Source organism: Neobacillus rhizosphaerae, from assembly GCF_937468385.1.
Lineage (GTDB): Bacteria > Bacillota > Bacilli > Bacillales > Cytobacillaceae > Neobacillus > Neobacillus rhizosphaerae.
In genome coordinates this window covers 1-115,343 of record NZ_CALBWS010000002.1, presented here as the reverse complement: position 1 = coordinate 115,343, position 115,343 = coordinate 1, and the positions used below count along the sequence as shown (strand labels likewise).

The 115,343-nt window shown below is 37.8% G+C and carries 125 protein-coding genes, 1 tRNA gene and 1 other annotated feature (1 of these 127 running past the window's edge); of the genes, 90 read left to right on the top strand and 36 right to left on the bottom strand.

All coding sequences use genetic code 11. The annotated features are described in order from the left end of the window. Nucleotides 1-434, top strand: the end of a protein-coding gene (locus M5A78_RS03305) for a fumarylacetoacetate hydrolase family protein (RefSeq protein ID WP_248733864.1). The gene continues 487 nt to the left of window position 1, outside the view; the window shows 434 of its 921 coding nt (coding positions 488-921); its start codon lies off the left edge, out of view; the stop codon is at nt 432-434. Between the two features lie 124 nt (nt 435-558). Next, the gene (locus tag M5A78_RS03300; RefSeq protein WP_248733863.1) at nt 559-918 is read left to right on the top strand and encodes a YisL family protein; all 360 of its coding nucleotides are present in this window, start codon (nt 559-561) and stop codon (nt 916-918) included. A 54-nt stretch (nt 919-972) separates the two neighbouring features. Here the strand turns inward: M5A78_RS03300 and M5A78_RS03295 are convergent, their stop codons facing one another. Next, complete coding sequence (locus tag M5A78_RS03295) at nt 973-1,536, bottom strand: DUF2777 domain-containing protein (RefSeq protein ID WP_248733862.1); 564 nt, start codon at nt 1,534-1,536, stop codon at nt 973-975. A 227-nt stretch (nt 1,537-1,763) separates the two neighbouring features. On the opposite strand from M5A78_RS03295, the gene asnB reads away from it, so the two are divergent. Together asnB and M5A78_RS03285 are read left to right on the top strand one after the other, a co-directional pair. After that, nucleotides 1,764-3,611: an asparagine synthase (glutamine-hydrolyzing) gene (asnB, locus tag M5A78_RS03290; protein ID WP_248733861.1), complete on the top strand. Its 1,848-nt coding sequence runs from the start codon at nt 1,764-1,766 to the stop codon at nt 3,609-3,611. Between the two features lie 135 nt (nt 3,612-3,746). Next, complete coding sequence (locus M5A78_RS03285; RefSeq protein WP_248733860.1) at nt 3,747-5,270, top strand: alpha-amylase family glycosyl hydrolase; 1,524 nt, start codon at nt 3,747-3,749, stop codon at nt 5,268-5,270. Between the two features lie 37 nt (nt 5,271-5,307). Here the strand turns inward: M5A78_RS03285 and M5A78_RS03280 are convergent, their stop codons facing one another. After that, entirely contained in the window at nt 5,308-6,180 is an 873-nt protein-coding gene (locus M5A78_RS03280) for an SDR family oxidoreductase (protein ID WP_248733859.1), read from the bottom strand. Nucleotides 6,181-6,299: 119 nt separating this feature from the next. After that, entirely contained in the window at nt 6,300-6,791 is a 492-nt protein-coding gene (locus M5A78_RS03275) for a YajQ family cyclic di-GMP-binding protein (RefSeq protein WP_248733858.1), read from the bottom strand. A gap of 137 nt (nt 6,792-6,928) precedes the next feature. On the opposite strand from M5A78_RS03275, the gene M5A78_RS03270 reads away from it, so the two are divergent. Together M5A78_RS03270 and M5A78_RS03265 are read left to right on the top strand one after the other, a co-directional pair. Beyond that, on the top strand, nt 6,929-7,792 hold the full coding sequence (locus M5A78_RS03270; protein ID WP_248733857.1) for a CvfB family protein: 864 nt from the start codon (nt 6,929-6,931) through the stop codon (nt 7,790-7,792). Nucleotides 7,793-7,864: 72 nt separating this feature from the next. Beyond that, nucleotides 7,865-7,996, top strand: coding sequence for a DUF3941 domain-containing protein (locus M5A78_RS03265; RefSeq protein ID WP_248733856.1), 132 nt, complete (start codon nt 7,865-7,867; stop codon nt 7,994-7,996). Nucleotides 7,997-8,047: 51 nt separating this feature from the next. On the opposite strand, the gene M5A78_RS03260 is transcribed toward M5A78_RS03265, so the two are convergent. Then, nucleotides 8,048-8,905, bottom strand: coding sequence for a DegV family protein (locus tag M5A78_RS03260; protein WP_248733855.1), 858 nt, complete (start codon nt 8,903-8,905; stop codon nt 8,048-8,050). A gap of 105 nt (nt 8,906-9,010) precedes the next feature. On the opposite strand from M5A78_RS03260, the gene M5A78_RS03255 reads away from it, so the two are divergent. Then, nucleotides 9,011-9,853: a YitT family protein gene (locus tag M5A78_RS03255; RefSeq protein WP_248733854.1), complete on the top strand. Its 843-nt coding sequence runs from the start codon at nt 9,011-9,013 to the stop codon at nt 9,851-9,853. 96 nt (nt 9,854-9,949) lie between these two features. On the opposite strand, the gene M5A78_RS03250 is transcribed toward M5A78_RS03255, so the two are convergent. The 3 genes from M5A78_RS03250 to M5A78_RS03240 all read right to left on the bottom strand — a co-directional run bounded on the left by M5A78_RS03250 (nt 9,950) and on the right by M5A78_RS03240 (nt 11,215). Then, nucleotides 9,950-10,135, bottom strand: a complete 186-nt coding sequence (locus M5A78_RS03250) for a DUF3813 domain-containing protein (RefSeq protein ID WP_248733853.1) — start codon at nt 10,133-10,135, stop codon at nt 9,950-9,952. A gap of 1 nt (nt 10,136) precedes the next feature. Beyond that, a complete protein-coding gene (locus M5A78_RS03245) occupies nt 10,137-10,289 on the bottom strand; it encodes a hypothetical protein (RefSeq protein WP_248733852.1) in 153 nt (50 codons plus the stop codon). Between the two features lie 110 nt (nt 10,290-10,399). Continuing rightward, nucleotides 10,400-11,215, bottom strand: coding sequence for a Cof-type HAD-IIB family hydrolase (locus M5A78_RS03240; RefSeq protein ID WP_248733851.1), 816 nt, complete (start codon nt 11,213-11,215; stop codon nt 10,400-10,402). A gap of 409 nt (nt 11,216-11,624) precedes the next feature. On the opposite strand from M5A78_RS03240, the gene M5A78_RS03235 reads away from it, so the two are divergent. The 3 genes from M5A78_RS03235 (at nt 11,625) to M5A78_RS03225 (ending at nt 13,773) form a co-directional block, all read left to right on the top strand. Next, on the top strand, nt 11,625-11,933 hold the full coding sequence (locus M5A78_RS03235) for a metal-sulfur cluster assembly factor (protein WP_248733850.1): 309 nt from the start codon (nt 11,625-11,627) through the stop codon (nt 11,931-11,933). Between the two features lie 15 nt (nt 11,934-11,948). Next, entirely contained in the window at nt 11,949-12,287 is a 339-nt protein-coding gene (locus M5A78_RS03230) for a DsrE family protein (protein ID WP_248733849.1), read from the top strand. A 361-nt stretch (nt 12,288-12,648) separates the two neighbouring features. After that, nucleotides 12,649-13,773, top strand: coding sequence for a TIGR04053 family radical SAM/SPASM domain-containing protein (locus M5A78_RS03225; RefSeq protein WP_248733848.1), 1,125 nt, complete (start codon nt 12,649-12,651; stop codon nt 13,771-13,773). A 97-nt stretch (nt 13,774-13,870) separates the two neighbouring features. On the opposite strand, the gene M5A78_RS03220 is transcribed toward M5A78_RS03225, so the two are convergent. Then, nucleotides 13,871-14,569, bottom strand: a complete 699-nt coding sequence (locus tag M5A78_RS03220; protein WP_248733847.1) for a Crp/Fnr family transcriptional regulator — start codon at nt 14,567-14,569, stop codon at nt 13,871-13,873. Nucleotides 14,570-14,931: 362 nt separating this feature from the next. Here M5A78_RS03220 and moaA point away from each other — a divergent pair, with 362 nt between their 5' ends. Further along, on the top strand, nt 14,932-15,948 hold the full coding sequence (gene moaA / locus M5A78_RS03215) for a GTP 3',8-cyclase MoaA (RefSeq protein ID WP_248733846.1): 1,017 nt from the start codon (nt 14,932-14,934) through the stop codon (nt 15,946-15,948). Between the two features lie 81 nt (nt 15,949-16,029). Here the strand turns inward: moaA and ric are convergent, their stop codons facing one another. Next, a complete protein-coding gene (ric, locus tag M5A78_RS03210; protein WP_248733845.1) occupies nt 16,030-16,731 on the bottom strand; it encodes an iron-sulfur cluster repair di-iron protein in 702 nt (233 codons plus the stop codon). 237 nt (nt 16,732-16,968) lie between these two features. Here ric and M5A78_RS03205 point away from each other — a divergent pair, with 237 nt between their 5' ends. From M5A78_RS03205 to M5A78_RS03195, 3 genes are all read left to right on the top strand, one after another. Next, the gene (locus M5A78_RS03205; protein WP_248734016.1) at nt 16,969-18,234 is read left to right on the top strand and encodes a molybdopterin molybdotransferase MoeA; all 1,266 of its coding nucleotides are present in this window, start codon (nt 16,969-16,971) and stop codon (nt 18,232-18,234) included. Next, nucleotides 18,222-18,770, top strand: coding sequence for a molybdopterin-guanine dinucleotide biosynthesis protein B (mobB, locus tag M5A78_RS03200; protein WP_248733844.1), 549 nt, complete (start codon nt 18,222-18,224; stop codon nt 18,768-18,770). Before M5A78_RS03205 ends, mobB begins: the two co-directional genes overlap by 13 nt. Before the next feature lie 210 nt (nt 18,771-18,980). Beyond that, a complete protein-coding gene (locus tag M5A78_RS03195; RefSeq protein ID WP_248733843.1) occupies nt 18,981-19,709 on the top strand; it encodes a YwiC-like family protein in 729 nt (242 codons plus the stop codon). 266 nt (nt 19,710-19,975) lie between these two features. Here the strand turns inward: M5A78_RS03195 and M5A78_RS03190 are convergent, their stop codons facing one another. Then, entirely contained in the window at nt 19,976-20,668 is a 693-nt protein-coding gene (locus tag M5A78_RS03190; RefSeq protein WP_406603660.1) for a Crp/Fnr family transcriptional regulator, read from the bottom strand. Between the two features lie 272 nt (nt 20,669-20,940). On the opposite strand from M5A78_RS03190, the gene M5A78_RS03185 reads away from it, so the two are divergent. Together M5A78_RS03185 and clpB are read left to right on the top strand one after the other, a co-directional pair. Continuing rightward, entirely contained in the window at nt 20,941-21,120 is a 180-nt protein-coding gene (locus tag M5A78_RS03185) for a YjzC family protein (protein ID WP_248733842.1), read from the top strand. Between the two features lie 127 nt (nt 21,121-21,247). Beyond that, a complete protein-coding gene (gene clpB, locus M5A78_RS03180; RefSeq protein WP_248733841.1) occupies nt 21,248-23,842 on the top strand; it encodes an ATP-dependent chaperone ClpB in 2,595 nt (864 codons plus the stop codon). A gap of 63 nt (nt 23,843-23,905) precedes the next feature. Here the strand turns inward: clpB and M5A78_RS03175 are convergent, their stop codons facing one another. After that, nucleotides 23,906-24,091 (bottom strand): YjzD family protein, encoded by a 186-nt coding sequence (locus M5A78_RS03175; RefSeq protein ID WP_248733840.1) that lies wholly within the window; start codon nt 24,089-24,091, stop codon nt 23,906-23,908. Nucleotides 24,092-24,284: 193 nt separating this feature from the next. On the opposite strand from M5A78_RS03175, the gene M5A78_RS03170 reads away from it, so the two are divergent. The 3 genes from M5A78_RS03170 (at nt 24,285) to M5A78_RS03160 (ending at nt 27,046) form a co-directional block, all read left to right on the top strand. Continuing rightward, nucleotides 24,285-25,007 carry an alpha/beta fold hydrolase gene (locus M5A78_RS03170; protein WP_248733839.1) on the top strand — a complete coding sequence of 241 codons (723 nt, stop codon included), beginning with the start codon at nt 24,285-24,287 and terminating at the stop codon, nt 25,005-25,007. Between the two features lie 81 nt (nt 25,008-25,088). Continuing rightward, complete coding sequence (locus M5A78_RS03165) at nt 25,089-25,925, top strand: hypothetical protein (protein WP_248733838.1); 837 nt, start codon at nt 25,089-25,091, stop codon at nt 25,923-25,925. 173 nt (nt 25,926-26,098) lie between these two features. Then, nucleotides 26,099-27,046, top strand: coding sequence for a BMP family ABC transporter substrate-binding protein (locus M5A78_RS03160; RefSeq protein ID WP_248733837.1), 948 nt, complete (start codon nt 26,099-26,101; stop codon nt 27,044-27,046). Between the two features lie 43 nt (nt 27,047-27,089). Here M5A78_RS03160 and M5A78_RS03155 read toward each other — a convergent pair whose 3' ends face one another. Continuing rightward, entirely contained in the window at nt 27,090-27,371 is a 282-nt protein-coding gene (locus tag M5A78_RS03155; protein ID WP_248733836.1) for a hypothetical protein, read from the bottom strand. 203 nt (nt 27,372-27,574) lie between these two features. Here M5A78_RS03155 and M5A78_RS03150 point away from each other — a divergent pair, with 203 nt between their 5' ends. From M5A78_RS03150 to M5A78_RS03110, 9 genes are all read left to right on the top strand, one after another. Continuing rightward, nucleotides 27,575-28,507, top strand: a complete 933-nt coding sequence (locus M5A78_RS03150) for a beta-ketoacyl-ACP synthase III (protein ID WP_248733835.1) — start codon at nt 27,575-27,577, stop codon at nt 28,505-28,507. Nucleotides 28,508-28,564: 57 nt separating this feature from the next. Further along, on the top strand, nt 28,565-29,803 hold the full coding sequence (gene fabF, locus M5A78_RS03145) for a beta-ketoacyl-ACP synthase II (protein ID WP_248733834.1): 1,239 nt from the start codon (nt 28,565-28,567) through the stop codon (nt 29,801-29,803). A gap of 215 nt (nt 29,804-30,018) precedes the next feature. Continuing rightward, on the top strand, nt 30,019-30,795 hold the full coding sequence (locus M5A78_RS03140) for a DUF2268 domain-containing protein (protein ID WP_248733833.1): 777 nt from the start codon (nt 30,019-30,021) through the stop codon (nt 30,793-30,795). Nucleotides 30,796-30,958: 163 nt separating this feature from the next. Next, nucleotides 30,959-31,981 carry an ABC transporter ATP-binding protein gene (locus M5A78_RS03135; protein WP_248733832.1) on the top strand — a complete coding sequence of 341 codons (1,023 nt, stop codon included), beginning with the start codon at nt 30,959-30,961 and terminating at the stop codon, nt 31,979-31,981. Next, nucleotides 31,981-32,991, top strand: coding sequence for an ABC transporter ATP-binding protein (locus M5A78_RS03130; RefSeq protein WP_248733831.1), 1,011 nt, complete (start codon nt 31,981-31,983; stop codon nt 32,989-32,991). The genes M5A78_RS03135 and M5A78_RS03130 overlap by 1 nt, the downstream gene beginning before the upstream one ends. 37 nt (nt 32,992-33,028) lie before the next feature. Further along, nucleotides 33,029-34,741, top strand: a complete 1,713-nt coding sequence (opp4A, locus tag M5A78_RS03125; protein ID WP_248733830.1) for an oligopeptide ABC transporter substrate-binding protein — start codon at nt 33,029-33,031, stop codon at nt 34,739-34,741. A gap of 182 nt (nt 34,742-34,923) precedes the next feature. Continuing rightward, the gene (gene opp4B, locus M5A78_RS03120; protein ID WP_248733829.1) at nt 34,924-35,889 is read left to right on the top strand and encodes an oligopeptide ABC transporter permease; all 966 of its coding nucleotides are present in this window, start codon (nt 34,924-34,926) and stop codon (nt 35,887-35,889) included. A gap of 11 nt (nt 35,890-35,900) precedes the next feature. Next, nucleotides 35,901-36,812: an oligopeptide ABC transporter permease gene (opp4C, locus tag M5A78_RS03115; protein ID WP_248733828.1), complete on the top strand. Its 912-nt coding sequence runs from the start codon at nt 35,901-35,903 to the stop codon at nt 36,810-36,812. 161 nt (nt 36,813-36,973) lie between these two features. Beyond that, the gene (locus M5A78_RS03110; protein ID WP_248733827.1) at nt 36,974-37,720 is read left to right on the top strand and encodes a YjbA family protein; all 747 of its coding nucleotides are present in this window, start codon (nt 36,974-36,976) and stop codon (nt 37,718-37,720) included. A 57-nt stretch (nt 37,721-37,777) separates the two neighbouring features. Here the strand turns inward: M5A78_RS03110 and trpS are convergent, their stop codons facing one another. Both trpS and M5A78_RS03100 read right to left on the bottom strand, forming a co-directional pair. Further along, complete coding sequence (gene trpS, locus M5A78_RS03105; RefSeq protein WP_248733826.1) at nt 37,778-38,767, bottom strand: tryptophan--tRNA ligase; 990 nt, start codon at nt 38,765-38,767, stop codon at nt 37,778-37,780. Nucleotides 38,768-38,823: 56 nt separating this feature from the next. Then, nucleotides 38,824-39,067 (bottom strand) — a binding site (T-box leader). Between the two features lie 55 nt (nt 39,068-39,122). Next, nucleotides 39,123-39,479 (bottom strand): DUF3899 domain-containing protein, encoded by a 357-nt coding sequence (locus M5A78_RS03100; protein ID WP_248733825.1) that lies wholly within the window; start codon nt 39,477-39,479, stop codon nt 39,123-39,125. A gap of 221 nt (nt 39,480-39,700) precedes the next feature. On the opposite strand from M5A78_RS03100, the gene M5A78_RS03095 reads away from it, so the two are divergent. From M5A78_RS03095 to M5A78_RS03075, 5 genes are all read left to right on the top strand, one after another. Continuing rightward, a complete protein-coding gene (locus M5A78_RS03095) occupies nt 39,701-41,392 on the top strand; it encodes a peptide ABC transporter substrate-binding protein (RefSeq protein WP_248733824.1) in 1,692 nt (563 codons plus the stop codon). A 112-nt stretch (nt 41,393-41,504) separates the two neighbouring features. Continuing rightward, the gene (gene opp3b, locus M5A78_RS03090) at nt 41,505-42,437 is read left to right on the top strand and encodes an oligopeptide ABC transporter permease (protein WP_248733823.1); all 933 of its coding nucleotides are present in this window, start codon (nt 41,505-41,507) and stop codon (nt 42,435-42,437) included. After that, nucleotides 42,434-43,462 (top strand): oligopeptide ABC transporter permease, encoded by a 1,029-nt coding sequence (opp3C, locus tag M5A78_RS03085; RefSeq protein WP_248733822.1) that lies wholly within the window; start codon nt 42,434-42,436, stop codon nt 43,460-43,462. The genes opp3b and opp3C overlap by 4 nt, the downstream gene beginning before the upstream one ends. Nucleotides 43,463-43,479: 17 nt before the next feature. Continuing rightward, nucleotides 43,480-44,586 (top strand): ABC transporter ATP-binding protein, encoded by a 1,107-nt coding sequence (locus M5A78_RS03080; RefSeq protein ID WP_248734014.1) that lies wholly within the window; start codon nt 43,480-43,482, stop codon nt 44,584-44,586. Then, nucleotides 44,587-45,528, top strand: coding sequence for an ABC transporter ATP-binding protein (locus M5A78_RS03075; protein WP_248733821.1), 942 nt, complete (start codon nt 44,587-44,589; stop codon nt 45,526-45,528). Between the two features lie 107 nt (nt 45,529-45,635). Here M5A78_RS03075 and M5A78_RS03070 read toward each other — a convergent pair whose 3' ends face one another. After that, on the bottom strand, nt 45,636-45,821 hold the full coding sequence (locus M5A78_RS03070; RefSeq protein ID WP_248733820.1) for a hypothetical protein: 186 nt from the start codon (nt 45,819-45,821) through the stop codon (nt 45,636-45,638). A 582-nt stretch (nt 45,822-46,403) separates the two neighbouring features. On the opposite strand from M5A78_RS03070, the gene spxA reads away from it, so the two are divergent. From spxA to pepF, 5 genes are all read left to right on the top strand, one after another. Further along, nucleotides 46,404-46,799, top strand: coding sequence for a transcriptional regulator SpxA (spxA, locus tag M5A78_RS03065; RefSeq protein ID WP_248733819.1), 396 nt, complete (start codon nt 46,404-46,406; stop codon nt 46,797-46,799). A 293-nt stretch (nt 46,800-47,092) separates the two neighbouring features. After that, entirely contained in the window at nt 47,093-47,764 is a 672-nt protein-coding gene (gene mecA / locus M5A78_RS03060; RefSeq protein WP_248734013.1) for an adaptor protein MecA, read from the top strand. 77 nt (nt 47,765-47,841) lie between these two features. After that, complete coding sequence (gene cls, locus M5A78_RS03055) at nt 47,842-49,353, top strand: cardiolipin synthase (RefSeq protein WP_248733818.1); 1,512 nt, start codon at nt 47,842-47,844, stop codon at nt 49,351-49,353. Nucleotides 49,354-49,447: 94 nt separating this feature from the next. Then, entirely contained in the window at nt 49,448-50,644 is a 1,197-nt protein-coding gene (locus M5A78_RS03050; RefSeq protein ID WP_248733817.1) for a competence protein CoiA, read from the top strand. A gap of 123 nt (nt 50,645-50,767) precedes the next feature. After that, a complete protein-coding gene (gene pepF / locus M5A78_RS03045; RefSeq protein ID WP_248734012.1) occupies nt 50,768-52,585 on the top strand; it encodes an oligoendopeptidase F in 1,818 nt (605 codons plus the stop codon). 87 nt (nt 52,586-52,672) lie between these two features. On the opposite strand, the gene M5A78_RS03040 is transcribed toward pepF, so the two are convergent. From M5A78_RS03040 to M5A78_RS03020, 5 genes are all read right to left on the bottom strand, one after another. Continuing rightward, nucleotides 52,673-52,846 carry a hypothetical protein gene (locus tag M5A78_RS03040; RefSeq protein WP_248733816.1) on the bottom strand — a complete coding sequence of 58 codons (174 nt, stop codon included), beginning with the start codon at nt 52,844-52,846 and terminating at the stop codon, nt 52,673-52,675. 123 nt (nt 52,847-52,969) lie between these two features. Next, entirely contained in the window at nt 52,970-53,170 is a 201-nt protein-coding gene (locus tag M5A78_RS03035) for a hypothetical protein (protein WP_248733815.1), read from the bottom strand. Then, nucleotides 53,163-54,053, bottom strand: coding sequence for a ClpXP adapter SpxH family protein (locus M5A78_RS03030; RefSeq protein ID WP_248734011.1), 891 nt, complete (start codon nt 54,051-54,053; stop codon nt 53,163-53,165). Before M5A78_RS03030 ends, M5A78_RS03035 begins: the two co-directional genes overlap by 8 nt. Further along, a complete protein-coding gene (locus M5A78_RS03025; protein WP_248733814.1) occupies nt 54,025-54,435 on the bottom strand; it encodes a globin domain-containing protein in 411 nt (136 codons plus the stop codon). Before M5A78_RS03025 ends, M5A78_RS03030 begins: the two co-directional genes overlap by 29 nt. Before the next feature lie 262 nt (nt 54,436-54,697). Further along, nucleotides 54,698-55,291 (bottom strand): CYTH domain-containing protein, encoded by a 594-nt coding sequence (locus M5A78_RS03020; RefSeq protein WP_248733813.1) that lies wholly within the window; start codon nt 55,289-55,291, stop codon nt 54,698-54,700. A 127-nt stretch (nt 55,292-55,418) separates the two neighbouring features. Between M5A78_RS03020 and M5A78_RS03015 the strand changes: the two genes are divergently transcribed. From M5A78_RS03015 to M5A78_RS03000, 4 genes are all read left to right on the top strand, one after another. Beyond that, entirely contained in the window at nt 55,419-55,778 is a 360-nt protein-coding gene (locus M5A78_RS03015; protein ID WP_248733812.1) for a UPF0738 family protein, read from the top strand. Nucleotides 55,779-55,805: 27 nt separating this feature from the next. Next, entirely contained in the window at nt 55,806-56,444 is a 639-nt protein-coding gene (locus tag M5A78_RS03010; protein ID WP_248733811.1) for a GTP pyrophosphokinase, read from the top strand. A gap of 231 nt (nt 56,445-56,675) precedes the next feature. Continuing rightward, nucleotides 56,676-57,470 (top strand): NAD kinase, encoded by a 795-nt coding sequence (locus M5A78_RS03005; RefSeq protein WP_248733810.1) that lies wholly within the window; start codon nt 56,676-56,678, stop codon nt 57,468-57,470. A gap of 23 nt (nt 57,471-57,493) precedes the next feature. Then, the gene (locus M5A78_RS03000; protein ID WP_248733809.1) at nt 57,494-58,396 is read left to right on the top strand and encodes an RluA family pseudouridine synthase; all 903 of its coding nucleotides are present in this window, start codon (nt 57,494-57,496) and stop codon (nt 58,394-58,396) included. Nucleotides 58,397-58,530: 134 nt separating this feature from the next. Here M5A78_RS03000 and prpE read toward each other — a convergent pair whose 3' ends face one another. Further along, entirely contained in the window at nt 58,531-59,271 is a 741-nt protein-coding gene (prpE, locus tag M5A78_RS02995; protein ID WP_248734010.1) for a bis(5'-nucleosyl)-tetraphosphatase PrpE, read from the bottom strand. 300 nt (nt 59,272-59,571) lie between these two features. On the opposite strand from prpE, the gene fabI reads away from it, so the two are divergent. Both fabI and M5A78_RS02985 read left to right on the top strand, forming a co-directional pair. After that, a complete protein-coding gene (fabI, locus tag M5A78_RS02990) occupies nt 59,572-60,342 on the top strand; it encodes an enoyl-ACP reductase FabI (RefSeq protein ID WP_248733808.1) in 771 nt (256 codons plus the stop codon). A 125-nt stretch (nt 60,343-60,467) separates the two neighbouring features. Beyond that, nucleotides 60,468-60,971: a CotO family spore coat protein gene (locus M5A78_RS02985; RefSeq protein WP_248733807.1), complete on the top strand. Its 504-nt coding sequence runs from the start codon at nt 60,468-60,470 to the stop codon at nt 60,969-60,971. Between the two features lie 42 nt (nt 60,972-61,013). Here M5A78_RS02985 and M5A78_RS02980 read toward each other — a convergent pair whose 3' ends face one another. Continuing rightward, nucleotides 61,014-61,523 carry a CotY/CotZ family spore coat protein gene (locus tag M5A78_RS02980; RefSeq protein ID WP_248733806.1) on the bottom strand — a complete coding sequence of 170 codons (510 nt, stop codon included), beginning with the start codon at nt 61,521-61,523 and terminating at the stop codon, nt 61,014-61,016. A 142-nt stretch (nt 61,524-61,665) separates the two neighbouring features. On the opposite strand from M5A78_RS02980, the gene M5A78_RS02975 reads away from it, so the two are divergent. The 7 genes from M5A78_RS02975 (at nt 61,666) to M5A78_RS02945 (ending at nt 65,400) form a co-directional block, all read left to right on the top strand. Next, nucleotides 61,666-62,022 (top strand): DUF1360 domain-containing protein, encoded by a 357-nt coding sequence (locus tag M5A78_RS02975; protein ID WP_248733805.1) that lies wholly within the window; start codon nt 61,666-61,668, stop codon nt 62,020-62,022. A gap of 388 nt (nt 62,023-62,410) precedes the next feature. Beyond that, on the top strand, nt 62,411-62,881 hold the full coding sequence (locus tag M5A78_RS02970) for a YhcN/YlaJ family sporulation lipoprotein (protein WP_248733804.1): 471 nt from the start codon (nt 62,411-62,413) through the stop codon (nt 62,879-62,881). A 16-nt stretch (nt 62,882-62,897) separates the two neighbouring features. After that, nucleotides 62,898-63,380 (top strand): stage V sporulation protein AC, encoded by a 483-nt coding sequence (gene spoVAC, locus M5A78_RS02965; protein ID WP_248733803.1) that lies wholly within the window; start codon nt 62,898-62,900, stop codon nt 63,378-63,380. Then, nucleotides 63,381-64,406 (top strand): stage V sporulation protein AD, encoded by a 1,026-nt coding sequence (gene spoVAD / locus M5A78_RS02960; protein WP_248733802.1) that lies wholly within the window; start codon nt 63,381-63,383, stop codon nt 64,404-64,406. Between the two features lie 4 nt (nt 64,407-64,410). Next, a complete protein-coding gene (gene spoVAE, locus M5A78_RS02955; RefSeq protein ID WP_248733801.1) occupies nt 64,411-64,767 on the top strand; it encodes a stage V sporulation protein AE in 357 nt (118 codons plus the stop codon). Between the two features lie 109 nt (nt 64,768-64,876). Beyond that, on the top strand, nt 64,877-65,014 hold the full coding sequence (locus tag M5A78_RS02950) for a YjcZ family sporulation protein (RefSeq protein WP_248733800.1): 138 nt from the start codon (nt 64,877-64,879) through the stop codon (nt 65,012-65,014). A gap of 131 nt (nt 65,015-65,145) precedes the next feature. Then, nucleotides 65,146-65,400, top strand: a complete 255-nt coding sequence (locus tag M5A78_RS02945; RefSeq protein WP_248734009.1) for a stage VI sporulation protein F — start codon at nt 65,146-65,148, stop codon at nt 65,398-65,400. A 26-nt stretch (nt 65,401-65,426) separates the two neighbouring features. On the opposite strand, the gene M5A78_RS02940 is transcribed toward M5A78_RS02945, so the two are convergent. The 5 genes from M5A78_RS02940 to M5A78_RS02920 all read right to left on the bottom strand — a co-directional run bounded on the left by M5A78_RS02940 (nt 65,427) and on the right by M5A78_RS02920 (nt 70,031). After that, on the bottom strand, nt 65,427-67,733 hold the full coding sequence (locus M5A78_RS02940; protein ID WP_248733799.1) for an ATP-dependent helicase: 2,307 nt from the start codon (nt 67,731-67,733) through the stop codon (nt 65,427-65,429). A gap of 135 nt (nt 67,734-67,868) precedes the next feature. Next, on the bottom strand, nt 67,869-68,291 hold the full coding sequence (locus M5A78_RS02935) for a GNAT family N-acetyltransferase (RefSeq protein ID WP_248734008.1): 423 nt from the start codon (nt 68,289-68,291) through the stop codon (nt 67,869-67,871). 6 nt (nt 68,292-68,297) lie between these two features. Continuing rightward, the gene (locus M5A78_RS02930) at nt 68,298-68,810 is read right to left on the bottom strand and encodes a YjcG family protein (RefSeq protein ID WP_248733798.1); all 513 of its coding nucleotides are present in this window, start codon (nt 68,808-68,810) and stop codon (nt 68,298-68,300) included. 163 nt (nt 68,811-68,973) lie between these two features. Beyond that, nucleotides 68,974-69,696: an alpha/beta hydrolase gene (locus M5A78_RS02925; RefSeq protein WP_248733797.1), complete on the bottom strand. Its 723-nt coding sequence runs from the start codon at nt 69,694-69,696 to the stop codon at nt 68,974-68,976. A gap of 110 nt (nt 69,697-69,806) precedes the next feature. Then, on the bottom strand, nt 69,807-70,031 hold the full coding sequence (locus tag M5A78_RS02920) for a hypothetical protein (protein ID WP_248733796.1): 225 nt from the start codon (nt 70,029-70,031) through the stop codon (nt 69,807-69,809). A gap of 238 nt (nt 70,032-70,269) precedes the next feature. Here M5A78_RS02920 and M5A78_RS02915 point away from each other — a divergent pair. Next, nucleotides 70,270-70,342 (top strand) — tRNA-Val (locus tag M5A78_RS02915). Between the two features lie 146 nt (nt 70,343-70,488). On the opposite strand, the gene M5A78_RS02910 is transcribed toward M5A78_RS02915, so the two are convergent. The 4 genes from M5A78_RS02910 to M5A78_RS02895 all read right to left on the bottom strand — a co-directional run bounded on the left by M5A78_RS02910 (nt 70,489) and on the right by M5A78_RS02895 (nt 73,336). After that, on the bottom strand, nt 70,489-71,127 hold the full coding sequence (locus M5A78_RS02910; RefSeq protein ID WP_248733795.1) for an NAD(P)-dependent oxidoreductase: 639 nt from the start codon (nt 71,125-71,127) through the stop codon (nt 70,489-70,491). Nucleotides 71,128-71,192: 65 nt separating this feature from the next. Further along, nucleotides 71,193-71,600, bottom strand: a complete 408-nt coding sequence (locus tag M5A78_RS02905; protein ID WP_248733794.1) for an Rrf2 family transcriptional regulator — start codon at nt 71,598-71,600, stop codon at nt 71,193-71,195. A gap of 143 nt (nt 71,601-71,743) precedes the next feature. After that, nucleotides 71,744-72,385, bottom strand: a complete 642-nt coding sequence (locus M5A78_RS02900) for an endonuclease III domain-containing protein (protein WP_248733793.1) — start codon at nt 72,383-72,385, stop codon at nt 71,744-71,746. 69 nt (nt 72,386-72,454) lie between these two features. Then, entirely contained in the window at nt 72,455-73,336 is an 882-nt protein-coding gene (locus M5A78_RS02895) for a DNA-3-methyladenine glycosylase family protein (RefSeq protein ID WP_248734007.1), read from the bottom strand. 193 nt (nt 73,337-73,529) lie between these two features. Here M5A78_RS02895 and M5A78_RS02890 point away from each other — a divergent pair, with 193 nt between their 5' ends. The 12 genes from M5A78_RS02890 (at nt 73,530) to M5A78_RS02835 (ending at nt 86,779) form a co-directional block, all read left to right on the top strand. Next, on the top strand, nt 73,530-74,243 hold the full coding sequence (locus M5A78_RS02890) for a 2OG-Fe(II) oxygenase (protein ID WP_248733792.1): 714 nt from the start codon (nt 73,530-73,532) through the stop codon (nt 74,241-74,243). An 88-nt stretch (nt 74,244-74,331) separates the two neighbouring features. After that, nucleotides 74,332-74,931, top strand: coding sequence for a bifunctional transcriptional activator/DNA repair enzyme AdaA (locus tag M5A78_RS02885; protein WP_248733791.1), 600 nt, complete (start codon nt 74,332-74,334; stop codon nt 74,929-74,931). 3 nt (nt 74,932-74,934) lie between these two features. Next, complete coding sequence (locus tag M5A78_RS02880; RefSeq protein WP_248733790.1) at nt 74,935-75,480, top strand: methylated-DNA--[protein]-cysteine S-methyltransferase; 546 nt, start codon at nt 74,935-74,937, stop codon at nt 75,478-75,480. A 104-nt stretch (nt 75,481-75,584) separates the two neighbouring features. Next, a complete protein-coding gene (locus M5A78_RS02875) occupies nt 75,585-76,511 on the top strand; it encodes an aldo/keto reductase (protein ID WP_248733789.1) in 927 nt (308 codons plus the stop codon). Nucleotides 76,512-77,094: 583 nt separating this feature from the next. Beyond that, entirely contained in the window at nt 77,095-77,763 is a 669-nt protein-coding gene (locus M5A78_RS02870; protein ID WP_248733788.1) for a Yip1 family protein, read from the top strand. Continuing rightward, entirely contained in the window at nt 77,763-78,890 is a 1,128-nt protein-coding gene (locus M5A78_RS02865; protein ID WP_248733787.1) for an efflux RND transporter periplasmic adaptor subunit, read from the top strand. Before M5A78_RS02870 ends, M5A78_RS02865 begins: the two co-directional genes overlap by 1 nt. After that, a complete protein-coding gene (locus tag M5A78_RS02860; protein WP_248733786.1) occupies nt 78,887-79,579 on the top strand; it encodes an ABC transporter ATP-binding protein in 693 nt (230 codons plus the stop codon). Before M5A78_RS02865 ends, M5A78_RS02860 begins: the two co-directional genes overlap by 4 nt. Next, nucleotides 79,576-80,769, top strand: coding sequence for an ABC transporter permease (locus M5A78_RS02855; protein WP_248733785.1), 1,194 nt, complete (start codon nt 79,576-79,578; stop codon nt 80,767-80,769). Before M5A78_RS02860 ends, M5A78_RS02855 begins: the two co-directional genes overlap by 4 nt. A 193-nt stretch (nt 80,770-80,962) precedes the next feature. Then, entirely contained in the window at nt 80,963-82,129 is a 1,167-nt protein-coding gene (trpB, locus tag M5A78_RS02850; protein ID WP_248733784.1) for a tryptophan synthase subunit beta, read from the top strand. A gap of 221 nt (nt 82,130-82,350) precedes the next feature. Continuing rightward, the gene (locus M5A78_RS02845; protein WP_248733783.1) at nt 82,351-84,033 is read left to right on the top strand and encodes an ABC1 kinase family protein; all 1,683 of its coding nucleotides are present in this window, start codon (nt 82,351-82,353) and stop codon (nt 84,031-84,033) included. Nucleotides 84,034-84,198: 165 nt separating this feature from the next. Continuing rightward, complete coding sequence (locus tag M5A78_RS02840; protein WP_248733782.1) at nt 84,199-84,825, top strand: YitT family protein; 627 nt, start codon at nt 84,199-84,201, stop codon at nt 84,823-84,825. A 319-nt stretch (nt 84,826-85,144) separates the two neighbouring features. Further along, nucleotides 85,145-86,779, top strand: a complete 1,635-nt coding sequence (locus M5A78_RS02835) for a long-chain-fatty-acid--CoA ligase (RefSeq protein ID WP_248733781.1) — start codon at nt 85,145-85,147, stop codon at nt 86,777-86,779. A gap of 264 nt (nt 86,780-87,043) precedes the next feature. On the opposite strand, the gene M5A78_RS02830 is transcribed toward M5A78_RS02835, so the two are convergent. Further along, nucleotides 87,044-87,847, bottom strand: a complete 804-nt coding sequence (locus M5A78_RS02830; RefSeq protein ID WP_248733780.1) for an alpha/beta fold hydrolase — start codon at nt 87,845-87,847, stop codon at nt 87,044-87,046. A 95-nt stretch (nt 87,848-87,942) separates the two neighbouring features. Beyond that, on the bottom strand, nt 87,943-88,722 hold the full coding sequence (locus M5A78_RS02825) for an alpha/beta fold hydrolase (RefSeq protein WP_248733779.1): 780 nt from the start codon (nt 88,720-88,722) through the stop codon (nt 87,943-87,945). A gap of 684 nt (nt 88,723-89,406) precedes the next feature. Between M5A78_RS02825 and M5A78_RS24660 the strand changes: the two genes are divergently transcribed. The 5 genes from M5A78_RS24660 to M5A78_RS02805 all read left to right on the top strand — a co-directional run bounded on the left by M5A78_RS24660 (nt 89,407) and on the right by M5A78_RS02805 (nt 92,770). After that, entirely contained in the window at nt 89,407-89,541 is a 135-nt protein-coding gene (locus M5A78_RS24660; RefSeq protein WP_264760431.1) for a hypothetical protein, read from the top strand. A gap of 20 nt (nt 89,542-89,561) precedes the next feature. Continuing rightward, entirely contained in the window at nt 89,562-90,341 is a 780-nt protein-coding gene (locus M5A78_RS02820; RefSeq protein WP_248733778.1) for an SDR family oxidoreductase, read from the top strand. Between the two features lie 123 nt (nt 90,342-90,464). Beyond that, the gene (locus tag M5A78_RS02815) at nt 90,465-90,935 is read left to right on the top strand and encodes a hypothetical protein (protein ID WP_248733777.1); all 471 of its coding nucleotides are present in this window, start codon (nt 90,465-90,467) and stop codon (nt 90,933-90,935) included. A 179-nt stretch (nt 90,936-91,114) separates the two neighbouring features. Next, nucleotides 91,115-91,681 carry a polyhydroxyalkanoate biosynthesis repressor PhaR gene (locus tag M5A78_RS02810; protein ID WP_248733776.1) on the top strand — a complete coding sequence of 189 codons (567 nt, stop codon included), beginning with the start codon at nt 91,115-91,117 and terminating at the stop codon, nt 91,679-91,681. Nucleotides 91,682-91,702: 21 nt separating this feature from the next. Further along, nucleotides 91,703-92,770, top strand: a complete 1,068-nt coding sequence (locus M5A78_RS02805; RefSeq protein ID WP_248733775.1) for an alpha/beta fold hydrolase — start codon at nt 91,703-91,705, stop codon at nt 92,768-92,770. Between the two features lie 58 nt (nt 92,771-92,828). Here the strand turns inward: M5A78_RS02805 and M5A78_RS02800 are convergent, their stop codons facing one another. Further along, the gene (locus tag M5A78_RS02800) at nt 92,829-93,608 is read right to left on the bottom strand and encodes an alpha/beta fold hydrolase (protein ID WP_248733774.1); all 780 of its coding nucleotides are present in this window, start codon (nt 93,606-93,608) and stop codon (nt 92,829-92,831) included. 221 nt (nt 93,609-93,829) lie between these two features. On the opposite strand from M5A78_RS02800, the gene M5A78_RS02795 reads away from it, so the two are divergent. The 4 genes from M5A78_RS02795 (at nt 93,830) to M5A78_RS02780 (ending at nt 98,001) form a co-directional block, all read left to right on the top strand. After that, a complete protein-coding gene (locus M5A78_RS02795; RefSeq protein WP_248733773.1) occupies nt 93,830-94,393 on the top strand; it encodes a hypothetical protein in 564 nt (187 codons plus the stop codon). Between the two features lie 443 nt (nt 94,394-94,836). Further along, nucleotides 94,837-95,970 (top strand): sensor histidine kinase, encoded by a 1,134-nt coding sequence (locus M5A78_RS02790; protein ID WP_248733772.1) that lies wholly within the window; start codon nt 94,837-94,839, stop codon nt 95,968-95,970. A 2-nt stretch (nt 95,971-95,972) separates the two neighbouring features. Continuing rightward, nucleotides 95,973-96,572 (top strand): response regulator transcription factor, encoded by a 600-nt coding sequence (locus M5A78_RS02785; protein WP_248733771.1) that lies wholly within the window; start codon nt 95,973-95,975, stop codon nt 96,570-96,572. Between the two features lie 169 nt (nt 96,573-96,741). Continuing rightward, nucleotides 96,742-98,001 carry a multidrug effflux MFS transporter gene (locus tag M5A78_RS02780; RefSeq protein ID WP_248733770.1) on the top strand — a complete coding sequence of 420 codons (1,260 nt, stop codon included), beginning with the start codon at nt 96,742-96,744 and terminating at the stop codon, nt 97,999-98,001. 37 nt (nt 98,002-98,038) lie between these two features. On the opposite strand, the gene M5A78_RS02775 is transcribed toward M5A78_RS02780, so the two are convergent. Then, nucleotides 98,039-98,887 (bottom strand): alpha/beta fold hydrolase, encoded by an 849-nt coding sequence (locus M5A78_RS02775; protein WP_248733769.1) that lies wholly within the window; start codon nt 98,885-98,887, stop codon nt 98,039-98,041. Between the two features lie 276 nt (nt 98,888-99,163). On the opposite strand from M5A78_RS02775, the gene M5A78_RS02770 reads away from it, so the two are divergent. From M5A78_RS02770 to M5A78_RS02700, 15 genes are all read left to right on the top strand, one after another. Next, nucleotides 99,164-99,358: an IDEAL domain-containing protein gene (locus tag M5A78_RS02770; RefSeq protein ID WP_248733768.1), complete on the top strand. Its 195-nt coding sequence runs from the start codon at nt 99,164-99,166 to the stop codon at nt 99,356-99,358. Nucleotides 99,359-99,717: 359 nt separating this feature from the next. Continuing rightward, entirely contained in the window at nt 99,718-100,896 is a 1,179-nt protein-coding gene (locus M5A78_RS02765) for a TVP38/TMEM64 family protein (protein ID WP_248733767.1), read from the top strand. Continuing rightward, the gene (locus M5A78_RS02760; protein WP_248733766.1) at nt 100,896-101,903 is read left to right on the top strand and encodes a lysylphosphatidylglycerol synthase transmembrane domain-containing protein; all 1,008 of its coding nucleotides are present in this window, start codon (nt 100,896-100,898) and stop codon (nt 101,901-101,903) included. Before M5A78_RS02765 ends, M5A78_RS02760 begins: the two co-directional genes overlap by 1 nt. Then, on the top strand, nt 101,875-102,636 hold the full coding sequence (locus M5A78_RS02755) for a glycine/sarcosine/betaine reductase selenoprotein B family protein (protein ID WP_248733765.1): 762 nt from the start codon (nt 101,875-101,877) through the stop codon (nt 102,634-102,636). The genes M5A78_RS02760 and M5A78_RS02755 overlap by 29 nt, the downstream gene beginning before the upstream one ends. Further along, nucleotides 102,626-102,838, top strand: coding sequence for a hypothetical protein (locus M5A78_RS02750; protein WP_248733764.1), 213 nt, complete (start codon nt 102,626-102,628; stop codon nt 102,836-102,838). The genes M5A78_RS02755 and M5A78_RS02750 overlap by 11 nt, the downstream gene beginning before the upstream one ends. Before the next feature lie 12 nt (nt 102,839-102,850). After that, nucleotides 102,851-104,089, top strand: a complete 1,239-nt coding sequence (locus M5A78_RS02745; RefSeq protein WP_248733763.1) for an ABC transporter substrate-binding protein — start codon at nt 102,851-102,853, stop codon at nt 104,087-104,089. Then, nucleotides 104,073-104,966, top strand: a complete 894-nt coding sequence (locus M5A78_RS02740; RefSeq protein ID WP_248733762.1) for an ABC transporter permease — start codon at nt 104,073-104,075, stop codon at nt 104,964-104,966. Before M5A78_RS02745 ends, M5A78_RS02740 begins: the two co-directional genes overlap by 17 nt. Then, the gene (locus tag M5A78_RS02735; RefSeq protein WP_248733761.1) at nt 104,960-105,778 is read left to right on the top strand and encodes an ABC transporter permease; all 819 of its coding nucleotides are present in this window, start codon (nt 104,960-104,962) and stop codon (nt 105,776-105,778) included. The genes M5A78_RS02740 and M5A78_RS02735 overlap by 7 nt, the downstream gene beginning before the upstream one ends. A gap of 6 nt (nt 105,779-105,784) precedes the next feature. After that, nucleotides 105,785-106,792, top strand: a complete 1,008-nt coding sequence (locus M5A78_RS02730; RefSeq protein ID WP_248733760.1) for an ABC transporter ATP-binding protein — start codon at nt 105,785-105,787, stop codon at nt 106,790-106,792. A 20-nt stretch (nt 106,793-106,812) separates the two neighbouring features. Then, a complete protein-coding gene (locus M5A78_RS02725) occupies nt 106,813-107,403 on the top strand; it encodes a CDP-alcohol phosphatidyltransferase family protein (protein WP_248733759.1) in 591 nt (196 codons plus the stop codon). Nucleotides 107,404-107,596: 193 nt separating this feature from the next. Then, complete coding sequence (locus M5A78_RS02720; RefSeq protein ID WP_248733758.1) at nt 107,597-108,367, top strand: nucleotidyltransferase domain-containing protein; 771 nt, start codon at nt 107,597-107,599, stop codon at nt 108,365-108,367. A 410-nt stretch (nt 108,368-108,777) separates the two neighbouring features. Then, nucleotides 108,778-109,353 carry a DeoR family transcriptional regulator gene (locus M5A78_RS02715; RefSeq protein WP_248733757.1) on the top strand — a complete coding sequence of 192 codons (576 nt, stop codon included), beginning with the start codon at nt 108,778-108,780 and terminating at the stop codon, nt 109,351-109,353. Nucleotides 109,354-109,392: 39 nt separating this feature from the next. After that, nucleotides 109,393-111,042 carry a copper resistance CopC/CopD family protein gene (locus M5A78_RS02710; protein ID WP_248733756.1) on the top strand — a complete coding sequence of 550 codons (1,650 nt, stop codon included), beginning with the start codon at nt 109,393-109,395 and terminating at the stop codon, nt 111,040-111,042. 21 nt (nt 111,043-111,063) lie between these two features. After that, nucleotides 111,064-111,705 (top strand): YcnI family copper-binding membrane protein, encoded by a 642-nt coding sequence (locus M5A78_RS02705; protein WP_248733755.1) that lies wholly within the window; start codon nt 111,064-111,066, stop codon nt 111,703-111,705. Nucleotides 111,706-112,021: 316 nt separating this feature from the next. Then, on the top strand, nt 112,022-112,588 hold the full coding sequence (locus M5A78_RS02700) for a hypothetical protein (protein WP_248733754.1): 567 nt from the start codon (nt 112,022-112,024) through the stop codon (nt 112,586-112,588). Nucleotides 112,589-112,615: 27 nt separating this feature from the next. On the opposite strand, the gene M5A78_RS02695 is transcribed toward M5A78_RS02700, so the two are convergent. Continuing rightward, nucleotides 112,616-113,224 (bottom strand): YczE/YyaS/YitT family protein, encoded by a 609-nt coding sequence (locus M5A78_RS02695; RefSeq protein WP_248734006.1) that lies wholly within the window; start codon nt 113,222-113,224, stop codon nt 112,616-112,618. Nucleotides 113,225-113,491: 267 nt separating this feature from the next. Here M5A78_RS02695 and M5A78_RS02690 point away from each other — a divergent pair, with 267 nt between their 5' ends. Both M5A78_RS02690 and M5A78_RS02685 read left to right on the top strand, forming a co-directional pair. After that, nucleotides 113,492-113,941: a CoxG family protein gene (locus M5A78_RS02690; RefSeq protein WP_248733753.1), complete on the top strand. Its 450-nt coding sequence runs from the start codon at nt 113,492-113,494 to the stop codon at nt 113,939-113,941. Between the two features lie 148 nt (nt 113,942-114,089). Beyond that, nucleotides 114,090-115,172, top strand: coding sequence for a cadherin-like beta sandwich domain-containing protein (locus tag M5A78_RS02685; RefSeq protein WP_248733752.1), 1,083 nt, complete (start codon nt 114,090-114,092; stop codon nt 115,170-115,172). The last annotated feature ends 171 nt before the right edge of the window (nt 115,173-115,343 follow it).

Sequence of the window (115,343 nt, the reverse complement as noted above, 5' to 3'; positions counted from 1 at the left end):
AAAAAGAGGAAGCCCTCAATTATGTCTTCGGATATACCATTATAAATGATGTAACAGCACGGGATCTACAATCACGGCATAGGCAATTTTTTATTGGAAAAAGTTTAGATACCACTTGCCCGATGGGACCGTGGATTATACATAAAAGCGCTGTGGAAAATCCTAATAATTTAAATATCGAAACGAAGGTTAATGGAGAAGTAAGGCAAAGCTCTAATACAAAGAACTTTATATTTTCTGTCGAAGAGATTATTTCCGTTTTATCTGCAGGAATGACTCTAGAACCGGGAGATATAATTTCAACTGGTACTCCAGCAGGTGTTGGAAAAGGTTTTAAACCACCTAGATTTTTACAGCAAGGTGACCAAATAGAGATTTCTATAGAAAGCATTGGAACCTTGGTTAATAAAATTGAGGATAGCGCAGCAAATTAAAGAACCTAAAGTATTTAAAAAGTAACATTATCACGGTTATTACCATATCTGGTTCATTTCTTCGTGTTTTTTAATTGCCTATGGTATGATAAAATCGAAAAAATATCCATTAGGAGGAAAATAAATGATTCATGGACACGTTACAGCATGGGCTCTAGCACTAATTCTATTTATTGTTGCGCTTTTCTTACATAAAAGCGAGAAAGAAAAAGGCTTTAAAATTGTTCAAATGATTTTAAGAGTACTTTATCTAGTTATTATCGCAACAGGTGTGGGACTTCTCTCGATGGTTACCAAGATAGATGTTTGGTATATATTAAAAGCGGTTGCAGGACTTTGGGTAGTCGGATTATTTGAAATGATACTTGGCCGCGTTGCTAAAAATAGAAAAACCACTGTTTTTTGGATCCAATTTGCTGTGGCCTGGCTTCTAGTATTATATTTAGGTTTTGATAAATTGCCGATGTCTATTTTTAATGTATAGCCATTCTATTTAAAGTAAAGCAGAAAAAGGTGTGGTTGCCCACACCTTTATTTGTTATAAAATCATTTTTTCAATAATTAATCGTTTACCGGTATTTAGAGTGAATTCGAACCGGTCATTGACCTTTTCGAAATAGAAAAAATGATGCTGTACATTGCAAATTTGCTCTTGATTGTCGAACACCATAAAGTTAACTCCATCTTTTCGTTGTTGATCTGCTAAGAATGATAAATGGTTATAACAATAAATGCAATCGAAAATGGAGAAGTTTAACGAGTTCAAGGTGGTTATAAATTGGAAAAAGGCATCGTCATTTATCCCATCTAACAATCTTTCGAGAGAGTAAATTAAATGCTTCCTAATCCTCACTATATCATGGTCGCGCAGCATAATCGCATCGGTCCCGATACGGATTTTCCCAGATTCACACAATACCCCTTTTTTCCAACGATTCATTCGAAAGATTTCAATTTCCTGCTGCAAATAATCCTCTAGCATAGCAGCCTCTTCCGTCTCCTCATCGAAAAATATCCATTGATTATTAATTTGTTCAACAATTCCTTCGGTATAGGCTCTCTTTTGAATATCATATAGACTCATTCGTTGTTGTCGATTCATCGTTAACCTCCGTGGCCTGATGCTTACATTTTCCTTTTTAGACATCTTCCTATGATTTTATAACCTGATTTTTGTAAAAGTATCCGAATAAAACTCCATAACCTAAAAACTCTTGGTTCAAAGTATTTCAACATTTCAATTTATGGACAATTAACCAATTAATATGGGCTGAATACTATAGACCATGTAATAAATGTCTAGAAGTGGTTACGAAAGGAGAACAATACATGTGTGGTATATCTGGATGGATTGATTATAAGAAAATAATGCGAAAAGAAACGGATACAATTGAGAAAATGGTCCAGACGTTAGAAAAGAGAGGCCCTGATGAAACAAACATCTGGACAGATACACATGTAGGTTTTGGACATAAGCGATTAATTGTTGTCGACCCAACCGGAGGAAGGCAGCCAATGTCCAAACAAAAAAAGGGTTATCAATACACCGTTTGCTACAATGGAGAATTATATAACACGGAAGATATCCGCAAAATTCTCCTTACTAAAGGATATTCCTTTAACAGTCATTCTGATACAGAAGTACTGTTAACAGCCTATATAGAATGGGCGGAAGAATGTGTAAATTATTTAAATGGGATCTTTGCGTTTGCGATTTGGGATAGTAAACGAGATCAACTCTTTATTGGACGAGATCGTCTTGGGGTAAAGCCATTATTTTTTACAGAACATAATCAAGGAATTGTATTTGCCTCAGAAATGAAGGCAATCCTTGCCCACCCAGAAATAAGAACCGAGATCAATCAAGAGGGGCTTGCAGAGATATTTGGAGCAGGACCATCGCGGTCACCAGGTTCAGGAGTCTTTAAAGGAATGAAAGAACTGAGACCAGCTCATGCCCTAACCTTTTCAAAAAATGGTCTGAAGATTTGGCGTTATTGGAATGTAAAAAGTGAAGAACATAAAGAAAGTATCGAGGAAACGGCTGAAAAAGTCCGTTTTTTGGTCACCGATGCCGTTAAAAGACAGCTCGTTTCAGATGTACCTTTATGCACATTCTTATCAGGCGGGCTTGATTCAAGTATCATCACTGCCATTGCTGCTAACGGTTTTGCTGAGCAAAATAAAGGGCAGCTTCATACGTATTCGATTGATTATGAAGGTAATGATCACTATTTTACTGCTAATGAATTTCAACCGGACTCCGACGGAAAATTTATTCAAATGATAACAGATAGGTTTGATACCAAGCACGATAACAAGACCATATCCCAACAACAATTAGTCAATGATTTATTGGAAGCTACTCATGTCAGAGACCTTCCAGGTATGGCGGATGTCGATTCCTCGCTGCTATGGTTTTGTAAGGAGATAAAAAAGGATTTTGTTGTCAGCCTGTCTGGAGAATGTGCTGATGAAATTTTCGGCGGCTATCCGTGGTTCCATCGACAGCAAGACTTGGAGGGGCAGGGGTTTCCATGGATGCGTTCTGTTTCCCAACGGCAAAAATTGCTGAAGCCCCATTGGCAGAATAAATTAATGTTGGGTGAATATTGTCTGGAACAGTATCGCCAGGCTGTCGCTGAAACTCCTAGATTAGAAGGAGAAGGTTTAGAAGAATCAAGACGCAGAGAATTATTCTACATTAATATGATTTGGTTTATGACCACCCTGCTTGATCGAAAAGATCGAATGAGTATGGGAGCAAGTCTTGAGGTAAGAGTACCATTTGCAGATCACCGCCTTGTTGAATACGTATGGAATATCCCCTGGGAGATGAAAATGTATCGAGGCAGGGAAAAAGGAATTCTCCGTAAAGCATTTGAGGGAGTCCTCCCGGAGGAGGTTCTTTACAGGAAGAAAAGTCCATATCCTAAAACACATAACCCGGAGTACACGGTGACGATCCAAAAATGGTTGAGTACCATTTTACAAGATAAAACCTCAGCCTTACACGAATTCTTTGATAAGCAGCAGCTAGAAAAGCTTGTCGAGACTGGAGGAGATTCCTTCAAAGAGCCATGGTTTGGCCAATTAATGACAGGACCGCAATTATTGGCCTATCTTGTGCAGCTTCACACATGGTTTAAAGATTACCAAATTAATATTGTGAATTAAGATTTTGATATTAAGAAAAATATGGATGTGTTTCCAGTCAAGGTGATTAGGTTGGAATTAAAACCTGATTCGATTAAAATAGGTGTAGGGAAGAGGGAATCCTCTTCCCTTTTATGAGGAGGATTGGATATCTATATGAAAAAAATGATACTCATTTTAATAACGGTTTTTATATTTTCTTCGGTGCCTGTACAGGCAAAGGTACAAAAAGAAAATAGGTTGTGGCAGGATGAATCCGTTTATTCTATCATGATTGACCGCTTCAACAATGGAAATACAAAAAATGATGCGGATGTTAATGCAAAAGATCCGAATGTATTTAACGGTGGGGACTTACAAGGAATTATTGATAAATTGGATTACATACAGGATATGGGATTCACTGCGATTCGCCTAACCCCTATCTTTGATAATGCCAAGAATGGCTATCATGGCTATTGGGTGAAAGATTTTTATAAAATTGATGAGCATTTTGGCACAATGAAGACGTTCCAAGAGTTGGTAGAAGAAGCACATAAGCGGAAGATGAAGGTAATGATCGATTTTGTCACTAATAACGTGGCAGCGAGTCATCCTTGGGTAAGTGATACCAGCAAGCAGGACTGGTTTCATGAAAAACAGGAAATCAACGATTGGAATAACCAAGCGGTGGTAGAAAATGGCTGGGTCGACGGTTTGCCTGATCTTAATCAGGACAACCCTGAAGTGAAAAAATACTTAATTGATGCTGCCAAATGGTGGATTAAGAAAACGGATATTGATGGGTATAGTTTGCCAGAGATTAATAATGTCCCAGTAGGCTTTTGGAAGGATTTTTCAAAAGAGGTTAAGAAAGAGAAGAAAGACTTTTTCTTAATCGGTATTATGTCAAAAAATACTTCCACCTCCTTGAAGGAATATCAACTATCAGGAATAGACAGCCTGTTTGATTCCTCTTACAATGACCAATTAAGAAGAACGCTGGCAACAACGGATCAATCTTTCAGCACACTTTATTCTAATACCGGAGACAGTCAGTCGTCTTTTTTAAGGCCTAATTTCATGGATGATGAATATACAGTAAGATTTACGAATGACATTGTGAAAGAGAGACAATTTCCAGGCTCACGCTGGAAAACGGCGTTAACTTATCTTTATACCACCCCTGGAATTCCTATTTTTTATTATGGGACTGAAATCGCCTTAAATGGGGGAGAAATTCCCGACAACCGTCGACAAATGAATTTCAGAACAGAGAAAGAGCTAATTGATTATATTACTAAGATAGGTGAGTTAAGAAATCAACTTCCATCATTAACAAGAGGAACGATGGAAATTCTCTATGACAAACAAGGGATGGTTGTTTATAAACGAGTCTATAAAGGTGAAACATCGGTTATTGCGATAAATAATACGAGTAAATCTCAGAAGGTAATCTTAACAGCTGAGCAATTAGCTGCAGACAAAGAGCTTCGGGGCTTACTTGGCGGGGATATTGTCCGCAGCAGGGATAATCAGTACATCCTCATTCTCGACCGGGATATTTCAGAAATTTATGTTCTAACGGAGAAAAGTGGAATTAACTACACCCTTATCGGCTCGTTAATCTTAGTGAACATCTTGGTGTTTATCTTTCTTTTCTTACTTCTCAAAAGAAGAAAAAATAAAAAAATAGAATAATACAAATCGGCGGAGGGACCCGCCGATTTCGTTATTTTTATCCATTAACAATTGTTCCACCATTGACGTGAATCATTTGGCCGCTGATGTAGGAGGAGTCCTCGGACGCAAGGAAAACATAGCTGGGTGCTAGTTCATAAGGCTGTCCAGCTCTGCCCATCGTCGTATTTGACCCGAAAGTTGCAACTTTATCGGCTGTAAACGTGGATGGGATAAGTGGCGTCCAGATCGGTCCTGGTGCTACCCCATTAACGCGGATTCCCTGTGGTGCCAGGGATTTTGCTAATGAACGGGTAAAGGATACTATTGCCCCTTTTGATGCAGAGTAATCCAATAATTGTTCATTACCTTCGTAGGCAGTTATCGAAGCAGTATTAATAATCGATGCACCCTGCTTCAAATAGGGAAGTGCCATTTTCGTCATATAAAAAAAGGAAAAAATATTGGTCCTGAATGTGTTTTCGAGCTGGGCAGATGTTATATTCAGCAGGCTTTGCTGGGGATGCTGCTCCGCCGCATTGTTCACTAGAATATCAAGCTTACCAAATTCATCAATTGTTTTAATCACAATCTGTTTACAAAAATCTTCATCGCCAATGTTGCCGGAATAAACGAGGCATCTTCTCCCCTCCGCTTCAATTAGCTGCTTTGTTTCTTCGGCATCTTGATGTTCTTCTAAGTACACAATCGCAACATCTGCGCCTTCTTTGGCGAAATATATAGCCACAGATTTACCAATTCCACTATCGCCTCCGGTAATAATCGCGGTTTTGCCTGATAGTTTTCCTCCAGGTTTATAATTTGGCTCAACAGAAATTGGGCGGGGATTCATTTTACCTTCAATCCCAGGTTGCTTGTCCTGGTGTTGAGGTGGAAAGGTTATTTTTTTTTGATTTGTAGTATTGCTCATTCACTAATACCTCCACGAATAGATTCAATTGTTAGTGTTTGATATATGAGCCAAATTATGAAGACAATAATAAAAGGCGATAAGGAGTTATTTACTCCCTATCGCCTTAATTTTCATTTTCAACGGTAATTGAGAAATTGAACATCTACAGTTAAGTCGGCTTCTCGGACCAAGGAAATAATTTTTTGCAAATCATCGCGGTTTTTACCGCTAACGCGTACTTGATCGTCCTGTACCTGACTTTTAACCTTTACACCGCTGTTTTTAATGATGGTATTAATCTTTTTGGCATTTTCTTTATCAATACCTTGGACTAGTTTGGCTTTTTGGCGAACAGTACCGCCGGAAGCTTTTTCGATTTTCCCGTAATCAAGATTTCTAACCGGAATGCCTCGTTTTATCATTTTACTAAATAATACATCCTTAAGCTGGTCCATTTTATATTCATCATCTGAAATAAGGACAAGCTCTTCTTTATCAAGCGAGACTTCACTTTTACTACCTTTAAAATCGTAGCGCGTTCCAATTTCTTTCATTGTTTGTGTAATAGCATTTGTAACCTCAGAAAAATCCACTTTGGATACAATATCAAATGAGCTATCTTTAGACATAACCAATCCTCCATTAATTTTAGATATGTAGAAACATTACTTGCTAAAGTTTCCCTTTATGGCTACATTATAGTAAAATATAGCAGTTCAAACAAGATTCAGAAAAAATCTCCGAGAATAGGAAAGAGGAGTTTTATATGTCATTAAACGAATTAGTTGGTCAATCAACCACATTAACTGTTGCCCGAAAAGCTGCTTTTGGCTATTTTTTAACAGACGGAAATGAGGATGTTTTGCTGCATATAAATCAAGCAGGTCAAGAATTAGCAGAAGGTGATGAAGTCGAAGTTTTTTTATACGTTGATTCGCAAGGGCGAACTTCAGCTTCAACGACTATTCCAGAAATTTCTGTTGACCGCTATGCTTGGGTCAAGGTCACAGATACAAATCCGGAAATTGGTGTCTTTTTAAATATTGGACTCCCAAAAGATATTTTACTGGGTGCGGACGATCTCCCTGTACATAAATCAGTCTGGCCTAAGGTAGGGGATTTAGTCTATGTTACGCTTAGGCTGAATCGTAATTATCTTCTTTATGCAAGGCTGGGCAGTGACCAGATTATCCAATCTATTTCCGTAAAAGCAACTAGAGAAGATTTTAACAAAAATGTTCAAGGGCATATTTACCGGACAGCAAAAGTAGGTAGCTGGGTCTATACGATTGAAGGATTTAAAGGGTTCATTCATGAGTCACAAAGGCCAAAGGAGCCTCGTTTAGGTGAAATGATTGAAGGTCGGATTATTGATGTAAAGGAAGATGGAACGGTAAACATTTCTTTACTTGCAAGGAAAGAGGAATCACAAGACCAAGATGCAGAACGGATTTTTGAATATTTACTTAGCAGAAATGGAGCAATGCCATTCAGCGATAAAAGTATGCCTGAAGATATTCAAGAACGGTTTGGCTTAAGCAAAGGTGCGTTTAAGCGGGCCCTTGGAAAACTGATGAAGGAAGGCAGAGCATATCAAGAAGGCAGCTGGACTTATGTGAAAAAAGATTGATGCATTTGTTACATACTCTTTTTCGAATAGACAGACACTAATAATCGAAAGCAATTTGAAAGGGGTAAGGTAATGCCGCACACTTCTGATAATGATAAAAAAGCAAAAGATAATAATGCCATTCGACATGAAAAGAATATGATGCGTGAAAAAAATCGTCAGGCAGGGAAAAATCTATATTCTAAAAAAACAGACCATAAATAACAAAAAAAGTGAGGGGATTTCAAACCTCACTTTTTTTAAAATGAAATTTTGTTAGGGCAGTTGGTTTAAAAAGAAAATCGAGATGGTCCCGGCACCTGTATGGGACCCCACAGCTGAACCAATCGAAGAAATATAGACCTCATGCGGATGAAATCCATCTTCAATCATTGCTTTCATTTCTAATGCTAATTCTTCATTATCGGCATGGCTAATCCCAATTACTTGATTTTGCATATCTTTGCCGCGTTCGTTCATGAGTTCGATAATACGGCGCAGTAATTTCTTCTTACCTCGTATTTTTTCGATTGGAACAAGCTTCCCATCTTCCACATTTAATATTGGTTTGATATTCAATAATCCGCCCAGAAAGGCAGATGCTTTTGAGACCCGGCCACCTTTAGCTAAATAATCTAAATCCTCTACTGTAAAAAGATGCTCCATATGCTGGCTTCTAAAACGGACATCCTTAAGAATTTCTTCTTTTGAGCCATTTTCAGCAGCAAGCCTTGCTGCCGCCATGACAACTAGCCCATGTCCAAGTGAGGCACATTTCGTATCGACAATCGTTAAATTAAAATTTGGATATTTTTCCTTTACTTGGTCAAGAATCATAACAGCGGTTGAATATGTTCCTGATAATTCTGAAGAAAATGCAATGTAAATCCCATCTTCCTCTTTTTCTGCCATTTCGTTAAAGGCTTCCTCAAACGCAAGTGGAGAAGCCTGGGAAGTTTTTGGAATAATTCCATTACGGATGGCATCATATACGGTTTTTGGGTCAATTGTCTTTACGTCTTCATATTCTTCGCCGTTAATATGGACCTTTAAGGGAATTAAAGTTACATTATTTTCTTCGTAGAAACTTTTTGGTAAATCGCATGCGCTGTCAGCGAGTATTTTTACCTGCATGAAGCTCACCTGCTTTCAGTTCTTATAATAGTTTCAGTTTATCGGTTTCACCCTAAAAATACAATTATCTAATCGGATATTTTCAAGATAAAGGGGGATATACCATTGCTTTGGCTTCAAACGAAAAAATTGATTATTGTGGTCACGGGTGCCTTATTAAATGCGCTAGCGATGAATTTATTTCTAATTCCCGCGAATGTTTATTCTAGCGGTTTTACAGGGATTGCTCAATTAGTTTCAAAGATCTTAAGTGATAATACAGCAATTCATGTATCGATGGGCTTTTTATTACTCGTACTTAATATTCCAGTAGCTTTTCTTGGGTGGAAAAAAGTTGGGAAATCCTTTACGATTTATAGTTTCTTATCTGTCGTCCTGTCATCTATATTCTTATCAATGATTCCAATTAAACAATTATCACATGATATTTTATTAAATGCCGTATTCGGCGGAGTTATTTTAGCAGTCGGTGTAGGGATTACGTTAAAATGGGGCGCTTCGACAGGAGGGGTCGATATCATTGCCATGGTTTTATCAAGAATGAAGGACAAACCGGTTGGTCCGTATATGTTTGTCTTAAATGGTATTATTATTATGACAGCAGGTGTCCTCTATGGCTGGGAAAAAGCTCTTTATACACTTGTTGTCTTATACACTTCGACTAGAGTAATTGACGCCATCCATACTAGGCATGCGAAACTTACGGCGTTAATTATTACGAAAAAAGCGGATGAACTAAAAAAAGCAATTCATGCTTCCCTTGTTAGAGGGATCACAATGATTCCCGCAAAAGGAGCATTTTCCAATGAAACAAGGGATATGCTGATGATTGTAATCACCCGATATGAGCTTTATGATTTAGAAAGAATTATTAAAGAAGTAGATCCAAATGCTTTCACAAATATAATACAGACAACAGGGGTTTACGGGTTTTTTCGAAGAGATTAAGGAAAATAAGCTCAATCTTCTTACTATGAAAAAGTTTATCGGATTCGAAATGAAAATTGGAAGTGCCTCATTAGGCACCTCCAATTTTCTTTAAATCTATTGAATCTGATCAAGCTCTTGTTGCATTTGTCGGAGCTGGGCTTGCTCTGTCACTGTCGTGTTGGCATAAGCAGAACTAAGTGCATTCTTTGCCTTTTCAACAGCAGAATCAACCTCAGCTGGGTTTGCGGATTTCGCCATCTCAACAAATCTTCGTGCTTCCTGGAACAATTGGTTTCCCATGTTAAATTCCTCCAAGCGAGGATTCTTGCACATTTGCCATTTTCTGAGCTTCCGCTTCAGCATAGGTCATGTGATAAGGAATACGTTCAGCATGCTTGTTAACGGTATCCTTTCCTTGTTGGACAAAGCGTTTTGATTTGTTTGATTTACCCATTCGAATCCCTCCAATATGCTCAAGCTCGTATTGAAACAGCAGCGCTGCTTCAAAAATTAGTATGCACCAAAGGGGGTATGTTCATTTATGAAAACCTTGGCTTACTGGGACTAAAATTTTATATTTAACAATTCTGCCAAATATTCACCGACGCCATCTTCTTCGTTGCTTAAGGTAACATCATTGGCGATATTTTTCACCTGATCAATCGCATTTCCCATTGCAATCCCATGACCAGCATATTCGAGCATTTCCAAATCATTATCTTCATCACCAAATGCCACAATTCTTTCAGTAGGAATTCCAAAATAATCAGCTGCCTTTTTCAGACCCACTGCTTTGTTTAAACCTACCTTAATGATTTCGATTACATGCCACGGAGCTGCCCAGCTGCGTTGTTCAATCACTTCTGCATGCACGACAGATAAATGATCACGGATTTTTTGAAGCTGATCTTCCTCTGTATGGATTAGCATACTTGTGGGTGAGTCATGTAAGAAATTTAGTAAATCCCCCGTCGTAATTTTGGGGTTGCCAAAGCTAAAAATATCTAAAAGCTTTTCATCGTGATAATGAATATAAACATCGTCAATCACTTCAGCAATAATATTATGGAACTGAAAGCTTCTGCAGGCCTCCACAATATCTTTTGCTACTTTTACATCAAGAGGCTCATGATAGTATCCCCAGTTAGGGTTTCGTGGATGGTGCATAAACGCCCCATTAAAATTGACAATAGGCGTGTCCAATTCCAGCTCTCGATAATACATTTCACTAGAACGATAAGGCCTTCCAGTGGCAATCATAACGATATGACCGTCTGCTTTTGCTCTTTGTATGATTTCTTTTGTTTTTGAGGAAATTGTTTTATCATCCTTTAATAATGTTCCATCAAGATCTAAAGCGATTAAGTGTCTTTCAGTCATGTGGGTGATCCCTTCTTATTTAAAATTTTTCATGAATAATTGCATTGATTTAGAAAAATGTTTATCTACATGGTACACTACAAATAAGGGAATTTTCATATACCATCGAACTTTTATTTCTATATTTACTATGTTAACAATTTTATATCTAATGTGTAAAAAAATTCACACCATGTTTCATAAAAAACTATATACTTTTTATTGCAATAAGCGGATTGTGTAAATGAAAATCGTGGTAATTAATAAGAAAAGCGATTCTTAAGTCCATCCATTCCAAGTGCAATTGGACGGTCAATTATCTATTTTACGCGAATTTGAATTAAGTCTCAATCCAGTCAAGCGGGTTTTTATAGTTTGAGACCTACCTTTTGCTATAATAAATTCAGAAAAACTTTAGGAGTGATCGAACATGAATGAAGAATTAAAAGAAAATATGATGGGTGCCATGGAGCTAGTTATCGATCCTGAACTAGGCGTTGACATTGTTAATTTAGGTTTGGTCTATAATGTTGAAATGGATGATGAAGGGAAAGTAACAGTGACGATGACGTTAACTTCAATGGGCTGCCCGCTAGCAGGAACGATTGTGGACCAAGTAAAAAGAGCGTTAGCAGACATTCCTGAGGTCAAGGATACAGATGTAAATATCGTTTGGAATCCGCCATGGAATAAAGAAATGATGTCACGCTATGCGAAGATTGCCTTAGGAATTCGCTAAAACGGGGGATTATCTATGAAAAATAAAGTGATCTTAGTAAGCTCGAACCAACTCGGTAGAGGTGACCAAGTACTTGGTGAAAATATCTTGGAAACATTCTTTACGATATTAAAACAAAAGGAAGAACTACCTGTAGCTGTTTTTTGTATGAACAGCGGGGTCTTGACATTGACAAGTGAGTCGTTTGTTTCTGTTCATTTGAAAGAACTGGAAGACAAAGGTGTAGAAATTTTAGCATGTAAGACTTGTGCTGACCACTATGAGATTAGTGAAAAATTGACGGTTGGGAAAATCAGCGGAATGGGAGATTTTATTGACCTGGCAGCCAAATATGAAGTAATAACGATTTCTTAAAAACAGCAGAGCTTCTGCTGTTTTTATTTAAAGATAAGAAAGTATAAAATTTTCTACTTTGAGAAATGTCCAGCTCCAGCGCCCTAGCGACTAGAGTGCTTCCCTCACCTCCCTACGATAAGTCAACATCGGTTCTCTAACGCTCACCGTGTTTCCTTTATCTCAGTCGGTTCAGTCCAGCCCAGCCCTTACGTCGCTGACCAGGGCGCTTGCGCTTTTCTTATTCCAGAACTTCACAAAACGGACATATATAATTTGTGGGTTGTGAGATAGTTCACTTTTTTAACCTATAAACAACTTTATAATACATGTTATTAAGGCTGTTTGAGTTTGAAATAGCCGTTCTTGGGAGGCGTTTCATATGGTTTTTAGCCGAGATTTTAATAAAGATCCATTTATCGTAATTTGGGAGCTGACACGTGCTTGTCAATTAAAGTGTTTGCATTGCCGTGCTGATGCGCAATATACAAGGGACCCACGAGAATTAACCTTTGAAGAAGGTAAAAATCTAATCGATCAAATATATGATATGAATAATCCCATCCTGGTATTTACAGGCGGAGACCCGCTTATGAGGGAAGATGTTTTTGATATTGCCAAATACGCAGTAGAAAAGGGCGTACGGGTATCAATGACACCTAGTGCTACCCCTAATGTAACAAAAGAAGCGATTAAAAAGGCAAAAGATGTCGGTCTTTCTCGCTGGGCGTTCAGCATTGACGGTCCAACAGCAGAAATACATGACCATTTTCGCGGGACGGCAGGGTCTTTTGATTTAACAATGGAACGGATTAAATATTTACATGAGCTTGAAATTCCTATTCAGATCAACACTGTTATTTCAAGATACAATTATGAATATCTTGATGAAATGGCAAAAATGGTTGAAGATTTAAAATGTGTGCTTTGGAGTGTCTTTTTCCTTGTTCCGACTGGAAGAGGACAAATTTCCGATATGATTTCCCCAGTTGAGCATGAAAAAGTCCTTAGATGGCTCTATGACCTAAGTAAACGAGTACCTTTCGATATTAAAACTACAGAAGCCATGCATTACCGTCGTGTTGTTATTCAGCAAAAAATGCGGGAAGCAAAAGCCCAAACAGATGAAATCGATTATTTAAGTGCTCTCACAGAAAAAGGGTTAACAGGCTCGATTGATGGTCTAGGTCGGGCACCTAAAGGTGTAAATGATGGAAATGGCTTTGTGTTCATTTCTCATATTGGCGATGTGTATCCAAGCGGTCTTTTACCAGTTAAAGCCGGCAATGTTCGAGAAACACCTTTAGCGGAAATTTACCGAGAGTCACCAATCTTTAAAGCGCTAAGAAATCCGGACGAATTTAAGGGTAAATGTGGTGTGTGTGAATTTCGCTTTGTTTGCGGCGGTTCAAGGTCACGGGCCTATGCGATGACAGGTGATTACCTAGAAAGCGAACCATTCTGCGTCTATATTCCAAAAGCTATGAGAGACAAGCAATTACAATAAGAAAGATAGTATATATACAGGGCTGCCTCATGGAATGTGAGACAGCCCTAGGAATAGGAAAAATAAAAAAGATGGAGCGGGGAATCCTCGCTCCATCCTATTCAATATTGCAATATACGGCTGAGCAATTTTCACAACCGATTTCGTCCTTTAAGTATTGTAAATTCAAAATGGAAATCTTTCCTTTTTTAATTGAAATAATCTTATCACGCTTTAACTCACTAAGGATGCGATTTGTACTTTCACGAGAGGTGCCACAGAAGTTAGCTAGTTCTTGATTGGTTAAGGGCAGATCAATCAAAATTTCATTATCTTTTTGGACACCATAGCTATTCGACATTCGAATAAGTGTGGAGAAGAGTGCTCCACGTTTTCCGTTTAGGACTAAATCACGAAATTTTGTTTGTGTTTTTCGAAAATGATCACTCATCCATTTCATGAATTCAAACGCAAGCTTACTATTTTGGAAAATTTCACTTTCGATTACATCCTTTTTAATCGCAACAACATCTCCTTCTTCAAGAACAGTTGCACTTAATAAATATCTTGGGTTGTCCGTAAAAAGAGTTAATTCACCGCAAATATCGTTTTCTCCACAAATTCTTAAGGATAGTTCACGACCGTCCGTGGTGATTTTGCTGATTTGAATTTTACCGGAAAGGATAATATAAAGCTCTTCAGCTACCATGCCTTCTTGAAATAAAAAGCTTCCTCTTTCACTTTTAAATTTCCGGTCAGCAAATCTAAGCAACTCTTTTATTTCAATAGAATGGGTTGGTTTCATTGTGGCTGTCATCCGATTCACCTCTAAAAACTATTTTTAAACCAGTATATTTTCCTTCTAGGTATAGGATTTGTTAGTTTCATTTTATCTCAAGTTTGGTCAGTAAATTTAAGTAAACAATGACAATATAGTGAAAACTTAAGCGGGATTTGAGGAGCATTTTATCTAATACTGTTTTAAATGATCAAACGGATAAACAAAAAGGAAAGAGAAGTATGGTTTCCAAAACAATCATTTATTCATTCACCTACATCTGTTAAGATTAAAATAAGATTAAAAAGTATTGTGATAGTGAATAAAGTAACAGTGTTTCTTTCAAAATCCTGTTACACTTATAAAAAATAAGTTTCTTTAAAATAATGGAGTTGATATTAATGGAAAAAACCATTATTAAAGATAAATTAAATAGACCTTTACGTGACTTAAGAATCTCGGTGATAGACCGATGTAATTTTCGTTGTCAGTATTGTATGCCGGAAGATCAATTTGGAAAGGATTTTGAATTTCTTCCTAGAAATGCTTTACTGACTTATGAAGAAATTGAACGTCTGGCAAAAATCTTTGTCCGTTTAGGTGTGGAAAAAATCCGCTTAACTGGCGGCGAACCTCTTTTACGGAAAGATATGCCGTATCTTGTTAAAAAGCTATCCTCGATTAAGGGTTTAAGTGATATCGGATTAACAACGAATGGTGTGCTACTTCCGAAATTGGCCAAGGATTTAAAAGCGGCAGGCCTAAAAAGAGTAAATGTTAGTCTTGATACTTTAAACGATGAATTGTTCGGAAAAATTAACGGACGCGGCGTTGCAACTGGACCAGTATTAGAAGGGATTGAAGCAGCGAAACAGGCAGGCCTCGGGGTCAAAATCAACATGGTAGTAAAAAAGGGTCTAAATGATACCGAAATTATTCCTATGGCAGAATACTGTAAAAATAACGGCCTAGAGCTTCGCTATATTGAATTCATGGATGTCGGTTCGACAAATGGCTGGAAAATGAATGATGTTATTACCAAAAAACAGATTTATCATTTATTAAAAGAACATTTTGAATTGATTCCAGTTGACCCGGCTTACTATGGGGAAGTAGCGAAGCTCTATCGGTATTCAGACACAAACGTGAATGTAGGCTTTATTACTTCCGTTTCTGAATCGTTCTGTTCAAGCTGCACCCGTTCCCGATTATCGGCGAATGGTCAGATTTTCACATGTTTATTTAATGGAAATGGCCATGATATTCGTAATTTCATGAGAAACGGTGCCACTGACGAAGAAATTGTGTCCAGGATCACCGCCATTTGGAATGGTCGCGCTGACAGATATTCAGATGAAAGAACAGCAGAAACAAATAAAAATCGTAAAAAGATTGAAATGTCTTATATTGGCGGCTAAAGGAAAGCCAGCTTATTTAAAGCCAGGATATTATAGGGTAGAAAAAACACTCTCTTCGGGTAAAGAGAGTGTTTTACATGATCATTTTGAAAGATATCTTGGAAATAAGATGTTGTTTTCGAGATGCACATGCATAAAGGTTAACCCTTCTAATGCCTCCAAACGGGCATAGACTAACCGATACGTTCCGCAAGCATCCAGTGGAAGAGTATAGTCAGATGTTACAGCACGGATTTTTCTTAATATTTCCCCAGCATGGTCGTGCTCCTTTTCAAGCTCGATTATTAAATTAATTGCTTCTTCACGGTTTTCAACTTTTCCATCTCCAAGCTGCTTAATTAATGGGAAGACAACAGCTTCTTCTTTGGCCATATGCTCTTGCAATTCTTTTTTGAATTCATAAAAAAGCTCATAGACTTTCAAAAGCTCTGGATGATTGTCTCCATGGACACGTGAAACCTTCGTAACATAAGGACTAAGCATCGACAATTCTTCTTCCGATACCCGATGGTAATTTGAAATGACATGATCAATAATTGTATTTGAATCAGAATCAGTCCATACTTCTACATCTTTTTCGGCGTTTTCGTATTTATCAAAAACCAGTTTTAATTCAGCTAATAAACTGTCCATGTTAAGACCGTTTTGATCAACAGCAAGGGATAAGGGAATGTTACCGCCGCAGCAGAAATCGATACGATTCTTTTTGAATACGTCACTTGTTTTTGGTAATTCGTTTACAATATCTTTAACTAATGAATTCGCAGTAAATGGGAAAGTCATAATAAAAATCCTCCTTAAAATTTTAACGGTAGTTTATTTCTGATTTAAGCATAATTGAAAACGAGTATTAATTAGGTGACCTGAATCACACATTCGATATGATTTTTAATTTATAGGGTAAAATTATTTATTTTGTGACATTTGATATGTTAGCAGGTTTTCTTTAGGCTTATAATGAAGATTAGTCATTTACATATCATGAAAAAACTTATCCATGTAAGGCAGGAGCTGATTATGTTGTTAGAAAGAAGAAAACCGATTCCAATTGGGGAAGCAGTTAAAAGGATAATGGAAAATCCATTACAAGGTGTTACGGAATATGTTTCGATAAATGAAAGCTACGGTCGCTATTTATCAGAGGATTTAATTGCCACTAGTGACGTACCACACTTTAACAGGGCGCCATATGATGGCTTTGCTGTCAAATCAAGCGACACGAGTGATGCATCTCCGACCAATCCTGTCGAATTTGAAGTGATTGACCATATCGGTGCAGGAATGGTTTCAGCAAAGGTTGTGGGTCATAAACAAGCCGTCCGAATTATGACTGGTGCGATGATGCCAGTGGGAACCGATGCAGTCGTCATGTTTGAAGTCGCAAAAGACTACGAAAAAAATGGTCTCCCATATATGTCTATTAAACGCAGTTTTAAAAAAGGTGATAATGTTTCCTTTATAGGTGAAGACGCTAAAGAAGGCCAAATTTTAGTGAAAAAAGGATCGTTGATTAATCCTGGTATTCAAGCAATGTTGGCCACATTTGGCTATCAGCATGTTCCAGTGGCAAAGAGACCGCGAGTTGGTTTGTTCGCGACCGGTACAGAGCTTTTAGAAGTGAAGGAAGAATTAGTTCCAGGAAAGATTCGTAACAGCAATTCCCTTATGATTGCTGCACAAATCGAAAGAGCGGGAGGCATTGTTCACTATTTTGGGAAGCTGGCCGATGAATTCGATCCATGCTATGAAGCAGTAAAAAATGCCTTAAATGAAGTAGACTTGTTAATTACAACCGGAGGAGTGTCAGTGGGGGACTTTGATTATCTTCCTGCCATTTACGAAAAACTGGGTGCAGAGGTTTTATTTAATAAGGTCTCTATGCGTCCTGGAAGTGTGACAACAGTAGCCCAGTACAATGAAAAAATATTATTTGGATTATCTGGTAATCCGTCTGCTTGTTATGTTGGCTTTGAATTGTTTGCCCGGCCGATTATTCGAAGGCAGTTATTTTCGAAAAAACCACACTTAAGGAAGGAAAAAGCGCAGCTTGTGGTTGACTTTCCTAAAGCTAATCCATTTACAAGGTTTGTCCGCAGCGAAACATTTATCGCTGATGGGAGACTAAAGGTGACCCCAAGTGGTCTAGATAAGTCGAACATTATCATGAGTCTTGCAGGTGCTAATTCATTAATGATTCTACCTGGTGGAACGAGAGGTTTTACGGCTGGCTGTGAAGTGGAGGTCCTTTTACTAGAAGATCAGGTGGGCTGTGAGTGGCCTTGGTAAAACCAGTAATTTTTCAAGTAGTGGGTTATCAAAATAGTGGAAAAACGACGATTACTTTCAAGCTTATTGAGGTTTTAAAGAAAAATGGGTTAAAAACGGTAACAATCAAACATCACGGACATGACGCCAAGCCGGATGTGGTGGATCAAAAGGATTCAACAAAACATCTATTAGCAGGCGCAGCTGCAACCATTGTTGAGGGGGGCGGCAGGTTGGTCCTGCAAGCAGATGACCGCGAATATTGTCTTGATGAACAGATAGAGCTAATGAAATTCTTTCAGCCAGATGTAATTTTGATTGAGGGATATAAGCAAAAAAGTTATCCGAAGCTGTTGTTGTTAAGGGATAAAAATGATTTTGACTTATTAAATTCAGTTAACAATATTACTGCGGTTATATACTGGAAGGAGGATATGAAGGATGGTCTAATAGCAAAATGGAAAGTGCCTTCCTTTCATATTTCCGATGAATCAGCGATAAACTGGGCTTTTCAAATCCTAGAAAAAACTATTCATAAAACAGACGAAAAGATTTAATAAAATTGTCAAATTTGTTACTTTTATCACAGCGAAGGTGAATAATCCCCGCTACAATACAATTTAGGGGCTATGATGTTTGTTCAAATAAGGTACAGGTATTGAAAGAAGGCAAAGGCCTTCTTTTTTTTTCCTCATGTGATACTCTTCACTTTATTTTTCGATTAGCTATCTTATAGTAGATGAAAGCAGGAAAAAGGAGTGAAAGAGATGAAGTTATTTTTACCAAAACAACATGGTGCATGGGCAATGCTAATCATCCCTTTTTGGCTAGGTGTCACTAACGGGGGCTACCATTGGCAGCATATCCCATTTTTTGTTGGCTGGCTTTTATTGTACCTAGCAACGTATCCATTACTCCTGTTATTTAAAAAGAAAAAAATGCCTTTTTATACAAAATGGACTCTTATTTATATGATTCCGGCATTATTACTTTTACTCATTCCACTTTTGCAAAGGCCAAGTATTTTTTATTTTGGACTTCTAATGTTGCCGTTTTTTATGATAAATGCTTTTTATACTTCACGAAATCAAGACCGTGCCTTTATGAATGATATTAGCGCTATCTTTGCTTTTTCAATTGCCGGACTTGCAAGTAGTTACTTATCCCTTGGTGTTGTGAACGCCAAAATGATAATATTCATCTTCTTAACGTCTGTGCTATTTTTTGTTGGTTGTACCTTTTATGTGAAATCAATGATTCGGGAAAAGAAGAATACTCAATTTAAATGGATTTCATGGACCTACCATTTGCTTTTAACACTTGTTTGGCTGGTGTTTGGTTATTGGCTAGTAGCCCTCGCCTTTTTTCCAAGTTTAGTTAGAGCTGTTCTTTTTCACGGGAGAAAGCTATCTCCAAAGGAAATTGGTATATACGAAATCATAAATTCTGCACTATTCTTCATCATCATAGTCATTCAAATAATTTCACTAAAATAAAGGCTGTTGAAAACCTTCGACAGCCTTTATTTTTTTATGTCATTTTAACATTTCACTGCGTTAATTTATTATAATATTATTAATGCGACATGTCTGTTGATTTGCGCTCCAGGCGCTTCGCTTTCCGCGGGCGGTCCCGGAGCGGAAATCAACAGGCCAGTTAGCAGGGCCAATCCATTATTAAAAAATTGCCGAGAAATATACCATTTCTCGGCAATCTGAGTCGGTCTTCATAGAGACCGACTTTTTATTATTTGGATTATCAACTAGTCAACTTTACATATTTCCGTCGGACAATCCTCGCAATCAATTTCCCTTTTTAAAAACACTATGTCATGAATCGTAATTGTCCCTTTATCAATTGAAATAACACCAATTTTTCGTAAATCACTAAGCAAGCGATTGACTACTTCACGAGAGGTGCCACAGAAATTAGCTAATTCTTGATTTGTTAACGGTAATTCAATCAAAATCCCTTTATTAGTTTTCATACCGTAACTATTACTGATGCGGATCAGGGTAGAATACAAGGCCCCTTTTTTTCCGTGAAGAACTAAATCACGAAATCTAGTTTGCGTTTTCCGGTATTGTTGGCTCATCCATTTTATGAATTCAAAAGAAAGAGGAAGATTTTGCGAAAGTTTTTCTTCAAGAACATCTTTCATAATGACAGCAACTTCGCCACTCTCAATAACACGTGCACTTAATAAATATCTTGAAGAAGGGGAAAATAAATTTAATTCACCGACAAAATCACCACTGGAGCACATTCTTAATGTAAGCTCTCTTCCATCAGGAATAATTTTGCTGATTTGGAGAATACCGCTTTGGACAATATACATTTCATCAGCAACAGATCCCTCTTGGAAAAGAAAAGTGCCTTTTTCCATTTTCTTAAAATGGTGAACCGTATCAAATAGATGGGACAAGGTTATCGGCATTTCTTTTACTGACTGCATACTCATAACCACCTTTTAAAGGTATGAAATCAATCTTGAAAATAAATGACAGTCAAGGTTGGATTTACAAGATATTACTATAATTATATTGTTAACAAAGATTAATTAGCAATACATGTTGAATAAGTTCATACAATCGTCAAAAAATCTTACATATTTCGAGTATTTCTTAGGAAATATTGTCTATCTGCGCGGAAATTTGTAAGAAATTCCTATTATGGTCACACTAGAAAAGGAAATAATATAAGGGTAAGAAGTTAAGGAGGGAAAAAATGGGACAAAATCATCAGTTTAAATCTGGTAAAAAAGCACCTAATAACGGTGTGTACATCGAAGTGGGCGAAACGGGAGACAACGTGCTAAATCCAAAAAAAATAAAGCTTAAAGCAGGTGATGCATTTCCTGAAACATCCAATGATAACCGTGTTTGGACTTACCAGCGAAAACCATAAATTATTAAAGTTAGATAAAGTCATCCATTTGGGTGACTTTTTTCCTGTTTAAAATTTTACTTCTATTATTGAGTTGTTTTATAATAAAATCAATAGGTCAAAAATGGTCAAAGAGGATGTGGGGATAATGGATTTAAACCGCATGACAGAACGATTACAAAAAGGGTTAATGGATGCGCAGACGTTAGCCATTAAAAAAAGCCATCAGGAGGTCGACGAACCTCACTTATTATTGTCGTTAATGGACCAAGAAGATAGCCTAGTAGCAGCTATTCTTGAAAGGACAAAATTGGACCCTGAGAAAATTAAAAATAACCTCTTGGAATCATTGAGAAAAAAACCTCAAGTTACCGGAAGCGGTGCAGAACAGGGGAAACTATATATCACTGCAAAGCTGCAGAAGTTACTGGTAAGTGCTGAAGGATTTGCTGCAAAATTTTCTGATGAGTATATTTCGGTTGAGCATTTTTTGTTAGCTGCTGCTTATGCAAATGATTCTGAAATGAAAAAAATTATTTCTTCATCAGGGCAAACAGCTGAAACTATTCTAAACGCGATTAAAGAAATAAGGGGGAATCAAAGAGTGACATCACAAAATCCTGAAGCGGGATACGATGCTCTTAAAAAATACGGCAGGGACCTCGTTGCCGAAGTAAAAGCAGGTAAAATGGACCCGGTCATTGGTAGAGATGCAGAAATTCGCCATGTTATTCGGATTTTATCCAGAAAAACAAAGAACAATCCCGTTTTAATCGGTGAGCCTGGTGTCGGAAAGACAGCAATTGTCGAAGGTCTTGCCCAAAGGATTGTCAGAAAGGATGTTCCAGAGGGCCTTAAGGATAGAACAATCTTTTCTTTGGATATGAGTGCATTAATTGCCGGGGCAAAATTCAGAGGTGAGTTTGAAGAACGGTTGAAAGCGGTCTTAAATGAAATCAAAAAGAGTGAAGGACAAATTTTGTTGTTCATTGATGAAATTCATACAATTGTTGGCGCAGGTAAAACAGAAGGTGCGATGGATGCAGGCAATATGTTAAAACCGATGCTTGCTCGCGGTGAACTTCATTGTATCGGGGCGACAACACTTGATGAACATCGGAAATACATCGAAAAGGACCCTGCGCTTGAACGAAGATTCCAGCAAGTCCTTGTGCAAGAACCAAATGTTGAAGATACCATTTCGATTTTAAGGGGCTTAAAGGAACGGTTTGAGGTGCACCATGGGGTGAAAATCCATGACCATGCGTTGGTTGCAGCAGCTACGCTTTCCGACCGGTATATTACTGACCGTTTTTTACCGGATAAAGCGATTGATCTTGTGGACGAAGCATGTGCACTGATCCGCACCGAAATAGATTCAATGCCGACCGAATTGGATGAAGTGACACGAAGAGTAATGCAGCTTGAAATTGAAGAAGCAGCGTTAAGAAAAGAAAGTGATGAAGGCAGTAAACGGAGGCTTGAGACACTTTTAAAGGAACTTGCCGATTTAAAAGAACTTGAAGATACGATGAAGGCCAAATGGCTCGGAGAAAAACAAAGTATCCAGCAATTACAGGAAAAAAGGGAACTTCTTGAAAAGCTTCGCTGGGAGCTGCAACAAGCAGAGGATAAGTACGATTTAAATCGTGCAGCTGAACTTCGCCATGGACAAATTCCATTATCAGAGCGGGAACTAAAGGAATTAGAGGAGGCTGCAGAAAAGGATGATCGTCTGCTGCGTGAAGAAGTTACCGGGGAAGAAATCTCAAATATCGTCTCTAGGTGGACAGGAATACCCCTTTCTAAGTTAGTCGAAGGTGAACGAGAAAAACTGTTAAAATTAGAATCAATCCTGCATGGGAGAGTTATCGGTCAAGATGAAGCAGTCAATTTAGTGACTGACGCTGTGCTCCGCGCCAGGGCGGGAATAAAAGATCCTAATCGGCCGATTGGTTCTTTTCTATTCTTAGGTCCAACAGGTGTTGGGAAGACAGAGCTTGCAAAAGCACTAGCAGAATCCCTATTTGATAGTGAAGAACACATTATTCGAATTGATATGTCAGAATATATGGAAAAGCACTCAGTTTCCCGGTTAATTGGTGCACCACCGGGTTATGTCGGCTATGAAGAAGGGGGACAGCTAACAGAAGCTGTAAGAAGAAGACCTTATTCGGTCATCTTAATGGATGAAATCGAAAAGGCTCATCCGGAAGTATTCAACATTCTCCTGCAAGCTCTTGATGACGGACGGATCACTGATTCACAAGGTCGGGTTGTGGACTTTAAGAATACGGTTATTATTATGACCTCCAATATCGGTTCACAATTTTTACTTGAAAGAAGTGAAAATGAAATTGAGATTTCAGCTGCCGCAAGGGATAAGGTTATGAGTCAATTAAGGACTCATTTTCGTCCGGAATTTTTAAATCGAATTGATGAATCGATTCTTTTTAAGCCGCTTTCATTAGGAGAAATTAAAAATATAGTTGTGAAAATGATGAAGGAACTGCAAAATAGGTTAAAACAACAGCAAATTGATATTACCATTAGTGAGGAGGCAAAGGAATTTATTGCTGTAAATGGCTTTGATCCAATATATGGTGCAAGACCTTTGAAACGGTTTATTCAAAGAAACATTGAAACAAAGCTTGCTCGGGAAATTATTGCGGGTATGGTTCATAATCAGTCAAGGGTAGAAATAACGATCCAAAATGGAGAAGTAATGTTAAACATCCAGTGAAGGAATGACAGCAACAATAAAAAAGGTCATCCATTTAATATGGAAGACCTTTTTTGTAAAAAATCAATGTTTTTCTACTGGCTGTTTTGGAATCACAGCAGCGGCAATGTAAATCAAGACAGTTACCCCAACAGATACTATTGCACCTGATTTAAAATCAAATTCAGTGCCTGGAGTCATTGAACTAACTACATATGAAAGCATTTGCACTAATAGAAATGACCAGAAAAAAGTCCAAAAGAATCGCACTATTTTTCACCTCTAACATATTATACATCTTATTTAATATTATCATATCTTTTCGAAATAATAAACGTTTTATCGACAATTTGCATTAACTGAAGGAACCTTTCGAGTATATCCTATATTAGGCAAACGCCCTTTCATCTTTTGTGAAATGGCGTACAATATTTTGAGGAAATATGTAAAAGGAGATTTATCTATGGAGAATCGCAATTTTCAAATGGATACCCAATGGAATATAATTCACTACCCAGAAAAGCCTACAGGATTTGGGATCTTAATCATTGGTGATGAAAGGCATTTTGTGGACGATAGTAAATGCTTTTGGACTCAAAATGAAGGCAAGCTAGACATTATCGATCAACTGAAAGAAGAAGGGTACACCATTTTTTCCTCAAATCTGTATGGGCGAAACTGGGGAAGTGAAAGTGCCGTCGAACTTGCTAAGAGCTTATACCAACATGTAATTCGAAGCGAAATTCTAAACAATAAAATCCATATATTAGCTGAAGGCATGGGAGCACTTGTTGCAATAAGGTTAATGGAAAATATGAAGAAAAATATCAGGTCGGTCATCCTGCTTAATCCTATCCTTTCTTTAAAGCATCATCTTGAACAGGAAAAGGAACATAAGTTTTTTTATAAAAAAATAATGAAGGAATTATCAACTGCACATAGAATGAATCTGCTAGAGCTTGAAAACAATATTTTCAGCATGGAGGAAAGCGTTAATCTTGAGTATGACTTCCCAGTTAAAATCATTCATGTCCTTGCTGGCGGAAAATCTTATAATCAATCAAAACAATATCACCGGATTATCAATACCTCTAAATTTAATCCTACCTTTATTCTTCAAGAAAAAAAACAACAACTTGGCAAAATATTTATTAAGTATTTTAGTAGCCATGAAACTGTCCTTTAAGTCCTAATTCTCCCCATATTGAAATATTTCTTTATTGAACCGCATAGTATTCAATAAGGCTAGCTTGGGGAGGAAGATTTAATGGACAAGGCCATAATTTTTGGAATATATAATTTTGTTAGTTTTCATGCTTGCAAAACCCTTTTGAATAAGGGTTTGGAGGTGATAGGAGTTCACATAGATGAAATAGACAATAATCATTTCCTAGCGGAAAAAAGACTTGAGGTTGGACGAAATGCAAACTATATCGAACAGACCTTATCAGAGTGGGAAAATAGTCGTAATGAAGAAATGGCGAAAACAGCACTAATTTTTTCAATATATGATTTATTTATGTGTAATAAAGAAGCAATCATACAAAAAGAAAAGGTTGTGGAATCAATTACTCACTATTTAGAGCGTAATAATAGTGAGATGAGTGTTGTAGTCATCCTGCCGATCCAAATGGTAAATTCTGATAAGAGTATGGAGATGGAAGCCTTCCTAAACCAAGCAAGGAAATGGGGGAAGCATATTCAGATGTTTTATGTACCAGCGATTTATGGTCCTTGGCAGTCATCAACATTTTTGTTTCAACAAGCTATTCTTTCAAAATTCCAAAAGACGAAAATCATAAAAGATGAGCGAGAATGGACAAGGGATATCCTTTATGTTGATGATGCCTTAGAAGTAATGTTTGAAATTATGGAATCCAAGGGTGATGGAAGCTATATACTCGAAAGCGGGAAAAAGGATTATTGGTTTGAATGTGCTGCGTTTCTTCATTTAAATGAATACACGGATCGCTCCAACTGTCATGCCCCACTGAAATTAGACAATCAATTTGAAAGAATTTTAGTGAAAGAAATAACACCTATTACTGATTCCATTTCCAAACAGTTAGAACAAGTGCAGCGGTTATTTCATAATGGCATCTAGAGTCATTTGTATTAAATTATTTATTATCTTGCAAAAAGGTGGCCATTAGGAAATATGTCTTTTCATTTAGCAGGTCAAAGGTTAGAATATAGGAAAAAAAGGTTCTATAGTCCATTAAATTTAAGGAAGAAATGTGTTATGGAAATGGCTGCCGATTAAAGGAGGTGTATGGAATGCTAAACCGATTCGGAATCATTCTTTTATGTCTTCTTTTACTTGGAGCATGCGGTGAAACAAAGTCTTCAGGGAAATTGCAGAAGGTTGGTTTGTTAGTTCCGGAAACAATCAATGATCAGGTGTGGGGAACGAAAGGCTTTAAAGGATTGCTAAAAATACAAACAAATTTCAATGTAGATGTATTTTATAAAGAGCGAATGAATTCAGAAGTCGATGTTGAACGTGCTGTAGAAGAATTTGATCAAAAGGGAGTAAACCTTATCTTTGGCCATGGTTCTGAGTATGCTGAATATTTTAATAATATTTCTAAAAAATATCCCCAGATTCACTTCGTCAGTTTTAATGGTGATGCAAAAGCGCCAAATACAACTAGTCTAAACTTTAAAGCTCATGCAATGGGCTTTTTTGGCGGGATGGTTGCAGCACATATGTCTAAACGGCATAAAGTAGGTGTTTTAGCTGCTTATGAATGGCAGCCAGAAATTGAAGGCTTTTATCAAGGAGCGATGGCAGAAAATAAACAAACCAATGTAACCATAGAATATGTAGGAAACTGGGATGATGAAAAAAAGGCACTTCAATTAGTCAATCATATGCTTGAAAATGAGGTTGATGTCGTCTATCCGGCGGGTGATGGCTTTAATGTTCCAGTGATTGAAAAAGTTAAGGAACATGGTGTATATGCTATTGGCTATGTTTCAGATCAATCTGATTTGGGGGAGTCGACCGTTTTAACAAGTACCATTCAGCAGGTGGATTCTTTATATGAAAAGATCGCTGAGCAATACAATGATGGCAACCTGAAATCAGGAAATCTTTCCTTTGATTTTCAAGACAATGTTATCTCACTCGGTAAATATAGTCCATTAGTTAGTAAAGAGTTTATTGGGAAAATGAACATGCATATTGAAAAATATAAGGAAACAGGAATGCTGCCTAAATAAAAATTTACATAACCATAATAAGCTGCCGCTTTCTTGGGGCAGCTTATTTCTTTTTCCAGATTTGTTCCACAAATGGGATTATCTTCTCGAATAATGGTTTTAAACCTCGTATTGATTCCACCAAAGTATCGATATTCACGATAAGTTCTTCATAATTAATCGTAGATTGGTTGTTGGCTTGGTGAGGTTCATGGATATGTTCGTGGTGTTGTGGTTGTCTCCTTGTTCCAAACATTAAATTAGTAAACGGATCTTGAATATGAGTTTCCTCATGATGTTGGTTGTGATCTTGATCTACAGGTTCATGCTGCGTCTGATCCTCCATTTCCCTATAGCTCCCTCCTGAATTGATCTTTTATATAGAATATGATTTAACGAATAAAAGGAATGTACATTAGCGGAGGATATAATGGAAGAAATAGTTGCTTAAAATAGGGTCTATTTGATAAAATTAGTACCAAGTCATAATAATTGATATTAATCTTTTTGATATAAAAGAGATTGGCCAAAAAAAAGGAGCTGAAACTTGTGAGAGCTGGTATTGTTGGAATTGGCAGATATTTACCTGAAAAAATTGTCACAAATCATGACTTAGAAAAAAGAATGGATACCTCTGATGAATGGATTCGTACTAGAACAGGAATCGAGGAAAGACGAATTGCGGCTGATGATGTTGATACATCAGATATGGCATTTGCTGCTGCCCAAAAAGCGATTGAAAATGCGGGAATCACAGCAGAAGAAATTGATTTAATTTTAGTGGCGACGGTTTCACCTGATACACCCTTTCCATCTGTTTCCTGTAGAATTCAAGAAAGATTAGGGGCAACGAAAGCAGCGGCGATGGATGTTAGTGCCGCATGTGCAGGCTTTATGTATGGAATCGTTACGGCTAAACAATTTATTGAGTCCGAGGTTTATAAAAATGTATTAGTAGTTGGAGTTGAAAAACTTTCGAAAATTACTGACTGGAATGACCGCAATACGGCAGTATTATTTGGCGATGGTGCTGGAGCAGCAATCATTGGCCCAGTTTCTGAAAATCGCGGGATTCTTTCCTTTGAGCTTGGTGCAGATGGTACAGGTGCTAAACACCTTTACCAAGACGAATATATTATTATGAACGGACGAGAAGTGTTTAAATTTGCTGTTCGGCAAATGGGTGAGAGCTGTGTTAATGTCCTAGAAAAGGCTGGATTAACAAAAGAGGATGTGGATTTCCTCATCCCTCATCAAGCCAATATTCGTATTATGGAAGCTTCTAGACAAAGATTAGAGCTCCCGGATGAAAAAATGTCTAAAACGGTTCAAAAGTATGGCAACACCTCTTCAGCATCAATACCAATCTCGATTGTCGAGGAATTAGAAGCAGGAAAAATTAAAGATGATGACCTCATTGTCATGGTTGGCTTTGGTGGCGGATTAACCTGGGGAGCGATTGCGGTCAGGTGGGGAAAATAAACTGAGATTTATTTGAAAAAAATAGAGAAATGTTAGTGGATAAAAGGAGATGTACAAATGGAAAAGCGTAGGGTTGTAGTAACAGGTGTCGGCGCAGTGACACCACTTGGAAACGATGTTGAAACAACGTGGAAAGGAATTCTAGAAGGTAAATCAGGTGTTGGTCCGATGACAAGAGTCAATGCCGATGAATATCCGGCAAAAGTTTCTGCTGAATTAAAGGACTTTAATCCTGAAGTATTTATGGAAAGAAAAGATGCCCGTAAAATGGATCGTTTTACGCAATTTGCTGTTGCATCTGCGTTAATGGCTGTCCAAGATGCAAATTTAACCATTAATGAAGAAAATTCCGATCGTGTCGGTGTTTGGATTGGTTCCGGTATTGGCGGGATGGAAACCTTTGAACAGCAGTACGAAATTTTTCAAAAAAGAGGGTACAAGCGGGTTAGCCCATTCTTTGTCCCCATGTTAATACCTGATATGGCTACTGGCCAAGTTTCTATCACCCTTGGGGCAAGAGGCTTTAATTCCTGTACCGTAACCGCATGTGCAACGGGTACAAATTCTATTGGTGATGCTTTTAAAGTCATCCAGCGTGGTGATGCCGATGTTATGGTATCAGGTGGTGCAGAAGCACCAATTACGAAAATGTCTGTGGCTGGGTTCTGTGCCAATACAGCTCTTTCCACAAATCCGGATCCACAAACAGCTAGCCGGCCATTTGATAAAAACCGCGATGGCTTTGTTATTGGTGAAGGTGCGGGGATCGTTATTTTAGAAGAATTAGACCATGCCTTAGCCCGAGGTGCAAAAATATATGCCGAAATCGTCGGCTATGGTGCAACCGGTGATGCCTATCATATTACAGCTCCTGCACCTGGTGGTGAGGGCGGAGCCCGGGCAATGAAAATGGCTATTAATGATGGCGGGTTAAATCCTGAGGATATTGATTATATTAATGCCCACGGTACAAGTACTGAATATAATGATAAGTTCGAAACGCTTGCAGTGAAAGAGGTATTTGGTGATCATGCCTACAAACTGGCAATGAGTTCTACCAAATCCATGACAGGTCATCTTCTCGGTGCTGCTGGCGGTGTGGAAGCCATTTTTACTGTGTTGGCAATGAGAGATAGCATGATGCCGCCAACCATTAATTATCAAACACCAGATCCAGAATGTGACTTGGATTATGTCGTGAATATTGCACGACAAAAAGAAATTAAGGCTGCCATGAGCAATTCCCTTGGCTTCGGCGGTCATAACGCCACGATTGTATTTAAAAAATACGAGTAAAAATTTAGGATCGACCGGCTTTTATGCTTGGTCGATTTTTCTATGCCTATTTTGTAGGATGAATTTTCGATTAAATGTCTAAATGTACAAAACTAATTAATTTGATGTAATCAGCAATAAAAAGAGACTCAAAAGCCCCTTTGTCCTATGAACCTCCCCAAAAAATCCATCATAAACTGTAAAATAGTCAACTTTGGCTTGAATGGGGTGATGTAATGGGTATTATTCGAACGGATCAATGGTTACAAGAGGATTTTGACAGCCCAGTTAGAATCTGCAAAAGGCTATTGCCATATTTCAAAGGGCAGAAGGCAAACGATATTTACGATCAATTAATAAGTTTTGGGATGTACCGACCATCACGAACCGCGATGAACAATCTTAATTGGATGAAGGAACATAAAGCATGGGATAAAGTGGAGCAGTTATATAATAAATATAAAAAAAAGTGGAATGGTCCAGAAATACCAGTATTTCTCTTTCCATTAGCTCAGCCTGGTGGTTTTTTTATTAGAAAAGAAAAAAGTAAGGCAGGAGTTTCCTTTCCAGATAAAATGTTTCTATTTCTTTCGCATCAGGATGATCCAAAAGAAATAGAAGCACTTCTAGTTCATGAATACCACCATGTCTGCAGATTAAGCATGCTAAATAAAAAAATGGAAGACTATACCTTACTCGATTCGATTATCATTGAGGGGCTGGCAGAATATGCGGTATTAAAAAATTGTGGGCAGGAATATTTAGCCAGTTGGTGTAGTATGTACTCAGAGAAGGAAATTTTACATTATTGGGATAAATTTATCAAAAAACAATTAGACACGAAGAAGAATGAAAGAGGACATGATGAACTTTTATATGGGGGTGGCAGGATTCCCAAATTGCTTGGATATGCTATCGGGTATAATATTATTGGAAAATTTTATGTTAAGCATAATTATTCTACAAAACTAACTTTTATTATTCCTGCTAAAAAATATTTACAAGAAAAATAAAATTCACTTACTAAAGCCTATTATTTCGGGCTTTTTTTATTTTCGTTTGTATAAATGTTCCTAATTTTACAAAAAAGTCTTGCAATTGCAACAATTCCGTAATAGAATTTTATTTAAATATAATGAATAAACAGAATAATTCAAAAAAGTAAGAAGGTGTACTATGAGCACAAAAAAGTCGCTGCGTAATGAGGCACCACTGCTCGAAGTAAAAAATTTACAAACTGCATTTGATATTGAAGGAACCGATTATAATGCTGTTGATAATGTTTCATTCAAAGTAAAGCCACGGCAAATTGTAGGGGTTGTAGGTGAATCCGGCTGCGGCAAATCTGTTATGAGTCTATCGATTATGAAGTTGCTGCCGAAGGGAATTGGAAAAGTAAAATCAGGCGAAATCATTTTTGATGGTATAAACCTTGAGAAAATGTCCGAAGCTCAAATCAATAAAATCCGCGGGAAAGATGTCTCCATGATTTTTCAAGAGCCAATGACTTCTTTAAATCCAGTATTCACCATTGGCTATCAATTGCAGGAAGTTCTTTTTAATCATTTGAAGATTTCAAAACAAGAGGCACGTCGAAAAGCCATTGCTTTACTAAAAAGTGTGGGAATCTCTCGTCCTGAAAAAATTGTTGATGAGTATCCACATCAATTATCAGGTGGTATGAGACAAAGGGTCATGATTGCCATTGCAATCGCCTGTCAGCCAAAGTTGTTGATTGCCGATGAGCCAACAACTGCCCTTGATGTAACTGTTCAAGCGCAAATCCTTGAACTTCTGAAAGAAATTCAAGAAGTAAACGATATGTCGGTCATTTTGATAACACACGATTTAGGCGTAGTTGCAGAAATGTGTGATGAAGTAATTGTTATGTATGCTGGTAAGATAGTAGAACACACAGATGTTGATACGTTATTCCATAATCCAAAACATCCATATACAAGGCTGCTTATGGGAGCAATCCCGAAAATGGATGAAAAGGAAGAACGATTAAGCTCAATCCAGGGAATTGTTCCTTCATTAATTAATATGCCAAAGGTTGGATGCCGTTTTGCCCACCGCTGTCCACAAGCAATGCCAGAATGCTTTACGGTTACCCCATTACTAGAGGAAGTCGAACAAGATCATGAAGTGGCCTGTTTGCTCTTTGAAACTAGTATACCAAGGGAAGGGGTGAAGTAATGAGTAAAGTCTCCATACATAAAATCAACGAAAATGTTCCCTCCCAATCTGAAAATCTATTGGAGATATTAAATCTTAAAACCTATTACCCTGTTAAAGGTGGATTTTTTAAACGCACCGTTGGGAATGTAAAGGCGGTAGATAATATCTCTTTTGATATAAAGAAAGGTGAAACTCTAGGATTAGTAGGGGAATCTGGTTGTGGCAAATCTACTGCTGGCCGGACTATTTTACGATTATTAAAACCAACAGATGGACACATTCGATTTGACGGAAAAGATATCACAAAAGTTTCAGGAAAATCACTCCGAGAAATTCGCAAAGATATGCAAATGGTCTTTCAGGATCCATATGCTTCTTTAAACCCGATGCAAATGATTGGCGACATTATCGCTGAGCCGATTTACAATTTTTCTAAGAAAAGCAAGGCTGAATTAAAAATAGAAGTCATGGATTTATTAGACAAAGTAGGTTTGCCGCAGGATGCTTATTACAAATATGCCCATGAATTTTCCGGAGGTCAGCGCCAAAGAATCGGTATTGCTAGATCCTTGGCATTACGGCCAAAGTTAATCATTGCTGATGAACCGGTATCTGCACTAGATGTTTCTGTTCAATCACAAGTATTAAATTTATTAAAAGATTTACAAAAAGAATTTGAGCTAACCTTCCTTTTTATCGCACATGACCTAAGTGTTGTTAAACATATGAGTGATCGCATTGGAGTTATGTACTTAGGTAACATGGTCGAGATAGCAGACAAAGACAGCCTTTATGCAGAACCTCTCCATCCATATACACAGGCATTAATTTCAGCGATTCCATCTCCTGATCCAAGAGTTAAAAAGGAAAGAATTATCCTAAAGGGTGATGTACCGAGTCCAATCAATCCACCATCAGGATGTCCATTCCATCCGCGCTGTTCAATGGCAATGGAGGAATGTTCACGGAGTAAACCCGTTTTAAAGGAGGTGAAGCCGTCTCATCGAGTAGCTTGCCACCTTTATTAATCAAAAGAAAAAATATAATCTTATAGGGGGGAAACAAATGAAGAAGAAAAGTATACTTATGCTGGCAGCCTTAATGCTGGTCCTTTCCGCATTTTTGGCGGCATGCTCTAGCAACAAAACGGGAACAAAGAAAGAAGAAAACAATGGAAAATCTGGTGAAGCCACTGATAAACCTCAGGATGGCGGTACATTAGTGTATGCCCTCGATTCTTCTTTCAAGGGAATTTTAAACTGGTCTTTCTATGGTGATGCTGTTGATGATGAAATTCTCCAGTTATTTGATGAAAACCTAATCAGATATGATGAAAAATTACAACCTCAACCAAATATCGCATCATGGAAAACTACAGATAACAAAGTTTATGATTTCGAGTTCAAAAAAGGCGTTAAATGGCACAATGGTGATGAATTATCCGTAAAAGACTGGGAATTCGCCTTAAAGGTAGTTGCGGATAAGGATTATGAGGCTTCTCGCTTTGAGAACGTACGAAATATTGTGGGCGCACAAGATTACCATGACGGTAAAGCAACTGAAATTTCAGGTATTAAGGTGATTGATGATTATCACATCCAAATTACCTTTGATAAGGCTCGCGTTAACAACTTGGAAAACCTTTGGACATATCCAATGAATCGTACTGAATTCAAAGGCATAGCTGTTAAAGATATGGAGGCTTCTGAGCAAGTTCGTACGAAGCCAGTCGGTTTAGGACCATATAAAGTAACCAAAGTTGTTCCTGGCGAATCGATTGAGATGTCCCGTTTTGATGACTACTTTAATGGTAAGCCGCATCTCGATAAAATTGTTGTTAAAGTTATCGACCCATCACTTTCTGTTGGTGAACTTAAAAACGGTACACTTGATATGACAAAATTCCATCCAAGTATTATTGAAGAAGTTAAAAAGCTTGATAATGTAAATGCAATAACATATCCTGGCCTAAGCTACTACTATGTTGGTTTCAGATTAGGTACATGGGATGGCAACCAAAACGTAATGAATGAAAAGAAATATCAAAACGTAAAATTACGTGAAGCTATGTATTATGCAATCAATCGTGAAGAATGGGTTAAAGCTTTCTTCTTTGGTGTAGGTAAGCCAGTTAACCGTCCAGTTCCTACAAATCACTGGATTGCTGCAGATAATAAAGATCTTGAACAATTTAAATACGACCCGGAAAAAGCGAAAAAACTATTAGATGAAGCCGGCTATAAAGATGTTGATGGCGACAGTTTCCGTGAAGATCCGCAAGGGAAGAAATTTGTAGTTAACTTCAGCCACTATGCAACTCAAAACCCAACATTCGAATCTCGTGCGAAAGCATTGACACAGTATTGGGAAGAGGTTGGCTTAAAAACAAAGCTTACTATGACAGATGCAAACCTATACTATGACATGCTTGATAAGGCAGATAAGTCAATGGAAGTATTCTTTGGCGGCTGGTCAACTGGTACAGATCCAGATCCAACTGCACTTTGGAGCTCTAAAGCAATGTGGAACTATCCTCGTTGGGTAAATGCAGAGAGCGATAAATTACTTGACCAAGCACTTGATATGAGTGTGGTAGGAACAGAAGCCAACAAACGTAAAGATATTTATGGACAATGGCAAAAATTATTTATGAAAGAACTTCCAGTACTTCCAATTGCTGAAATTGAAGAAACAATGGCAGTCAGCAAACGGGTTCATGGCGTTACATTTGACGTATCTGGTTATAACCGTCCAAATGAATGGTGGATCAAGCAATAATTGCAGCAGATTAACATGCAAAGACTATGTTAAATGCTTAATATGTTAAATATTAAGCCTAAGAAGTTCAATTGGGTGAGGCTGGGAGAGAGAAACTATTCTTTCGAAACCTTTCCCAATTGGACAAATTGGGTTACATCCACCACTTTATTTGACATAGTTTTGAGATAAGGAGAATGCACATGCTAAAGTATGCATTTCGAAGAATTTTGGGCATGATTCCGATGTTATTTCTAATCTCCATCGTTGTCTTTACCTTGGCAAAATTAATGCCTGGGGATTCTCTTTCAGGAGAAATTGACCCAAGAAATACCAATCCACAATATATCGCAGAAATGCGGGAAAAATTAGGCTATAACGACCCGTTACCACAACAGTATTTCCGCTGGATTGGCAATTTTGTTGAGGGTGAATTTGGCAAATCAGCACGTTATAAAATAAAAGTATCTGACGTTATTGGGGAACGTGTACCGAACACGCTATTACTTGGCTTTACTTCTATATTAATTACATATATACTTGCCTTCTTTATGGGGTTATATTCCGGCAGAAAACCATATACACTTGGAGATAATTTAATAGGAGGGTTAAATTATTTGGGCTTATCCATCCCATCTTTTATCGCTGGGGTATTTGCAATCTTCTTTTTTTCTTTTACGCTTGGATGGTTTCCATCAAATGGTTCGATTGATATCGGTGTGACAGAAGGTACTGCTGAATATTGGTTAAGCCGTTTTCATCATGTATTCTTGCCGGCCGTAGTTCTTGGATTATTAAGTACTGCAAGTTATACACAGTTTTTACGAAATGATATTATCGAAAACAGTCGGAAGGATTTTGTTCGTACAGCACGTGCAAAAGGGACACCGGAAAAAAAGATTTACAATGTTCATATTTTAAGAAACTCTATTATTCCACTTATTACCTTTTTAGGTTTTGATTTAGTTGCTATTATCAGTGGTGCAATCATCACGGAAACGATTTTTACTTATCCTGGTCTTGGACAACTATTTTTACAATCTGTCGGAACGCGGGATTATCCAGTTTTAATGACGTTGACAATGTTATTCTCCTTCTTAACACTAATCGGCAACCTTGTAGCTGATGTTTTATACGGTGTGGTAGATCCGAGAATTAGGCTAGATTAGGGGGGATTTATATGCAAATTGCTACGCAAAAGGATACTAATATTATCAAAGCACCCCCGCAAAAAAGTTTATCTCCATGGGCAATGGCTCGTAAAAAGTTTGTAAAAAATAGATTGGCTATGATTAGTCTTATCTTTTTAGTTATTGTTGCTATTATTTCCTTCCTTGCTCCGTTTATAACAACTGCAGATATAACTAAAGTTAACATTGGTCAAATGTCATTAGAACCTTCAGGAGACCATTGGTTAGGAACGGATAAGGCAGGTAGGGATGTTTTTACAAGATTACTTTATGGTGGCCGCATTTCCTTATTAGTGGGAATGAGCTGTACATTATTTGTCATTGTACTTGGAACGATGATAGGTTCCATTGCTGGATATTTCGGGGGAACAGTTGACAGTCTTTTAATGAGATTTACTGATTTTATCTTAAACTTTCCATTTCTTGTATTTGTTATTGTAATCAATGCAATATTGTTTGGGAGAGTGAGTGGCCTCTGGGTTTTAATAGGAGTTATTAGTTTGCTTAGCTGGGGAGGAATTGCTCGTATCGTAAGAAGTAAAATCCTTGCTGAAAAAGAAAATGAGTATATCATAGCTGCTATTTCTATCGGTTGTTCACCGACAAAGATTATTGTGAAGCATTTATTACCCAATGTTTTATCTACAATCATTGTACAAGCAACTATTACCTTTGCAACGATGATCGTAGCTGAATCAGGTTTAAGTTTCCTTGGGTTTGGTGTTCCACAAGAAGTTCCAAGTTGGGGGAATATGCTTTCTTCGGCAATCGAACCAGATGTCATGCAATTCAAGCTTTGGATATGGGTACCACCAGCAATCATAATCACCATCACCATTTTATCAATCAACTTTATCGGTGAAGGTTTAAAGGATGCTTTCAATCCAAAATCAAGAAGATAAAAATCTACCATTACTGATATGGTAGATTTTTTTTTAATCCTAATGTCTCCCTAAAACCAGTAATAAAGTGTAACTGGAGCAAAATATATATTAAGGAATAATTTAACTAATGTCTGCCCATACTGATTGACAAACAGTTTCTTGAAGTGAGGGGTTGTACTATGTTGTATCTTCATGATGTTTGGGTAAATTGGTTTGAAGGGGAAGAAAACGGTTATAATGTTTGCCACTTTCATGAATGGCGGAAAGATGACGCTGTGGAGCTGTTAGACCAAGTTCCGCTTTTAAAAGTCGAAGCGATACTATTTAATTATATTGAGAATGATTTGTTAGAATTACCTCAACAGCTTCTAGATGATATTTATCAGAAAGCTTATTTAAGAAAAAATCATGAAAGAGTCCAGCTTGACTATTGCTTTGTTGTGACAGATGGTATTGGGATTTTAGCTATTGATACAATTGGCTACAATATTCCAATTCGAAAAAGCAGGCTGATACCAAGGCAAGAGCAGCTTGTCTACGAAATGATTGGCCAGCACGAAGTAAACCCATATCATTTTTACAGCAAGTCAAAAATAAAGGATTTTCATATTTTGTCACCAGAACCAGACCTAATGCGAGGACTAACCAGAAAAGAACGCCAATTAAAGCAGCTGTTATTTATGGCTCTTGATCAATTGCTCTCATCTAATAACGAAGCTGAAGTACGGTATTGGTTTACCGAGTGGTGTCCTGAACAATATTCAACGATTCAAGAATTAAATTTTGAAGAGGCCTGGGATCAGCTATTTGAAGAAACCAAATATGGATGGTCGAAGAGGCACGAAACATTCTGTGAGAATCTAATTAAAGGGCAGCCATTTTTTGAAAAGCTTTGGGAAATGGAGCATGGTCCAAAAGTAAACTAAAGGCCTGACCCAAAAGGTTTGCACGGCATACCTTTTGCGGACAGGCTTTTAATTTGATTATCTTCTGTTTCGTCCCAACCCCATTGCATTTTCCATTTTCTTAAGGGTTTTACTTGCTACCTGGTTTGCTTTTTCAGCTCCGCGGTCTAAAATATTGTCTAGTTCACTTGATTCCATTAAATTATAGTATTTGTCCTGAATAGGCTTAACGAAGTTAACAACAACTTCCGCTAAATCACCTTTAAAATCTCCATATCCTTTTCCAACATACATTTCTTCAATTTCAGCGATCGATTTTCTACCTAAAATCGAGTAGATCGAAAGGAGATTAGATACTCCTGGCTTATTCTCTTTATCGAATTTCACGAGTCCTTCAGAGTCGGTTACGGCACTTTTTATTTTCTTGATAATTTGCGTTGGTTCATCTAATGGTGTAATAAAGGATTTTTTATTTGGGTCAGACTTGCTCATTTTTTTTGTTGGTTCTTGAAGCGACATAATGCGTGCTCCTACCTTAGGAATACTGATTTCAGGGATGGTAAGAATGTCGTTATACTTCTTGTTAAATCTTTCAGCTAAATCCCTTGTTAATTCCATATGCTGCTTTTGATCTTCCCCGACAGGGACAAGGTCCGTGTTGTACAATAAAATATCTGCGGCCATTAACGGTGGGTAAGTCAAAAGACTTGCAGAAACTGCTTCTTTTCCTGCTGATTTATCTTTAAACTGAGTCATTCGTTCTAATTCCCCGATATAGGACACACATTGCATTAACCAGCCTGCCTGAGCATGTGCGGGAACCTCTGATTGAATAAAAAGCGTAGCCTTTTCTGGATTAAGACCAACTGCAAGATATAATGCAGCTAAGCTACGGATATTTTTACGAAGTGTAACGGGGTCCTGGGGAACTGTAATAGCATGCTGATCCACTATACAAAAGAAGCAATTGTATTCGTTTTGCATATCGACAAACTGCTTAAATGCCCCAATATAGTTGCCAAGTGTAATAGTGCCACTCGGCTGAATGCCTGAAAAAATTGTCTTCATTTAAATCTTGCCTCCTAAAAAAATAAATAAAAAAAACCATTCGTCCCCAAAAAACGAATAGGGACGAATGGTTCGCGGTACCACCCTAAATTACTCAAAAAAGAGTCACTCAGTTCCATTATCGTCTGGCAGACGAACTGGATTCCTTTTAACGCAAGGACAACGTCTATTCCTACTTGTTTAAACCGGTTCAGAAAGAAGCTCAAAAGTCCATTCCGTATCTTTTTCGTGTTTGTTTCCACCAGCCACAAACTCTCTAAAACGAATAGGATACGTACTCCTCTTTATCATCGCTTTACATTTACTATTCGATTATTCACATTATAAATGAAAAACATATTTGTTTTCAAGTGAGTTACATATAAAATACCAGGAGGGCGATTACCATGAATAAACCATTTACCAAACCATAAAACAGCAACGGTTTTTCATCAATCGTAACAAGCTCAGATAATCGCGGGATTTCATCAAATCTTCTTTTATTGTGACCTCTTGAAAAGGCATAGCTAAATGACCTTGTAATGACATCATAAAAACCTGAATGAACCGTAAATAACAGTAAGGATGTGAGCAGTAGGAAGGATGAAAAATAAAAAGATATATTGATATAGCTTAACAAAGAAACTTTCCGGTAGTAAATAAAGGAAATAGTAACTATCACAATTTGTGTAATAGCCAAAATAATCAGTCTCTTTTTATTGAAAATATTCACTGGAAAACCTCCAAAACATTGATTTATTAAGGATATCGTCTTTCTATTATACAAAAAAATTAGTATAAGTCTAAATTATAACATGTCTATTTGTAATCCTTATGTAAAAATTGTATCTATTTTGTAAATTAAATTGCAAAAAATAATGTACAAATTTTTAAAAATATGTATAATAGAGAATGTAGTAATTTTTCAGAATAATAGAAAAGGGAGGTCTACTAGTGAAGAAATCAAAACTTTCACTACTTTTAGTTTTAACATTAGTCCTTAGCATGTTCCTTGCTGCATGTTCAGGCGGCACTAAAAACGAAGGAAAAGAAAAGCCGAATAAAGGCGGAGAGAAACCATCTGCTGAACAACTTGCTGATAAGCAAGAAATTACGGTTTTAGAAACTGCTGAAATTCCAACGATGGATAGTGTTATGAACCAGGACGTTCTTGGTGGTACAATGTTAAATGCTACCAACGAGGGATTATATCATTTAGACCCTGATCAAAAGGTAATTCCTGGTGTTGCGGCCGAAATGCCGAAATACAATGACGATAAAACCGTTTTAACGATTAAATTGAAAAAAGAAGCAAAATGGTCTAACGGTGACCCAGTTACTGCACATGACTTCGTATACTCATGGCAAAAGGCGGTTAACCCAGACACCGCATCTCCATACGGTCCATACTTCATGGAGGATAAAATAAAAAATGCATCTGAGATAGTTGCAAAGAAAGCAAAACCAGAAACTCTTGGGATCAAAGCGTTAGATGACAATACATTGGAAATTACTTTAGTTAGACCAATTCCATATATTGAATCATATCTAACTTTCTCATTGTTCTATCCACAAAACCAAAAGTTTGTTGAAAAAGAAGGCACAAAATATGCATCAGGTGCCGATCACTTACTTTCCAACGGAGCATTCAAATTTACTAAGTGGGATGGCCCAACCGCTACTGACTGGGTATTAGAAAAGAACGATGGTTATTGGGATGCTAAAAACGTAACTTTAAAGAAAATAAACTTTAACGTTTCTAAAGATGGTCAAGCTTCCGCGAACGCATTCACAGCAGGCGAAGCCGATATTACACCAAGACTTGCACAAGCTGCAATTCTTTCCCAATATGAAGGATCACCAGAATTGATGCGTTACTTAGAGCCATCTATTTGGTGGTTAAAAATGAATGAAAAGAATCCAGCATTGAAAAATGTTAATATCCGTAAAGCAATTGCATTAGCAATTGATAAGAAGGCATTAGTTGATGATGTTTTAGCTAACGGTTCAATTGAAGCTAATTTCTTAGTTCCAAAAGGCTTTTCTTTCTTAGAGGGTAAGGATTTCCGTGAAAGTGGCGGCAATTTCTTGAAAACAAATAAAGACGAAGCTAAAAAGCTGTGGGAAAAAGGACTTAAAGAAACCGGTCTTAAGGAAGTAACACTTGCATATATTGGTCAAGATACCGAAACTGCAAAAACGACTGATGCTTTCATTAAAGACCAGTTAGAAAAAACTCTTCCTGGAATGAAGATTAATATTGAGAGTGTTCCTTTTAAAATCAAAATCGACCGTGATAATAAGGAAGATTATGATCTCTTAATGGGCGGCTGGGGTCCTGACTATGCAGATCCAATGACTTATATGGACCTTTGGTTAACAGGTGGACAAAATAACCATATGAATTACAGCAATCCTAAATATGATGAGATGATTAAAAAATCTATTGATGAACTAGCTTCTAAGCCACAAGAACGCTGGAAAGTTCTTCAAGATGCTGAAAAACTCTTGTTAGAAGATGATGCTGCATTTGCACCACTTTACCAACGTGCTGTTAACATTTTAGTTAATCCAAAAGTGAAAGGTTTAGCAAGCCATGCATTTGGTCCTGACTTTAGCTATCAGTGGATTAAAGTAGTAAAATAGGTCACGTTTACTAATCAAATATAAAGAGAGTATATTAAAGAATATACTCTCTTTTTACCTGTATGCTAATTGTCGAAATATGACGAATTTTCACTAATTAGGAGGTGTGGGCATGGCGAAATATTTATTGCAGCGAGTTCTTTATATGATTATTACACTGTTTATTGTTATAAGCGTTACCTTTTTCCTCATGAAGCTAATTCCTGGAAGTCCATTTAATAATTTTGAAAAACTCAATCCTACTCAGCAGAATATTCTATTGGAAAAATACGGATTAAAAGAGCCTTTGCCTGTTCAATACGGAAAATATTTAAAGGCAATGGTGAAAGGGGATCTGGGAGTCTCCTTCCAATTTGACAATACCCCTGTAACAGAGCTGCTTTCAAAACGAATTGGGGCATCAGCAACATTGGGTTTTCAAGCAATGGTTGTTGGTACGATACTAGGCATCTTTTTAGGTGTCATCGCTGCGCTTAAACAAAATAGTTGGGTTGATTATGGTTCAACTTTTATTGCAGTAGTTGGAAAATCAATACCATCATTCATATTTGCAGGCTTGCTTCAATACTATATCGCGGTTAAGTTAGGATGGCTTCCAGTTATGTTCTGGAAAGGACCAGAATATACGATCCTACCTACGATTGCGTTAGCGATGTTCCCGATATCCATTGCAGCACGTTTTATGCGTACCGAAATGATTGAAGTGTTAGGATCCGATTATATTACTTTGGCAAAAGCAAAGGGCGCCAGTTACTGGCAAATAAGTGTAAAGCATGCACTTCGTAACGCACTTATTCCTGTTGTTACCGTCTTGGGACCTTTAGCTGTTAGTTTAATGACAGGGTCGCTAGTTATTGAACGTATCTTTTCAATTCCTGGAATAGGTGAGCAGTTTGTTAAGGCAATTGCCATGAATGATTACCCTGTGATTATGGGGGTAAACATTTTATTTGCCTTTTTATTCGTAGTAATTATATTAGTTGTTGATATTCTCTACGGAGTCATCGACCCACGTATTCGTATTTCGGAGGGGAAAACTAAATGATCAACAAAGAAAAAATCATTTCAAAAGATATGTTTGCACCCGTCCATATTGACCCTTCAAAAAGTGAAAAAATTGCTAAACCAAGCATGAGTGCATGGCAGGATGCTTGGTTAAGGGTCCGTAAAAATAAGGCTGCTGTTATTAGTATGGTGATACTCGCTATATTAATTATAATGGCGTTTGTTGGTCCACTGATTACACCGTATGATTACTCTGATCAGACTACCAAACACAATAACTTACCACCAAGGATTCAAGGATTAGAAAACATACATTGGCTCCCTTTTGACGGTACTTTAACAAAAAGAGATGGGTCTGAATATAACGCTTATGAGGTCAGAAAAGTTGATAATTATTATTGGTTTGGAACGGATTCTCTAGGTCGTGATCTATTTGCACGTGTTTGGAAAGGAACTCAGGTTTCATTATTCATTGCTTTTATGGCAGCCTTAATTGATATGCTTATAGGAGTATCTTATGGTGCCATCTCTGGTTATTTAGGAGGCAAGGTAGATAGTTCAATGCAACGCATAATAGAAGTAATTGTTGGGATTCCCAACTTGATTGTTGTAGTATTAATGACACTAGTGTTAAATCCTGGGATTTTTCCAATTATCTTAGCATTAACTATAACAGGTTGGACAAGTATGGCTCGTGTTGTCCGTGGGCAAGTATTGAAATATAAAGGTCAGGAATTTGTCATGGCTGCAAAAACATTAGGGGCATCGGATGGATCGATTATTTTCAAGCATATGATTCCTAACATGTTTGGTGTTATTATCATAAATACGATGTTTTCTATTCCAAGTGCGATATTCTTCGAAGCATTCCTGAGTTTTATCGGATTAGGTTTACAAGAGCCGGCGGCTTCTCTAGGAACATTAGTTAATGACGGATTTAAGGGAATGATTGCTTTTCCATATCAAATGATTATTCCTTCCCTCATGATAGCTTTAATAATGGTATGTTTTAACATGGTAGCTGATGGATTGCGAGATGCGCTCGATCCAAAAATGCGTGATTAGAAGGCAGGTGAATGAAAGTGGAGAAAATTTTACAAGTAAAAGATTTGAATATCTCTTTCCATACGTTTTCCGGGGAAGTGAAAGCCATCCGAGGGGTTAGCTTTGATCTATTTAAAGGGGAAACGTTAGCTATTGTTGGTGAATCGGGTTCTGGGAAATCAGTAACAACTAAATCAATCATGCGTTTACTTCCAGAGCATAATTCGGAAATTAAAAGCGGGGAAATTCTTTTTAATGGTAAAGATTTAACTAAACTAAAGGACAAAGAAATGCAAAAAATCAGGGGTCATGATATTTCGATGATCTTTCAAGATCCAATGACATCTCTTAATCCAACTATGAAAATCGGCAACCAGATTATGGAACCGTTAATTAAACATCAAAACATGAGCAGACACGCTGCGAAGGAAAGAACACTTGACTTATTAAAACTCGTGGGGATTCCAAAACCGGAAATTCGGATCAACCAATATCCACACCAGTTTTCTGGAGGAATGAGACAAAGGGTTGTCATTGCGATTGCGTTAGCATGTAACCCACAAATTCTTATTGCAGATGAACCGACTACAGCATTAGACGTGACCATTCAAGCGCAAATTCTTGAATTAATGAAGGATTTACAAAAGAAAATTGATACGTCTATTATTTTCATTACCCATGACCTTGGGGTGGTTGCTAATGTAGCTGACCGTGTCGCTGTTATGTATGGCGGGAAGATCGTTGAAATTGGGACAGCAGATGAAATCTTCTATAATCCACAGCATCCTTATACATGGGGGCTAATCAGCTCAATGCCGGATATGGACACTGATGATGAAGAGTTATTCTCAATTCCCGGAACACCGCCTGATTTGTTAGATCCGCCAAAAGGTGATGCATTTGCAGCACGTAACCCGTTTGTTATGAAAATAGACTTAGAACTAGAACCGCCATTTTTTAAAGTGTCTGATACTCACTATGCGGCAACATGGCTGCTGCATCCTGATGCACCAAAGGTTGAACCGCCTGATGCTGTTAAGAGACGTCAAAATCAATTTAATGGACTAACAGGTGTAAGTGTCGGAACTGCTTCGTTAGAAAAGGGTAGTCAAAGTCAATTCCCTGGAATAAAGGAGGGAAAATAAATGGCTGAAAGAAAAAAATTACTAGAAATAAAAAACCTAAAGCAATATTTTAATGAAGGAAAATTGAATGAAGTAAAAGCCGTTGATACTGTTTCCTTTGATATTTATAAAGGTGAAGTAATGGGGCTTGTCGGTGAATCTGGCTGTGGTAAATCCACAACAGGCCGGACGATTATCCGTTTGTATGACGCCACTGGCGGTGAAGTCATTTATGATGGTGTCAATGTCCATGGTAAAAAATCGAAAAAGCAATTAAAAGAGTTTAATAGGAAAATGCAAATGATTTTCCAAGATCCTTATGCATCATTAAACCCGAGATTAAAAATTGCTGACGTAATCGCTGAAGGAATCGACATTCATGGTTTGGCAAAATCAAAAGAAGAGCGGATGGAGCAAGTATACGAGCTATTGGAAACAGTAGGGCTGAACAAAGAGCACGCTACTCGTTATCCGCATGAATTTAGTGGCGGTCAGCGGCAACGGATTGGCATTGCCCGTGCACTTGCAGTCCAACCAGAATTTATCATCGCCGATGAGCCGATTTCTGCCTTGGATGTTTCCATTCAAGCTCAGGTTGTTAATTTAATGAAAAAGCTGCAAAAAGAAAAAGATTTAACATACCTTTTTATTGCGCATGACCTATCAATGGTAAAATATATTAGTGATCGAATTGGTGTTATGTATTTTGGTAAAATGGTGGAACTTGCTCCTGCTGATGAGCTTTATCGAAATCCGCTTCACCCCTATACTCAATCACTTTTATCAGCAATTCCAGCTCCAGATCCGATCAGTGAACGGTCACGGAGACGGAAATCATATGATCCAGCTAGTCATAATTACGGGGGTAATGAATCTATTGAATTTAGAGAAGTAACTCCTGGCCATTTCGTTCTTTGTTCTGAGAAAGAATTTAATCAATACAAGGCACAATCAAACCATTAAAAAAAAACGATCTCGATTGAGATCGTTTTTTTAGATAAGTATAATATTTGGACTTTGAAAATTGTCTAGCTCTAGAAGCCTTGCGCTTTCGTTAATACATTGTCCGTTTAGTTCTTTTTTCCGCCAACCGTTTTCCATCCAGTTTGGTATTTGGCACTTTCATCAACAAATTCACTCCGACGCTTGCCACCGAATACTTTTTCTCCAAAACTGTTTGTAATAACTCCCATCAATGCCGTAATCCCTACGATTAACAAGGCAACGATTGTTAAATCAGTTATGTAAGCTCCCATGGTAGAACCTCCCTTTATAAACTTATTATACTTTTTATCAGACTATACTAATACCACTACCTCATATTTTAAAAGAACTTACTCCTTATTGAAAGAGGAAAATAAATAAACCACTTGAAAGTTTTTTTAGAATAAATGAATGCGTTTTCAATTCGGGATGTTAATTGAGAATGAAATTTAAGAAAGTATTAAGGATGGTGTGATAAATTGATACATGGGTGGGAGGAATAGTCTTTTTTCTTGATGACCCTCAAAAAATTTAGCTATGGAACCGAACGTTATAGAGAAGAAGTAGATAAAGATTGAAAAAAATATCGATAAATTAGTAAGTATTTATGAAACTTTTAGGTGAATCATTCGTCTAATATAATGTACCCTTTAATTTGGGACTGTTTAAGGCTATTCAATTATTTTTGAAAAAGGGATACCTTTTTTAGGAACAGTGGTGTATAATTAATGATATAAATTACTTGTTTATAATAATTTTAATTTTGATGTTTGCTAGAAAATTAAAACTTGATTATATTAATATTTTGGTTTTATAAAAACGAACTGTAAATTATAGAGGAGTGTGAAAAACAGATGGTAACACTATACACTTCACCAAGTTGTACATCATGTAGGAAAGCTAAATCCTGGTTGGAAGAGCATGAAATCCCATACACGGAAAGAAATATTTTCTCTGAACCATTATCAATGGAGGAAATTAAAGAAATTCTTCGAATGACGGAAGATGGGACAGATGAGATTATTTCCACTAGATCAAAAACATTTCAAAAATTAGATGTTAACTTAGATTCTATGCCGCTTCAGGATTTATTTGGATTGATTAAGGAAAATCCTGGACTGCTGCGCCGCCCAATAATTATAGATGAAAAACGTTTACAGGTTGGTTATAATGAAGATGAAATTAGAAGATTCTTACCAAGAAGAGTGAGAACATTCCAATTGCGAGAAGCACAGCGAATGGTTAATTAAATAAAAAGGCCTTCTTAAACGAAGGTCTTTTTTTGTATACTGAGACCGGAAAGTTTGTAGTTTCTAATTCATTTTGCTACAATTAATCAAATATATATAGGCATAATGATGGTTTTTATGATTTTTAGTTTTTTTATTTCCCTTATTAGTACTTTTGTCATAAAATGAAAGTACAAGAGTATTTACTTTTATCCAGAAAAGCTTTTAACCTTTTTAGATGTAAATGGATAAAGCATGATCTGCTTGGGGGTATTTAGTCCCTTCAATAAGGAAATCGGAAGGGAGAGGTTATGATGGAGATTGAACGTATTAATGAGAATACAGTGAAATTTTATATTTCTTATGGAGATATAGAAGAAAGAGGCTTTGATCGCGAGGAAATTTGGTACAATCGCGAACGTAGTGAAGAATTATTTTGGGAAATGATGGATGAAGTCCATGGCGATGAAGAATTTACCGTCGAAGGTCCACTTTGGATTCAAGTTCAAGCTCTTGATAAAGGTTTAGAGGTTCTTGTGACCAAAGCGCAGCTTTCAAAGGATGGGCAAAAGTTTGAACTCCCAATTCCTAATGATAAAATAAAAGACATTCCTGTAGATGATAAAATTGAAGAGCTTTTGGATCAGCATTTCAATCCTCATCAACCTGATGAGGAAGATATCTCACTTGAGGAAGAGACATTAGAGTTTCTCCTTGCCTTTAAAGATTTTGAAGATGTGATTATGCTTGCCAATCGTCCAGGATTAGATGATTTAGTTACTATGCTATATCATTATGAAGGGAAATATTATCTTTATGTTGAATTTCCTGAGGAATTATTTGAGGAAGATGAAATAGATGATTTCTTAAGTGTTTTACTTGAATATGGTCATGAAACACAGCTGACGATCCATCGAATTCAAGAGTATGGAAAAGAAATTATATCCAATAATGTTTTTGCAGAATTACGAAAGTACTTTAGTTGACAACAAGTACCGATTTCATATTTGAAATCGGTATTTTTAACATTTGTGTATATTGAAAATTTTGGCAGGTGAGTACTTTGAAAAACACAGTAAGAGTCGTCATATTTTTATCCGTATTATCCATACTCTTATTTTTATTTAAGGGTCGATTGGAAGGTGGAATCATTGGAATCTTAAGCGTTTTAATTTCGCTATCAGTTATTTTTATCGGGTTTGTCATTTTCCTCGAGAACCGTCATCCGACACAAACAATTACATGGTTAGTCGTTTTAGGAAGCTTTCCCTATGTCGGCTTTATTTTTTATCTCCTCTTTGGACGAAACTATCGAAAAGAGAAGATGTATAGAAAGAAGTATTTCCTAGACAAACAAGCATTCCTTACGGTTGAAGGAGAAGATGACCCAAGGAATGAGGAAAAACTAAGTTTAATGGGGGAACATCAAGCGAAATTGTTTAACCTGGCACAAAAACTAGGAAACAGTCCAATCTCCTTTGATACTTCGACAAAAGTATTAACAAATGGAGAAGAAACTTTTCGACATATTATTGAACAATTGAAGCGAGCGAGACATCATATTCACATGGAATATTATATTGTTCGTCACGATCTTATTGGTCAGGAAATAAAAGATATTCTCATTGACAAAGCGAACCAAGGGGTTAAAATTCGTTTTTTATTTGATGCAGTGGGTTCATGGCAGCTTTCAAAGGCATATATTAATGAATTGAAAAATGCCGGTATTGAAACGATATCCTTCGGACCCGTAAAATTGCCTTTTTTAAATAATAAATTTAATTTTCGCAATCATCGTAAAATTATTGTGATTGATGGCACGATTGGGTTTGTGGGTGGGTTGAATATCGGTGATGAATACTTAGGGAGAGATAAGCATATTGGCTTCTGGCGGGATACTCATTTAATGCTTAAAGGTGAAGCTGTACGCACTCTCCAACTTATTTTTTTGCAAGATTGGTATTATATGACAAATCATAGTTTTTTAACGGCGGAATACTTATCCCCACAAATTGATCATAAAAGTCATGGGGGGGTTCAATTGATTGCCGGCGGACCTGATAATGAATGGAGCGTAATTAAAAATATCTTTTTTTCGATGATTGCTTCGGCGGAACGATCAGTTTGGATTGCATCCCCATATTTTATTCCAGATGAAGATATTTTTTCGGCGCTAAAGGTGGCAGCACTGAGTGGGATCGATGTAAGGCTGCTTGTACCAAATCGGCCAGATAAAAGAATTGTCTTTCATGCGTCAAGATCTTATTTCCCGGAACTTTTGGAGGCTGGGGTTAAAGTGTACGAATATGAACGAGGTTTCATGCACAGTAAGATTATCATCGTTGATAATGAGCTTGCCTCGATTGGAACGTCTAATATGGATATGAGGAGCTTTCATTTGAATTTTGAAGTAAATGCCTTCTTGTTCCGAACGAAAAGCACCGATAAGCTTGTCGCAGAATATTTAAATGACGTAGAACATGCTACACAGCTTGAATTACAAACATTCCAAAAGCGGCATTTTGGACTAAGATTACTGGAATCGACATCGCGGTTACTTTCGCCGCTTCTTTAAGGAAAACTTGTCAAAATGGGCGAGTTTTCTTTTTTTATTTAAAGGAATAATAGCAAAATTTGGCGAATTATTAAACGAGAAAGGAGATGTTGAATTGCTAACTGCGCATACAAGATCTGGTAAAAAAATCAACCTAGGTTATAATTACAAAAAGGAAACTCTTTTATATTTTCGCAGTAAAGAAGAATTTTTTTGTCCAATATGCGGTGAAAGTGTTTCTCTTAAATTAGGGGATCAACGAATTTTTCATTTTGCACATAAACAAAGCAGTAGCTGCAGTGAGTTTTATGAAAATGAAACGATCACCCATATGGAAGGGAAACGGCAGTTATATCAGTGGCTCATTCGGCAAAGAATACCTTCTGTGCTGGAATTCTATGATAAGGAGATTGGGCAGCGCCCCGATATTTTGTTTAAGTTTAAGGAAAAGAAATACGCCTTGGAGTATCAGTGCTCATCGCTTCCGGAAAACGCTTTTATCAAGAGGACGAAAACGTATCTCAAAAATGAATACCATCCATTATGGATACTCTCAAGCAACCATATTCACCAAAAGAAACTAGATATTATCTCATTGTCCAATTTTCATTATTTATTTTTACGAGCTACTTCGTCTGGAAATCTTTATATTCCATCATATTGCCCCGAAAAACATCTTTTTCAATTAGTTGGATCGATAACTTCCTACTCAATTAAAAATGCGTTCGCACAAACATCCCAATATCCACTTAATGATTTGAAAATAGAAGGCTTATTAGAACCAATAAGTGAGCATCATCTTAATCTATCCAGTTGGATGAGCGAGATAGAAAATTTCAAATTTAATTTGACACGTCATCCTGTAAAAATACAAAATCCATTTCTTAATGAGATTTATACAAAAAACCTTAATTTGTTCTTGTTGCCACCAGAAATTGGCCTTCCTGTTCCTCATTCGTTAACCATTCAAACTGCTCCAATTATTTGGCAAACCTATTTATTCCTTGATGTTCTTGCAGGGAAGAACCCCAATGATTTGATTACTTTACAAGAAATTAAGGCTCATTTTAACAAAAGAATAAGGAGGAAGGATATTATCATTCGAAATTTGCCACAGTTAGTGCAGGTCACCCCCTTACTAGCCGAAATGGAGTATTTACAACATTTAGTGCGGTTCGGTATTTTAATCAGAAAAGGAAACACTGAATTCCAAGTCCAACGAAAAATTACGATACCAAGGTCCAACCGGGAGAGAGAGGAGGCAAAAACTCTCTTTTATCAAAAAAACACACGTATTCTTACAGAAAAATAAATAAAAACTGGGCATAATATAGGGGATAGCTTGTTACACATTTTAAAGGAAATTAGAATAATTAGGAGAATATATTTATGTGTGGATTCTTTTCACAATCCGAATTTGAATGGAGGATGGATGATGGCAAATGAAACTGCAGTAAAGTCACTACCTGCAAGAAATGAGATTCCTGTGGATGACACATGGAAATTAGAAGATATTTTTGCAGATGATAAGGAATGGGAAAAAGAATTCCAAGAGGTAAAAAAGCTAATCCCGGGAATTAAGGAGTTTGAAGGGAAATTAGAAGAAAGTGCGGAGACGCTTTATAAAGCTCTTCAGTTCCAAGATGAGCTATTAGAACGAATTGGAAAGCTTTATACATATTCGCATATGCGCTATGACCAAGATACAACTAATTCCTTTTATCAAGGCTTAGATGACCGAATGAAGAATCTGTATTCACAAGCAGGAAGTCAGTTGGCCTTTATCGTTCCGGAAATTCTCTCAATCGATGAAAGCAAAGTGACGAGCTTTCTAAATGAAAAGCCAGAATTAAAGCTATATGAGCACGCCATTGCTGAAATTAATTTGCAAAGACCGCATGTGTTAAGTGCTGAGCAGGAAGCATTACTAGCAGAGGCAAGCGAAGTAATGGATGCTTCCACTAATACATTTGGGATGTTAAACAATGCTGATTTGGAATTCCCATCGATAAAAGATGGGAACGGGCAAGAAGTTGAAATTACCCATGGTCGTTATATCCGCTTCTTGGAAAGTGAAGACCCACGTGTAAGGCGGGATGCCTTTAAAGCGGTATATAAAACGTATGGTGGTTTTAAAAATACATTCTCAAGCACATTAAGTGGCAATGTGAAAAAGGACAATTTTAATGCAAGAGTAAGAAAATATGATTCAGCAAGGAATGCAGCCCTTTCTGCCAATAATATTCCCGAGAGTGTGTATGAAAACCTTGTAAATACGATTACGGAAAACCTTCCTTTATTACATCGCTATGTGAAGCTTCGGAAAAAAGTGCTGGGCCTTGATGAACTTCATATGTATGATTTGTATACACCGCTTGTAAAAGATGTAAAGATGGAAATAAAATACGAAGAGGCGAAAGAGCTAGTCATCAATGGGTTAGCCCCGTTAGGTGAGGAGTATTCGAAGATTTTAAAAGATGGTTTTGAAAACCGCTGGGTCGATGTTCATGAAAATAAAGGAAAGCGGAGCGGTGCATATTCTTCCGGTGCATACGGTACGCATCCATATATCCTGATGAACTGGCAGGCAAATGTGAATGATTTATTCACATTAGCCCATGAATTTGGTCATTCCGTGCATAGCTACTATACACGGAAATCACAGCCTTATCCGTATGGAAACTATTCGATTTTCGTTGCTGAAGTGGCTTCCACCTGTAATGAAGCATTACTAAATGATCATCTATTAAAAACGATTGATGACGAACAAAAGCGGATATACTTGTTGAATCATTATTTAGAAGGTTTTAGGGGCACTGTATTCCGTCAAACTATGTTTGCTGAGTTTGAACACTTAATCCACCAAAAAGCACAAAATAACGAAGCATTAACGGCAGATGCGTTAACAGAAAGCTACTATGCTTTAAATAAAAAGTATTTTGGTGAAGAAGATATTGTGATTGATGAGGAAATCGGCTTAGAATGGGCAAGAATTCCTCATTTCTATTACAATTATTATGTATACCAATACGCGACGGGCTTCAGTGCAGCCACTGCGCTAAGCAAACAGATTTTAGAAGAAGGCGAGCCAGCGGTTAAGCGTTATATTGATTTCCTCAGCGCCGGAAGCTCAGATTATCCAATTGAAGTGCTTAAGAAAGCGGGCGTTGACATGACAAGTGCCGATCCAATTAAGGATGCTTGTAAGGTATTCGAAGAGAAACTAAACGAATTAGAACAATTGTTATCATAAGCACAAATAGCATTAGCGCATTGACCTCTAGGCGCTGATCTAGGAAAGTAGGAAAAAGGGACGGCGCCAACTAGGCAGCTGTCCCTTTTAAAATCCTTTAAATCGGTTTCGGTTATTAAGATAAAAGAGGAAGATTAAAATGGAAATAAACAAAGTTGGCACACTGATTAATAGTGGGAATATCTTCAATAAGGCAAGTAAATGAAGAAAAAAGGCAAACAGAATAAAGAGAATCATAATGATAAAAGGAGTTTTGCCCACAGTAAATTCCACCTTTATAAGGATGATTACTACTATGTCTATTGTCCATTTCGTGAATTTATGATTTTATGACAATAATGTGAAATAAAGCACAAACTTATTGTCATCATCTTCGAACACATGCTATATTATATTCATGAAGTTGATCACTACAAACATATACCCCTTTGTTTGATCGTGAAAAATTTCTCCCATCCCCTTTGTTCGTATTAATAGAAAAATGCCTTGCAGCCATGATAACTGCAAGGCATTTTCATTTTTACGATAACATTCATAAAGAAAGACAAATGCCGAATCGCATTGCGTCAGCATTTGTCTAGTCATCAATATATCGCCAAAATGTTCCGTATTTCGCCGGTATCTGTTCAACCACCTGTTTTAAAAGCAGTTTTTTCATTTCCAGTTCAATTTGAGAAATCGACATATTATAAACAACGGCAATTTCCTTGGATGCAACAAATTTGAAAAACTTCATAAACGTCTCTAATGAAGGCGGGGGAGATACCACCGGTTTTTCAGAAAGCATTTCCTCTAATATTTGGACATATACCTCATATGGATAGGAACCAGTAATTTTGATACCCTCATCCTCCGAATTTTCATTAAAAAATACGAGAGTAGGAATTTCATTAACATCCATTTCAGCGGTTATTTTCAAATCGCACTGAAAAGCTTTGGCAGCACTTTCAGAATGGATATCAATCATGAATTCTTCTACATCCAATCCTGAACTGCTAGCACAATCCTTTAACACTTCCAGATTAGAAATATTCTGTTTTTCTAAAAACAACACCTCTTGAATTCTACGAAGAAAGCGGAGTCCAGCTCGTCTTCCTTGCAATTCAGCCGCTTTGAGGGCAATCGATGCGGTATATGGAGTATCTACAGGATTCTCCAACCAAAGGTTGCCATCGCAGGACATTCCCGATCTGCTTGCAGTTTTCTCCCAAATTTGAGCGATATTTTCATAATTCTTTTTTTTACTCAAATTTAAATTTGCCAACCGTCCACTTATTACATGTTTAAGAGCAAAGTACCGACCGTATTCAATTTGCAGTTTTTTAAGTATCGGTTCAAGCGCCCAACATTCAGGGCATAAAGGATCAATAAACAGATATATTTCAATGGACTTTTTATCATTGCCACTACAGCGTTGCTTCGACCCTGATAGGTTAGAATTATTCACGATTTTCACCTTGCAATTCATCGCCATCAGGCGTGTTGATCATGTGTTGCGCTGTAAGGTAAAGTCTTGAGAAAAATTCTTCTCTTAACGGCCCCTGCAGTTCGATCTTATCCATTGCTTGTTTCATGCATGATAACCATGCCTTTGCCCGGGTTGGCGTTACCGGAAAAGGTAAATGGCGTGCTCGCATCATTGGATGACCATGCTCTTCTGTATAAATGGACGGACCGCCTAAATATTGAGTTAAGAATTGCTTTTGTTTCCGAGCAATTTCTGTGAATTGATTCGGGAATATGGGAGCGAGATCAGGATGTTGTCCAACAAGGCCATAAAAGGTATCGACAAGCTGGTGTAATCTATCTTCACCAATGGCCTCAAATGGTGTAAGTTTTTTCTCAATCATGTTGACAACTCCTCTTCATGTCTTTCGTATCTCTAATTTTAACAATGCCTATTTCATATCACAAATTAATTGCTTTGAAAAAATGAATTACCACCTATTTAGACATTATTAATGTACACAATAGTGCCTATTCTTATAATATAAGAATTTATAACATTGGACTTCGAGAAATGTCCAGCTCCAGGCGTCCTTGTGCTTTTCTTTGTAAAATCAAGAGGAAATTGTCGGCTGGAAATAAATCCGTTCTGCCTGAAGTTGTCAATCATCCGTTTTGGTCTCGCAGTTTAAATTTTTGATTATAAAAGCGACGAATTTTGTTTTCAGTATGTCGAAAAGGAATTGTAAATTGGGCTAGAAGTGCCTGGAACGACTGCAGCCCTTCCTGATAGTTTTCAACTTCATATTCTACTTCATAATCATCAGTATTAAGATAAGAACTATAATCGAGTACGAGCAATCCTTGCTTGTAGGTTATTTCCACCCTTTTCGTTAGCAAAGAACCGAAATACTCGATGCTTGAAAAAGGAATATCCTTTTTTTCTAATAAGTTTTGGATGATGCCGGCAGGGAGTTTACCGGTATGAATAGCTAGACCAGCCTCTTCCTTACTTAGGGCTTGATTCGTTTCGAGCAGCCCTACTGCTGCGGGCTGCTTTAAGGTCATCTCGTAAACCCCTCCTTTTTCACGGATGCGTAAGGCCGAATCATGCTGTTTTAAATTGAAATCTGAGGTGTCAAAATAGTGGTTTTCTTGACTGAAGATTTGGTGTTCATCTATTTTAAATTCCATTAAAAACCTTTCATATTCCTCTTTCGTGAGCATGTTTTTAAATTCAATTTCGATATGTTGTGACATTACTTACCGTCCTTCCAGTGGAGAAATCATTTTATTATCATTATCCCATGTTTAACTTAAACTGCAATCCTTGGGTGAAATGGATGAAATATGCTAAAATAAGGGGGTTAAAGATGGAGGTAAAAAGATGAAGAAAAGAATAACCATTCAAAAGGCAAGTACAACAGAAAACAAGCTATTTTTAGAAACCAAGGAACCCGTTAATGGGTTGGTTCCTGCCGAGCAGATGCTTGTTGATTCTGTACAATTCTCCTTTATTTACTTAATGGAGAATCAAGAAGATTATACATATATCGTTTTCCCTGAACAAATCTGGCCATTCCTAAAGTCCGCACTGGAACAAAACATACCTGTTTTATTGACATTTAGAGAAGAGTCGATAGAACTAATAAGTTTTCATGAGGAATTAGAATATCTAATTACCAATATTAAAGGTAATAGTAATTATGGTAATGAAATGGTTACAAAAGTTGAGGAGAATTTCTAGATAATTAGTTTTATTAGAGGTGGAATCATGAAGCATTGGGATTTATTTTTAGCACCATATAAACAGGCAGTAGCGGAACTGAAAATAAAGTTAAAAGGAATGAGAGGACAATTCGATCTTGATTCTACTCATTCACCGATTGAATTTGTCACAGGTAGAGTTAAGCCGATTTTAAGTATTCTTGATAAGGCCAATCAAAAAGGAATACCGCTTGAGAATTTGGAAGAGGAAATGCAGGATATTGCGGGAATGCGTATCATGTGCCAATTTGTCGATGATATTCATGTGGTTGTCGCTTTATTAAGAAATCGCAATGACTTTGAAATCGTCGAGGAAAGAGATTATATTTCTCATAAAAAGACAAGTGGATATCGTTCATACCATGTGGTGATTCGCTACCCAGTTCAAACGATTCGTGGGGAAAAGAAGATTCTTGCTGAAATTCAAATCAGGACGCTGGCGATGAATTTTTGGGCAACCATTGAACATACGTTAAACTATAAATATAAGGGGATTTTTCCTAGCGATATTAAAATGAGGCTGCAACGAGCAGCCGAAGCCGCCTTTCGACTTGATGAGGAGATGTCATTAATTCGCGGCGAAATCCAGGAAGCCCAGGCTTTTTTTACAAGAAATAAAGAATTGAAGCAACAAGGAAAAAACTAGTTTCCTTACCACCTTTTGAAAAAGGGGTGGAGCTCCGCAAAAATCAATCCTTATAGCCAATCTTGTAGAAACTATACGTTTTTCGTATGATTTAGACGAAGTGTGGCTTTGCTCACACTGCCTTAATTATGTTGGGTTGAGGATTTAAATGGATTGTAGTTCCTTAGTAGATGGTGTCGTGGATCGCCATTTTACGTTTTGAAAGCAAATTAGTACAAGGAGCATGAAATTATGAAATTTGCGATTACATCAAAAGGAGATCAAAAATCAAACATATTAATGCACAAAATGAGGACGTATTTACTTGATTTTGATCTTAAGTACGATGAAGATCAGCCTGATATCGTTGTTTCTATTGGCGGCGATGGGACTCTTCTCTACGCATTTCACCGCTATAGCAGTCGTTTGAATAAAACCGCTTTTGTCGGCATTCATACGGGGCATCTCGGTTTCTATGCGGATTGGACGCCTGATGAAATTGAAAAGCTTGTTATTGCCATTGCGAAAACTCCGTTTCAAGTCGTGGAATATCCGCTGCTTGAGGTCATCATCCGTTACTCGCATGCCGGGAAGGAATCAAGATACTTAGCCTTAAATGAATCAACGGTGAAAAGTGTCGAAGGAACGCTGGTCATGGATGTGGAAATCCGCGGTCAGCATTTCGAACGTTTTCGTGGTGATGGGCTGTGCGTTTCTACCCCTTCAGGCAGTACTGCTTATAATAAAGCACTTGGTGGGGCGATTATCCATCCATCGATTTCTGCTATTCAAGTGGCGGAAATGGCCTCAATCAATAACAAAGTTTTTCGAACAGTGGGCTCGCCGCTCATTCTTCCTGCACACCACACGTGTATGTTAAAACCTGTGAATCGAACAGATTTTCAGGTTACAGTCGATCACCTGACACTGCTTCATAAGGATGTAAAATCAATTCAATTCAGGGTGCCTGAAGAAAAAATTCGTTTTGCCCGCTTCCGACCATTTCCTTTCTGGAAAAGGGTTCACGATTCATTTATTTCAGATTGAGCGGGGAGGTGAATTCCCAAAAGATGTCTTCTCGATTTCAAATGAAATGGGTAATTGATGATAGAAATACCGAGGTTCTTCTTAGGGAATTTTTAAAAAAGAATGAGATTTCGCGCACGGCGTTAACAGATATAAAATTTAAGGGTGGTCTTCTTCTAGTTAATGATGAGGAAGTAAATGTCCGTTACAGGCTGCAGAATAGGGATGTGGTAACGGTTATCTTTCCGCCTGAAAATCCGAGTGAAGGAGTAAAGGGCGAAGATATTCCGTTAACGATTCTGTATGAAGACGAATTTATCCTCGTTGTCAACAAGCCTGCAGGTATGAATACGATTCCTTCACGCGAACACCCTGCAGGAAGCTTAGCAAATTCACTTGTTGGCTATTATCAACGTATTGGTCTTCAGGCAACGTCGCATATCGTAACCCGTCTTGACAGGGATACATCTGGGATCGTTTTAATTGCCAAGCATCGTCATGTGCATCATCTATTTAGTATGATGCAACAGTCAGGTCAAGTTAAGAGGACATATGAAGCCATTGCCGGAGGCTCGATTGTGGCTGATAGTGGGACTATTGAGGAACCGATTGGCCGCAAAGTAGACAGCATCATTGAAAGAGAAGTTCGCAGTGACGGTCAATCCGCTTGTACCCATTATCGGGTGATCGAGAGATATCCGGGATTTACTTATATTGAACTGGAGCTGGAAACGGGCCGAACCCATCAAATTAGGGTTCATTTGTCCTTCATGGGGCATCCATTGCTCGGAGATGATTTGTATGGGGGAGTTACCACCTTAATTAGAAGACAAGCCCTTCATTGTAAAAAAATTGAATTTATCCACCCGTTCCTGAGGGAGATAATGATTTTTACAGCACCGCTCCCGCAGGAAATGAGAAAGATAGTAGAGGCTGACCCGTTTTAATAGGGAAGCCTCTATTTTTTTGCGAATTTTCAATTGTTGAAACCGTTAAAAAAACTTGTAGAAAAGGATTTAGTATTTGAATTGCTCCCGAAAATTTTCAGAAAGGTGATAAAAATTTGTTGTCTTGGTTTTTTTTAGTCAAATTGCTTAAATTTTTCCTCGATATATGGCATAGTAGAAGCAACAGTGAAAAGTTCCATTTCTGGGTACCTTAAGGCAGTAAGTTTGCCACCAAATACTGCACCGGTATCAATGTTATAGGTATTATTGATGATCCGTGGCTCTTTAACAGGTGTATGTCCGTATACAATACAGGGAGCTCCATGATAGTTTTTGGCCCAATCTCTTCTTACTGGTGAACCATCAAGATTTTTTTTACCCGTAATATCTCCATAAAGAACAAACTCTTTGACCTTCGAATGGGTTTGGCCAATATATTCCTGTTTTATTCCTGCGTGGGCAATAACCAGCCTTTGTTCGTCTAACTGTAAATAAAGAGGAGCTTTTTCGTAAAGCTCCATAAATTTTTTACTAATGGTTTGCTGCTCTTTTTTATTTAATGATTCATATTCCGCAACTGTTGTTTCAAGGCCATGAGCAATTTGGACTTTGTTGCCTAGTAAGAAACGGTATAACTTATTACAATGATTTCCTGGTGTGTAGAATGCCTTTTTATGCTTGATAACCAGCTGCCAAACTATTTCAATCACTTTAATGGATTCTGGTCCACGGTCAGTTAAATCACCAACGAAACCAAGCACTCGAGAGTCAGGATGAACTGGAAACCCACTATCCCAATTGTACCCGAGTTCAATGGTAAGCTCCTTGAATTCCTTTACACACCCATGAATATCGCCAATAATATCAATCTTAATAGAATTCACCCCCTTTTAATCCAATATTTTTTGTAATAACCTTCATTTTTATTAAATATTCTTGCTTTTCGGTTTGAGAGGAGGAACAAACACCACACGGCGACACAGAGCTTCACCTTCATGATCGCTTGATTGTTACAGGTACGAAGGAGTACGCGGATCAACTGAAAAGGGAGCTGGAATTCTGTCAAAGCTGATCTATTTTTTTATTAAAAGTGGCACCTTTTCATTTTTCATAAATTAGTGTAAAATTAGTACCAAGTACTAATAACTTGTATCTATTTTGGGAGGAATTTTTCAATGAGTCTTTCTTTAGCGGGAAAAACATATGTTGTTATGGGTGTAGCCAATAAGCGTAGTATTGCATGGGGAATTGCACGTTCACTGCACAATGCTGGCGCAAGATTAATCTTTACGTATGCAGGTGAAAGAATTGAGAGCAGTGTTCGAGAATTAGCCAATTCTTTAGAGGCCGAAGGAACACTCGTCCTTCCTTGTGATGTAACAAGCGATGAAGCAATTTCAACTTGTTTTGCAGAAATAAAAGAGGCGGTTGGAACGATACATGGGCTAGCACATTGCATCGCATTTGCCAAAACAGAGGAGTTAAAAGGTGAGTTTGTGAACACATCTAGGGATGGCTTCCTGCTTGCACAAAATATAAGCTCCTATTCTCTAACGGCTGTTGCAAAACAAGCAAGTGGCTTGATGGCTGAAGGTGGAAGTATTGTGACATTAACCTATATAGGTGGCGAGCGTGCCATTCCGAACTATAATGTAATGGGTGTAGCGAAAGCATCTCTAGATGCAAGCGTCCGTTATTTAGCTGCTGACCTTGGAAAACACGGTATTCGTGTTAATTCCATATCAGCAGGCCCAATCCGTACCTTATCAGCAAAAGCGATCGGAGAATTCAATTTAATTTTAAGTGAGATTGAAGAAAGAGCACCATTACGCAGAACAACCACACCTGAAGAAGTCGGTGACACGGCCATATTCCTTTTCAGTGACCTATCCCGTGGAATTACAGGCGAAAACATTCATGTGGATTCTGGATTTCATATTCTATAAAATTTCAATTAAAAAGCCCGCAGCTTGCGGGCTTTTTAATTGAACTCAATGAATTTATTGTGAACGAGTATAGGTCTTCCGCATACATATAAAGTGTAGGATTACGTAATGAGGAGGTGCTGTTCATGTCGAAAAAGAAGAGTATAGAACCGCTTATCTATGTTAATCAATCGTTTTCTAGGACTCCTTCAAATAAAAACATGCAGGAAATATATACAAGTAAGCAGGAAAAGGAGCATTTGATTGAAGAAAAGGCAGGAAAAGAAAGCAAACGGAAAATTTCCCTTGCAAAAAAAGAGTTAAAACACGAACCCATCCCGATTGAAGTAGTCAATTCAGAAAATCCTCAACCAATATCATCTGCCCAGGATCAGAAACAACATGCTTCTTTTAAGCGGGTAAAACCCTTCAAGGAAATGGAATTAAACGAGCGCTTAGACTATTTAATTAACTTTCCAAAAGTCCTTCCACCAGTCCCATGTGTCTTTTATACCGCTGAAGAAAGTTATCAGGGTTACCTGGTTGATTATGACAATCATCAGTTAACCATCCAATTTCATGATCAAACGTCGAAAACCTTGTCCCTCAACGAATTAAAGGACGTCATTATGATAGGGATAAAAAAATAAAGAAAAAAAGAGCCAGCCGATTTTCCCGACTGGCTCATTTAATTAATTACAAATTCCCAAGTTAACATCGGCAATACATTGAACGGCACAGAAGCAACGTAGGTCAACTGTAATGCAATCGTTGCTTGCGCGGAATCTTTCAACCTGACAAACTTTAGTAAGGTCAACACAGCATTTGTCCCCACTTGAAATTAGGTTTACTGGAACAAAGTGTCCACCCTCACGGCGTCCTGGTACTAACACACGAAGTGTAGCGCAACAGTTGTCAAATACTTCCTCTACTCGGAAGTGAATGGATACACAAGCATTACTTTCATTGCTGAAGAACGCATGGAACGGTGAACCATCTGCTGTACTTAATACGAATACACGAGTGTCAACTGGCTCTCTCCTAGCTGGTGATGCTAACGTTCCCAGCGGTTCTGAAAAACAACTGGAACACTCTGCACATTCTTCTTCTACAGCGTTATCTTGGATATCTTTAATGGCACGAACTACTTCGCACACACAGTTGCCACTGTGAAAATCGTTATGATCATTTCCACAACCCATTTAATTTTCCTCCTTAATCCGTGATATATATCTTACATTACTAACATATTTCACAGAGCCCTTTTGGGTTACGGACAATTGCCTTATTTAGAAAAATTAGGCGGATTAAATCTTAATTTAAAGATGAAAGGATCAAACTTGCATGAGAATGACATTTTTTAACCTATTTATTTTATCGCTCGCGAGCTTTAGGCTTACAAGATTACTTGTTTTTGATAAAATAACCGAATTTATTCGTGCACCCTTTTTTGATGAAATACAAGAGGAAAATGAAGATGGAGAGGTGGAGGTTTTTTACCTTCCTAAGAAAAACGGGATTAAGAGATTTTTTGGTGAACTTCTTAGCTGTTATTGGTGTACAGGTATTTGGACAGCAGCCCTAATCGTAGGACTATTTTACCTGTACCCAGTCTTGGCAACACCGGTTATCCTTATTCTAGCAGTGGCAGGTTTGGCTGCGATCGTTGAATTAATTGTGCAGTTTTTTCTAGTCTCATAAGAAAGCATAAGCGCAACTACTCCTCTGCCTTTGCCAAACGGCTAGTTTTCTAAAAAAATGACATTCATTGAGACAAGAATTGCATATCCTTCATATTCTATGTAGTGAATAGTTACAGAGGGAGAGAATAAGGTGAATAAGAAAAAGAATAGTAAGGACACGTCACAAACGAATCAAACCTCAAAATCTGTAAAGAAAAAAGGATGCGGCTGTGGTAAAAAAAAGACATCAAAATAATGGTAAGAACTGCTGGGCAACTGGCAGTTTTTTATTTTTTCCTAATGAGCATGGTTCGAAAAATTGCTTTTATCTTGTCATAATTTTTGCCAATGTCGAAAAAACTACATAGAAATAGTCAATATAAAAAACGACAAGGAAAGGAACTCAAATGATCACTATACAGCGCTTTATATTATTCGCTTGTTTTTTATGTTTACTTTCTGCCTGTCATCCTAATCAACCGGTTAAGGATAGTCAGTTAACATTAATGAAAACGACGAATCCTAACGCCATCATAACAGATAAAAATAAAAATCATTCTCGAGTAAAAGAAATTGAAAAGGATGTAAATTCTTTTCCGGAACTTTACGATGTTGCTGTTATCAAAGGGAAGAAGGATATACTTGTTGTTTATAAAGTTAAGCATTTACACCGGTTTGGTATGAAAAAGATTGAAAAGAAGGTAAACAAAATGCTTGAAAAAAAATATCCGAAAGAAAACTTTACTGTTTCAAGCGATTATAAAATTTTTCTCGAAGCTGTGAGGCTAGAGGAGAAAATGAAGTCTCCAAAATTTTCTCATCAACAGGCCGAAAAACGCTTTAAGGAAATCGTCAAAATGACAGAAAATATAAAGTAGGAAAAGGAGCTTGAAGATGGCTAGTAAGGAAAAAAATAAAAATATGACGCTTCAGCAGCGGAACTATCAACAGCTGCAACAAAAGCATGAAATAAAAAGACCGATTGTGAAAAATTGTTTGAAAGCATTTTTGGTTGGCGGAATTATTTGCGTTATTGGCCAGGCGGTTACTTATTTTTATATTTACTTTTTTAACTTTACAGAACAGAGTGCTGGTAATCCAACAGTAGCAACAATGGTCTTTTTATCGATGATATTCACTGGTATAGGTGTCTATGACCGTATTGGACAGTTTGGTGGTGCGGGAAGTGCCGTTCCCGTGACTGGTTTTGGTAACGCCGTTATTTCTGCGGCAATTGAACACCGGACAGAAGGTTTTGTTCTGGGGGTAGGCGGGAATATGTTCAAGCTTGCTGGGTCAGTGATTCTTTTCGGGGTTTTCTCGGCTTTCGTGGTCGCACTAGTTAAAACTCTACTAGTGATTTGGGGGGTTTTGTAATTGTTAAAGGGGCATCAATCATGGGTCTTCACAAACCGTCCGATGATCACGGCAACGGGTGTTACAGGTGGTCCATTTGAAGCGAATGGAAACTTAGCGAATGACTTTGATCTTTTATTTGAAGACTTATGGATGGGAAAAGAGTCCTATGAGAAGGCCCATCGTCATTTACTTGAAGAGGCAATAAAGAGGGCCTTAGATAAAAGAAATCTCGAAAAAGAGCAGATTCAATTTCTATTTGCCGGTGATTTAATCAATCAGATCACACCAACAAGCTTTGCAGCACGGACCATGCAAATTCCCTATTTTGGCCTTTTTGGAGCCTGCTCGACATCAATGGAGGGGCTGGCACTTGCTTCATTCGTTGTAAATTACCAAGGGGCGAAAAATGTGCTTACAGGAGCCTCAAGCCATAATGCAGCTGTAGAGAAGCAATTCCGTTACCCGACAGAATATGGCGGCCAAAAACCACCTACAGCACAATGGACAGTAACTGGAGCGGGGGTAGCCATTATCCAGCCTAATGAACCAGGGCAATTATTCCCGGTGACCACTTCAGCGACAATTGGAAAAGTTGTTGACATGGGATTGACAGACCCATTTAATATGGGCGGGGCTATGGCACCAGCGGCGGCGGATACCATTATGGCTCATTTTCGTGACCTGCAATTGGATCCTTCCCATTATGACTTAATCGTTACAGGTGATCTGGGACGAGTGGGACATGATTCTGCTTTTGAACTTATTAACAAGAGCGGACTGCAAATGGAGCGAAAACAATTTCAGGATTGTGGGTTATTGATATATAAAAACAATCAGCCAGTCCAAGCTGGGGCAAGCGGCGCAGGCTGTTCAGCGACGGTTCTATATGGACATTTATTAAACCAGCTGAAAAAGGGTATATATAAACGGATATTAGTTGTTGCAACCGGGGCATTATTGTCCCCACTCAGCTTTCAGCAAAATGAATCGATTCCGTGTATTGCCCATGCTGTTGCTATTGAGATGAATCAAGAAAAGGGGTAATTTAATGCTCGCGATGTTTTTCTGGGCCTTTATAATTGGCGGATTAATCTGTGTTATCGGACAGCTTTTATTTGATGTAGCAAAATTGACTCCAGGACATACCTTAAGCTTGCTCGTCGTCGTCGGGGCGGTATTGGATGGGTTCGGGCTATATGAACCCCTAACAGATTTTGCTGGGGCAGGGGCGACGATTCCGATTACTAGTTTTGGCAATTCTCTCGTACATGGAGCATTGCAAGATGCTGATAAACATGGAATTATTGGGGTGCTAACGGGGATGTTTCAAGTGACTAGTTCTGGAATCTCAGCAGCGATTATTTTTGGATTTATTGGCGCCCTTGTTTTTAAACCCAAAGGATGAAATACACATTTTTTTCATTCAGTTTATCATTATGTAAGTCATGCCCATACACTTTATTATGTCATTTCATATGTTAGTAATGAGATTACTTAAGTGAGGTGACTATTTTATGTGCTTTGGTGGTTATGGAGGCTGCGGTTACGGAGGCTACGGTTACGGAGGCGGCGGTTTCTACGGCGGTTCAACTTTCGTATTAATCGTGGTGTTATTCATACTTTTAATCATTGTTGGTGCAAGCTTCTATTAATAATCAATGAGCTTGACTCGATGGTAGGGGTTGGCCCTAAAAAGTGGTCAGCCCTTTCTTTACCACTTATTCACCATTTTCTCTTTCCTTCATACAATAAAGTAGTTTATGAAGGAGCGTGATTATTGAATATGGATAATGGGTTCTTTAAAAATATAGAGAAGAAAACGGGCGTTAATATGAAAGATATCTTTGATTTAGCTAATTCCCTACAAAATGCTAATTTTAAAGATGAAAAAACGGTCCGTAATGTGATTCGGAGAGTTTCTCAAATTGCCAATAAGCCGGTAAATAAAGAAATGGAAGATCAAATTGTAAAATCGATCATTAACGATGGGAAGAAGCTTGACTTCAATACAATCACAAACATGATGAATAAAAAATAAAAAGGGAAGACCAACTCCTAATAAATTTAGGAATCGGTCTTCATCTTTTTATTTAGAGGTGCTAAAAACCGCGAGCGATTTGCTTTCTTCCCCCGTCTAGATTGTGGAACTGAGATAAATAACTGTTCCTCTGCACGAGTCATCGCCACATAAAATAACCTTCTTTCCTCCTCAAGAGCAGAAAAATCGCCGCTTCGATGCGCCTCTAAAGAAAAGTCATGGGGCAGGCTGCCATCAACAGCACCAATTAAATAGACGGTTTGATATTCAAGGCCTTTTGCCCGGTGAATTGTACTTAAACTAACAGCATCGGTAAAATGCTTACTAAGGTTTTTGATTTCCTTATTCATTGCTGACATATGCTCGGCATGGGCCAATAATGCCTCTATCGTAGGGAAGCTTTTTGCTGCAACATTTAAATCTTTAAGATCATCTGATCCTTTTTCCAGCTTATTTGCTTCATTCCCTCGTTTCTTCAGAAAATCGAGAAAGCCGATGTCTTTTTCGATTTTTTCGATGGCTGTATGCGGTGGCAACTGCTTTAAGCCGCGAATAACAGTAACCACCTTTTTTAACTTTTTTTCTTGAAAAGCATGTGTAGTTTTCAAGTGGGAGAGCGCCTCAAGAAAACTACAGTCTTTGAGAATACTTTGTGCTTTTACTTCTTTCAGTACGGTCTGTTTTAAAAATAAAAATGGAAGTATCTCGGATATTGCATGTGGGTCATCTTCATTTAAACTAACTTTTAGAAAAGATAAGGTGCTTCTAACAATATAACGGTCATAAAAGCTTTCAGAATCTTGATCCATTTTAAAAGGAAGGTTTGAGCTTGCTAAACGCTCAAATACGGCACGGGAGCCGGCGTTTGTTCGATAAAGAATCGCAAAGTCTGATGGATTTGCCCCTTTTGAAATCCGCTCCTGTATATCTGTGACAATCATCGTTGCTTCTTCCTCTTCATCATAAGGGAAAAATAACAGAGGCAGTGTTCCAGAAGTACATTGTGCCTTCATTTTCTTCGATCTTCGGACTTTATTGGCAGCAATCATTTGATTGGCAGCTGCAACAATTTCATGAGAGGAACGGTAGTTTTGTTCAAGGGTAACCAACTTGGCATAGGGAAAGTCTTTTTCAAATTCTAATAAATAGCTCGGGTCACTGCCCCTAAATGAATAAATCGCTTGATCATCATCCCCAACCGCACAAACATTTTTATGTTTGCCAGATAGTAGTTTGATGAGTTCATACTGGACCTTGTTAATATCTTGAAACTCATCGATTAAAAAATAATGAAAGCGGTTCTGATATTGTTCAAGGAGGGTAGGGGTAGAGCTCAAAAGCTGATAACAGCCAATCAGCATGTCATCAAAGTCAAAAAATCCTTCTCTATGTTTGTATTCTTCATATCGTTTGTAGAGAAAGACGGCTGTTTCTTCCCATTCAGATGCCGGATTTATTTCAGAAGGCATAAGCAACGAGTTTTTCCACAAGCTAATTTGCTGAAGTGCTAAGTCGTAGGCAAATTCTTTATCAGACAAATCAAGTTCCTTGCCAGCGTCCTTGAGAATTTTATCCCGTTGCCATTCTTTTTTCAGCAGGTTGTTTGAAGACCAATTAGCGGCATCATGGAACATAAGAATGCGATAAAAAATACTGTGAAACGTACCGGTTACAATCTGATTGACTTTTGCCCGTCTCATTTGTGGGTATGATTGTAGCCTGTTCTTCATTTCAGCAGCAGCTTTTGACGTGAAGGTAACGAGCATAATTGTCCGTGGATCAATCTGTTTAACTTCAAGCATGTAAGCGGTCCGTGCAGTTAACACTCGTGTTTTGCCACTTCCTGCACCTGCAAGGACTAATAATGAACCTTCAGTATCAAGGACAGCGGCAGTTTGATATTCGTCTAAGACAACGCCGTTTTCTGCTAATTGCTGCAAATAAGGCGGACGGGTAAGCGGCGTGCCTCCATTTGACTGATTAAATGGAACCGTAAATTCAATATGTTTTGCGGCTCTAAAAGGTTCTGCACTAATGGGGTTCTCAGTAATAGTTCTGCCTTTTGGAATTTTAAAACCGTTTCGCTCGATATATTTTTCAGAATCGTCTGTTGTAACTAGTAGAGGACTCGGATCTGGACAATGCTGTTCAAGTAGATGAGTGTGAAAAAAATGTGGAGTGGCCACGTTAATACCCAAATATAATCTAACCTTTTTATGGCATACAGGACAGTTCAGCTCGCCATTTTTTCCAGCGAGATATATTTTTTGATATTGCTCTCGAGCTAAGTGTTCAAGGTCAATACTCTGTTGTTGATATATTGCTGTTTTCATATTTTTAAACCTCTATTTCCCTAAATAAGACCTGTTAATCATAACAAAAACAACTAGTATCCGAAAGTGTTTGCTTGAATATGCAGCAATATAAAAAAGCACTTGCCTCTGAATTTGGGCAAGTGCATCGTTATGTTATATTTTTTTAATCATCGTTTTATGGGGAATTCCCGCATCCAAGAATTCCTCTGAAACAACCTCGTAACCAAGTCCGGCATAAAAGGGAATGGCATGTGTTTGCGCATTTAATTTTAATTTATGAATTTCAAGTTCCCGAGCGTAATTCTCGATTCCATTCATGATTGCTTTTCCTGCACCAGTCTTCCGCACTTCTTTTAAGACGCAAATGCGTTCGACTTTTCCATAGCCATCAACGAAACGAAATCTTCCTGCCCCGATTGGAGAACCATCATGATACATTATAAAATGAGTGGCCTCATCCTCGAATTGGTCGATTTCCTCTTCCAATGGAACATTCTGCTCGTCAATGAAAACTTTCTTTCTAACGGAATATGCTTCTTCAAGTTCTGTTTGATTTTCTACGACTTTAACTGTCAAGTTCAACTATTCCCTTCCGAGACGAAATGTTTCATAAACGGTCCAAGAACCATTTTCTAATTGATAAAGCAGGTGAAAGCGGTCAACCTTTTCTTCATAATTAACTTTGGTCATACGGAGTGAACCAAAGACGTCTGAGTGCTCATCATTGGAAAGATTTTGACCAATGGTAATATGGGGTACAAAGGCATATTCTGAATTTTGTCCACCAAATTCATGATTAATATCGGAATGCAAGGCAGTAAGTTCTTCCGTAGGATCTATTTTAAAATAGATGACATTATTTACTGGTTGAAAAGAGCTTATTTTGGAAGTCTTTAATGTGAAAGGATTTGTATTGCTGGCGATTTGACGTAATTTATCAGCCAAATCTTTAGCATCCACTTCCGTTGCTTCAAAGGCATTTTTAATCGTTAAGTGTGGAGAAATTAGGGAATAGTGTGGGTCATAGCGTTTACGATAAGAATTCACTAAGTCTTGAAGCTTTTTTGATGGGAAAATGACAACTCCAAATTTCATAGGTATACCTCCGTTTAAATGATTTATTTCAATCATATGTTGATTACTATCCGACATGAAAAATAGCTCATTTTATATAGCCTTCCTGATATTATAGCAAATTTTCGAAATATATTAAATAACTTATATTACATGATGGAAACTAGTGACAATAGTTGCATGACTAAAATAACATTTTAAGTGCACGTCTTAAATCTGGCTGCCAATAGGTCCAGGTATGATTCCCAACAAACTCTTCATAAAAATATGTAAATGGTTTCTCAGAGAAAATTTTTGAAAGATCTCTGTTTGGGCTTAGGAAATCACTTACTTTACCATCCGTCATTGGTACTTCCGTTTCTTGATTTCCGATCACATGATAAATTTCAACGAGCTCCGGTTCCGAAAAGTCTCGGGCCAATTCTAACACCTGATCATCCACATAAGGTGACTGCAAAAGCACTTTACCAAAGGTGTGCGGGTATTGAATCGCTGTCATTAACGAGACAGTGGCACCTAAAGAATCCCCAATTAGTGCCCTCGTTGAGCCCATATGGTAGGTCGGAAACTCATTGTCGAGAAAAGGAATTAATTCATGGGCAAGAAAACGAATATATGGCTGATTCTGTGCTCCTTTTGGATGGTATTTCCTGCGTCGATCTTCAACATTCTTGTAGGGTATCCCAACAATAATTAAATTTTCAATTTCTCTTTCAAAAAGAAACTCGTCTGCCAATCGTCCTATCCTGCCAAGTTGAAAATAATCGCGACCATCCTGGGCGATTAGCAGAGAGTATTTATAGAGTGGCGAGAACTTTGCAGGCAGATAAACAAGCAGTTGTATATCTTCTCCCAACTCGATGCTATGAAAGGTAAGTTCTTTGATTGTTCCTTTTGGAAACGCCATATGACAAAACCCCCAATATTTCGATTAATACAAGTGAATTTTATCATATTTCAGCTAAAAATACTTTTAACAAAAGGGTAATGAGCTGTGGAAAGGATAGTTCTAGAAGGTTAGTGGAGGTGTCGGTTTTTTGAACGCATTTCTGGGATGATGGATAGAATGTTTTCCCGTTTAAAGGTGCGGATTTGTTTTCGAAGCATGCAATAGGCACGAATGTACGTGTCATTCACTTCCCTAACAATCAATTTCCGTTGTGATAACTCTTGGTTTTCAGCAAGATAAATCATCTCTAACGGAATATTTTCCTCTATTGAACGAATAAAAAGTCCATCCATGTGAATCTCTCCTTTCTGATACTTATAGTATTATTATATCCAAACATTTGTTCTTTATTCAGGTGGAACAGAACGAATATTCCCTTTTGTTTTATTGTTTTCAAAAAATCGGAGGAATAAAATGTAAAAACGCTTATCGATTTCGAAGTGGGGGTGGAGGTTGTTTTTAGGAAGGAAAGATAAAAAGACATTGACATTCTAAAAAATTTTAATATAATTAAATTTATACTTAATAAGAGATCTGTTAGCTCAGCTGGGAGAGCGCAACCTTGACAGGGTTGAGGTCGGGGGTTCGAACCCCTCACAGGTCATTATCAATCCTAACATCCATTGGATGTTAGGATTTTTTGTTGTTTGTAAACTAATTTTAGGACATTTACAGATCTGTTTAACATGAATATTCCATATAATTTTTAAAATAACAAGAGCTGTAATCATCTGATCACAGCCCCCAATTTTATTCAGCTTCACCAACGACAGTGAACCTTTCATTTATATGCTGAGGATTTTCAATTTCATTCAGTACGGCTATTGCATAGTCAGCATAGCTGATGTAGCTATCGCCTTTTGAATTAACCAGAATGTTATCTTTTCCTGCTTTATATGCTCCAGTTCTTGTTCCTTCAGGATCAAATACTGCAGAAGGACTGATGAATGTCCAAGTTATTTCTGTTGTTTCCTGTAATTCTTGGAGATTTCGTCCCTGACCTTTTGCTGTTGGTTTAAACATATCAGGAAAATCTGGTGTGTCGAGGACCTTAATCGTTTTGTTTTCATCGACATAAAGACTGCCTGCTCCTCCAACAATAATCGCTCTTGTATTTGTTCCTTTAAGCGCCTCAATGAGAGCATGACCAGCGTCAACATGGACTTGCTCTTCACCTAATGGAGCACCAAAAGCATTCACTACTACGTCAAACTGCTTTACATCGTCTGATGTTAGGTCAAGTATATTTTTTTCAATCACTTGTACACTTTTGTCCTTAAGTTTTGAAGCGTCTCTTACAATCGCTGTTACTTGATGTCCGCGGTCGACTGCCTCTTTCAAAATAAAACTACCTGCTTTACCACTAGCACCTATAATGGCAATATTCATTTTTTTATCCTCCTTTTGTTTGATTGTAACAATAATAGTTACAATTTAGTGGTGAAAAAATCTCTTTATTCAAAGAGATCATGTAATATGTCATCAAGTGTTTGCCTAGCTAATTCATTTTCCATCGCGCTCTGTGCACACATGAATTTGTTTTCAAGTGTTGCTTGAATATTTCTACCCACTACACAATCAGGATTGGGGTCTTCATGCATGGCAAAGGTTGTTTCATCTTTTCCTTGAACCGCTTTATAAATCTCCAACAAAGTAATATCGATTGGGTCTTTTGTAAGATTAACTCCAGGAACTCCTGCCTGTGATGTTAACAGTCCAGCTTTTTTTAGCATACTGCTTATGCGTCGGATGACGACTGGATTTGTATTAACACTACTGGCGATGAAATCTGAAGTGGCTCGAGGTTGAAAGGATGCTAATGACAGAATATGAATCGCAACAGCAAATCGACTATTTTTCATAGGAACACCACCGTGTAACAATTATAGTTACAAATAGTAGTGTCTGTCAAATTATTTATTTTTATACAGGGAAAATACAAAAAATTATTCATACTTAACTTACAGTTGAATGATGAATTCAGCTTCATCCTATTATGGATATGCTAGTTCAATCTTCGATCACAAATTTCAAATAATGGGCACTTCTCACATATCGGGGTTGCTTTGCAATGCACCTTCGCATGTTCAACGAGAAGAGCATGGAATTCATTATATAGATTCAAGTCGCTAGGCAATACTTTTTCAATTTGTTTTCTAAAGGCATCATATGATTCAGGCATATTTTTTCCTAGGCGGTAAAATATTCGCTTTGCATATGCGTCCACTATAAAAATTGGAGTATCAAATGCATAAAGCAAGATAACATCAGCCGTTTCCCGGCCGATGCCCTTAATACTTAACAGCTCATTTCGCAATTGAAGCCTATCCACTTTTTTTATCTTATGGATATCATAATCATAGGTTTTAAACCATTCCATATATGCCTTTATTCGCTTTGCTTTAATATTGAAAAAGCCGCTTGGTCTTATAAGTTGGGCAAGGTCTTCAATGGGTAATTGCGCAACCAGTTCAGGATGCAAAAAGGGTTTAATATTTATTAATGCCTTGTCCACATTGGACCAACTTGTATTTTGAACGAGTATGGATCCTATCATCATTTCAAACGCTGTCTCTGCTGGCCACCAGCCTTGAGGACCGTAGTGTTCAAATAATTTGTTGTAAATCAATTGATAATCGTACTTCATTTAATCACCGATTTTCTTCCTATGCCTATAACCGCTTCATTATGCGGATATGAATTTTTGGAGAATTTTTTAGTAGAGAACACGCCATAAATAAAAAGTTGCATATGCTTGCCAATTCGCCCACTTTAATGAAAGTTTTAAGAGCTCTTCTTTTGAGGGCTTTTTCTCTGAACCGGTTAGATGCTTGATGGCGTTATGCAGTCCGACATCATCAATCGGATAAGCCGAGGTAAATCGTAAGCAGCGCATTAACACGTAATTCGCTGTCCATGGACCAATCCCGCGTATATTGGTTAAACTTTTTTCCGCTTCCTTAAGGTTTTCTATTCTCGATAATTTTTCCTTCGTTAATTCCCCGTTGGCCATTAATTGGGCAATGCCAATAATATATTCACTTTTTTTTAAGGTCATTTTAATATCAGCTAAATCTGCAGGTGTTAATTGGGCGATTTGTTCGTAGGTTGGAAAAATCCAATAGTTCCTTCCATTCCATTCGATAGAATCGCCAAACTTTTCGACAAATTGTCTTTTTAAGGTGTAGGCGAATGCTAGATTAATTTGCTGCCCTAAAACTCCCCAGCAGAGGGCCTCAAATAAATCGGGAACGCCAATCACTCGTAATCCGTAAAATTCTTGGACGGGCTCTTTAAGAAGCGGGTCTGTATTTGCCATTGCGTAAAATGGTGCTAAATCGCGATCAAGATCAAACCATTCACGAATGTACCTTACAACCTCAGCCAGCTCCGTCTGTTTATGAGGTTTTAAATCTCCTAAAAACTTAACAATCATTTGATTACGTTCATTTACCTGTATCTGTACTAAGGCCCGCATTTCTCTAAGGACTATTACCCTGGTAATGATTTCGTTTTTGACTTCAAACATACATTCCTTTTTGTTGCGCTCTAAATAGGCAAGATTTGCTTTTATATTAAAATCAACTGGCAACTCCATCACGATATCATTATTGAGTTTTTGCCAACAGTCATTTGTGTTCTTTATATCTGCCACTTTCAGTCCTCCCAATCAATTTCTATTATTATCACAAAAAATTAATTTCGTTATCTTGCTTCTTTATTCTGTAAAACCTAATTTTTCAATGAAATCGGGTTATATTGATAATAACAAAAAACTGGAGGAGGTCACCATGGTTCAAGATATTCAATCCCGTATACAAAGTTTAGATTGGGAAGCTATTCAAAAAGAATTAGATGAACAAGGTTTTGTTAAGCTGCCCCCGATTTTAACGAAAGAAGAATGCGAGTCTTTTATGGAACTGTACAATGATGAACAGCCGTACAGGACGACCATCAATATGACAAGATACCGCTTTGGTAGCGGAGAGTACAAATATTTTTCTTATCCCTTGCCTAAGTTTGTTCAAGGGTTACGAGAATCGTTTTATCCAGAGCTAGCCAAAACAGCAAATCGCTGGTTGGGGTATTTGAAAAAGTCAGAACAGTATCCGAATACACTTGATGATTTTTTAATGACATGTGAAGAAAAGGAGCAAACGAGACCAACACCATTGATCTTAAAATATGAACAAGGTGGATTCAATTGTCTGCATCAGGATCTATACGGGGATGTATTTTTTCCATTTCAAGTAGTCTTTATCCTGAATCAACGCGATCAAGATTATACGGGTGGGGAATTCCTCCTCGTAGAACAAATTCCTCGTGCCCAAAGCAGGGGACACGTCCTTACAGTTGAACAAGGTGGTGCAATTATTTTTCCGACAAACTATCGACTTGCCGAAGGGAAAAAAGGTTATTACAAAAATACACTCCGCCATGGTGTCAGTACGATTACTTCTGGGAAACGGTTTGGTTTAGGGATTATCTTCCATGATTCGAAATAACTTTAAAGTTTCATTATCTTGCTTTTTTATCTTCTGAAACTTACATTCAGTTTAATCCGAAATTATAATAGTAGTAGAGGTGGTCTAAATGAGAATTGAGTTCCAAGAGGATTCTAGTGATGAAATCTTGACAGATGAAAAGTGGCAGGCCATTATCAATAACGATAAATCGTACAATAATCAATTTTTCTATGCTGTTAAGACCACGGGGATTTTCTGTAAGCCGTCATGCCAATCACGCGTTCCCAAAAAAGAAAATGTACGTATTTTTCAAAGCGCAGACCAAGCACTGTTTGCGAACTATCGTCCATGCAAACGATGTAAACCTACCAATGAACGGTTACCTGACAGCGAATGGGTAGACCTCATCACACAATACATTGATAAGAAATACACCCAAAAACTGACACTAGAAATCTTGGCGGATATTAGCCATGGAAGCCCCTATCATTTGCAGCGGACTTTTAAAAAGATTATCGGTATTACGCCCGTTGAATATATTCAACAGATCAGAATAAATACGGCCAAAAATTATTTGCTTCAGTCGGATCGAGCGATTACGGACGTAGCGAAGACAGTTGGTATTTCTAATACGCCTTATTTTATTACTCTATTTAAAAAGATAACGGGACATACTCCTGCACAATATCGTCAATTACATGGAAAAATGAAATATCGGAGGGATTGAAAATTGAAAGCACATAATAAAACACCTGTATATTGGTCACTGCTGAATTATAATGATTGGAATCTATATATTGCCACGACAGAAAATGGGCTTTGTTACGTAGGCTCACAGAACAAGCCATATGAGGAATTGTCTGTTTGGGCAGAAAAACGTTTTCCAGGTAAAACTCTTGTGGAAGACAGAGAGAAGATAAACTGCTATGCAGACGAACTAAAAGAATATTTTGAGGGGAAACGGACGACTTTTACCGTTCCGATCGATTACCATGGGACCGAGTTCCAGCTTGCAGTCTGGAAGGCACTTTGTGAGATTCCATTTGGAGAGACAAAATCCTACTCTGAGATTGCAAACGATATAAATAAACCAGCTGCCGTTCGTGCGGTGGGTACAGCTATTGGGGCCAATCCAGTATTAATTACCGTGCCTTGTCATCGTGTCATAGGAAAGAACGGATCACTTACAGGTTACCGCGGCGGATTAGAGATGAAGACACAGCTCCTCGATTTGGAGCGGCACTGTTTAAAAGGGGGGGTGTGGGGATTATTTTAGATGAGGCTAAAAATTTTTAGTACTGTTTTCTATTAAAAGTAGCTTACTACTGTATTTCATTTCAACGTATAATGAGGATGGATACTATTAAGGAGGGATTTTTCGTGAAATACATAAACATCGCAAACACCGATTTAAAAGTTTCAAATATTATTATGGGCAATATGCGTTTAACACAGCTGTCATTGCTAGAAGCTGAAAAATTAATCCGTACGGCAATGGAAGAGGGGATAAATTTCTTTGATCACGCCGATATTTATGGGCGTGGGAAATGCGAGGAGATTTTTTCAGAAGCGATTCAAATGAATCCTAGTATCCGTGAAAATATGATTTTGCAAAGCAAATGCGGTATTCGCTCTCCAGAAGGTTATTTTGATTTTTCAAAAGACCATATTATTAAGTCAGTTAATGGGATATTGAAGCGATTGAAAACTGAATACCTTGATATTTTACTTCTTCATCGTCCCGATCCATTAATGGAACCTACTGAGGTGGCAGAGGCGTTTGATGAACTTCATAACAGTGGTAAGGTAAAGTATTTTGGTGTATCGAACCATAATCCAGCCCAGATTGAACTATTACAGAAATACATCCCGCATAAATTGGTGGTAAACCAACTGCAGTTTAGCATTGCACACACACCAATGATTGACTCAGGTATTTCTTTAAATATGAAAACTGACCAAGCTGTCAATCGTGATAGTAGCATTTTGGAATATTGCCGTTTGCATGATATTACGATGCAAGCATGGTCTCCCTACCAGCACGGTTTCTTTGAAGGATCCTTCTTAGGTGATTTAGAACGTTTTCCAAAGTTGAACGAGGTGGTTGACAGCATAGCCGAGAAATATGGCGTTACGAACACGGCAATTGCTACTGCCTGGATTACTCGTCATCCGGCAAACATTCAGGTGGTGCTTGGAACTACCAATATTGAACGGATGAAGGACGCATGTAAAGGTGCCGAGATCACCTTGACGAGAGAAGAATGGTATCAGATTTATAAAGCTGCCGGGAATATCGTTCCGTAACCAGGATAATTAAATAGGGTGTGGAGGACCTCCTTTAAAAACCGAGGATCATCCACCCCTTTTTATTATTGTTTATTTTCAATTTCCATCTTTTCACAGATCCTTCTTAAGACAGTCAAGACCTCTATTATCTTGAACAGGAAGAGGCTCTGGTCATCTACCAGCGTGACGATACCATTTTACATCTTTATACCGATATTTGTGAGGATAATATTGAGTTAAAGAGTATTTTAAATAAGATTGCTGATGAAAGTATCACCAAAATTGTCTTTCACTATCATCCTGATGAAAACAAGATTCCTCTCGAAATTCAGCCGTACAAATCTAATTTATTTGTTAAAAATATTACAGGCATTACACTGCCAGATCAGTTCAAACACCCGATAACCTCTCAGGCTTAATAAAATAATGAACCACGTTTGCATTTGAAAAGACCTGCCCTAACATGAAAAATGAAAAGGAGCAGGGCTTTTTTGTAAAAAACAAGGGTGGTGCTGACACTTCTGAAATAAATGAAACTTTCGCTAATTTTTGTCGTATAATTAATTGAAATCTTTTACATAAATGGATAGGGGTGTTTTGAATGGAAATCGAGACAAATTTGGACACAAAGAAACAGAGTCCGAAATTATTAGGAATGTTTACGAGTCCAAGTGAACAGTTTGAGAGGATCAAGCAAAATCCAAAAATCTGGGTGCCGTTAATCATTATTAGTATCCTCTATGCAATCGGAATGACGTTAATGGCGTTATCAATGGATGCGGAAGCCTTGATTGGTGAGGGGATACCAGAAGATCAAGCTGAAATAATTTTAGTAGTTACAAAGGTAACAATGATGGTAATGGGCATTTTTTCACCGATTATCGGTATTCTTATTAGCAGTGCTATTCAATTAGTCATTGCTAAGATTGCTAATTCACCTGTTTCCTTTAAACAATTATTCTCCATGAATACTTATATTATGATTATTGGGGCAGTCGGTCTTATTCTCAATATGGCGGTTAGTTATGCCATTGGCGGGAGTCCAGAAATATATACTACTAGTTTAGGAGGTTTGTTGAATCAAAAAACTATTGTCTATAATTCTATTGAAGTATTCAAACTATGGGGAGTTGTATTGACTGCCATAGGTCTTCATAAAACAGGAAGGTTTTCTAAAGGGCTGGCCTGGACGATTGCGATTGCCTTCTTCCTAATTTCGATTGGCTTTGGATTGTTAGGAACTCTAATTCAAGGAGCGCCGAAACTATAATGAAAAAGAAAACGTGGATTGCGCTAGGTATTATCAGCATAGTACTCGTCATGATTTCTTTCAGTGTATATCGTCAAGTTTTAGCAAAAGGACCTTCGGTTAAAACAACAGAAATCAAACAGGAGGAAATTTCTTCGTTATTGATGGTGCCGGGAACAGTACAACTTCAAGCGGAACAAATCGTCTATGCAACCCCTGACAAAGGGGAACTGAAGGAACTGCTTGTCAAAGAAGGACAGACTATTAAGAAGGGTACCGTCTTGGCAAAACTGCAAAATCCTCAGCTAGAATTAGAAATTGAGCAAAATAAAATAGCAATTGAATCGGCTAATTTGAAGATTAACCAAATGGATAAGAAAATGAAGGAACTAAAGGACAAAGAAAAGACTTTAGCTGAACAGATTGGAAAGGAAGAAGCAAAGAAACAAATTGCTCCGGAACAAGAACAGCTAGAAATGGAAAAGAAATTAGCCGATTTGGACTTGAAGCAAACCTCACTCCAAAAGAATATGATTAGCAAGCGCCAAGCTGAATTAGAAATTAAGAGTACGATAGATGGCGTGGTTTTATCTGCCAAAAAGCCCGACTCCTCTTCAGAAGCAGGAACTATGGCTGAACCCATTGTACATATAGGTAAGCTCGAAGGGATGACAGCATCGGGACTTTTATCAGAATACGATACATTAAAAGTTAATAGCGGGCAAAAGGTCATTATTAAATCAGATGCTGTGCAAGGGCAGGAATGGCAGGGAGAAATCATGAAGATTGCGATTCTCCCACAGCAGAGCCAAGCGGGAATACAAAACGGCAGTCAGGCTGTACAGTACCCTGTTACAGTAAAAATATCAGGCGATACGAAAGCCTTAAAACCAGGGTTCCAGGTCATTATGGAAATTGAAACAGATAAAAAATCTGCCACGGTTCTGCCAATTGATGCGGTCCATGATGATGGAGATAAGCCTTATGTTTTTATCGTAAAGAATGGAAAGGCTCAAAAGCAGAAGGTGAAAACGGGCATTACGTCTGGTGAGAGGATTGAAATCCTTGAGGGTATTGGAAAAGGAGACCAAGTCATCGTTAATGGGCCTGATAATCTTAAGAACGGGTTGGAAGTGACAGTCAAATGATCCAGCTAGATGCTATCACTAAGTCGTTTTTGCTTGGAAAAGAAAGTATACATGTATTGAACGGGATAAGTCTTCAGATTGAGCAAGGTGAATTTGTTGCCATCATGGGTCCTTCCGGTTCAGGAAAATCGACCTTGATGAATATCATCGGCTGTTTGGATAAACCAACTGAAGGAGAATATTATCTTGGCGGGGAAAATGTATCGCATTATAACGATAAGGAATTGGCTCGAGTTCGAAATCAATCCATCGGCTTTGTCTTCCAGCAATTTCATTTATTGCCTAGACTAACAGCACTAAAAAATGTCGAGCTTCCAATGATATACGCAGGAATTTCAAAAAAAGAGCGGCAGGCGCGTGCAGAAGAGGCATTAATGAAAGTAGGGCTGTCAGACCGGATGGACCACCTTCCTAATGCCCTATCTGGCGGACAAAAGCAGCGGGTGGCTATCGCAAGATCGATTGTTAATAAGCCTAAACTTATTTTAGCAGATGAGCCGACAGGGGCACTTGATTCGAAAACAAGCATGGATATTATGGAACAATTTCGGGAGCTTAATGGTGAAGGTGTTACGGTAATCGTTGTAACTCACGAGTCTGAAGTGGCGGAGTATGCAAACAGAACTATTATGGTTAGGGATGGAGTGATCCAATCTCCTGCAGCTATGGATAGGGGGCGGTTGACATGAGTTTTATGGAAAACCTTTCCATGTCATTGAGCTCGCTTAAAGCACATAAGATGCGCAGTATTTTGACGATGCTTGGGATCATTATCGGTGTCGGGGCGGTTATTATTGTGGTAGCGATTGGGCAGGGCGGCGAAGCAATGCTTAAATCACAAATTACCGGTCCGGGAAATACGATTGAAATGTTTTATCAGCCATCAGATGAAGAAGTGAGGTCGAACCCTAACGCCTTTCAGCAGGCCCCATTTAAGCAAGAGGATATCCGTGCTCTTGAACAAATACCGGAAATTAAGCGAGTTGTCGCCACAAGCACCAAAATATCTTCTGCTAGATTTCAAAAGGATACGGCAGATGTGTCGACAACAGGTATTAATCAGGCTTACTTACAATTAAATCAGTTGAAAGTAGCAAAGGGAAGAGGTTTTTCTTCAGCTGATTTTCTTGGAGGACGACGTGTCGGGCTGATAAGTAATAAATTACAGGAAAAATTATTTAAAGAGGAAAATCCAGTTGGAAAGGTTATTATGATTGCCAATCAGCCGATTGAAATTATCGGTGTCTTGGAGAAGCCGACGGGTCTTCTTGCATTTGGCTCCATGGAGGTGTTTCTGCCATTCCAAACTTGGAGAAACATTTACGGCAGCAGCGATTTTACCCAGGTGACACTTCAAGCTTCTTCTGCTGAGCAGTTGCAGACAGCTGGCAAAAAGGCTGCCAGGTTATTAAATAATCTGCATAATACAGAAAAATCCTATCAGGTTATTAACATGGAGGAAATTGCTCAAGGAGTTGGCCAGGTTACAAAAATTATGACGCTGATTATCGGGAGTATTGCTGGTATCTCCTTATTTGTTGGTGGGATTGGTGTCATGAATATTATGCTTGTTTCCGTGACCGAGAGAACAAGGGAAATTGGTATCCGTATGGCACTTGGTGCGACACGTGGCCAGGTCTTGACACAGTTCTTAATCGAATCGATGACCTTAACCTTAATCGGCGGTGTCCTTGGTATTGTTCTCGGCTGGGGAACGTCAACAATTGTCAGCTTTTTTGCAGGCTGGCCATCCTTAGTATCATGGCAAGTGGTTTTGAGCGGTGTTTTGTTTTCTATGGTCATTGGAGTATTGTTTGGACTTCTTCCAGCCAATAAGGCAGCAAAGCTTGATCCGATTGATTCGCTTCGATATGAATAAGTGGTAAAAATTTCATAAAGTTGGTTTTTTAGGTGAGGCATACTTAATAGGTGTCTCACCTTTTTTGGGTTAGGTTGCGTGCGGAAAATTTGGCAGAAAGGGAACAGCGTGATAAAATAATTAATGAAATATTCAGTTAATTAACCTTGGTTGTCCAAACGAAAATAATAGGTTAGAAGGAGACGAGTTGAGCATGGAAAGAGCGAGTGTAGCAAGTAAGGGTTATTTTGGAGAGTTTGGTGGTAGTTTTATTCCTGAGGACTTGCAGGCAGTAATGAACGAGTTGGAGGAACAGTTTTTAAAGTTCAAAGACGACCAGGAGTTCATTGAAGAATTTAAATATTATTTAAAAGAATATATTGGAAGGGAAAATCCGTTAACTTTTGCTGGAAATATAACGAAGCAGCTTGGCGGAGCTAAAATTTACTTAAAACGGGAAGATTTAAACCATACAGGTGCACATAAAATTAATAATGCAATTGGCCAGATTTTATTAGCGAAAAGAATGGGTGTAAAGCGGATTATTGCGGAAACCGGTGCCGGTCAGCACGGTGTGGCAACGGCCACCGCATGTGCGATGTTTGGGATGGAATGTATTATTTATATGGGCAAGCTGGACATGGAGCGCCAGGCGCTGAATGTTTTTCGGATGGAATTATTAGGGGCAAAAGTTGTTCCTGTCACAAAGGGTCAGGGCCGTCTTAAGGATGCTGTTGATGAGGCCTTGGCTGACTTAGTGCAAAACTATAAAAATACCTTTTATTTACTAGGATCGGCGGTAGGGCCGCATCCATATCCAACGATGGTTAAGCATTTCCAAGCTATTATTAGTGAAGAATCCAAACGACAGGTACTTGAAAAAGAAGGAAAGCTACCAACTGCAGTAATCGCTTGTGCAGGTGGTGGTAGTAATGCCATCGGGGCATTTGCTCATTATTTAGATGAAGAAAATGTTCGCCTCATTGGGGTTGAACCGGCAGAGGCACCAACATTGACAGAAGGTGTTCCTGCTGTCATTCATGGTTTTAAATGTTTAACCTTACTAGATGAAAAGGGCGAACCTAAACCAACCTACTCCATAGCTGCCGGATTGGATTACCCAGGTGTAGGTCCTGAGCATAGTCACCTGAAAACCACAGGGAGAGCAGAGTATGTAACAGTAACTGGGCAGGAAGCGTTGCAGGCTTTTCAAGTACTAAGTAAGAAGGAAGGCATTATTCCAGCTTTAGAAAGTTCTCATGCCGTTGCATATGCTTTGAAATTAGCAAAAGAATTATCTGCTGATGATGTTTTGATTGTGAATCTATCAGGTCGCGGCGATAAAGATGTCGAGCAAGTTTTTCATATGTTAACGAAGTAGTAGAACGATGGTGTCAGGCACTAAAATCTATAATATGTAAACATATTCATAAACAAGGACGATTCGTTAAACGGGTCGTCCTTTTGCCAGTTTTATGATTAGCCCTTAACTAGAAATCGAACATTTTGGGAAATCGTCCAAACAAACTTGAAAATCAAGGAAAAGCGTGAGATGGTTGAGGAAAAGGAATGGATTAACAACTCCAAGTAGGTGTGGTAATTATGATTAAGAAGAAATTTCGCCATCTGCAGCGCTCCAGGGATATTGTATATGCCTTTACCCGTCAGGGATTTGGTTATGTCATGAAAGAATTGGGGCTTTTTGACCTTTTATCTGTACCAAAAAGGATATTTGTTGAGGGAAATAAGACAGGGAACAGCAGAACGACAGGTGAGCGACTTAGGCTGTTTTTGGAGGAGCTCGGCCCAACCTTTGTAAAAATTGGTCAGATTGCCAGTACAAGGCCTGACATCATTCCTGCTGACATCATACACGAGCTAGGAAAACTTCAGGATCAAGTTTCATTATTTCCCTTTGATGAAGTTAAAAGAATTATCGAAGAAGAACTTGCTGATTCACTGGAAAATACATTTGCTGAATTTCGTGAAACGCCAATCGCTGCTGCATCGATTGGTCAGGTGCACTACGCTGTTTTATTAACAGGTGAACAAGTTGCCGTGAAAATTCAACGTCCCAATATTAAAAATATAATTGAAACGGATTTAGAAATTCTTCAGGATCTAGCGAGGCTTGCGGAAGCCCGATTAGACTGGGCGAGGAGATATCAGGTCCGTGACGTTGTCGAAGAATTAGCGAGGTCTTTAAGGCTGGAATTAGATTATGAGACGGAGGGACGAAACTCTGAAAAGATTGCCAATCAGTTTAAAAATAACTCGAAGGTCTTAATTCCAAGAATTTATTGGGAATATACGACATCTAAGGTACTAACTATGGAGTATATTGAAGGTATTAAATTAAATGAGGAAGAAAAGCTTCATCAAGCAGGATATGACAGTAAAATCCTTGGCGAAACGGTTGTTAACGCTATCTTTCAGCAAATATTGATAGACGGCTTATTCCATGGGGATCCTCATCCTGGTAATATACTTGCATTGCCTGGGGAAGTGATTGCTTTCATGGATTTTGGGATTGTCGGCCGGTTAAGTGCAGAAATGAGAAATCATGTTGCTTCTTTTGTCATTGCAATGATGAATGAAAGTACGGATGAAGTAATCCGAGCGATTATCCGGATGGGATTGGTGCCTGACACCGTCAATCATGAACGGCTAAGAGTGGATGTCGATCACCTCAGGGAAAAATATAGTAATGTTCCATTTAGTGATATGAGTATTGGTAAGGCTGTTAATGATTTGTTTTCAGTTGCTTTTCGGCACCAGATTCAGCTTCCAACGGATTTAACCATCTTAGGAAAAACACTTCTGACGATTGAGGGTGTGGTAGAGAACCTTGACCCAGATTTAAGTATTATCAAAATTGCTGAACCCTTTGGCAGGCAATTGGTTAAAGAGCGCCTTCACCCAAAAAATGTGGCAGAAAAGGTATGGGGTCAAGTTAATGAATATAGTGAAATTCTAAATGAGTTACCGAAAACAGTAAAAGAAATTACCGCGATTATGAAAAAAGGAAGGATGAAAATTGAACTTACTACTTCGGAAATCGATTTGTTGGAAAAAAAATTAAATAGAATCAGTAACCGGTTATCTTTTAGTATTGTCTTACTTTCCTTCAGCATTATTTTAGTAGGGATCATCATTGGTGCTTCCTTATCCGGTCAAACGTCAGTGCTGTTATCAAAAATTCCAGCCGTTGAAATTGGTTTTAGTATTGCAACTGCAATGTTTCTCTGGCTCTTATTAGCCATCTTTAAATCAGGAAGATTTTGAAAAAACTGAAGGTGTTTGATACCAAGTAATATCCCCCTGTAGCAATTTGAAGCTTTGCTACCTTGGGGGCTTTTTTTTTATAAGTGCTATCAAGTATTTTTTCTTTAAGGTAGGAATATATTTAATCGTGCAGAGGAGAGGTAAATTAAATAAAAGGGGAGCAATATGTATAGGACTAGGACAAGGGTAGGTTCCTACATTGACAATAATAGATCTGTAAGTATGTCTTTATATAAAAGAGGATTTTTCATTTTTTGTGGAGCATCCCTTGTTGCAATATCATTACAATTATTTTTAATGAAAAATTTTGTAATAGACGGGGGCATTATCGGGATAAGCATTATTCTTTCTCATATTACTCGTCAGGAAGTAGGCTTGTTTTTATTACTACTGAATACCCCTTTTTTCATCATCGCCTATTCATACTTAGGAACAAGGTTTCTATTGCTTAGCCTTTTTGCCATTCTCATCTTATCATGGGAAACCTATTTACTTGAGCCGTTTCCTGTTTTAACTAATAATCCTTTATTAGTCATTCTCCTCGGTGGTATCATTTTAGGATTGGGGGTTGGAATTACCATTCGGTTTGGGGGATGCTTAGATGGGACCGAGGTTTTAGCCATCTTGTTTAGTAAACGGTCACCATTCTCCATTGGACAATATGTTCTATTATTTAATATCTTTATTTTTGGGTGCTCCATTTTCATTTTTGGTTTAAATGAGGCCATCTACTCCTTAGCAACTTTTTTCGTAGCCTATAAAACGATTGATTTCTCCATTAAAGTCCACTAAATATTGCCTCCAAAGAACCTAAGTTAACACGGTTATACAAGGTTCTTTTTTATTTTACAAAAATTGAGTTTTGACTTTGTTTGTCAAAAAAACTTCATAATATTCTGTTAAGTTTTTGTGAACATCCGAGTGCATCCTGACATAATTCGACCTCTTTCTAGGTTGAGCTATTTAAGAGATGAATAAATGGAGCGAACCTTACTTTTCTATTAAAAAATCACTGTTTTTTTGAGGAAAGGTGTCGATATTAGCACGTTTACAAAATTTCTATCCCTTACAATAATTTAAATTGTATTAAAGTATGAGGAGGGATGGGTTTATGGTTTATCAGCAAAAGCCGTGGTTAAAATGGTATGATCCAAGGGTTGAGGAATATGTAAGTGTGGAACACCGGTCACTTTATAATTTTTTAGAGAGTGCAGTGAATCGTTTTACCGACAAACCTGCATTCACATTTTTTGGCAGGGTCTGGAGCTACACAAATACAAAAGTGAATACAGATCAACTGGCTTCTGCATTACATAACGCTGGATTTCTTAAAGGTGACCGGTTGGCAATTATGCTTCCAAATACTCCGCATTATATTTTCACCCTATTCGCTGCTTTTCGTTTAGGAGGAATTGCTGTTCAAGTGAATCCAATGTATGTAGAAAAAGAAATCGAACACGTTTTACAGGATTCTGGTGCAGAATATATGGTCGTTCTTGACACTCTCTATCCAAAAGTTAAAAAGGTACAGCCATATACATCGTTAAAAAAGGTCATAGTGGTTAGTTTAGGAAGGGAAAGAATTAATCTGGCTGAAGATGATCAATATTTTGATGAATTTTTGCAGCAAGTGGTAAATATGCCTGAGGTCGAGATCAATCCCTATGAAGATGTGGCAGTCCTCCAATATACCGGGGGAACGACTGGTGCACCTAAAGGGGTTATGCTTACCCATAACAATCTATTAGCAAATTTCAATCAAATATGTAATTTTCTTTTTAATACACGTACTTATATTCCAGAATCCTTTAAAATGATTACTGTATTGCCAATGTTTCATGTTTACGGGCTCTCGAGTGTGGCTCTTTGTGGACTTAGGGAAGGGGCAAACCAGATCGTTTTACCGAGGTTTGATGTAAAGGAAGTAATGGAACTTGTTAAGCGTGAAAAGCCGTTCCTAATGGCGGCAGTTCCAACAATGTATTTCGCGTTGAATAGCCAGCCAGGGTTAGAAGAATGCGGATTTGATGATGTGTATTACGTCGGAAGCGGTGGTGCACCATTACCTGTAGAACAGGTGAAAACATTTGAAAAAATTACGGGAGCAACGCTATTTGATGGTTATGGCCTATCAGAGGCGGCTCCAACCATAGCGTTCAACCCTCCGTTCGTTCCAAGGAGATATGGAAGTATTGGAATTCCTGTTCAAAGTACAGTCGTAAGAATTGTCCGCCAAACGGAGGATGGATTTGAGGATGTTCCTGTTGGCGAAGCAGGAGAGTTACTTGTTAAAGGTCCTCAGGTGATGAAAGGATATTGGAACCGTCCGAAAGACACAGAAGAGGTTTTGAAGGATGGCTGGTTGTTAACGGGTGATATTGCAAAAATGGATGAAGACGGCTATTTTTATATCCTTGATCGTAAAAAGGATATGATTATTGCGAGTGGGTATAATGTTTATCCACGTGAAATAGAGGAAGTTCTCTATCAACTTGAAGGGGTCGAAGAGGCACTTGTTATTGGTGTACCTGATGAGTACCGCGGCGAAACTGTTAAGGCATTTATTAAGCTGAAGGAGGGATATTCCCTTTCAGTTGATGAAATTATTCAATTTGCCAACAATAACCTTTCACCCTATAAGGCTCCAAAAGTGGTTGAAATTCTTGCTGATCTGCCTAAATCTTCTGTTGGAAAATTACTTAGAAGAGTATTGCGCGATGAAGAGTTAGCGAAGGTAAAAGCTTAATAGAGAATGAATTCAATAGACCTACTTTTGATAATGAAAAATGCCCAATCAATTTTTATGACTGGGCATTTTCTGTGGAAAAGGGGCGGAGCACCGCAAAAATGAATCACTTTAACCAGTTAAAGTGAAATACCCATTTCACTAGACGAAAGATGTGAAGTCTAGTTCTGCTCTCACCGCCTTTATTAGGGACTACGACTTGTTCTCTAAATTTATTTCCATTGTAGGGTTGGGAGTTGAGGCTCATGATAGTTTTTTTTGAAATTATTGGTTTTTTAAAAAATGTAGTATACTACTATTCACGAAATCATTTGCTTCTGTAACATAGATGTGGCCGGCACCTTGAATGGTCAAAAATTCAGCGTTCGGTATTTTCTCTGCTAAAGTCACCCCATTTTCATAAGGTACAAGTTTATCTTCATCACCATGAATGACTAGGGTCGGGACTTTTATCTGGTCAATTTCATTATAGGTATCATGTGCGAGGCAGGCTTGTAGCTGGAGCATGTATGCGTATTGCTGAACAGGTAGCTCAATTCGTTTTTGGATATCTTCTGCAACTAATTCACGATGATTTTCAATAAAAGATTGACTGTAAAGGATGGGAGCAGTGACCCAAGCCATTTCTTCCGGCGATGCGGTGGAAGATGCTCTTGAGAGCATGAGTAACGAGACATCTGCCCCAGGTTGTACATGATTGGCTCCGCCGGAGGTTGTACAACCGAGGACAAGGGAACGGACTCTTTCAGGGTAGGTAAGAGCCAGCCTTTGGGCAATCATGCCGCCCATAGAAATACCATATATATGGGCTGATTCAACTCCAGCTGCATCCAGGATAGCCCGTGTATCCTCCGCCATGAGCTCGATGGAATACGGGGTGTTGGGTTTGCCGCTATGACCTACTCCACGGTTATCAAAAATAATTACTTTGTAGTGTTCACGAAGGGCAGGGAGAGTTCTGAACCATGACTTTGAATGGAGTGACAATCCCATAATTAATAGTAAGGGATCACCTTCACCGTGAACTTCATAATAAAGATCAATTCCATTAGCATTGGTTATCGGCATATTTTACATCTCCTCATTGACTTGTTAACGGTAAATAATATGATATATTGTCCCGGTTAAGAACAAAGGAGGGGATGGAATGGAACTAATTCCCCCTAGCCTACATTTGTATGTTTTCTCAAAAAGTTGCGAAGGACTCTGTTAAACGCTTCTTTTGCTTCTAACTTGGTAATATGGCCAGAATTTCTGAAAATGACAAACTCCGAGTGTCGAATGCTTTTATGCATTAATAATTGTATCCAAACAGGGATAACTGAATCATATTGACCGCCAATGATTAATGTAGGAACTTTTATTTTAGGCAATAATTTTAGATTATTTACTTGAAGACATGCTTTTACTGATTTTAGAAAGATATCGTGATTAGGCTTGTAAAAATTAAGGAATTCCTCAGAAGTTTTTTTATTCCAAGAATTTAAGGATATGCGGGCAGCGGTGTGTTTTGAAATACGTGGATGATTGGATAGTGAACGTGCTTTTCGATAGGTTAATAAAAGATTAGCCAAATGTTTAGGAACAAAATGAAAAGTACTTACGAGCATTAAGGAACGGCACATTTTTGGAGCTTGACGATAGATTTCTTGAGCTACCATCCCACCCATAGATAAACCACAAATGTGAGCGCTCTCAATATTGAGATTCTTTAATAAATTAATAACATCATGGGCGAAGTTTGGTATGGTTATCTTCTCATTGGTAATATGCTCACCATGTCCCCGTAAATCGGGAATAATCAAATCATACTGATCTGCAAATTCAAATTGGTTGTTCCATCCCTCTTTCACTTCTCCAAGCCCATGAATAAAAACTAAGGGTTCACCAGAACCAAAACGTAAAAAAGGAATTCCAGAGTACCGAGTAGATTCTTTTCCCAAATTTGATCCCTCCTATTGCTATATATAATAAATGGGATTGCCACTATTTGTAAAGTGTGAATATTTACAAAATTCAAAACAATAAAGTAGTCCCAATTTCTCCTAAGTGTCCACCCTAGAAACACAAATGTGTTTTCGTGGTGCCTGACACCCTATTAATAAGAGGAAAAGTCTTATAGGAAAATACCTTTTTTGGATGGGGCTATGATGAGAAGAGGATAGATTTGACATTGTCGCTGTTAAGGTTTTGTTTGGATTAATAAATATTCCGACAAAGTTCGCTATTTTCCTTCGGTTTTAATAATAGTAATACGAAATAATTGTTTTTAAATAGGGGATTAAAAAGGAAATGAAATTTTCAATTCCATAAAAATTAAGGAAAATTGTGGAATTGTGTCGAGAATGAAATGTTTACAAAACCATACTTTACTACAATAATCATAATTATATTAGTATTCTAATGAACAATCTAGATGACCGCTTCTTAGATATGCTTCCAAATTCCCCACATTACATTTTCACCATATTCGCGACTGTTCGTTTTGGTGGAACTGCTTTTTAGATTAATCCAATGTTTGTATAAAAGAGTAAAAAGTATCTTTTCAAGGATACAATCTCCAAATATTTGATGGTTCTTCCTATCTATATTCAAGACTAAAAACGATACAGACGAATACTTCATTAATGAAGATAATCGTTGTCAGCTATGGCGGCGAGCAGATGGATTTTGCAGAAGTTGATCATTATTTTGATGATTTCTTCGATAAACTTAGAAGATTATTAAGAGATCAAGAAAAATTAAGAATAAAAGCATTGTAGATAATAAGGAGGGATTAAGGATGAAGATTCAAGAATTGTTTAGCTTGAAAGGGAAAACGGCCATTGTAACTGGTGGTGGAAGAGGTTTAGGGCAGCAAATTGCTGTAGCTTATGCGGAAGCAGGAGCTAATATAGTGGTTTGCTCAAGAAATTTAGATGCTTGTCAGCAATTTAGTGATGCCCTTAAGGCACATGGTGTGAGATCAATTGCTTTTAAATGTGATGTTTCTAATCCGGACGACATTCAGCATGTTGTCGACGATACCGTTAAGGAGTTTGGTAGCATCGACATTCTTGTCAATAATAGCGGTACAAGCTGGGGGGCACCTGCATTAGAGATGCCTGTTGATAAATGGGATAAAGTGATGGATATCAATCTGAAGGCAGTGTTCTTATTTTCTCAAGCGGTTGGGAAAATTATGGTCGAACAACGGTCAGGAAAAATCATTAATATTGCCTCTATCGCTGGTATGGGTGGTCAGGATCCGTTCATTATGGATGCAATTGGCTATGCTGTAAGTAAGGGGGCTGTTATAACGCTGACAAAGGACCTAGCTGTAAAACTAGCTCCACATAATGTCCATGTGAATGCAATTGCCCCAGGATTTTTCCCAACAAAAATGGCGAAAGCGATTTTGGACTATTCCGGTGAAAAAATTCTTGAGCGAACACCGGCGGGACGTTTCGGTTCGGACAACGATATGAAAGGACCGGCGCTATTTTTAGCCTCAGCTGCATCTGATTATGTATTTGGTCATGTCTTGGTGGTTGATGGAGGAACGACTGCTGCAATTCAGTAATAATAAAAAAAAATTTCAATTGCTATTTTTGAAACTTTTCTGAATTTCATGGTAATTAGCTTGAAGGCTTCCATTTATTGTGTTTAGATGAACGTACCAACCAGTCAGTTAAGAGGAGTAAAAATGGAATCCAATCGTGAGGACCCAGTTACTTACTACAAAGAATTAGAAGCGGAAATCAATAAAAGAATTCATGCCTCTACCAACTGTCGAAGCTTTACGTTGGCTTTTGGGCAGGCACTAGAGGCTCATTTGAAACGGGCAAGGATTCACAAAAGGTTAACAACTAGGTGGTTAAATCGGTTAGAACTTCCGAATAAGGATGAAATAGCTGCAATTGCTGTAAGAATGGTAGATTATCAGGAAAAACTAGATCTTTTAGATGAGACAATCTATACCATTAATCAAAGGCAGCGAAAAAATCAGTCGCAGTTAAGATTACTGAGGAAATCAACGAAGATATTGTTAGCTGTTTTGGAAAATGAAATAAGAGAAATACAAGATGATAAATTAAAAACATTAGAAAAGGAGTTAACGGAATTAAAGCAATTATTTCATACAGAGTTCAATTGGGACGAAATGAACAACGACTGAAGAAAAAAAGGTAGAGAGAAATATGTTGATAGTGTCAAGAAAACGACTAATGAACTATACGATAATCAAAAAGTATTTATCGATTTATTTACAAAGCAAATGAAAACAGTGATGCTCCCATTTCAAAGATATATGAAAGAAGTTACTAAAGTAGTAAAACAATAATGAGGTGAAGATAGATGTCAGATAAAATATCTTTTGATCCATATGAATCTCTTCATAAGCTCAGTCTATTGTGGGAAAAACAATTAAATGAATTCATCTATCTATGGACGAATAATAAGGAATTTGTCAAAATGACCAATTTAGGAACGGAAATTCATTCCCGCTACCTTGAAACCTTTAAAAAGAATCAAGAGGCCCTTGCTAGTGTTTTAAATTTGCCAACGAAGAGTGACGTGACCAATGTGGCAAACCTAACCATTCAAGCGGAAGAAAAAATGGAAGCGCTTGAAGAGCAAATGTGGGAACTCCAAGATTCTGTGAAGTCACAAAGTAGGGATATTGAAAGTGTTATAGAAGTGTCAAAAGAAATTATTAAACTAACAAAGCAATTAAAAAATGAGTTAGTGCAAACGAAGAAAGAACTAGCTAATTCAAAGGACTTACATGCGGAGCTTCAAGAAATGAAATTTGAATTGTTAAAGCTTAATAATTTTAAGGAAGAATTTGAAACGTTAAGAGGTTTGATTGAAAGAGGCAATAGAGCAGAAATTGAATTGGCCGGAGCGGGTTCGTCAAAATAAAGAAGGGGAGGAGGGTACTACATGGCGACAGAAACACCATTAAAGGGGTTCATTCCGGAATTGGATTATGAAAAAGAAATGAACCGCTGGTCTCATGTGTTTAAGTTTTTAAGTGAACCTGAACCAGAGGTTGGCCATACTCCTAGAAATGAAGTATGGCGGAAAAATAAATCAGTATTATGGCATTACCCTGCCAAGCAGAAAAAGTACGAGATTCCCTTGTTTTTCGTCTACTCCCTTTTTAATAAACCCTATATTTTAGATATTGCTCCTAAGGTGAGTGTCATTGAGGGATTAACCAACAGTGGCTATGAAGTGTATTTATTAGATTGGGGTTCACCGGGCTATGAAGACAAAAAGATTGGTCTTGACACTTATATTGATAAATATTTAAGGACCGCCGTTAAACGGGCAATTCGCCATTCTGAAGCGGATGAAATTACACTTGTTGGCTATTGTTTAGGTGGGACGATTGCCTCTATCTATGCTTCAATAGCGGAAGAACCAATCAAAAATTTGATTGTTGCTACTGTTCCAATAGATTTCAAACCATTTGTAGGACCGGATAAATGGGCAGAGGGTATGCGAAATGGTGATATGAATATTGACCACTTTATTGATGTATATGGGGTTGTCCCACCTCAAGTAGTGGATGGAATGTTCAGGGCAATTGGGGCACCGATATATTTTACTAACTATACAATGCTATTAAGCCGGGCACATGACCAGCGGTATGTCAATAAGTGGCGTAGGATGAATAGATGGACACTTGATCAAGTTCCTTTTGCCGGCGAGGCATACAGACAATTAGCTAATAATCTCTTTAAAGAGAATAAGCTGGTAAAAGGGGAATTAATGATTGGCAATAAAAAGGCAGATTTGAAAAATATTAAGGCAAACCTATTCGTGGTTTCAGGGTCTAGAGATAATTTAATTTTAGAGGAGCAAAGTAAACCGATTATGGATTTAGTTTCAAGTGAGGATAAAACTTACTTCGTAGTAGAAACGGGGCATGTTGGATTAGCCCTATCTGGTTTGTTCGCGAAGATTGTAGACCAATGGGTTTCAACTAGGTCAAATCAGCTTTAATATTATATTGTAATAAAGATTATTTCGGTATCATGAGAGGAAGGAATTTCCTTCCTCTCTAACTTGCCGTTTTATGTTTCTTTAAAAAGGTACGAAGTACCTTGTTAAAGGCATCTTTTGCCTCTAGCTTCGCGATGTGACCTGTATTCCTGAAGATGACAAACTCGGAGTGGCGAATTTGTTTATGCATCAATAATTGAACCCATACCGGGATGACCGAATCGTATTGTCCACCAACTATTAAAGTTGGGATATTAATAGAAGAAAGTAACCGTAAATTATTGACCTCGAGACATGCTTCCATTGATTTAAAATAATGTTCACGATTAGGCTTGTAAAATTGGTAAAAGCTTTCGAAATTTTCCTTTGACCAAGAATAGAGGCAAACCTTGGCTGCTGATTCCCTCAGAACTTCCGGATATTTATTTTCTGAATGGGCTTGCCGGTATTGTAAAAATAATTTTCCTAGCCGTTTTGGAGCATAATGGAAGGTGCTGACGAGCATCAGTGAGCGACACATTTCAGGAGCCTGACGATAGATTTCCTGGGCTACCATTCCCCCCATTGATAAACCGCAAATGTGTGCGCTTTCAATTTCTAACCCTTTTAAAAGACTAATAACATCGTGAGCGAAGTTTTTTATCGAAATCTCTCCCGGTGATTGATATTCACCATGTCCACGTAAATCGGGAATAATCAAATCAAATTGATCGGCAAATTCAAACTGGTTGGACCAACCTTCCTTAACTTCGCCAAGACCATGAATAAAGACTAACGGCTCACCGGAACCAAGTCGTAAAAAAGGAATTTCGAAGCAACTTTTGAATATTTCACTCAAAGCAAATTCCCCCTAGCTGTTTTTAATAACCTATGTTTCCATCATTAGTAAAGTTTATACATTTATAAAAATCCTGATTATTTTATTATATAATCACGCTTGACAAAATATTACATATAAGTGTAAATTACATATATAGACTAGCAATAAGAAGACCTACATACATCAGTTAAAACGTGATTCTAATACAGAAGAAAATATGATCGAGGAGGAATAAAGAAATGAGTACGTCGACTAACAAAAATGGCCAAGCAGAGACTCATGAAGAAGCTGTTGAAACCAATCGTGTAGTTGATACCCTTTGGAATCAATATGAACAATCATTGGATCGAGCTAGAAAGTATCGTGAAAGCAGGGAAGAGGGATACCTTAACACAATTAAAGATGTGATAAGGTTCAATCAGGAATTCAGAGGTTCACTTGCAAATCTTTTTCAGGCATCTAAAGAAACAAACAACGAAATAATGAAAGGTGTTTCTAGTGCACTTTTTAAAAAAGCTGAAGATAAACAAATGATTCGTCCTGAGTTGACAGAACAATTCGATGAATTATCCAGTCGATTTAAACAGCTGGCAGCTACTCCTATTGCAGCTGGCCTTGACCTAATTGTCCGCTTGGAGGATAAACTTGAAGAAAGCAGTGAAAACTATGTGAATTTTGCAAGACAACGTCGTCAAGGCATTCAGAAGGTTACGGACGGGTATGTTCAAGTTGCTAGAAACAACCATAACAAACTAGTTCACCGCTTTGAAGAAAGCTTGAAAGTATTAGTCGACGCTAAATAAAATGGAAGTAAACTCCACTGTTTAAAAGGGACAGTGGAGTTTTTTATTGGTGTCAAGTATCAGCCGATCTTTTTAACATGACACTTATCATGGTTGGAACATGACAGCTATGACTTACAGCGTATAATTGCATTCCCTATACTTTGAGATAACACAAAGTTTAGGGAATGCAATTTAAAAAAATGTCTGAAGAAAAACAAAAGAATTTTCTTAAGCAGGTCGCACCTTATGAAAAGTAGTACAAAGGACAGTGTATGGCAGTTGATCAATTGTTGCCACTATTCTTTTTCAAAAATTGTATGGCGAATAAAATTCTAAAATGTTTGTTGGGTTTAAAGATGTTAGGATTTCCGCTAAAATAGAAAGTATATTAGAGAAAAATGAAGGATCGTTAGGGTAAAATAGAGGGATAAAGTATTCCAAGTAAAAATGAGGTTTCGTTCATGATAAAAAGGTATTTAACATTCAGAAAAAATAATGGGATTGCTCCTTATATTTGGACGATTCTTTGTATATTACCGTTTTACTTTATTTTTCAATCTCCCTCAACTATTGAAATTGTCGTTGGAATTTTACTTACACTGTTCTTCTTTATTTTGTATCGATTTGCCTTTATTTCAAAGGGATGGCTAGTTTATCTTTGGACATTAATTCTCATTGCTATTTCCATTACGGCAACCAGCCTTTTCAGTTATGTTTATTTTGCCTATTTTCTTGCTTATTTTATCGGCAATATTAAGGATCGTGTAGCCTTTCTTACCTTGTATTTTATTCATTTAATCAGTACTTCAGCGTCGATTAATTATAGTTTTGTGATGCAGGAACCGTTATTTTTAAAACAAATTCCGTTTGTCATCATCACTTGGATAAGTATCATTCTCCTCCCATTTAGTATTCATAATCGCAATGAACGAGGGCAGCTCGAAGAAAAACTAGAGGATGCTAACAAACGGATCGCTGAGTTTATTAAATTGGAGGAACGGCACCGGATTGCGAGGGACCTTCATGACACATTGGGGCAAAAGCTTTCTCTGATTGGCTTAAAGTCGGATTTGGCAAGGAAGTTAATTACAAAAGACCCTGAGCAGGCACGTGTTGAATTGAAGGATGTTCAGCAAACAGCACGAACCGCGTTAAGCGAAGTAAGAAAAATGGTTTCTTCGATGCGTGGCATTCGCTTAAAGGATGAAATTCATCGGGTTAAACAAATGATTCAAGCCGCTCAAATCAAGTTTGTAAGCGAAGGGGAATTTACGCTTTCAAATGTTTCGCTGTTAACAGAGAATATCTTAAGCATGTGTTTGAAAGAGGCCGTTAACAATGTAGTTAAACATAGTGAAGCAACCTCTTGTTTCATTTCTATTGAACAATCGTGGAAGGAAACGAAATTGATGATTCGAGATGATGGTGTCTTTAAGGGTGAAAATAATATATTAGCTGAAGGTCATGGTCTAATTGGAATGAAAGAAAGACTGGAATTTATTAATGGTAGTCTTGAGCTCTCAACAAAGGATGGAACAACATTATTTATTAAAGTACCGAATGATGTCAAGCCGCGGTTGGAAAAGGAGGATTGAAAATGATAAAAATTGTTATCGCTGAAGATCAGCAAATGCTATTGGGAGCATTTGGATCCCTTCTGAATTTGGAAGATGATATGGAGGTAGTCGGAAAGGCGTCCAACGGAGGTGAAGCTGTTGACCTTGTGAAAAGCTTCAAGCCGGATATCTGTATCATGGATATTGAAATGCCGGGGAAGAGTGGACTCGAGGCAGCGGAAGAACTTAAAGGTCTTGGTTGTAAAGTAATTATTTTAACAACTTTTGCCCGGACCGGTTATTTTCAGCGGGCCTTAAAGGCCGGTGTCAGCGGTTATTTACTGAAGGATAGTCCAAGTGAAGAACTGGCCAGCTCCATCCGCAGCGTGATGGCGGGTAGGCGTATTTATGCTCCAGAATTGATGGATGATGTTTACGGTGAAGAAAATCCTTTGACAGACCGGGAAAAAGAAGTGTTAGAGCTCGTCGCAGACGGCAAGAATACGAAAGAAATTGCTGAAGAACTTAGCATCAAAACTGGAACCGTCCGCAACTACATTTCAATCATCTTAGATAAACTCGAAGTCAAAAACCGCATCGAAGCCATTACCCAATCGAAAGAAAAGGGATGGTTTAAATAAGGTTTGAATGAACGGTGTCTGGCACCGTTATTCAAATCTTTTTTATTTTGAAGGACAAAAAAGTTGTTTTTTCAAGTTTTATAAAATATGATTTTTTGTAGTAAAAAAACGCTGGAACATTTTTAAAGTAATTGAGTTTTTCTTATGAAGAAAGGAATTGATTCAGTTAATGGGAGAACCTTTAAATAACACGATAGACAGCGGCGAGGGAATTTCTCGGTCAAAACGGTTATGGATGGCAGCTGTATTGGGTAGTTTAGCAGCGTTCGGTCCATTATCCATTGACATGTACTTGCCTGCACTTCCAAATATAGCACAAGACTTTCATACCAATCCTTCACTCGTACAGCTTAGTTTAACCTTTTTCTTATTGGGTCTTTCATCAGGACAGTTATTGGCTGGACCGCTAAGTGATGTACGGGGACGCCGGCTGCCACTTCTGATTGGATTGATGACCTATTTTGTAGTTTCGCTATTGTGCGTATTTAGCCCTTCCATTTGGGCTTTAATTGTATTACGGTTTATCCAAGGACTGGCTGGATCCGCAGGTATTGTTATTTCTAGAGCCATCGTCCGCGATTTATATTCCGGACCAGAATTAACAAAGTTTTTTGCTCTGCTCGCTCTAGTCAATGGTGTCGCGCCCATATTAGCACCAGTCATGGGAGCGCAGCTGTTGAAGATAGTACCTTGGCAAGGTGTTTTTATTGTCTTAAGTTTAATAGGTTTATTGATGTTCTTTGTCGTATTTTTCGGGTTACCAGAAACACTTCGTGATGACAGGCGTTCAGCGGGCGGAATAAAAAATACAATTATGACCTTTAAAAACTTAATTTTTGACCGTAGTTTCATTGGATATGCATTGGTACAAGGACTTGTTTTTGCCGGAATGTTTGCCTATATTTCAGGCTCACCTTTTGTTGTGCAAAATATTTATGGTGCTTCAGCGCAGATGTTCAGTCTTATTTTTGCGATAAACGGAGTCGGAATCATGATTGCCAGTCAAACGACGGGAAGATTGGCTGGGCGAATACAAGAGTCAAAACTTTTTGTTTTTGGCTTATGTATGTCATTTTTCGGAGGAATAGTATTGCTTGTACTTCTGCTATTGCATGCAAACTTATTTTTCATATTGCTACCGCTTTTTTTTGTGGTTTCAAGTGTTGGTGTCGTCAGTACAGCAGGATTTTCGCTTGCTATGCAAAAACAAGGGAAGTCTGCTGGCAGTGCATCCGCTTTGTTAGGAGTATTGTCGCTTGCAATGGGAGCGATTGTGGCTCCACTTGTGGGAATAGGTGGAGAGCATACAGCTATACCGATGGGAATTGTCATCGTATGTGTTGGGACTGGTGCAGTTTTTTCCTACTTTTTTCTTGTATATCGAAGCAACTCAAAAACAAAGGATACTTCCTCTTCCTTATCCGGTTAATAACTTACATGTTCCTTTTCAAACGGCCGGCGAACCCTTATTGATCGGCCGCTGTTTGAAAACCTCCTGAAAAGTTTTTTATATATTCGTATACCTCGTGTGGGCGTTCTTCAGGGAGGGCATGGCCTGTTTCTTTTAAAACAATTAATTCGGAGTTAACTAAATCTTTGTTTAGTTTCTCTCCGACTTTCAGGGGCATCGATTTATCATGATCACCCCAAATTAATAAACAAGGTGTTTTAATCTGGTTAAGGATATGGGCAGGAAGATCACCCTCGCGGTGACGAATCATTCTTGTTAGCGCCACGAAAATTTCATCCTGTAAAAAGGGCTGTAGGTATCCGTTAATCATTTCATCATTAATAATGGAGTGGTTATAGAGTGCGTCTTGGAGATTCTTCTTTACTCCTGTCCGAGCAAACCAATATTTCACAAATAGGTGGAAATAGGGAACGTAGCTGGTAAGGATTAATGGTAATTTTGAACGTTTAAGATACGATGAGCTACAAAGCAGGATAGCATTATCAGCGAGCTCTGGCATCATATGAAGAATATTTAAGACAATTTGCCCGCCCATTGAATGACCGATAAAGGTCATTTTTTTTAACCCAAAGGATTCAGTTAGTTTGATGACTGTTTGGGCTAAATTCTTATAGGAATAAACATAGCGGTTGCATTTTGCGCTTTTTCCAAATGGGGGTAAATCAAGTGATAAAACTTGGTACTCCTTTTTCAATAAGGAAATTAGATGGCGATATGTGAAGGTGGAAGAAAGAAAACCATGCAATAAAACAAACGTCCTGTCCGAGGTTTGATTAGGATAAAATTCATAATAAACGTTAATGTTATTTACCAGCAGAAAACCAGTGGATTCAGTTTGTTCCATCAGATACTTCCTCCTGTTTTTAATAAAAATAGTTGAAGTTAATATTCCCTACATTTCAATCCTTACACGAAAAATATTGTCAAAAACCCCAAAAGGGAAAAATAGCAAAAAGAACTGTCCTCCACAGAAGGACAAATGTGTTTTCGTGGTGCCTGACACCACGTAATACAAACACCATGTAAAATTCCCAAAATTTTTTTGATTTTCCAAAATAAAATATTTGAATTTTTAGAAAACTACTTGTATAATGGAAAAAAGCTTAAGGAGTTGATTTCCATGGAAAAGAAATTACTAAATTCACCACAACATTCGGATGAGAACGCAGATTCTGTTGTTGCAGAGATGATTCTAAACAAAGCGCTGCTAGAATTTAAGATGGAGAAAATCCGTAAGGAAATCGACCAAACATTACAAGATGGGAACAAGGAATTATTCCTTAAACTAACAGAGGAATTAAAGAAAATCTCCTAAATTATTTACTAACGTATCTTTACTAAAAAAGAGGCCCTATCCATTTTATTTAAAATGGATGGGCTTCTTTCTGTTTTCATGAACAGTGAACCTTATTGTAATTTAGTGTAACAACTGGAGTACAATGATGTTTGAAAAACTTGGTCAATTCTCTTTTATTCAAAAAATAGATTGGAAGTCATTGAAATAATAGATAAATTGAATTTATTATAGACTTTGATTTTTATATAATTTAGGCAGTCTGTATTGTCTGTCTATGCAAATCCACAAAAATTTCCACGGTAATGCTAAAGTGCTTCCGAAGGATGGAGCACCAGTATTTTTAACTTACTCAATAGAAAAATAATAAGGGGATGAAAATGAAAAACATTTTTCGCACCTTCGTTCAATTAGTCGCTTCGATATATATATTCTTTTTAATTGGATTGGCGGTTGCCATACTGTTAATTCAAAATTCTTGGATTGACATGCGTTTTGAAAGTGAATACATGGTTACCATTTCGCTTCTAACCGGCTTATGGTTTTACTTTTTAACAACGTTTTTGAATGCGAGAAAATTTGCTATTTGGGAATCTGCACGAATCTCAGCAGCAGTTGGCATTTTAAGTATTGCAATTACCTCCATTATCACCCTAATCGGGGGGAGCTTTTCCATCCTCCCTTCCTATGTGGTAAGAAAATCATTGTTTTTAGAAGATATTTTAACACTTGATAGTATGAATGAGCTTCTCATCATCCTCATTCCAATTGGGTTTATCTTCATGGCATTTGCTGTTTGGTCCAGCAATAAATCAAAAACAAGAACTGAATCCAACACAGGATGGACTCAATTATCGGGCGTTCAAAAGTTGGGCATCATGTTTTTGTTTGTCCTAATCGCCTTCTTTTTGTTAGTTTATTTAGGACAAGGAGGATTCCGAGATTTAATTAATCAATCCACTGTTTATTTAAAGGATGCAGATGTGGAAGGATTCCGTGATTATCTACTTTCATTTGGGTCTCTTGCTGCTGTTGTTTCTGGATTATTAATGGTGTTTCAAGCCATTATCGCGCCGCTCCCAGCATTTGTCATCACGTTTGCGAACGGGCTATTATTTGGCTGGGGTTGGGGGGCCGTCCTCTCATGGAGTAGTGCCATGGCAGGGGCATTACTTTGTTTTTATCTGGCAAAAATTTTGGGTAGACCAGTTGTAGAAAAAATTGTCACGAAGAAAGCGTTAAATTGGTGGGATTCATTTTTCGCAAGATATGGAAAACATGCGGTTTTTATTGCTAGACTTGTCCCAATTGTTTCATTTGATCTAGTGAGCTATGCTGCTGGTGTAACATCTATATCCTTTTGGCAATTTTTCTGGGCAACAGGGCTTGGACAATTACCAGCAACCATTCTTTATTCCTACCTTGGTCAAAACGCCACTAGCACTGTGGAAATTCTGTTTTTCATCTTTACCATCGTCATTGCGCTTGCCGTTATTGGAATGATTCTTCGCCCTAAATTACACGTGAGGAATAAAGAGAAACAAGGAGGCAATGGTTAATGGCCTCAAAATTGGACATAAAAGGGTTAATCATTAGGATAGTCGGTAGCATAATCTTAATTTATTGGATTCTCAATCAGATTGAATGGAGCAAAGTGGCCGCGGTTGCGAAGGAAGGGTCATACGTTTATTTCATTGCCGCTTTTATTGTAATTCAGATTACAGTCGTCGCTAGTATTTTGAAATGGAAAATGCTCGTTAATTCTTCATTAAATCAAGACCAAAAGCGAGACGCATCATTAGTAAAATTGGGGCGTTTCTATTATATTGGATTATTTTTTAATAATTTTTTACCAGGCAGTGTCGGTGGCGATCTTGTACGTGTTTTCTATTTAGGAAGAATCACAGGAATTCCTATTGCTACAGCCTCTGTGGCATTTGAACGAATAACAAGTGGTGCTGCACTTGTAGCAATCGCCATCTTTTCATCCATCGTTCTGAAATCAGCGAGAACTTATCTTTGGCCAATCTTGCTGGTATTAGCTGCAATTTTGCTATGCTCATACCTTATAAGTATATGGATCAAAAGAAGGAAGAACATTACCAACATTCAAAGTAGTATTCCTACTTCAAGAATAAGCAGATGGCTTATGAAGCTAAAAAGCGAGCTTGAAAAAATCGTAGCAATCTCCTTGAATTATCGGAAGGAAAATAAAAAGTGGTGGTTAAACATCGCTATCCTCTCCATTCTTTTTCAGGTTGGTCTTGCTTGGATTAACGATTTATTGTTTTTATCATTAGGGATTGACATTCCATGGCTAGAATTATTAATGGTTATTACCTTAATCTCTGTTATTACTATGTTGCCAATCAGTGTAAATGGCTTAGGAGTTCGGGAAGGCTGTTATGTTTTATTTTTTAAAGAGCTAGGCGTACCAGTGGAAATCGCTGTTACTGTTTCTTTATTATTTTTTATTCTTGTTTCGATATCAAGTTTAGCTGGTGGGGTATTTTGGATGTTAGAAAGGGGTGGGAAGAGTGAAATTATCCGGAAATCGGTTGATTGAATCGATTGTTAGTAAAAAGGCTAAGTATATGGTTAATTCTATTCCTGGAGATATCCCGATAAAGAAGTTTACTAAGCCAGCTGGAGAATCGGTGTTTGCCCTCATCACAACCGCGGGTGTTCATTTGAAAACACAGCCAGTTTTTGATGTTGAAGCTGGAGATCCTACTGTTCGGTTCATTCCGGCGTCAGTCGAAGAAGAAGATTTAATGATCAGCCATACTCATTTTGACCGTAGTGATGCTGATCGTGACGTGAACTGTGTCCTTCCTTTATTCCGTCTTAAAGAATTGGCTTTAAAAGGAATCATTGGAGAAGTTGCAAGGACACACTACGGCTTAATGGGGTATATACCGGATCCGATTCCATTAATAGAAGCGACGATACCGTTGATTCTTAAACAGTTGAAGGATGATAAAGTAGACGCGGTTATCTTGAATCCCGGCTGATATATTTGCCATCAATCCGTGGGATTGATTCAATTTGCAATTGAAAAAGCAGGGATACCAACCATCTCTATTACACATTTAGCAGAATTAACCGAAAAGGTAAGGGTCCCGAGGTCATTGCATTTACGCTTTCCATTAGGTAGAAGCTTTGGTAGAGCGGGAGAACAGCAGATGCAACGACAAATCCTCCTAGATGCCATCCATTATTTAAAAGAAATAGATGTATCAGAAACAATGATTAAGCTTCCATATAAGTGGAAAGGAAAAAATAGGAATGAAAGCTGAAGTAGCAAAAAGGTTCCAACGAATCCTCTGGCATGCTCGCTGGCTGTTGCTAGCGGGATTAATCATCTATAATCTTTATAGTTTGATGGTTGCTTTTAAACTATCATCATTTCTTCCAGTCAATGGATTTATTTTTGCTTTATTTTTCTTGCTTGGACTGTGGGAAGACTATTTTGAATGTAAATCCAGTTGTGAGCTTTAGAAAGGGATACTAATGAAAAAACTAACTATTATTATTTTACTGTTTTTATTGATTTTATCAGGTTGTAGCTCAAATACGAATAATACTTCCAAACAGGCAGGAGAAAATAGCTTAAAAAGTGATTGGAAGGAAATTACGGCTAAGGCAAAAGGGTCAAAGGTTAATATCTTTATGTGGGGCGGGGACGAAGGAATTAATCGTTACATTGATGAATGGGTTGCTCCTCGTTTGAAAGAACAATATAATATAGAACTGAAACGCTATCCGATGGATGCTGTGGAATTTATCAATAAGTTGAAGACTGAGAAACGGGCAAATAAAAAAGCGGGCGAAATGGATGTTATTTGGGTTAACGGAGAAAATTTCAAAACAGCCAAGAATGAGAAGTTACTTTTAGGACCATTTACATCGAAACTCCCGAACTTTAAGCAATATGTTGATACTGAAAGTGATGATATCAATTATGACTTTGGTTTTCCTACAGAAGGATACGAAGCTCCTTGGGGTAAGGTTCAGTTTGTTTTTGCATATGATTCAAATAAAATCACTAATCCACCAAAATCTATTGACGAACTGAAAGATTGGGTTAAGAAAAATCCTGGTAAGTTTACCTATCCGGCCCCACCAGATTTCACTGGAAGTGCCTTTATTCGGCATGTCCTTCATGAAAAAAGTAAGGACTACAATGCCTATTTAAATAAGTTTGATGAAGAATTGGTAAAAGGGGAAGCGGACCAGGTATGGAACTTTTTAAATGAAATGGAACCATTCTTATGGAGGAAAGGAAAATCCTATCCACAATCTCTTTCCCAGTTGGAGCAATTATATAAAAATGGTGAAGTATGGATGACAATGGGGTATGATGAAGCGAACGCTTCAAACCTAATTAAAACGGGTGAATACCCTGCATCAACAAAAACATTTGTCCTTGATATGGGGACATTATCCAATACTCACTTCCTTGCTATTCCATACAATGCTCCGAATCCGGATGGGGCACTAGTACTAATTAACTTCCTGCTATCACCTGCTGCACAAATGAAAAAAATGGAGCTCGAGTATTGGGGAGAAAATATGTCTATTTCCGTTGGTCGTTTATCTGAACAAGACAAGCATATCGTAGAATCAACCGACAGGGGTCCAGCAACCCTGTCACAAGAAAAGTTGTCCAGTCATCGGATTCCAGAGATCGGTGGCGAATATGTCCAATGGTTGGAACGAGGATGGATGGAAAATGTGGCGAATAAATGAACTAGGCCATCAAATAAATAAACATAAGGGGCTGTTGGGAATCCTGCCAGCCCTTTTGTTTATGCTCATTTTTTTTCTTGGGGGATCGATTCATTCAGTAACACTAAGTTTGGAAAGTCAACCGGTACATGGCCAACAAGATCAATTTTGGGCTTATAAGGAATTATTAAATCTTTCATTTTTTCGTTCCGTCGGGATAACAGTTGGGATGGCCGCTGCGGTAGCTGTTTTTTCAGGAGTAACGGGTTTACTTGCTGCCCTTTTATTAGCTGAACGCTTCCGACAATGGAAGTGGCTCCAGATTATTTTTCAATTGCCAATCGGAATTCCTCATTTATTATCTGCCTACCTACTTATGCAGGTATTTATGCAAAGCGGCTGGTATTCACGGATGGCCTATCACTTTGGCTGGATCGATTCATTTGAGTCTTTTCCAGTCCTCGTCCACGATGACTGGGGCATCGGAGTAATATTAGCTTATATGTGGAAGGAAGTTCCCTTCATTGTTTTATTAATCTATCCTTTTATTGTAAAACTCATCTCTGATTGGAAGGAAACGGCAATGGTGTTGGGGGGATCCTTTTTCCAAACAGTAAGGTGGGTCATTGTACCAATTTTACTACCAATGTGGGTTGGTGGTATGTGGGTGGTATTTGCCTTTACGTTAGGTGCTTACGAAATACCCGCACTACTGGCAAAGACTTCATTTGGGTCCATTCCGGTTATGGCTTTTCAAGAGTATTCACAATTTGGATTAGAACGTCAGCCGCTTGCGATTGCAATGAATCTCGTATTAGCTGCGATTTCGCTCTTAGTTGGCTGTTTATTAATTTATTTGCAATTGGGTTGGTATAAAAAAGGGAGAAGAGTATGGTGAAAAGGAAAAGAGCCCAAAGAATTTTAATTATTATTTTTATCATCTTGTTTAGCCTTTTTTTTCTTCTGCCCTTCATCCCCCTAACCGTTTGGAGTTTTACAAAGCAATGGCCATGGCCCCTGCTCCTTCCTGAAAAATGGAGCATAGATTCATGGAAATATCTTCTTTCCGCTTCGGGAAGGGCCGGAGAAGGAATAGTTAATAGTTTGATTGTTGCTGCCCTTACCCTTATGGGGAATCTATTATTAGGAATCCCGGCAGCGAGGACCTTAGCTCAGTATGAATTTAGAGGGAAAATGATTGTATTTTCTATTCTTCTTGCCCCCTTATTTATTCCCTATACCGTTTCCATCATGGGGATGTTCGATTTTGCGATTCGTTTCGATTTTATAAACGATTATATAAGCGTAGCTATTGCACATCTTTTAGTAACTCTGCCCTATTTTGTCGCAACCATTTGGTTTCAATTTCGTTTAATTGGGCGGAAACTCCAAGAAGCTGCCATCAGTTTAGGGGCAAACGAATGGAAAATCTTTATCTGGATTGAATGGCCGCTGCTTCTTCCATCGATTTTATTAGGCAGCTTTTTGGTGATTGTTATTTCATTTAGCCAGTATTTACCGACGTGGATTATGAGTGGTGGAACATTGCTGACGATTCCTTTAATTATGTTTCCATTTGCCAGCAGTGGAAACTCATCGATTGTCGCGGCTTATAGTCTGGTATTCTTTGTCCCAATTTTGGTTCTTATGATAATGTATTATCTCCTTTTACGAATAAATTCAAGAAAACACTTCATGGATCGGAGGTGAGGAAGAGTGCGGTTAGAGAAAATATCCATTCAAATTAACAACGATAACATTATCAACTCTTTAGATTTAAAAATAAATTCAGGTGAGATTTTTGTGTTAATGGGTCCGTCCGGTAGTGGTAAAACGACATTATTAAAGGGGATTGCTGGGCTGCTGCCATTTGCCTCAGGAAAACAGACATGGGAAAATGGGACGGGTACAACAGGACTTGTATTTCAAGAGCCAAGACTTTTTCCTCACCTTACTGTTGTAGAGAATATCGCCTTTGGGCTAAGGGTGAGGGGTATCTCAGTTAAGGAAAGAAAAGCAATGGCACTAAATTTTTTAAAAAATCTGCAGCTCGAAAGTTTAGAAAATCGTTATCCACATCAGCTGTCAGGCGGTCAGCAGCAGCGAGTTTCTTTGGGGCGGGCACTAATCCTTAACCCGGATCTGCTTTTGTTAGATGAACCGTTTGCTTCCTTGGACACTTCACTAAGGCTGGATTTGATAGAGTGGTTATACGAGCTACAAAGAAACCTTGGCTTTTCGATATTATGGGTAACCCATTATATTGATGAGGCCTTATCTGTAGCCGACAGAATCGGGATTATTTTGAATGGGGGATTACAACAGATTGGAATACCCTCAGAGCTTTTTCAAAAACCGGCTTCTGAAAAAATTGCCCAGTTCTTATCCTTACCAAATCGATTCTCCAGAGGACAATGGAGGAAATGGTTTCAATATGAATTAAATGGATTGCAAACACAGGATAGAGGATGGATTGATCCCAAACATTTGCAGCTTATTGATGAGGGAAACCGTTCAGGTGAAGGTAATATAGAAGAGGCAGCGTGTATTATTTCAGGTTTTGTCACAAAAGTAAGACCAAGTAGAGAGGGATACTCGATCACAGTTTTAGCGGATAGCAAATCGCTGGAAGTAAATACGACGGGGTGGAAAAGAGTCCCTAAATTAAAAGAAAAGATAAGAATAAGGGTGCCATTCGAGCACATACATTGGTATTCTGAGTAATTTGAAAGGGAGAGAGAACTGTGCTTGATACTCACGGGCGTGCAGCTGTACAACCAATCATCTCGAAAACAGCACATTATCTATTAAAGATTGGCTTAAGTGCCAACCAGGTAACATATATTGCTTTTTTCATCGGCATAATCGCAAGTATTCTTGTCTACTTTGGATATCCCGTAATAGGAGTGGCTGTTCTTTGGTTTTCAGGATTTCTGGATGCTGTTGACGGTAGTATGGCAAGGAAAAGTAAATCCTCTTCATGGGGGACCGTTCTCGATGTCACCTTTGATAGAGTGGTTGAAGCAGGAATATTAATTGCTTTGGCACTTCGTCATCCTGACCCCCACGTATTGATGCTGTTTCTCTTGTTAGCCATTTCGATTATATTTACAATGACCATTTTTCTAACAGTAGGAGCGCTATCAGAAAAAGAGAGCTACAAATCCTTTTATTATCAACCTGGACTAGCGGAAAGAACAGAGGGATTTATATTATTTTCTTTACTGGTTCTATTTCAATCCCATTTAGTATTTTGGACAATCATTTTTATAGCGGTTGAAATTACTACAGGAATACAACGGTTATTGGAAGCAAGGAGAATATTTAAATCGTAATATTTGTCAAAGTGCTTAAAATAAATAAAACATATCCTACTAAAAAGAAGCCTTATCCATCCGGATAAGGCTTTTAATATTATAACAAGTGTCCACCCTGGACGGACAAAAAGGGGTAAGTGTCTTTTTGTGGTGCCTGACACCATTTTTTTGTAAGATGAAGGAAACGACTGCAATTAAAGGAGAGGTTCATTTGAGAGAAAAAATCCTCGCAGAAATTAAAAAAATAGAAGAAGAATTTGATGTAAAAATCTGCTATGCAGTTGAGTCTGGAAGTAGGGCGTGGGGCTTTCCTTCTAAGGACAGTGATTACGATGTCCGGTTTATCTATATTCATAAAAAAGACTGGTATCTGTCGATTGAGCAAAAACGAGAGGTTATTGAGCTCCCTATTAATGATCTCCTTGATATTAACGGCTGGGAACTACGGAAAGCCCTTAGACTTTTTAAAAAGTCCAATCCGCCGCTTATGGAATGGCTTCACTCAGGCATTGTTTATTACCAAGCTTATTCACTAGTGGACAAAATGAAAGCAATTCAAGAAAAAGTATTTTTGCCGCAATCTGCGCTATATCATTATTTAAATATGGCCAAAGGTAACTACCGTGACTATCTACAAGGAGAACAAGTAAAAATTAAGAAATACTTTTATGTCCTCCGGCCGATATTAGCCTGCAAATGGATTGAAAAATATAACTCTGTTCCGCCAATCGAATTTCAGGAGCTGGTCAAGAACCTCCTTGAAGAAGGTGAACTGAAGCAGGAAATCGCATCATTATTAGAGAGAAAAATTAGAGGAGACGAGCTAAACCTTGAATCTAAGGTTACGGTAATAAACGACTTTATCGAAAAAGAAATCCTTCGGTTAGAGGATTATACGAAAACCTTGAAGATTTCTAAAGAGGATATCACACCCTTGCTGGATGGATTATTTAGAGAAGTTTTAGATGAAGTTTGGAGTTAATACTAATTTGGAAAACTGCTTGGAGACTCCAAGCAGTTTTTGGCCGATAAGAATGGAAAACTTCCTAGGCTTAATTGCACGAACTACAGACTTCTGAGCATTTGCCTCGCAGATGAAAAGCTATTCTTTTTATTGAACTCACCTCATGAACCTTTTGCATTAAAGGAAGCAAGTAATAAAAAAATAAAGAAATCAGAATTTTGTAGAGGGTCACTATTTCAAATAGTGGCCTTTTTGTTTAAAAAAATTTTAAGGAGTAATGATATAGAATAGTGTTATTTTTTGTTTGAAAATGTGAGTGTTCAACAAATATTCACAAATTATTCATGTTGTTATGTTGTTAATGTTGTTAACGTCAATTAAACTTATAGTAAAGGGAGAAGGTATTTAGGAAAAAGAAGGGGATGAATATGTTACCGATTGAGCGAAGACAGCAATTGTTAAAATGGTTGAATGATGAAGGATCTTTAGCAATCTCTGAGATTAGCAGTCGTTTGCAAGTTTCCGAAATGACAGTTTATCGGGATATTAAGCCATTAATACAAGAAGAAGTAATTATCAAAACTTCTGGAGGAATCTCATTAGCCCCAATTACGAAGGTATCTCCGAATACTTGTATTTATTGCTTAAAAGAAATGAATAGCCGGCATCCTGTTCAAATTATCACCCATGATTTAAAAGTTGAGCAATTATGTTGCCCGCATTGTGGATTACTAAGATACAAGGACATTAAACAACATGTTTCGCAAATTATCTGTCGTGATTTTCTGCAGAATTCTACCATAAGTGCCAAAATGGCCTATTACCTAATGGATGCTGATTTCAACTTGAATTGTTGCCAACCACAAGTATTAACATTTGAATCTTTAAAGCAAGCGGAACAATTTCAAAAAGGTTTTGGTGGAGTTGTGTTACGTTTTGAAGAGGCAATTGAAGAAATTCAAAAAAAAATGAACGGTTTTACGGGATGTTCTTGTGAAAAATAAGCTGTACCTAAAACTTGGATTTATAAGCGGAGTGATAAATTGAATATAAAAATAAATTTCAGCATGTTCATGGTCATCATTTCCCTATTTCTATTTTTATTTCCGTCAACTTTCTCAGCTCACGCTTATATTCAAAAATCGACACCTTCAGAAGATGCGATTCTCAAAAAAGCTCCAAACGAAGTCACGATTCAATTTAATGAACCAATTCAACCTGAGTTTAATTCAATCAAGGTATTTGATTTTGATGGGAACAGAGTCGATAAGGAAGATGGCGGGATTGATCGTAACCAACCAACCATTCTAAAGAGTGGATTAAAAAAGGATCTTCCAAACGGTACCTATCGAATCAAATGGAAGGCTGTTTCAAGCGATGGCCATCCTGTTCAGGGAGTCATTGGCTTCCAAGTTGGAGATGAAATTCAAGACTCAAGCTTTGTACATAATGAAACAAAAGGCTACACTCCAAAGGCAGATCTTATCATTATTCGTTGGCTTCAATACTTAAGTAATGCCTGCTATGTGGGGCTCCTGTTTTTTTACCTGTTAGTTTTGCCAAAAGCGATTCGGGGAAACAAATTTGTTGATAAGATTTTCCTTAAGCTGATCCATACGAGTTTCGTCGTGCTTTTCCTAAGTATCTTGTTAAGCTTACCATTAGAAGCGACGATTGAATCTGGTTATCATTGGAGTGAAGTGTTTAGCTTTCGCTTATTTGAAAATATCCTATCTTACACGACCTTTGGTCAAATATGGATTTTTCAAGCAGCGATTCTTTTAATGCTTGCTTTGCTTACTTCATTTAATAGGAATGCAATAAGCACTAAACGAATCATTCTATCGGTCTGCTTCTGTTTAGGAACAGCATTATTATTTACAAAGTCATTAACCAGTCATGCTTCATCCCAAACCAACCAGTTGCTATCGATTTCGATGGACTTTCTCCATTTATTCTCAGCCTCCCTCTGGATTGGATGTTTAATCGGTTTTGTTGGATTACTTCCATTGCGGAAGAACACTGAAACAAAGCAATATTATATCCAAATGATTAAAAGGTTTTCTAAATGGGGAATCCTCCTAGTTCTTCTGTTAACCTTTACGGGAGTGTTTGGAAGTCTGCTGCATATTCCAAATCTTTCTGCTCTTGTACGAACGGACTATGGGAAAGTATTATCTATAAAAGTTATTCTATTTTTGGTCATGCTCCTCCTTGCAGCCGTGAATTTTGTAAATGGAATAAGGGAAAAAGACAAAGGCTTGGTGGCTTCCATGTGGGGGGAACTTTCTACTGGTTTGGTTATCCTGATTCTTACTGTGGTCTTAACTAATTTACCAACTGCCATGTCCTCTCCTGGACCATTTAAGGAAACAAATACAGTGAATAAAGGAACAAAGGTCACCTTAATGGCAACCCCGAATATTGTTGGCGAAAATTTATTTGAGGTTACATTAAAAGACCGTCAAGGCCAACCCATCAAAGATATTGAACAAATACATTTGACATTTACAATGCTTGATATGGATATGGGAAAAGAAACCATTAATCTTACAAAGGAAGCAGACGGGAAATACAAAGAGAATGGTTTGCACTTTAGTATGGCCGGTAATTGGAATGTCCATGTTCATGTTTTGACAAAGTCGTTAGAGAGCATTGATACCGATTTCCGTTGTTTAGTAGGAAGTAAATAAAATCATTCGAGGAGAATTCAAATGAAAAGAATGATGTTTAAGGTTTCAAAAATATTTATTCCAGCTGTAATCAGTTTATTTTTCTTTTCAAGTATAGCTAGTGCACATGTGACAGTCATCCCGAAAACTTCTGCAACAGGTGCGTGGGAAACGTATACCTTAAAGGTCCCAGTTGAAAAAGATATTGCCACGACTAAAGTCACCGTGAAGGCTCCTGCTGGTGTAGACGTTATGTCCTATCAACCGGTTCCCGGGTGGACATATACAGCTGAAAAAGATGCCAGTGGTAAAGTAAAAACTTTTACATTTGAAGCAACAGGTGAAGGGATTTTACCAGGACAATTCCAACAATTTGTGTTTGTTGCGAAAAACCCTGATAAAGCAACAAAAGCGGCTTGGGATGCCTTTCAATATTATAAAGATGGTAGCATCGTAGAGTGGACAGGCGATGAGGGGACTGATTCACCTCATGCCATTACAGATATTGTGACAGGTACTTCGACTGATCACCATGGTACGCAGCCGGCAGAACATAATGAAAAGACAAAAACAACAGTACCAGAGAAAGAGGATGATACGTCCGATTCACTTCCTCTTGTATTATCGGGTGCGGCAGCGTTACTGTCACTTGTAGCCCTTGTTCTTGCTTTCCGTAAAAAATAACCTATACTTGAGAAAAAAACAGAAGATTGCTTTCGTGCATCTTCTGTTTTTTTATAAGTTCTTCTTAAGTTGAATGATTGAAATTTCCTAATTTTTCTTATCAACCTTATGTTTTAAAATGAGGGTGGAGCAGGAAAAGGGTGGAAAAATAATAATTTTGGAAGAAAGTCACAGTTACATGTGACTTTTTATTTTTAAAAGGGTACATGTTTTTTAGGTCTCGAGTCTTAGTACAAAATAATACTCAAGATTGTTAAAAAATAACTATAAGACATTATAATATAATAGAAAGGAAGATTTTGTCGGGGGGAAATATATGAGCAGGAAGATATATGTGTTACTTACTGATACTGGATCCATTTTAACAAAAATAATCAAATTATATACAAAGAACCCACACAACCATGTCTCTATTGTGATTGATGATCAATTCAACAAGGTTTATAGCTTTGGAAGGAAAAATCCCTGGAACCCTTTTATGGGAGGATTTGTGAAAGAAAACATTCGCGGCCATTTGTTTAGGAATGCCGATTGTGCTATTTATTGTGTTACCATTACAGAAAAACAATTTCAAATAATAAACGGTAAAATTAAGGAAATGGAAGAGCATAAGGACGATTATAGGTACAATCTCATCGGTCTAGTTGCCGTGATGCTGAATATGGAGATTGATCGAAAGAACGCCTTCTTTTGCTCCCATTTTGTTGCGGCTTTACTAAACGAATCAGGTATCAAAATGAAAAATCAAAAGCCTCTTTCCCTTGTAACTCCACATGATATTAAGGAATCAGCCTCCCTCAATTTAATATATGAGGGGAAGCTTTCATCCTATTTTCAAAATTATTACCAAGAATATCAAGCAGATAAAGTGGAAGTAATCTAAGTTAAAAAAGTTTCGATTTTCTAGAATTTAAATAGAAACACTTTCTTGGTTTTGACTTTTCTTCTTTTTGAGCAATTCCACCAATGCCTTAAAAAGCTTCAAAGAACGGTGGAAAACGGGGCTTTGAATGAAAGTATAAAGAAAAGTGGCGATAAACACGGGCCCGCCTAATAAAAATCCAATCACTAATACAAGACTTTCAACAATAATTCGCGCTTGGCTTACCGATAATCTTGTTTTATCAGAAATGGAAAGCATAAACCCATCACGCGGTCCGGCACCAATCCCTGCCGCAACATACATTCCGCCACCAATTCCGGTAATAATTACTCCAGAAAGGAGAATTAAGTAATCGACCCATGTGTTAGTTGCTTTTGGAAGAATGTCTAACAAAAGGAAAAAGTCCATGATTGGCCCAATACATAAAGCGTTTAAAACTGTACCTACACTAATATAGCTTCGAGCGACAAACAAAGAAATGATAATTAGGATTAATCCGCTAACCACTCCCCATGTACCAATGGTTAAACCAAAGTGTTGATAAAGGGCTACATTAAGTACTTCCCATGGGTGTAAGCCAATATATTTAACTTTGACAGCAATGGCATTACCTAAGCCAAAAAAAGTTAATCCCATAAAAAATAAAAAATACTGAAAAAACCTCACCTTTAGTTACCCCTCCAAAAAGATGGATTGTTCTGAAAATTCAAATCTATCCTAATATCTTAAAATAGGAATGGATAATATTCAATGGTTAATTTAAGTTATGGAATAGAAATCATCAAACTGCTGTAGAAATTAAAGATAAATTCTTCTATAAACACATTATTTATCATATATGTTTTTAAAAGACCCTAAGCCACTGAAGGTCTTGGACTTTGAATATGAAAGAGGGATACAAAAATGCCAAGCGAGATACAATACGTAGAATTAGATATCCCCATTGAAGTGATTTGGGATTTCATCCGAGATGAAAATAATTGGGCACCACTTGTCCCTGGTTATATTTCACATGAAAAAATAAATGATCGGCAAATCACTTGGGAGTTTAAGAGCGACATTGGCATAATGAAAAAAAAGGTCAGGCTATTAATTGATATTAAAGAGTGGAATGAGCCTGCCAGGGTAAGTTTTGATTTGAAACGATCGAACGAAAAGTATATTGGTGAAGGATATTTTGAAGCAAAAGCACTTAATATTAATAAAACCGGGGTGACTGGATTTCTTGAAATAAATGCATCAGGTCCAATGGGATCTCTAGCCAATTCACTTTTTAAGAAGGCAATTCAAAAATCGGATGAAGAAGTGTCGGTAGCTATCACTTCAAGGTTGGAAGAATTTAAAAGAAGATGAAAAAAATACAGCCGCAGACCTGGATAATTGAGGGTTTGCGGTTTTCTTTCTTGGATTGGGGAAAAAATTAAGTTTATCTTAAGCATCGAATGGTAAAGTTAGTCCAAATTCCACTATTACAATTGATAGTTGGCAGGAGGGTTATAAAATGAAAAGCAAGGTACAAAAAAAAGGAATGAATGTGATACTTACTGTTTCGATGCTTGGTATGGTGTCTGGCTCATACATACCAACTGCATATGCTGAAAGTAACACAACTGCAGTCCAGGAAAACCTTGAATCCAATACACTTGCTAACTTGGAAATCGATGAGATTAAGTTAGACCAGACTTTTACATCAGAGGTAAAGGAATATTCAGCCACCGTTGGTAATGATGTTCCAGATATACAATTACAAGTAGAAAGTAGTAATCCAGAGTCGTCCATTTTAATAAATGGGCAATCGGTAACAAGTGGAACGACAGGAACTTATTCGCTTCAAACCGGAAAAAATACGTTCCTAATCACTGTGAGTGATGGCAGCAATACAGCAAATACCTATATACTAACCATTACGAGAAAACAAAATGCAAATAATCTCCTGCAAAATATTAAATTATCTACTGGGGAGCTGTCACCGATATTTTCTTCTACAAAAACGGAATATACGGTTCAAGTTACAAACGATGCTGATGCAATAAAGATTACACCTACAAGAATAGAAAAAACAGCGACAATTAAAATCAATAATACTTTAGCGAAGGGGGAAGGTGTTTCCGTAGAACTCCCGGTTGGGAAATCCGACATTATCATCGTCGTTACAGCAGAAAATGGGGAGGAAAAGACTTATACATTACACGTTATCCGAGCGGAGGGCAAAGATTCGAAAGCAAACATTTCATCACAGAAAAATAGAACTAATTCCTTTCAACAGACTGCAGTTCAGCAAAATTCTGGGACAGTTCAAAAAACTAGTAAGGCAACACTATCTTCACTAACAGTTTCGGAAGGTACATGGGATAGCTCTTTCACACCAAACGAATTCACCTACCATGTGGCTGTTTCAAGTGATGTTAAAACGGTCACCATTAATCCAACTGCAAGCTACAGTGCATCTACGATTATGATTGAAGGTGGCACCAGCAAAACAATCCAGCTAGAAGATAATAACAAAACTATTATTTCTGTTGTTGTAACCTATGATGATGGCGACCATAAAACTTATGTGCTTGTGTTTGATAAGAAAGAATAAGCGAATGCAATTCTTCATTATTATACCTGCAAAAATAACCTGCCTAGCAGGTTTCAGATTGTAGACAAAAGGCATCCGAATGAGCCCATTCGGGTGCCTTTTCGTTGAATTTTTGCTCGTAAGAGCAGAATTTAGACCTATCCCATCCATACTTTTAGGCCATTTCTGGAC

Excerpts from the sequence above, each read along its gene's own strand:
- M5A78_RS02795 (WP_248733773.1), top strand. The coding sequence starts at position 93,830 with ATGAGTACGTCGACTAACAAAAATGGCCAAGCAGAGACTCATGAAGAA.
- M5A78_RS02885 (WP_248733791.1), top strand. The coding sequence starts at position 74,332 with ATGAGAATTGAGTTCCAAGAGGATTCTAGTGATGAAATCTTGACAGAT.
- M5A78_RS03160 (WP_248733837.1), top strand. The coding sequence starts at position 26,099 with ATGCTAAACCGATTCGGAATCATTCTTTTATGTCTTCTTTTACTTGGA.
- M5A78_RS03260 (WP_248733855.1), bottom strand. The coding sequence starts at position 8,905 with ATGCAGGTAAAAATACTCGCTGACAGCGCATGCGATTTACCAAAAAGT.
- M5A78_RS02860 (WP_248733786.1), top strand. The coding sequence starts at position 78,887 with ATGATCCAGCTAGATGCTATCACTAAGTCGTTTTTGCTTGGAAAAGAA.
- M5A78_RS03075 (WP_248733821.1), top strand. The coding sequence starts at position 44,587 with ATGGCTGAAAGAAAAAAATTACTAGAAATAAAAAACCTAAAGCAATAT.
- M5A78_RS02775 (WP_248733769.1), bottom strand. The coding sequence starts at position 98,887 with ATGGAACAAACTGAATCCACTGGTTTTCTGCTGGTAAATAACATTAAC.
- M5A78_RS02900 (WP_248733793.1), bottom strand. The coding sequence starts at position 72,385 with ATGAAGTACGATTATCAATTGATTTACAACAAATTATTTGAACACTAC.
- M5A78_RS03070 (WP_248733820.1), bottom strand. The coding sequence starts at position 45,821 with ATGGGAGCTTACATAACTGATTTAACAATCGTTGCCTTGTTAATCGTA.
- M5A78_RS02770 (WP_248733768.1), top strand. The coding sequence starts at position 99,164 with ATGGAAAAGAAATTACTAAATTCACCACAACATTCGGATGAGAACGCA.
- M5A78_RS02835 (WP_248733781.1), top strand. The coding sequence starts at position 85,145 with ATGGTTTATCAGCAAAAGCCGTGGTTAAAATGGTATGATCCAAGGGTT.
- opp3b (WP_248733823.1), top strand. The coding sequence starts at position 41,505 with ATGGCGAAATATTTATTGCAGCGAGTTCTTTATATGATTATTACACTG.
- M5A78_RS02780 (WP_248733770.1), top strand. The coding sequence starts at position 96,742 with ATGGGAGAACCTTTAAATAACACGATAGACAGCGGCGAGGGAATTTCT.
- M5A78_RS03030 (WP_248734011.1), bottom strand. The coding sequence starts at position 54,053 with ATGAATTGCAAGGTGAAAATCGTGAATAATTCTAACCTATCAGGGTCG.
- fabI (WP_248733808.1), top strand. The coding sequence starts at position 59,572 with ATGAGTCTTTCTTTAGCGGGAAAAACATATGTTGTTATGGGTGTAGCC.
- M5A78_RS02855 (WP_248733785.1), top strand. The coding sequence starts at position 79,576 with ATGAGTTTTATGGAAAACCTTTCCATGTCATTGAGCTCGCTTAAAGCA.
- M5A78_RS02750 (WP_248733764.1), top strand. The coding sequence starts at position 102,626 with ATGAAAGCTGAAGTAGCAAAAAGGTTCCAACGAATCCTCTGGCATGCT.
- M5A78_RS03155 (WP_248733836.1), bottom strand. The coding sequence starts at position 27,371 with ATGGAGGATCAGACGCAGCATGAACCTGTAGATCAAGATCACAACCAA.
- M5A78_RS03000 (WP_248733809.1), top strand. The coding sequence starts at position 57,494 with ATGTCTTCTCGATTTCAAATGAAATGGGTAATTGATGATAGAAATACC.
- spxA (WP_248733819.1), top strand. The coding sequence starts at position 46,404 with ATGGTAACACTATACACTTCACCAAGTTGTACATCATGTAGGAAAGCT.
- M5A78_RS02920 (WP_248733796.1), bottom strand. The coding sequence starts at position 70,031 with ATGGATGGACTTTTTATTCGTTCAATAGAGGAAAATATTCCGTTAGAG.
- M5A78_RS02785 (WP_248733771.1), top strand. The coding sequence starts at position 95,973 with ATGATAAAAATTGTTATCGCTGAAGATCAGCAAATGCTATTGGGAGCA.
- M5A78_RS03220 (WP_248733847.1), bottom strand. The coding sequence starts at position 14,569 with ATGACAGCCACAATGAAACCAACCCATTCTATTGAAATAAAAGAGTTG.
- M5A78_RS02980 (WP_248733806.1), bottom strand. The coding sequence starts at position 61,523 with ATGGGTTGTGGAAATGATCATAACGATTTTCACAGTGGCAACTGTGTG.
- M5A78_RS03235 (WP_248733850.1), top strand. The coding sequence starts at position 11,625 with ATGAATGAAGAATTAAAAGAAAATATGATGGGTGCCATGGAGCTAGTT.
- M5A78_RS03195 (WP_248733843.1), top strand. The coding sequence starts at position 18,981 with ATGAAGTTATTTTTACCAAAACAACATGGTGCATGGGCAATGCTAATC.
- M5A78_RS03285 (WP_248733860.1), top strand. The coding sequence starts at position 3,747 with ATGAAAAAAATGATACTCATTTTAATAACGGTTTTTATATTTTCTTCG.
- M5A78_RS02840 (WP_248733782.1), top strand. The coding sequence starts at position 84,199 with ATGTATAGGACTAGGACAAGGGTAGGTTCCTACATTGACAATAATAGA.
- M5A78_RS03225 (WP_248733848.1), top strand. The coding sequence starts at position 12,649 with ATGGTTTTTAGCCGAGATTTTAATAAAGATCCATTTATCGTAATTTGG.
- spoVAC (WP_248733803.1), top strand. The coding sequence starts at position 62,898 with ATGGCTAGTAAGGAAAAAAATAAAAATATGACGCTTCAGCAGCGGAAC.
- M5A78_RS03185 (WP_248733842.1), top strand. The coding sequence starts at position 20,941 with ATGGGACAAAATCATCAGTTTAAATCTGGTAAAAAAGCACCTAATAAC.
- M5A78_RS02735 (WP_248733761.1), top strand. The coding sequence starts at position 104,960 with ATGGTGAAAAGGAAAAGAGCCCAAAGAATTTTAATTATTATTTTTATC.
- M5A78_RS03010 (WP_248733811.1), top strand. The coding sequence starts at position 55,806 with ATGAAGCATTGGGATTTATTTTTAGCACCATATAAACAGGCAGTAGCG.
- M5A78_RS03020 (WP_248733813.1), bottom strand. The coding sequence starts at position 55,291 with ATGTCACAACATATCGAAATTGAATTTAAAAACATGCTCACGAAAGAG.
- M5A78_RS02705 (WP_248733755.1), top strand. The coding sequence starts at position 111,064 with ATGAAAAGAATGATGTTTAAGGTTTCAAAAATATTTATTCCAGCTGTA.
- M5A78_RS02765 (WP_248733767.1), top strand. The coding sequence starts at position 99,718 with ATGAAAAACATTTTTCGCACCTTCGTTCAATTAGTCGCTTCGATATAT.
- M5A78_RS02810 (WP_248733776.1), top strand. The coding sequence starts at position 91,115 with ATGTCAGATAAAATATCTTTTGATCCATATGAATCTCTTCATAAGCTC.
- M5A78_RS03275 (WP_248733858.1), bottom strand. The coding sequence starts at position 6,791 with ATGTCTAAAGATAGCTCATTTGATATTGTATCCAAAGTGGATTTTTCT.
- M5A78_RS02685 (WP_248733752.1), top strand. The coding sequence starts at position 114,090 with ATGAAAAGCAAGGTACAAAAAAAAGGAATGAATGTGATACTTACTGTT.
- M5A78_RS03295 (WP_248733862.1), bottom strand. The coding sequence starts at position 1,536 with ATGAATCGACAACAACGAATGAGTCTATATGATATTCAAAAGAGAGCC.
- M5A78_RS02865 (WP_248733787.1), top strand. The coding sequence starts at position 77,763 with ATGAAAAAGAAAACGTGGATTGCGCTAGGTATTATCAGCATAGTACTC.
- M5A78_RS03250 (WP_248733853.1), bottom strand. The coding sequence starts at position 10,135 with ATGGGAAACCAATTGTTCCAGGAAGCACGAAGATTTGTTGAGATGGCG.
- M5A78_RS02700 (WP_248733754.1), top strand. The coding sequence starts at position 112,022 with ATGAGCAGGAAGATATATGTGTTACTTACTGATACTGGATCCATTTTA.
- M5A78_RS02910 (WP_248733795.1), bottom strand. The coding sequence starts at position 71,127 with ATGAATATTGCCATTATAGGTGCTAGTGGTAAAGCAGGTAGTTTTATT.
- opp4C (WP_248733828.1), top strand. The coding sequence starts at position 35,901 with ATGCAAATTGCTACGCAAAAGGATACTAATATTATCAAAGCACCCCCG.
- M5A78_RS02985 (WP_248733807.1), top strand. The coding sequence starts at position 60,468 with ATGTCGAAAAAGAAGAGTATAGAACCGCTTATCTATGTTAATCAATCG.
- M5A78_RS03165 (WP_248733838.1), top strand. The coding sequence starts at position 25,089 with ATGGACAAGGCCATAATTTTTGGAATATATAATTTTGTTAGTTTTCAT.
- M5A78_RS03110 (WP_248733827.1), top strand. The coding sequence starts at position 36,974 with ATGTTGTATCTTCATGATGTTTGGGTAAATTGGTTTGAAGGGGAAGAA.
- M5A78_RS03190 (WP_406603660.1), bottom strand. The coding sequence starts at position 20,668 with ATGCAGTCAGTAAAAGAAATGCCGATAACCTTGTCCCATCTATTTGAT.
- M5A78_RS02905 (WP_248733794.1), bottom strand. The coding sequence starts at position 71,600 with ATGAAAAATAGTCGATTTGCTGTTGCGATTCATATTCTGTCATTAGCA.
- trpB (WP_248733784.1), top strand. The coding sequence starts at position 80,963 with ATGGAAAGAGCGAGTGTAGCAAGTAAGGGTTATTTTGGAGAGTTTGGT.
- M5A78_RS02715 (WP_248733757.1), top strand. The coding sequence starts at position 108,778 with ATGTTACCGATTGAGCGAAGACAGCAATTGTTAAAATGGTTGAATGAT.
- trpS (WP_248733826.1), bottom strand. The coding sequence starts at position 38,767 with ATGAAGACAATTTTTTCAGGCATTCAGCCGAGTGGCACTATTACACTT.
- M5A78_RS24660 (WP_264760431.1), top strand. The coding sequence starts at position 89,407 with ATGAAGATAATCGTTGTCAGCTATGGCGGCGAGCAGATGGATTTTGCA.
- M5A78_RS02895 (WP_248734007.1), bottom strand. The coding sequence starts at position 73,336 with ATGGAGTTGCCAGTTGATTTTAATATAAAAGCAAATCTTGCCTATTTA.
- M5A78_RS02815 (WP_248733777.1), top strand. The coding sequence starts at position 90,465 with ATGGAATCCAATCGTGAGGACCCAGTTACTTACTACAAAGAATTAGAA.
- M5A78_RS02970 (WP_248733804.1), top strand. The coding sequence starts at position 62,411 with ATGATCACTATACAGCGCTTTATATTATTCGCTTGTTTTTTATGTTTA.
- M5A78_RS03280 (WP_248733859.1), bottom strand. The coding sequence starts at position 6,180 with ATGAGCAATACTACAAATCAAAAAAAAATAACCTTTCCACCTCAACAC.
- M5A78_RS03240 (WP_248733851.1), bottom strand. The coding sequence starts at position 11,215 with ATGACTGAAAGACACTTAATCGCTTTAGATCTTGATGGAACATTATTA.
- M5A78_RS03025 (WP_248733814.1), bottom strand. The coding sequence starts at position 54,435 with ATGATTGAGAAAAAACTTACACCATTTGAGGCCATTGGTGAAGATAGA.
- M5A78_RS02740 (WP_248733762.1), top strand. The coding sequence starts at position 104,073 with ATGTGGCGAATAAATGAACTAGGCCATCAAATAAATAAACATAAGGGG.
- M5A78_RS03245 (WP_248733852.1), bottom strand. The coding sequence starts at position 10,289 with ATGGGTAAATCAAACAAATCAAAACGCTTTGTCCAACAAGGAAAGGAT.
- M5A78_RS02950 (WP_248733800.1), top strand. The coding sequence starts at position 64,877 with ATGTGCTTTGGTGGTTATGGAGGCTGCGGTTACGGAGGCTACGGTTAC.
- M5A78_RS02940 (WP_248733799.1), bottom strand. The coding sequence starts at position 67,733 with ATGAAAACAGCAATATATCAACAACAGAGTATTGACCTTGAACACTTA.
- M5A78_RS02790 (WP_248733772.1), top strand. The coding sequence starts at position 94,837 with ATGATAAAAAGGTATTTAACATTCAGAAAAAATAATGGGATTGCTCCT.
- M5A78_RS02690 (WP_248733753.1), top strand. The coding sequence starts at position 113,492 with ATGCCAAGCGAGATACAATACGTAGAATTAGATATCCCCATTGAAGTG.
- M5A78_RS02830 (WP_248733780.1), bottom strand. The coding sequence starts at position 87,847 with ATGCCGATAACCAATGCTAATGGAATTGATCTTTATTATGAAGTTCAC.
- clpB (WP_248733841.1), top strand. The coding sequence starts at position 21,248 with ATGGATTTAAACCGCATGACAGAACGATTACAAAAAGGGTTAATGGAT.
- spoVAE (WP_248733801.1), top strand. The coding sequence starts at position 64,411 with ATGCTCGCGATGTTTTTCTGGGCCTTTATAATTGGCGGATTAATCTGT.
- M5A78_RS02925 (WP_248733797.1), bottom strand. The coding sequence starts at position 69,696 with ATGGCGTTTCCAAAAGGAACAATCAAAGAACTTACCTTTCATAGCATC.
- opp4A (WP_248733830.1), top strand. The coding sequence starts at position 33,029 with ATGAAGAAGAAAAGTATACTTATGCTGGCAGCCTTAATGCTGGTCCTT.
- M5A78_RS02945 (WP_248734009.1), top strand. The coding sequence starts at position 65,146 with ATGGATAATGGGTTCTTTAAAAATATAGAGAAGAAAACGGGCGTTAAT.
- moaA (WP_248733846.1), top strand. The coding sequence starts at position 14,932 with ATGGAAAAAACCATTATTAAAGATAAATTAAATAGACCTTTACGTGAC.
- M5A78_RS03005 (WP_248733810.1), top strand. The coding sequence starts at position 56,676 with ATGAAATTTGCGATTACATCAAAAGGAGATCAAAAATCAAACATATTA.
- M5A78_RS03130 (WP_248733831.1), top strand. The coding sequence starts at position 31,981 with ATGAGTAAAGTCTCCATACATAAAATCAACGAAAATGTTCCCTCCCAA.
- M5A78_RS02975 (WP_248733805.1), top strand. The coding sequence starts at position 61,666 with ATGAGAATGACATTTTTTAACCTATTTATTTTATCGCTCGCGAGCTTT.
- M5A78_RS03230 (WP_248733849.1), top strand. The coding sequence starts at position 11,949 with ATGAAAAATAAAGTGATCTTAGTAAGCTCGAACCAACTCGGTAGAGGT.
- M5A78_RS03015 (WP_248733812.1), top strand. The coding sequence starts at position 55,419 with ATGAAGAAAAGAATAACCATTCAAAAGGCAAGTACAACAGAAAACAAG.
- M5A78_RS03170 (WP_248733839.1), top strand. The coding sequence starts at position 24,285 with ATGGAGAATCGCAATTTTCAAATGGATACCCAATGGAATATAATTCAC.
- M5A78_RS03140 (WP_248733833.1), top strand. The coding sequence starts at position 30,019 with ATGGGTATTATTCGAACGGATCAATGGTTACAAGAGGATTTTGACAGC.
- M5A78_RS03300 (WP_248733863.1), top strand. The coding sequence starts at position 559 with ATGATTCATGGACACGTTACAGCATGGGCTCTAGCACTAATTCTATTT.
- mecA (WP_248734013.1), top strand. The coding sequence starts at position 47,093 with ATGGAGATTGAACGTATTAATGAGAATACAGTGAAATTTTATATTTCT.
- M5A78_RS02820 (WP_248733778.1), top strand. The coding sequence starts at position 89,562 with ATGAAGATTCAAGAATTGTTTAGCTTGAAAGGGAAAACGGCCATTGTA.
- M5A78_RS03035 (WP_248733815.1), bottom strand. The coding sequence starts at position 53,170 with ATGACTAGACAAATGCTGACGCAATGCGATTCGGCATTTGTCTTTCTT.
- fabF (WP_248733834.1), top strand. The coding sequence starts at position 28,565 with ATGGAAAAGCGTAGGGTTGTAGTAACAGGTGTCGGCGCAGTGACACCA.
- M5A78_RS02805 (WP_248733775.1), top strand. The coding sequence starts at position 91,703 with ATGGCGACAGAAACACCATTAAAGGGGTTCATTCCGGAATTGGATTAT.
- M5A78_RS03265 (WP_248733856.1), top strand. The coding sequence starts at position 7,865 with ATGCCGCACACTTCTGATAATGATAAAAAAGCAAAAGATAATAATGCC.
- pepF (WP_248734012.1), top strand. The coding sequence starts at position 50,768 with ATGGCAAATGAAACTGCAGTAAAGTCACTACCTGCAAGAAATGAGATT.
- opp3C (WP_248733822.1), top strand. The coding sequence starts at position 42,434 with ATGATCAACAAAGAAAAAATCATTTCAAAAGATATGTTTGCACCCGTC.
- opp4B (WP_248733829.1), top strand. The coding sequence starts at position 34,924 with ATGCTAAAGTATGCATTTCGAAGAATTTTGGGCATGATTCCGATGTTA.
- M5A78_RS02870 (WP_248733788.1), top strand. The coding sequence starts at position 77,095 with ATGGAAATCGAGACAAATTTGGACACAAAGAAACAGAGTCCGAAATTA.
- M5A78_RS02695 (WP_248734006.1), bottom strand. The coding sequence starts at position 113,224 with ATGGGATTAACTTTTTTTGGCTTAGGTAATGCCATTGCTGTCAAAGTT.
- ric (WP_248733845.1), bottom strand. The coding sequence starts at position 16,731 with ATGACTTTCCCATTTACTGCGAATTCATTAGTTAAAGATATTGTAAAC.
- M5A78_RS02845 (WP_248733783.1), top strand. The coding sequence starts at position 82,351 with ATGATTAAGAAGAAATTTCGCCATCTGCAGCGCTCCAGGGATATTGTA.
- M5A78_RS02760 (WP_248733766.1), top strand. The coding sequence starts at position 100,896 with ATGGCCTCAAAATTGGACATAAAAGGGTTAATCATTAGGATAGTCGGT.
- M5A78_RS03135 (WP_248733832.1), top strand. The coding sequence starts at position 30,959 with ATGAGCACAAAAAAGTCGCTGCGTAATGAGGCACCACTGCTCGAAGTA.
- M5A78_RS02745 (WP_248733763.1), top strand. The coding sequence starts at position 102,851 with ATGAAAAAACTAACTATTATTATTTTACTGTTTTTATTGATTTTATCA.
- M5A78_RS02930 (WP_248733798.1), bottom strand. The coding sequence starts at position 68,810 with ATGAAATTTGGAGTTGTCATTTTCCCATCAAAAAAGCTTCAAGACTTA.
- asnB (WP_248733861.1), top strand. The coding sequence starts at position 1,764 with ATGTGTGGTATATCTGGATGGATTGATTATAAGAAAATAATGCGAAAA.
- M5A78_RS03270 (WP_248733857.1), top strand. The coding sequence starts at position 6,929 with ATGTCATTAAACGAATTAGTTGGTCAATCAACCACATTAACTGTTGCC.
- M5A78_RS02890 (WP_248733792.1), top strand. The coding sequence starts at position 73,530 with ATGGTTCAAGATATTCAATCCCGTATACAAAGTTTAGATTGGGAAGCT.